This window comes from Brachybacterium horti (genome assembly GCF_054777615.1).
In genome coordinates this window covers 554646-669988 of record NZ_BAAHAM010000001.1, presented here as the reverse complement: position 1 = coordinate 669988, position 115343 = coordinate 554646, and the positions used below count along the sequence as shown (strand labels likewise).

General features: G+C 71.6%; 93 protein-coding genes and 1 riboswitch (2 of these 94 cut by a window edge). Of the genes, 60 read left to right on the top strand and 33 right to left on the bottom strand.

Annotation, left to right across the window (positions count from 1 at the left end):
- The 7 genes from ACYVAP_RS03155 to ACYVAP_RS03125 all read left to right on the top strand — a co-directional run.
- Window positions 1-70: the final stretch of an SLC5/6 family protein gene (locus ACYVAP_RS03155; RefSeq protein WP_498859489.1), read on the top strand. The gene continues 1199 nt to the left of window position 1, outside the view; 70 of the gene's 1269 nt are visible here — the last part of the coding sequence; its start codon lies beyond the left edge, outside the window; its stop codon occupies window positions 68-70.
- A gap of 45 nt (window positions 71-115) precedes the next feature.
- Window positions 116-802 (top strand): metal-dependent transcriptional regulator, encoded by a 687-nt coding sequence (locus ACYVAP_RS03150; protein WP_498859488.1) that lies wholly within the window; start codon window positions 116-118, stop codon window positions 800-802.
- 257 nt (window positions 803-1059) lie between these two features.
- Window positions 1060-2427, top strand: coding sequence for an aspartate kinase (locus ACYVAP_RS03145; protein WP_498859487.1), 1368 nt, complete (start codon window positions 1060-1062; stop codon window positions 2425-2427).
- Entirely contained in the window at window positions 2424-3536 is a 1113-nt protein-coding gene (locus ACYVAP_RS03140; protein ID WP_498859486.1) for an aspartate-semialdehyde dehydrogenase, read from the top strand. The genes ACYVAP_RS03145 and ACYVAP_RS03140 overlap by 4 nt, the downstream gene beginning before the upstream one ends.
- Window positions 3537-3538: 2 nt before the next feature.
- On the top strand, window positions 3539-4432 hold the full coding sequence (locus ACYVAP_RS03135; RefSeq protein ID WP_498859850.1) for a TetR/AcrR family transcriptional regulator: 894 nt from the start codon (window positions 3539-3541) through the stop codon (window positions 4430-4432).
- Window positions 4433-4515: 83 nt separating this feature from the next.
- Window positions 4516-4896, top strand: a complete 381-nt coding sequence (locus ACYVAP_RS03130) for a PRC-barrel domain-containing protein (protein WP_498859485.1) — start codon at window positions 4516-4518, stop codon at window positions 4894-4896.
- Window positions 4893-6188: a glycosyltransferase family 4 protein gene (locus tag ACYVAP_RS03125; RefSeq protein WP_498859484.1), complete on the top strand. Its 1296-nt coding sequence runs from the start codon at window positions 4893-4895 to the stop codon at window positions 6186-6188. The genes ACYVAP_RS03130 and ACYVAP_RS03125 overlap by 4 nt, the downstream gene beginning before the upstream one ends.
- Before the next feature lie 49 nt (window positions 6189-6237).
- On the opposite strand, the gene ACYVAP_RS03120 is transcribed toward ACYVAP_RS03125, so the two are convergent.
- From ACYVAP_RS03120 to ACYVAP_RS03110, 3 genes are all read right to left on the bottom strand, one after another.
- The gene (locus tag ACYVAP_RS03120; RefSeq protein ID WP_498859483.1) at window positions 6238-8415 is read right to left on the bottom strand and encodes a potassium transporter Kup; all 2178 of its coding nucleotides are present in this window, start codon (window positions 8413-8415) and stop codon (window positions 6238-6240) included.
- Window positions 8416-8531: 116 nt separating this feature from the next.
- Complete coding sequence (locus ACYVAP_RS03115) at window positions 8532-9602, bottom strand: adenosine deaminase family protein (protein ID WP_498859482.1); 1071 nt, start codon at window positions 9600-9602, stop codon at window positions 8532-8534.
- Window positions 9603-9682: 80 nt separating this feature from the next.
- A complete protein-coding gene (locus tag ACYVAP_RS03110) occupies window positions 9683-10402 on the bottom strand; it encodes a GAP family protein (RefSeq protein ID WP_498859481.1) in 720 nt (239 codons plus the stop codon).
- A 97-nt stretch (window positions 10403-10499) separates the two neighbouring features.
- Between ACYVAP_RS03110 and rfbA the strand changes: the two genes are divergently transcribed.
- From rfbA to ACYVAP_RS03095, 3 genes are read left to right on the top strand one after another with little or no spacing between them, the layout of a single operon-like run.
- Window positions 10500-11387: a glucose-1-phosphate thymidylyltransferase RfbA gene (gene rfbA / locus ACYVAP_RS03105; RefSeq protein ID WP_343904142.1), complete on the top strand. Its 888-nt coding sequence runs from the start codon at window positions 10500-10502 to the stop codon at window positions 11385-11387.
- A complete protein-coding gene (rfbB, locus tag ACYVAP_RS03100) occupies window positions 11387-12388 on the top strand; it encodes a dTDP-glucose 4,6-dehydratase (protein ID WP_498859480.1) in 1002 nt (333 codons plus the stop codon). The genes rfbA and rfbB overlap by 1 nt, the downstream gene beginning before the upstream one ends.
- Entirely contained in the window at window positions 12385-13818 is a 1434-nt protein-coding gene (locus tag ACYVAP_RS03095) for a sugar nucleotide-binding protein (RefSeq protein WP_498859479.1), read from the top strand. The genes rfbB and ACYVAP_RS03095 overlap by 4 nt, the downstream gene beginning before the upstream one ends.
- Window positions 13819-13884: 66 nt before the next feature.
- Here ACYVAP_RS03095 and ACYVAP_RS03090 read toward each other — a convergent pair whose 3' ends face one another.
- Window positions 13885-15234, bottom strand: a complete 1350-nt coding sequence (locus ACYVAP_RS03090; RefSeq protein ID WP_498859478.1) for a UDP-glucose dehydrogenase family protein — start codon at window positions 15232-15234, stop codon at window positions 13885-13887.
- Between the two features lie 249 nt (window positions 15235-15483).
- Here ACYVAP_RS03090 and ACYVAP_RS03085 point away from each other — a divergent pair, with 249 nt between their 5' ends.
- From ACYVAP_RS03085 to wecB, 4 genes are read left to right on the top strand one after another with little or no spacing between them, the layout of a single operon-like run.
- The gene (locus ACYVAP_RS03085; RefSeq protein ID WP_498859477.1) at window positions 15484-17286 is read left to right on the top strand and encodes a glycosyltransferase family 4 protein; all 1803 of its coding nucleotides are present in this window, start codon (window positions 15484-15486) and stop codon (window positions 17284-17286) included.
- A 1-nt stretch (window position 17287) separates the two neighbouring features.
- A complete protein-coding gene (locus ACYVAP_RS03080) occupies window positions 17288-18172 on the top strand; it encodes an ABC transporter permease (protein ID WP_498859476.1) in 885 nt (294 codons plus the stop codon).
- Complete coding sequence (locus ACYVAP_RS03075) at window positions 18153-19184, top strand: ABC transporter ATP-binding protein (RefSeq protein ID WP_498859475.1); 1032 nt, start codon at window positions 18153-18155, stop codon at window positions 19182-19184. The genes ACYVAP_RS03080 and ACYVAP_RS03075 overlap by 20 nt, the downstream gene beginning before the upstream one ends.
- A 51-nt stretch (window positions 19185-19235) precedes the next feature.
- Complete coding sequence (gene wecB / locus ACYVAP_RS03070; protein ID WP_498859474.1) at window positions 19236-20399, top strand: UDP-N-acetyl glucosamine 2-epimerase; 1164 nt, start codon at window positions 19236-19238, stop codon at window positions 20397-20399.
- A gap of 1054 nt (window positions 20400-21453) precedes the next feature.
- Here the strand turns inward: wecB and ACYVAP_RS03065 are convergent.
- From ACYVAP_RS03065 to ACYVAP_RS03045, 5 genes are all read right to left on the bottom strand, one after another.
- The gene (locus ACYVAP_RS03065; protein WP_498859473.1) at window positions 21454-21693 is read right to left on the bottom strand and encodes a hypothetical protein; all 240 of its coding nucleotides are present in this window, start codon (window positions 21691-21693) and stop codon (window positions 21454-21456) included.
- Window positions 21694-22104: 411 nt separating this feature from the next.
- Window positions 22105-22881: a DUF6492 family protein gene (locus ACYVAP_RS03060; protein WP_498859472.1), complete on the bottom strand. Its 777-nt coding sequence runs from the start codon at window positions 22879-22881 to the stop codon at window positions 22105-22107.
- Window positions 22882-23085: 204 nt separating this feature from the next.
- Window positions 23086-23709: a hypothetical protein gene (locus ACYVAP_RS03055; RefSeq protein WP_498859471.1), complete on the bottom strand. Its 624-nt coding sequence runs from the start codon at window positions 23707-23709 to the stop codon at window positions 23086-23088.
- A complete protein-coding gene (locus ACYVAP_RS03050) occupies window positions 23706-25739 on the bottom strand; it encodes a glycosyltransferase (RefSeq protein WP_498859470.1) in 2034 nt (677 codons plus the stop codon). The genes ACYVAP_RS03055 and ACYVAP_RS03050 overlap by 4 nt, the downstream gene beginning before the upstream one ends.
- Window positions 25736-26050: a hypothetical protein gene (locus ACYVAP_RS03045; RefSeq protein ID WP_498859469.1), complete on the bottom strand. Its 315-nt coding sequence runs from the start codon at window positions 26048-26050 to the stop codon at window positions 25736-25738. The genes ACYVAP_RS03050 and ACYVAP_RS03045 overlap by 4 nt, the downstream gene beginning before the upstream one ends.
- A gap of 651 nt (window positions 26051-26701) precedes the next feature.
- Here ACYVAP_RS03045 and ACYVAP_RS03040 point away from each other — a divergent pair.
- On the top strand, window positions 26702-27190 hold the full coding sequence (locus ACYVAP_RS03040) for a DUF6270 domain-containing protein (protein ID WP_498859468.1): 489 nt from the start codon (window positions 26702-26704) through the stop codon (window positions 27188-27190).
- 157 nt (window positions 27191-27347) lie between these two features.
- Here the strand turns inward: ACYVAP_RS03040 and ACYVAP_RS03035 are convergent, their stop codons facing one another.
- From ACYVAP_RS03035 to ACYVAP_RS03000, 8 genes are all read right to left on the bottom strand, one after another.
- Window positions 27348-28598, bottom strand: coding sequence for a glycosyltransferase (locus ACYVAP_RS03035; protein ID WP_498859467.1), 1251 nt, complete (start codon window positions 28596-28598; stop codon window positions 27348-27350).
- A 49-nt stretch (window positions 28599-28647) separates the two neighbouring features.
- Window positions 28648-29376 carry a serine O-acetyltransferase gene (locus ACYVAP_RS03030; protein WP_498859466.1) on the bottom strand — a complete coding sequence of 243 codons (729 nt, stop codon included), beginning with the start codon at window positions 29374-29376 and terminating at the stop codon, window positions 28648-28650.
- Between the two features lie 2 nt (window positions 29377-29378).
- Window positions 29379-31031, bottom strand: a complete 1653-nt coding sequence (locus ACYVAP_RS03025; protein ID WP_498859465.1) for a heparinase II/III family protein — start codon at window positions 31029-31031, stop codon at window positions 29379-29381.
- The gene (locus tag ACYVAP_RS03020) at window positions 31031-35218 is read right to left on the bottom strand and encodes a glycosyltransferase family protein (RefSeq protein WP_498859464.1); all 4188 of its coding nucleotides are present in this window, start codon (window positions 35216-35218) and stop codon (window positions 31031-31033) included. Before ACYVAP_RS03020 ends, ACYVAP_RS03025 begins: the two co-directional genes overlap by 1 nt.
- Window positions 35215-36102 carry a hypothetical protein gene (locus tag ACYVAP_RS03015; protein WP_498859463.1) on the bottom strand — a complete coding sequence of 296 codons (888 nt, stop codon included), beginning with the start codon at window positions 36100-36102 and terminating at the stop codon, window positions 35215-35217. The genes ACYVAP_RS03020 and ACYVAP_RS03015 overlap by 4 nt, the downstream gene beginning before the upstream one ends.
- 87 nt (window positions 36103-36189) lie before the next feature.
- The gene (gene wecC, locus ACYVAP_RS03010) at window positions 36190-37443 is read right to left on the bottom strand and encodes a nucleotide sugar dehydrogenase (protein ID WP_498859462.1); all 1254 of its coding nucleotides are present in this window, start codon (window positions 37441-37443) and stop codon (window positions 36190-36192) included.
- Between the two features lie 269 nt (window positions 37444-37712).
- Window positions 37713-39422 carry a heparinase II/III domain-containing protein gene (locus tag ACYVAP_RS03005; protein WP_498859461.1) on the bottom strand — a complete coding sequence of 570 codons (1710 nt, stop codon included), beginning with the start codon at window positions 39420-39422 and terminating at the stop codon, window positions 37713-37715.
- Complete coding sequence (locus ACYVAP_RS03000; protein ID WP_498859460.1) at window positions 39419-40891, bottom strand: glycosyltransferase family 4 protein; 1473 nt, start codon at window positions 40889-40891, stop codon at window positions 39419-39421. Before ACYVAP_RS03000 ends, ACYVAP_RS03005 begins: the two co-directional genes overlap by 4 nt.
- Before the next feature lie 103 nt (window positions 40892-40994).
- Between ACYVAP_RS03000 and ACYVAP_RS02995 the strand changes: the two genes are divergently transcribed.
- On the top strand, window positions 40995-42041 hold the full coding sequence (locus tag ACYVAP_RS02995; protein WP_498859459.1) for a hypothetical protein: 1047 nt from the start codon (window positions 40995-40997) through the stop codon (window positions 42039-42041).
- 40 nt (window positions 42042-42081) lie between these two features.
- Window positions 42082-43950 carry a hypothetical protein gene (locus tag ACYVAP_RS02990; protein ID WP_498859458.1) on the top strand — a complete coding sequence of 623 codons (1869 nt, stop codon included), beginning with the start codon at window positions 42082-42084 and terminating at the stop codon, window positions 43948-43950.
- A 268-nt stretch (window positions 43951-44218) separates the two neighbouring features.
- On the opposite strand, the gene ACYVAP_RS02985 is transcribed toward ACYVAP_RS02990, so the two are convergent.
- The gene (locus ACYVAP_RS02985; RefSeq protein WP_498859457.1) at window positions 44219-45007 is read right to left on the bottom strand and encodes an SDR family NAD(P)-dependent oxidoreductase; all 789 of its coding nucleotides are present in this window, start codon (window positions 45005-45007) and stop codon (window positions 44219-44221) included.
- A gap of 74 nt (window positions 45008-45081) precedes the next feature.
- On the opposite strand from ACYVAP_RS02985, the gene ACYVAP_RS02980 reads away from it, so the two are divergent.
- Genes ACYVAP_RS02980 through ACYVAP_RS02970 form a run of 3 tightly spaced genes read left to right on the top strand, consistent with a single transcriptional unit; the run spans window position 45082 to window position 46984 of the window.
- Complete coding sequence (locus tag ACYVAP_RS02980; protein ID WP_498859456.1) at window positions 45082-45864, top strand: SDR family oxidoreductase; 783 nt, start codon at window positions 45082-45084, stop codon at window positions 45862-45864.
- A complete protein-coding gene (locus ACYVAP_RS02975; RefSeq protein ID WP_498859455.1) occupies window positions 45861-46568 on the top strand; it encodes a FadR/GntR family transcriptional regulator in 708 nt (235 codons plus the stop codon). Before ACYVAP_RS02980 ends, ACYVAP_RS02975 begins: the two co-directional genes overlap by 4 nt.
- Before the next feature lie 47 nt (window positions 46569-46615).
- Window positions 46616-46984: a response regulator transcription factor gene (locus tag ACYVAP_RS02970; protein WP_259361966.1), complete on the top strand. Its 369-nt coding sequence runs from the start codon at window positions 46616-46618 to the stop codon at window positions 46982-46984.
- A gap of 11 nt (window positions 46985-46995) precedes the next feature.
- On the opposite strand, the gene ACYVAP_RS02965 is transcribed toward ACYVAP_RS02970, so the two are convergent.
- The 4 genes from ACYVAP_RS02965 to ACYVAP_RS02950 form a co-directional block, all read right to left on the bottom strand.
- Window positions 46996-48888, bottom strand: a complete 1893-nt coding sequence (locus tag ACYVAP_RS02965) for an XrtP-associated glycosyltransferase (RefSeq protein WP_498859454.1) — start codon at window positions 48886-48888, stop codon at window positions 46996-46998.
- 245 nt (window positions 48889-49133) lie between these two features.
- The gene (locus ACYVAP_RS02960) at window positions 49134-50843 is read right to left on the bottom strand and encodes a sensor histidine kinase (protein WP_498859453.1); all 1710 of its coding nucleotides are present in this window, start codon (window positions 50841-50843) and stop codon (window positions 49134-49136) included.
- Between the two features lie 152 nt (window positions 50844-50995).
- Window positions 50996-52036, bottom strand: a complete 1041-nt coding sequence (locus ACYVAP_RS02955; protein WP_498859452.1) for a patatin-like phospholipase family protein — start codon at window positions 52034-52036, stop codon at window positions 50996-50998.
- A gap of 43 nt (window positions 52037-52079) precedes the next feature.
- A complete protein-coding gene (locus ACYVAP_RS02950; RefSeq protein ID WP_498859451.1) occupies window positions 52080-53762 on the bottom strand; it encodes a polysaccharide deacetylase family protein in 1683 nt (560 codons plus the stop codon).
- 287 nt (window positions 53763-54049) lie between these two features.
- Here ACYVAP_RS02950 and ACYVAP_RS02945 point away from each other — a divergent pair, with 287 nt between their 5' ends.
- On the top strand, window positions 54050-56212 hold the full coding sequence (locus tag ACYVAP_RS02945; protein ID WP_498859450.1) for an MMPL family transporter: 2163 nt from the start codon (window positions 54050-54052) through the stop codon (window positions 56210-56212).
- Here the strand turns inward: ACYVAP_RS02945 and ACYVAP_RS02940 are convergent.
- The 3 genes from ACYVAP_RS02940 to ACYVAP_RS02930 form a co-directional block, all read right to left on the bottom strand.
- Window positions 56195-57784 carry an SDR family oxidoreductase gene (locus tag ACYVAP_RS02940; RefSeq protein WP_498859449.1) on the bottom strand — a complete coding sequence of 530 codons (1590 nt, stop codon included), beginning with the start codon at window positions 57782-57784 and terminating at the stop codon, window positions 56195-56197. The genes ACYVAP_RS02945 and ACYVAP_RS02940 overlap by 18 nt on opposite strands.
- 85 nt (window positions 57785-57869) lie before the next feature.
- On the bottom strand, window positions 57870-58466 hold the full coding sequence (locus tag ACYVAP_RS02935; RefSeq protein ID WP_498859448.1) for a MarR family winged helix-turn-helix transcriptional regulator: 597 nt from the start codon (window positions 58464-58466) through the stop codon (window positions 57870-57872).
- A gap of 51 nt (window positions 58467-58517) precedes the next feature.
- On the bottom strand, window positions 58518-59636 hold the full coding sequence (locus ACYVAP_RS02930) for a hypothetical protein (protein WP_498859447.1): 1119 nt from the start codon (window positions 59634-59636) through the stop codon (window positions 58518-58520).
- A 130-nt stretch (window positions 59637-59766) separates the two neighbouring features.
- Here ACYVAP_RS02930 and ACYVAP_RS02925 point away from each other — a divergent pair, with 130 nt between their 5' ends.
- From ACYVAP_RS02925 to ACYVAP_RS02915, 3 genes are read left to right on the top strand one after another with little or no spacing between them, the layout of a single operon-like run.
- Window positions 59767-60834, top strand: coding sequence for an AAA family ATPase (locus ACYVAP_RS02925; protein WP_498859446.1), 1068 nt, complete (start codon window positions 59767-59769; stop codon window positions 60832-60834).
- Window positions 60831-62153: a DUF58 domain-containing protein gene (locus ACYVAP_RS02920; RefSeq protein WP_498859445.1), complete on the top strand. Its 1323-nt coding sequence runs from the start codon at window positions 60831-60833 to the stop codon at window positions 62151-62153. Before ACYVAP_RS02925 ends, ACYVAP_RS02920 begins: the two co-directional genes overlap by 4 nt.
- Window positions 62150-64714, top strand: coding sequence for a transglutaminaseTgpA domain-containing protein (locus tag ACYVAP_RS02915; RefSeq protein WP_498859444.1), 2565 nt, complete (start codon window positions 62150-62152; stop codon window positions 64712-64714). Before ACYVAP_RS02920 ends, ACYVAP_RS02915 begins: the two co-directional genes overlap by 4 nt.
- Before the next feature lie 122 nt (window positions 64715-64836).
- On the opposite strand, the gene ACYVAP_RS02910 is transcribed toward ACYVAP_RS02915, so the two are convergent.
- Window positions 64837-65670, bottom strand: coding sequence for an oxidoreductase (locus ACYVAP_RS02910; RefSeq protein WP_498859443.1), 834 nt, complete (start codon window positions 65668-65670; stop codon window positions 64837-64839).
- A gap of 139 nt (window positions 65671-65809) precedes the next feature.
- On the opposite strand from ACYVAP_RS02910, the gene ACYVAP_RS02905 reads away from it, so the two are divergent.
- From ACYVAP_RS02905 to ribH, 7 genes are all read left to right on the top strand, one after another.
- Window positions 65810-66385: a TetR/AcrR family transcriptional regulator gene (locus tag ACYVAP_RS02905; RefSeq protein ID WP_498859442.1), complete on the top strand. Its 576-nt coding sequence runs from the start codon at window positions 65810-65812 to the stop codon at window positions 66383-66385.
- 156 nt (window positions 66386-66541) lie between these two features.
- Window positions 66542-66907, top strand: coding sequence for a YidH family protein (locus tag ACYVAP_RS02900; protein ID WP_137769771.1), 366 nt, complete (start codon window positions 66542-66544; stop codon window positions 66905-66907).
- Window positions 66904-67287: a YidH family protein gene (locus ACYVAP_RS02895; protein WP_498859441.1), complete on the top strand. Its 384-nt coding sequence runs from the start codon at window positions 66904-66906 to the stop codon at window positions 67285-67287. Before ACYVAP_RS02900 ends, ACYVAP_RS02895 begins: the two co-directional genes overlap by 4 nt.
- A gap of 110 nt (window positions 67288-67397) precedes the next feature.
- Window positions 67398-67525: riboswitch (FMN riboswitch) on the top strand.
- 118 nt (window positions 67526-67643) lie between these two features.
- On the top strand, window positions 67644-68738 hold the full coding sequence (gene ribD / locus ACYVAP_RS02890) for a dihydrofolate reductase family protein (RefSeq protein WP_498859440.1): 1095 nt from the start codon (window positions 67644-67646) through the stop codon (window positions 68736-68738).
- A 20-nt stretch (window positions 68739-68758) separates the two neighbouring features.
- A complete protein-coding gene (locus ACYVAP_RS02885; RefSeq protein WP_498859439.1) occupies window positions 68759-69394 on the top strand; it encodes a riboflavin synthase in 636 nt (211 codons plus the stop codon).
- Window positions 69391-70782 (top strand): bifunctional 3,4-dihydroxy-2-butanone-4-phosphate synthase/GTP cyclohydrolase II, encoded by a 1392-nt coding sequence (gene ribA / locus ACYVAP_RS02880; RefSeq protein WP_498859438.1) that lies wholly within the window; start codon window positions 69391-69393, stop codon window positions 70780-70782. Before ACYVAP_RS02885 ends, ribA begins: the two co-directional genes overlap by 4 nt.
- A complete protein-coding gene (ribH, locus tag ACYVAP_RS02875) occupies window positions 70779-71246 on the top strand; it encodes a 6,7-dimethyl-8-ribityllumazine synthase (RefSeq protein ID WP_498859437.1) in 468 nt (155 codons plus the stop codon). Before ribA ends, ribH begins: the two co-directional genes overlap by 4 nt.
- Before the next feature lie 366 nt (window positions 71247-71612).
- Here the strand turns inward: ribH and ACYVAP_RS02870 are convergent, their stop codons facing one another.
- Window positions 71613-72995 carry an NAD(P)/FAD-dependent oxidoreductase gene (locus ACYVAP_RS02870; protein ID WP_498859436.1) on the bottom strand — a complete coding sequence of 461 codons (1383 nt, stop codon included), beginning with the start codon at window positions 72993-72995 and terminating at the stop codon, window positions 71613-71615.
- A 476-nt stretch (window positions 72996-73471) separates the two neighbouring features.
- On the opposite strand from ACYVAP_RS02870, the gene ACYVAP_RS02865 reads away from it, so the two are divergent.
- From ACYVAP_RS02865 to ACYVAP_RS02845, 5 genes are all read left to right on the top strand, one after another.
- Window positions 73472-75691, top strand: a complete 2220-nt coding sequence (locus tag ACYVAP_RS02865) for a bifunctional metallophosphatase/5'-nucleotidase (protein ID WP_498859435.1) — start codon at window positions 73472-73474, stop codon at window positions 75689-75691.
- 129 nt (window positions 75692-75820) lie between these two features.
- A complete protein-coding gene (locus ACYVAP_RS02860) occupies window positions 75821-78514 on the top strand; it encodes an ExeM/NucH family extracellular endonuclease (RefSeq protein WP_498859434.1) in 2694 nt (897 codons plus the stop codon).
- Window positions 78515-78577: 63 nt separating this feature from the next.
- The gene (locus ACYVAP_RS02855; RefSeq protein WP_498859433.1) at window positions 78578-79897 is read left to right on the top strand and encodes an APC family permease; all 1320 of its coding nucleotides are present in this window, start codon (window positions 78578-78580) and stop codon (window positions 79895-79897) included.
- A gap of 139 nt (window positions 79898-80036) precedes the next feature.
- Window positions 80037-80396, top strand: a complete 360-nt coding sequence (locus ACYVAP_RS02850) for an ArsR/SmtB family transcription factor (RefSeq protein WP_498859432.1) — start codon at window positions 80037-80039, stop codon at window positions 80394-80396.
- A 1-nt stretch (window position 80397) separates the two neighbouring features.
- On the top strand, window positions 80398-81063 hold the full coding sequence (locus ACYVAP_RS02845) for an SRPBCC family protein (protein ID WP_498859431.1): 666 nt from the start codon (window positions 80398-80400) through the stop codon (window positions 81061-81063).
- Between the two features lie 312 nt (window positions 81064-81375).
- Here the strand turns inward: ACYVAP_RS02845 and ACYVAP_RS02840 are convergent, their stop codons facing one another.
- Window positions 81376-82905: a dihydrolipoyl dehydrogenase family protein gene (locus ACYVAP_RS02840; protein ID WP_498859430.1), complete on the bottom strand. Its 1530-nt coding sequence runs from the start codon at window positions 82903-82905 to the stop codon at window positions 81376-81378.
- A 78-nt stretch (window positions 82906-82983) separates the two neighbouring features.
- On the opposite strand from ACYVAP_RS02840, the gene ACYVAP_RS02835 reads away from it, so the two are divergent.
- The 3 genes from ACYVAP_RS02835 to ACYVAP_RS02825 all read left to right on the top strand — a co-directional run bounded on the left by ACYVAP_RS02835 (window position 82984) and on the right by ACYVAP_RS02825 (window position 88141).
- The gene (locus tag ACYVAP_RS02835) at window positions 82984-83811 is read left to right on the top strand and encodes a Cof-type HAD-IIB family hydrolase (protein ID WP_498859429.1); all 828 of its coding nucleotides are present in this window, start codon (window positions 82984-82986) and stop codon (window positions 83809-83811) included.
- A 65-nt stretch (window positions 83812-83876) separates the two neighbouring features.
- Window positions 83877-85034, top strand: a complete 1158-nt coding sequence (locus tag ACYVAP_RS02830; RefSeq protein ID WP_264451697.1) for an exonuclease SbcCD subunit D — start codon at window positions 83877-83879, stop codon at window positions 85032-85034.
- Complete coding sequence (locus ACYVAP_RS02825; RefSeq protein WP_498859428.1) at window positions 85031-88141, top strand: sbcc family protein; 3111 nt, start codon at window positions 85031-85033, stop codon at window positions 88139-88141. Before ACYVAP_RS02830 ends, ACYVAP_RS02825 begins: the two co-directional genes overlap by 4 nt.
- Window positions 88142-88159: 18 nt before the next feature.
- Here the strand turns inward: ACYVAP_RS02825 and ACYVAP_RS02820 are convergent, their stop codons facing one another.
- Window positions 88160-88639: an Lrp/AsnC family transcriptional regulator gene (locus ACYVAP_RS02820; protein WP_498859427.1), complete on the bottom strand. Its 480-nt coding sequence runs from the start codon at window positions 88637-88639 to the stop codon at window positions 88160-88162.
- 74 nt (window positions 88640-88713) lie between these two features.
- On the opposite strand from ACYVAP_RS02820, the gene ACYVAP_RS02815 reads away from it, so the two are divergent.
- On the top strand, window positions 88714-89580 hold the full coding sequence (locus tag ACYVAP_RS02815; RefSeq protein ID WP_498859426.1) for an AzlC family ABC transporter permease: 867 nt from the start codon (window positions 88714-88716) through the stop codon (window positions 89578-89580).
- Entirely contained in the window at window positions 89573-89899 is a 327-nt protein-coding gene (locus tag ACYVAP_RS02810) for a branched-chain amino acid transporter permease (RefSeq protein WP_498859425.1), read from the top strand. Before ACYVAP_RS02815 ends, ACYVAP_RS02810 begins: the two co-directional genes overlap by 8 nt.
- A gap of 51 nt (window positions 89900-89950) precedes the next feature.
- Here the strand turns inward: ACYVAP_RS02810 and ACYVAP_RS02805 are convergent, their stop codons facing one another.
- A complete protein-coding gene (locus ACYVAP_RS02805; RefSeq protein WP_498859424.1) occupies window positions 89951-90628 on the bottom strand; it encodes a VanZ family protein in 678 nt (225 codons plus the stop codon).
- 133 nt (window positions 90629-90761) lie between these two features.
- On the opposite strand from ACYVAP_RS02805, the gene ACYVAP_RS02800 reads away from it, so the two are divergent.
- The gene (locus ACYVAP_RS02800) at window positions 90762-91754 is read left to right on the top strand and encodes a beta-ketoacyl-ACP synthase III (RefSeq protein ID WP_264451692.1); all 993 of its coding nucleotides are present in this window, start codon (window positions 90762-90764) and stop codon (window positions 91752-91754) included.
- Window positions 91755-91833: 79 nt separating this feature from the next.
- Window positions 91834-92346: a DUF456 domain-containing protein gene (locus ACYVAP_RS02795; RefSeq protein WP_498859423.1), complete on the top strand. Its 513-nt coding sequence runs from the start codon at window positions 91834-91836 to the stop codon at window positions 92344-92346.
- Here the strand turns inward: ACYVAP_RS02795 and ACYVAP_RS02790 are convergent, their stop codons facing one another.
- On the bottom strand, window positions 92347-93303 hold the full coding sequence (locus ACYVAP_RS02790) for a LysR family transcriptional regulator (RefSeq protein WP_498859422.1): 957 nt from the start codon (window positions 93301-93303) through the stop codon (window positions 92347-92349).
- A gap of 74 nt (window positions 93304-93377) precedes the next feature.
- Between ACYVAP_RS02790 and ACYVAP_RS02785 the strand changes: the two genes are divergently transcribed.
- Window positions 93378-94214, top strand: coding sequence for an aldo/keto reductase (locus ACYVAP_RS02785; RefSeq protein WP_498859421.1), 837 nt, complete (start codon window positions 93378-93380; stop codon window positions 94212-94214).
- Between the two features lie 145 nt (window positions 94215-94359).
- On the opposite strand, the gene ACYVAP_RS02780 is transcribed toward ACYVAP_RS02785, so the two are convergent.
- Window positions 94360-95265 (bottom strand): helix-turn-helix domain-containing protein, encoded by a 906-nt coding sequence (locus ACYVAP_RS02780; protein WP_498859420.1) that lies wholly within the window; start codon window positions 95263-95265, stop codon window positions 94360-94362.
- Window positions 95266-95459: 194 nt separating this feature from the next.
- Here ACYVAP_RS02780 and ACYVAP_RS02775 point away from each other — a divergent pair, with 194 nt between their 5' ends.
- The 9 genes from ACYVAP_RS02775 (at window position 95460) to ACYVAP_RS02735 (ending at window position 106041) form a co-directional block, all read left to right on the top strand.
- Window positions 95460-96515 carry an MDR/zinc-dependent alcohol dehydrogenase-like family protein gene (locus ACYVAP_RS02775; protein ID WP_498859419.1) on the top strand — a complete coding sequence of 352 codons (1056 nt, stop codon included), beginning with the start codon at window positions 95460-95462 and terminating at the stop codon, window positions 96513-96515.
- Window positions 96516-96746: 231 nt separating this feature from the next.
- Window positions 96747-97112: a hypothetical protein gene (locus ACYVAP_RS02770; RefSeq protein WP_498859418.1), complete on the top strand. Its 366-nt coding sequence runs from the start codon at window positions 96747-96749 to the stop codon at window positions 97110-97112.
- Between the two features lie 45 nt (window positions 97113-97157).
- Window positions 97158-98057 carry a class I SAM-dependent methyltransferase gene (locus ACYVAP_RS02765; RefSeq protein WP_498859417.1) on the top strand — a complete coding sequence of 300 codons (900 nt, stop codon included), beginning with the start codon at window positions 97158-97160 and terminating at the stop codon, window positions 98055-98057.
- Window positions 98058-98381: 324 nt separating this feature from the next.
- Complete coding sequence (locus ACYVAP_RS02760; protein ID WP_264451018.1) at window positions 98382-99053, top strand: DUF6318 family protein; 672 nt, start codon at window positions 98382-98384, stop codon at window positions 99051-99053.
- A gap of 172 nt (window positions 99054-99225) precedes the next feature.
- Window positions 99226-100962 carry an ABC transporter ATP-binding protein gene (locus ACYVAP_RS02755; protein WP_498859416.1) on the top strand — a complete coding sequence of 579 codons (1737 nt, stop codon included), beginning with the start codon at window positions 99226-99228 and terminating at the stop codon, window positions 100960-100962.
- Entirely contained in the window at window positions 100962-103064 is a 2103-nt protein-coding gene (locus ACYVAP_RS02750) for an ABC transporter ATP-binding protein (RefSeq protein ID WP_498859415.1), read from the top strand. Before ACYVAP_RS02755 ends, ACYVAP_RS02750 begins: the two co-directional genes overlap by 1 nt.
- Window positions 103065-103256: 192 nt before the next feature.
- The gene (locus ACYVAP_RS02745; RefSeq protein WP_498859414.1) at window positions 103257-104189 is read left to right on the top strand and encodes an ABC transporter substrate-binding protein; all 933 of its coding nucleotides are present in this window, start codon (window positions 103257-103259) and stop codon (window positions 104187-104189) included.
- On the top strand, window positions 104186-105163 hold the full coding sequence (locus ACYVAP_RS02740; RefSeq protein ID WP_137769798.1) for an amino acid ABC transporter permease: 978 nt from the start codon (window positions 104186-104188) through the stop codon (window positions 105161-105163). The genes ACYVAP_RS02745 and ACYVAP_RS02740 overlap by 4 nt, the downstream gene beginning before the upstream one ends.
- On the top strand, window positions 105163-106041 hold the full coding sequence (locus ACYVAP_RS02735; protein ID WP_498859413.1) for an amino acid ABC transporter ATP-binding protein: 879 nt from the start codon (window positions 105163-105165) through the stop codon (window positions 106039-106041). The genes ACYVAP_RS02740 and ACYVAP_RS02735 overlap by 1 nt, the downstream gene beginning before the upstream one ends.
- Window positions 106042-106825: 784 nt before the next feature.
- Here the strand turns inward: ACYVAP_RS02735 and ACYVAP_RS02730 are convergent.
- Window positions 106826-109099 (bottom strand): HAD-IB family hydrolase, encoded by a 2274-nt coding sequence (locus tag ACYVAP_RS02730; protein WP_498859412.1) that lies wholly within the window; start codon window positions 109097-109099, stop codon window positions 106826-106828.
- A gap of 152 nt (window positions 109100-109251) precedes the next feature.
- On the opposite strand from ACYVAP_RS02730, the gene ACYVAP_RS02725 reads away from it, so the two are divergent.
- The 7 genes from ACYVAP_RS02725 to ACYVAP_RS02695 all read left to right on the top strand — a co-directional run.
- Window positions 109252-110028 (top strand): SDR family NAD(P)-dependent oxidoreductase, encoded by a 777-nt coding sequence (locus ACYVAP_RS02725; protein WP_264451023.1) that lies wholly within the window; start codon window positions 109252-109254, stop codon window positions 110026-110028.
- Between the two features lie 2 nt (window positions 110029-110030).
- Window positions 110031-110837 (top strand): lysophospholipid acyltransferase family protein, encoded by an 807-nt coding sequence (locus ACYVAP_RS02720; RefSeq protein WP_498859411.1) that lies wholly within the window; start codon window positions 110031-110033, stop codon window positions 110835-110837.
- Window positions 110834-112546, top strand: coding sequence for an FAD-binding oxidoreductase (locus tag ACYVAP_RS02715; protein WP_498859410.1), 1713 nt, complete (start codon window positions 110834-110836; stop codon window positions 112544-112546). Before ACYVAP_RS02720 ends, ACYVAP_RS02715 begins: the two co-directional genes overlap by 4 nt.
- A 16-nt stretch (window positions 112547-112562) precedes the next feature.
- Window positions 112563-113168, top strand: coding sequence for a histidine phosphatase family protein (locus ACYVAP_RS02710; RefSeq protein WP_498859409.1), 606 nt, complete (start codon window positions 112563-112565; stop codon window positions 113166-113168).
- Window positions 113169-113178: 10 nt separating this feature from the next.
- A complete protein-coding gene (locus ACYVAP_RS02705) occupies window positions 113179-113607 on the top strand; it encodes a hypothetical protein (RefSeq protein WP_498859408.1) in 429 nt (142 codons plus the stop codon).
- A gap of 296 nt (window positions 113608-113903) precedes the next feature.
- Window positions 113904-114683, top strand: coding sequence for a ThuA domain-containing protein (locus tag ACYVAP_RS02700; RefSeq protein WP_498859407.1), 780 nt, complete (start codon window positions 113904-113906; stop codon window positions 114681-114683).
- A protein-coding gene (locus ACYVAP_RS02695) for a Gfo/Idh/MocA family protein (protein WP_498859406.1) crosses the window boundary here: on the top strand, window positions 114673-115343 show its 5' portion. Its footprint extends 574 nt past the window's final position; the window shows 671 of its 1245 coding nt (coding positions 1-671); it begins with the start codon at window positions 114673-114675; the stop codon falls past the right edge of the window. The genes ACYVAP_RS02700 and ACYVAP_RS02695 overlap by 11 nt, the downstream gene beginning before the upstream one ends.

The window sequence follows — 115343 nt, the reverse complement described above, 5'->3', positions numbered from 1 at the left end:
CTGGGTGGTCGTCGCGCTGATCGTCGCCCTGAACGTCGCGCTCGTGGTGCTCGGCGCAGGCGGGGCCTGAGCCCGTGCCGTCCCCGCTCGCCGGCGCCCCGGCTACGATGCCGGGGTGCATCCGGACCAGCTGAGCCCCGTGGCCCAGGACTACCTCAAGGTGATCTGGACGCGCACCGAGTGGGGCGCGGACCCGATGACCACCGGCGACCTCGCCGAGCACTTCGGCACGAGCGCCGCCAACGTCACCGAGACCCTCAAGCGCCTCGACGCGCAGGGCCTCGTCGAGCGCGTCCCCTACAAGCCCGTCGCCCTCACCGAGGTGGGGCTGCGCTGCGCGGTCGCGATGGTGCGCCGGCACCGTCTCCTGGAGACCTATCTCGTCGAGAAGCTCGGGTACGGCTGGCACGAGGTGCACGACGAGGCCGAGCGCCTCGAGCACGCCGTGAGCGACGACTTCGTGTCCCGGATCGACGAGGCGCTGGGCCATCCGACGGCGGATCCACACGGCGACCCGATCCCGGACGCCGGGCACCGCTCCTCCCATCCCGCGGACGCCCTGCCCCTCGCCGCCGTGCAGGCCGCGGGGGCGTACCGGGTGCTGCGGGTGAGCGACGCGGATCCGGCCGTGCTCCAGCGGGCACGGGAGCTGGGCGTCGTCCCCGGTGCCGAGCTCAAGATCGAGCCCGGCGGCGGCTCGGACGGCACGCGCGCGGTGCGGGCGCCGGGCGGCGCACCCCTCGTGGTGGGCGCCGAGCTCGCCGCCGCGACCCTCGTCGTCCCCTCCGGCCCGACCGACTAGACGGCCGCCACTCCTGTGATCTCGCGCCCTCGGGGGCCGGGAGCGCGCGACGGGCCCGCAGGCAGGCGCCGCCCGGATGCCCTGGCCGCGACGGACGTCACGGCGCGCAGGGTGCATCGTCCATACAATGTGGACCGGCCCCTGTCCAGTCCCGAACGGACGGTCGAGGGGGCGTCGCGCGCCGTGCGACGCTATCCGCCGCACCGACCGAGCGGCGCGCCCCGCGGGGCGCCGCCCGAACCCGAGGAGTCCGTCAGATGAGCCTGGTCGTCCAGAAGTACGGGGGATCGTCCGTGGCCGATGCCGCGTCGATCAAGCGCGTCGCCGAGCGCATCTCCCTGTACGCGAAGGCCGGGCACCAGGTGGTCGTCGTCGTCTCCGCGATGGGCGACACGACGGACGAGCTCATCGACCTCGCCGAGCAGATCACCGACGCCCCGCCGCCCCGCGAGCTCGACATGCTGCTCACCGCCGGCGAGCGGATCTCCATGGCCGTGCTGTCGATGGCGCTGAACGCCGTCGGCGTCGAGGCGCGCGCCTACACCGGCTCCCAGGCCGGCCTCATCACGGACGGCGAGCACGGCCGCGCCCACATCCTCAAGGTGACGCCGGGCCGCGTGCGCAGCGCGCTGGACGAGGGCGCCGTCGCGATCGTCGCCGGCTTCCAGGGCGTCTCCGCGAGCACCAAGGACATCACCACGCTGGGCCGCGGCGGTTCGGACACGACCGCCGTCGCCCTCGCCGCCGCCCTCGAGGCGGACGTCTGCGAGATCTACTCCGACGTGGACGGCGTGTTCACCGCGGATCCCCGGATCGTCCCCTCCGCCCGCCGCGTCCCGCTCATCACCTGCGAGGAGATGCTGGACATGGCCGCGAACGGCGCGAAGATCCTCATGGTGCGCAGCGTCGAGTACGCGCGCCGCTACGGGGTCCCGCTGCACGTGCGCAGCTCCTACTCGGGCCGCCTGGGCACGATCGTCACCGACGATCCCACCCGCGTGGTCCCCGTCGACCCGACCGTCACCATCCCCGCCGCCGACGTCGCCCGTCGCGACGCGGCCGATCCCACGAAGGAGCTCCCCGTGGACGAGCACGCTGACCCCGGCCTCGAGGCCCCGATCATCTCCGGCGTCGCCCATGACCGCAGCGAGGGCAAGATCACCGTCGTCGAGGTGCCGGACCTCCCCGGCCGCGCCGCGCTCCTGTTCGACGTGGTCGCCGACTCCGGCGCGAACATCGACATGATCGTGCAGAACACCTCCACAACGGACGACACGGTCGCGATCTCGCTGACCCTCCCGGAGTCCGACGCCCCCGCCGCCCTCGCCGCGATCGAGAAGGCGCACGAGGCGATCGGCTACAAGGAGGTGCGCTACAACGACCAGATCGGCAAGGTCTCGCTGATCGGCGCGGGCATGAAGTCCCACCCGGGCGTCTCCGCGCTGCTGTTCCGCTCGCTCGGCGAGGCGGGCATCAACATCGACATGATCTCGACCTCGGAGATCCGCATCTCCGTCGTCACCGCGCAGAGCGACCTCGAGGCCGCCGTCCGCGCGATCCACACGGCCTTCGGCCTGGACGCCGAGCAGACCGAGGCCGTCGTCTACGGAGGGACGGGCCGATGAGCACCAGCACCACCACCAGCACCGTCGACTTCAGCGGCACCCCCGGCTACGTCGAGGGCGGCCCCGTGATCGCCGTCGTCGGCGCGACCGGCCAGGTGGGCCGCGTGATGCTCGCGCTGCTCGCCGAGCGCGCCGTCGCCCACTCCGCGGTGCGCGCCTTCGCGAGCGCCCGCTCCGCCGGCAGCACCGTGCGCTACGCGGGCCTCGAGATCGTCGTCGAGGACGCGGAGACCGCGGACATCACCTCCGACGGACGCGGGATCGACGTCGCCGTGTTCTCCGCCGGCGGCTCCACCTCGACGGCCCTCGCCCCGCGCTTCGCGGCGGCCGGCGCCGTGGTCGTCGACAACTCCTCGGCCTGGCGCCGCGACCCGGAGGTGCCGCTCGTGGTCTCCGAGGTGAACCCGGAGGCCGCCGCCGAGCGTCCCAAGGGCATCATCGCGAACCCGAACTGCACCACGATGGCCGCGATGCCCACGTTGCGCGCGCTGCACGCCGAGGCGGGGCTGTCCCGCCTCAAGGTCGCCACCTACCAGGCGGTCTCCGGCTCCGGCGTCGCCGGCGTGAAGGAGCTCGCGGAGCAGGTGCGCGCGGGCGCCGGCTCGATGGAGGAGCTCGCCCTCGACGGCAGCGCCGTGGACCTCGGCGAGCCGGGCGTCTACGCCGCGCCGATCGCCTTCAACGTGCTCGCCCACGCGGGGAACTTCGTGGACGACGGCTCCGGCGAGACCGACGAGGAGCAGAAGCTGCGCCACGAGTCCCGCAAGATCCTGGGCCTGCCGGACCTCGCCGTGGCCGGCACCTGCGTGCGCGTGCCCGTGATGTCCGGGCACTCCCTCGCGATCCACGCCGAGTTCGATCGGCCGATCACGCCGGAGCGCGCCCGCGAGCTGCTCGAGCAGGCAGAGGGCGTGACCGTCGTGGACGTCCCCACCCCGCTCGACGCGGCCGGCAAGGACGGCACCTTCGTGGGCCGGATCCGCCAGGACCAGTCCGTGCCCGACGGCAAGGGCCTCGTGCTCTTCGCCGTCGCGGACAACCTGCGCAAGGGCGCGGCGCTGAACGCCGTGCAGATCGCCGAGCTGCTCGTGGCAGGCGCGGAGGCGTGAAGATGCTGAGCCCCGAGGGCGGCGTGTCCGGGCAGGGTCCGGCGCCGCTCGCGCTGAGCCTCTCCGACCGCGCCGGCGAGGAGTCCCCCGACGCCCGCTCGACCGCGGCCGCCGTGGCCCCGGGCCCCCTGTGGGACGCGGTCCGCTCGCTCGACTCGCTCGACGCCGCCGTGCAGGAGGCCCCGCGCACCGAGGCCGACGACGCCGCCGTCGACTCCGACGCCGCGGGTGACGAGCACGGCCCCGCCGTGAAGACCGTCGCGTCGCTCGATCCTGCGGCGGAGGAGCCCGAGACGAAGGGGAGGGCCGAGACCACCCTGGGCGCGGCCCGCCGCGAGCAGATCCTCGACGGCGCCGCGGCGCTCTTCGCGGAGCGCGGCTACCACGGCTCGAGCCTGCGGGAGATCTCCCGCAGCGTCGGCATCTCCCACCCGGGGATGCTGCACCACTTCTCCTCGAAGCCGGCCCTCCTGGACGCCGTGGTCGACCGGCTCGAGGCGCACGCCCAGGGCCTGCTCGACTCGGTGGAGGCGCTGTCGACCTCACCGGCCCAGCTGCTCGCCGCGCTCGCGGGACCGTGGCACCCGGGTCGCCCGCCGATCACGCTCATCGCGACGCTGAGCGCGGAGATCGTGGACCCGGAGCACCCCGGCCGCTACCGCATGTCGCGGCTGCGCCTCGTGCACGAGCACATCCTCAAGCAGGTCCTCGCCGCCTACGCGGAGCGCGGCCTGCTGACGCCCGGCACGGACCCGGTGTTCCTGTCCCGCGCCGTGTTCTCGCTGCTCCTGAGCCTCGCTGTGCGGGAGGGGTCCGTGCGGGCCCTGCAGACCAGCGGCGGCGGCGAACCGGTGGAGGATGTCCGCACCTTTGTGCAACACTTCCTGAACGGCTGACCATCAGTGGGGCCGCTGCGTCGTGTCGTGCCCGACCATCCGGTCCCCGGGCTCCTCGGCGCCCACCGGGAGGACAGGACACGATGGGCAGCGTGATGCTGACGGCCGCGGAGGCGGCCTCCCTCAGCGGGGTCGACGTCGTCGGCTCCGACGGCGCCGCCGTGGGCCGGGTGCGCGATGTGTACCTCATGGACCGCGACCGCTCGATCGCCGCGCTCGGCGTGACCCGCGGGCGCCTCTCCACGACCACCGTGCTCGTCCCCGCCGCCGTCGTCCTCGAGGAGACGCTGCGGCCGCACACCGGCGAGCACGAGCACACGGCGCCGATCCGCCTGAGCGTCCCCGCCCGCGCCGCGCGCGCCGCGGAGGAGCCGCCCGCCACGGGGCACCTCTTCCCGGAGGATCTGCGCCGCGCCGAGCTCGCCCTCCTGCCCGCCGGCTCCGAGGAGGCGCCGCAGGGATGAGGATCCTGCTGCTCAGCCACTACTACGGCCCGGAGTTCGGGGCCCCGCAGCGCCGATGGGGCGCGCTCGTGGAGCGGTTCCTCGCGGCCGGCCACGAGGTCACCGTGATGGCCCCCGTCCCGCACTACCCGGACGGCCGGCCCACGCCGGAGCAGCGCCGCGCCCACCGCGTGGGCGCCGTCGAGCGCGGCGTGCACGGCGAGACCGTGGTGCGCACCGCCTACCTGCTGCACGGCCCGGACATCGCCTCTCGCACCGCGGACCATCTCGTCACCGCGGGGGACACCCTGCGCCGGTCCCTGGACCGGTTCCGTCGCCCGGGGGACCGCCCCGACGTCGTCATCGCGACGGCGCCCGCGATCCCCACCCTCATGGTGGGCCGCATGCTCGCCGCGAAGTGGAAGGTCCCGCTCGTCGCCGAGATGCGCGACGCCTGGCCGGACCTCGTCACCCATGTGGGGCCCAAGGCGGCGCTGCCCGAGGACGTCGCCCACTCCCCGGACCCGGGCACGGCGCGGGAGATCGTCGGCTGGGGGATCGCGCGGGCCAAGGGGCGCGTGCACCGCGGGGTGACGCTGTGGCAGCGGCAGGCGGCCGTCGTCGTCACCACCACCGCCCGCTTCGCCGACGTGCTCCGCGAGCGGGGCGTGGGGGACAGCGAGGTGGTGCGCAACGGCACCGACCTCGCCCGCGTGCCCCGCATGACGGACCACCCCGAGGGCGACCATCCGGAGCTGCGGGTGCTGTACCTCGGCAACATGGGCCGCTCGCAGGGTCTCGAGACCCTCGTGCGCGCCGCGCTGGCGCTCCGCGAGGAGGGTGTGCCGCTGCGCGTGCGGATGATCGGCCACGGCGTCGAGGCACGGCGGCTGACCCTGCTCGCCGCGGAGCTCGGCGCCCCCGTCGAGGTGCTGCCGCGCATCGAGCACCACGAGGTGGGGGAGCAGTACCGCTGGGCGGACACGGTCGTCGTCTCCCTGCGGAACTGGGAGCCCTTCGCCTGGACGATCCCCTCGAAGCTCTACGAGCTGCTCGCCACCGGCCGCCACATCACGGCGCTCGTCGCGGGCGAGGCGGCGGACGTCGTGCGCGCCGCGGAGGCCGGCGACGTCCTCGCCCCGGAGGACACCGCCGCGCTGGTCGAGCTGTGGCGCCGCCTCGCCGCGGACCGCTCCCAGCTCGCCGTCCGCGACTCGGGCCGCGCCTGGGTCGCCGCCAACGCCGACGACGACCTCCTCGCGCGGCGCTACCTCCAGATCCTCGACCGCGTCACCGCCCGCCACCCCGCCTGACCCGCCCGGCCCCGCCCCGTCGGCTGGCCCGACTGGCCACCCCGGCCGGTCAGAGCTCGGTCTCGGCGCCCATCACGACGGTGCGGGAGGGCGGGAGGTGCAGCACCTGGGTGCGGTTCGCGGAGGCCCGCTCGAGCATGCGGAACAGCCACTTCTGCCAGCGGGGCAGGGAGTCGTCGGCCCCCGGTTCGATGCGGAACACGGAGAGGAAGTAGATCGCCTGCTCGGGGTCCACGGCGAGCTCCGGGGCGTGCGCGGTGCAGGCGGAGCGGTCGACCTCGTCGGGTGCGTGGGGTGCGCCGAGCTGCTCGACGGCGATGCGCAGGGCCTCGGGGACGTCCTGGCTGTCGTGGAATCCCACCTGGTAGGAGACGTGGACGATGCCGTCGGACTCGTCGCCGAGGGCGTCGACGAAGACGCGGTCGTCGCGGTGCACGTGGGGCACGCCGCGGTGCTTCATCGTCACGATGACGACGTGCTCGTGGATGACGTGGTTCATCGCGACGTTGGTGCGCAGGGCGAGGGGCACGGTGGTGGGGTCGCCGTGCGGGTAGACGGCCAGGCCCGGCACCCGACGGGCCTCGCGGGCGGGGCCGGTCACGAACTCGTCGATCGGGCCCTCCATCGCGCGACGGCGCCCGAAGAGCAGCTTCGAGCCCTTCTTCCAGGTGAGCATGATCGTCGTCAGCACGGCGGCGATGAGCAGCGGCAGCCAGCCGCCCGCGGGGATCTTCACGACGTTCGCGGCGAGCAGCACCAGCTCGAGGCCGCCCACGATGACGGCCATGAGCACCACGCGCCACAGCGGCCAGTGCCAGATGCGCAGGGCGAGCAGCAGGAACAGCGCGAGCACGAGGATGATCGTCGCGGTGACGGCGAGACCGTAGGCGGCGGCGAGGCGCGAGGAGTGCTGGAAGATCAGCACGAGCGCGAGGACGCCGAGGAACAGCAGGGTGTTGATCCGGCCGATGTAGATCTGGCCGCCGTGCTCCTTGTCGGTCTGCGTGACCTTCAGACGCGGCAGGAGGGACAGGCGCGTCGCCTGGCGGGAGACGGAGAAGGCGCCGGAGATCACGGCCTGGGAGGCGATGACGGTCGCGGCGGCGGCGAGCACCACGAGCGGGAGGCGCAGGGCGTCCGGCACGAGGGAGAAGAACGGGTTCACGATGGCGGTCGGGTCCGCGAGGATCAGCGCGCCCTGGCCGAAGTAGTTGATCGCGAGGGCGGGCAGCACGAGGCAGGTCCAGGCGAGGAAGATCGGGCGCCGGCCGAAGTGCCCCATGTCGGCGTAGAGCGCCTCCGCGCCGGTGATGGTGAGGACCACGGCGCCCATGGCGATGAACGCGACGAGCGGGCGGTCGATCATGAAGGCGAGCGCGTAGTGCGGGGAGACGGCGCGCAGGATCGAGGGGTTGCCGAGGATCTGCGGCAGGCCCATCGCGGCGAGGGTGAGGAACCAGAGCACCATGATCGGGCCGAACGCCCCGCCGATCCGTCCGGTGCCCCAGCGCTGCACGGCGAAGAGCGCGGTGAGGACGATGACGGCGCCGGGCAGGATCACCTCGTTGGGGACGCCGCCGGTGACCTCGATGCCCTCGAAGGCGGAGAGCACGGAGATCGCGGGGGTGATGACGGAGTCGCCGTAGAACAGGCTCGCGCCGATCACGCCGAGCGCGAGGGCGACGGCGATCTCGCGGCGGTGGCCGGAGTCGAGCTTGCGCAGGATCAGGGCGGTGAGGGAGAGGATGCCGCCCTCGCCCTGGTTGTCGGCGCGCATGATGAGGCCGATGTAGCTGACGGTGACGATGATGATGAGGCACCACAGCACCATGGAGATGACGCCGAGCACGTCCCCCTCGGTGGGGGCGACGGCGTTGTGGTGGGTGGAGAAGACCGTCTGCAGGGAGTACAGGGGGCTCGTGCCAATGTCCCCGAAGACGACGCCGAGCGCGCCGAGCATGAGCAGCGGCAGCGGCTTGTGGCCGCGCGGGGTGCCGCCGGGTCCGAGGCCGCGGTGGGTGTGCGCGTCGTGGTCGTGCCCGGGGGCGGAGCGCGGCTGGAGGTGGGAGAGCGTGGTGCCGGCCAGGGCGGCGCGGCCGCCGGCGGCGTGCTCGCCGTGGACGTGGTGCGCGGGGGAGGGGGCCGGGGTGGGCTGCTCCGAGGAGGGGTCCGACGGGGTCGGTGCGGGTTCTCCGACGGGGGAGGCGCCCTGGGCGTGCTTCGACACGAGCGGCAATCCTGCCACTGTTCGCTCCCGGCGCAAGCCCCCGGCGGCGCGGTGGACTGTCTGCTCCGTCACCGGACCCGGGCGGTGGCCGATGCGCGGGCGCGGCGTCGTCCCGCTCAGCCGGCGTCGCGCGCGGCGGCGTAGGCGGGCCGCACGATCTCCTCGAGGATCCGCTCGCGCTGCTCCGCGGGGGCGAAGCCGCTGCCGAGCGCGGTGTGGGTGATCCGCTCGAGCTCGGGGAGCTCCCAGCGGTGGGCGCCGGCGAGGAGCTCGAGCTCGCGGCTCGTGCAGGTGCGGGACATGAGGCGGTTGTCGCTGCTGATGGCGACGGCGAAGCCGCCGGCGAGGAGGCGCCCCGCGGGGTGCGCGGCGAGGGAGGCGGCGGCGCCCGTCTGCAGGTTGGAGCTGGGGCACACCTCGAGGCAGATCTGCCGGGCGTGGACCTCCTCGGCGACGGGGCCGCGGGCGCCGTCGGCCCCGAGGTCCTCGATGAGGCGCACGCCGTGGCCGATCCGCTCCGCGCCCTGCTCGAGGGCGCCGGCGATCGAGGCGGGGCCGTCGGCCTCCCCGGCGTGGATGGTGACGTGCACGCCGAGCTCGTGGGCGAGGGCGAAGGGGCCCGCGTAGCGGGAGGCGGGGAAGCCGGCCTCGGGGCCGGCGAGGTCCACGCCCCACACGCCGGCGTCGCGGCGGTCGGCGGCGAGGCGCACGAGCTCCTCGGTGGGCGGGAGGTGGCGCAGGTGGCACAGGAGCTGGCCGGCGAGGATCGGGCGGCCGGCCTCGGCGGCGATCGCCATGCCCTCCTCGAGTCCCGCCTGGACGGCGTCGACGGCCTGGGCGAGGCTGAGACCGCCCTCGAGGTGCTGGTGGGGCGCCCAGCGGGTCTCGGCGTAGCAGGCGCCGTCGGCCGCCATGTCCTCGACGAACTCGCGGGCCACGCGACGGAGGTCCTGGGGCCGCTGCATGAGCGCGATGGTGCGGTCGAAGGTCGCGAGGTAGCGGGGGAGGGAGCCGGAGTCCGCGGCGTCGAAGAACCAGTCGGCGACGGCGCCCGCGGTGGCGGCGGGCGGGTCGATGCCGAGCTCCGCGCACAGCTCGAGCACGGTCGAGGGGCGCAGGCCGCCGTCGAGGTGGTCGTGGAGGACCGCCGTGGGGAGCGAGCGGATCTGCGCGGGGGTGAGCGGCATGGTGACTCCGGAATCCTGGGGTGCGGGGCGAGCGACGGGGACGAGGACCATTGTGCGACGAGGCGGCGCCCTCCTCGCTCTCAGCGCAGCATGATCAGCTGCCGCAGCCACGGCACGTGACCGCTGATCAGCGCATAGATGCCGTCGCCGAGCACGGCGAGGCCGATGAGGGCGAGCAGGATCGCGAGGGCCGTCTGCAGGGCGCGGCGGCGCGGGCCGAACACCGCCATGACCCGCTCCACGAGCTGCTCGTGCCTGCCGAAGGCGGCGGCGATCGTCACGGCGACGAGCGGCAGCTGATAGAGCACGTTCCACAGCAGCAGCAGGGCGATGTGCGCCCACAGGTGCCGCTCCTGGGAGGCCATGCCCACGGCGATCGTGAACGAGGGATCGGCGAGGGCGGTGACGGAGAAGGCGACGCCGGCGAGGGCGAGCGGGGTCGCGGCGAGGCGCGTGGGGGTGGAGCGCTCCTCGATGCGGCCGTGCTTCTGCTGCGGCCGGGTCACGGCGCGGAACTGGTGGGCGCTGATGCCGGCGAGGGCGAGGCCCACGACGATCTCGACGGTGCCGATCGCGTTGTTCGAGTCGAGCACGGGCCGCAGCACGGAGCTCAGCCAGGCGAGGAGGGGGTGCAGCACGAGCGTCGCGGCGGTGACGACCACGGTGTACCCGCCGAGGAAGGCGAGGAGGTGGCGCACGGCGCCGCCGCGCAGCAGCACGCCGGTGGCGATGACGCCGCCGAGCACGTCCATCGTCACCACGGCGAGCCCGAGGAAGGCGAGGATCCCGGCGAAGGTCATGGGCTCGAGGGTACGAGGCCGGGGGAGGGGCGGGCGACGGGGCGCCCTGCAGAGTCCGGGCGGGGGTTCTCCCCCACGCACTGCCATAATGACCAGCATGCGCGGAATCATCCTGGCGGGCGGCACGGGCTCGCGACTGCATCCGTTGACCATCGGCGTCTCCAAGCAGCTGATGCCGGTCTACGACAAGCCGATGATCTACTACCCGCTGAGCACGCTGATGCTCGCGGGGATCAAGGACATCCTCGTCATCACGACCCCGGAGGACCAGTCCGCCTTCCAGCGCGTGCTGGGCGACGGGTCGCGGTTCGGGGTGAGCCTGCAGTACAAGGTCCAGCCCTCGCCGGACGGTCTCGCCCAGGCCTTCGTGCTGGGTGAGGAGTTCCTGGACGGCGAGAAGGCGGCGCTCGTGCTCGGCGACAACCTGTTCTACGGGCAGGGCATGGGCTCGCAGCTGCGGCGCTACACCGACGTCGAGGGCGCGGCCGTGTTCGGCTACTGGGTCAGCGACCCGCGCGCCTACGGCGTCGTCGAGATGGGGGAGGACGGTCGCGCCGTGTCCCTCGAGGAGAAGCCGGAGAAGCCGCGCTCGAACCTCGCGATCCCCGGCCTGTACTTCTACGACGAGACCGTCCCCGAGCGCGCGAAGGCCCTGACGCCCTCGCCCCGCGGCGAGCTCGAGATCACCGACCTGAACCGCACCTACCTCGAGGACGGCACGCTCCAGGTCGAGGTGCTCACCCGCGGCACCGCGTGGCTGGACACGGGCACCTTCGACGACCTCGCCGCGGCGAGCGAGTTCATCCGCACCGTCCAGAAGCGCCAGGGCCTGTCCGTGGGCGCGCCCGAGGAGATCGCCTGGCGCATGGGCTACCTCTCCGACGACGAGCTGCGCGAGCGCGCGGAGCCCCTCGTGAAGTCCGGCTACGGCCGCTACCTGCTCGACGTCCTCGACCGTGAGACCACCCCCGGAGGAACCCACTGATGTCCCGTCACCTTCTCGTCACCGGCGGCGCCGGCTTCATCGGCAGCAACTTCGTCCACCACGTCGTCGAGCACACGGATGACACCGTCACCGTGCTGGACAAGATGACCTACGCGGGCAACGAGGCGAGCCTCGCCGGCCTGCCCGAGGACCGCGTCAAGCTCGTCGTGGGCGACATCGCGGACGCCGCGACGGTGGATCCGCTCGTGGAGCAGGCGGACGCCGTCGTGCACTACGCCGCGGAGTCCCACAACGACAACTCCCTCGAGGACCCGAGCCCCTTCCTGCAGACCAACCTCTTCGGCACGTTCACCCTGCTCGAGGCGGTCCGCAAGCACGGGACCCGCTACCACCACATCTCGACCGACGAGGTGTACGGCGACCTCGAGCTGGACGACCCGGCGCGCTTCACCGAGCACACCCCGTACAACCCCTCCAGCCCCTACTCCTCCACCAAGGCGGGCTCGGACCTGCTGGTGCGGGCGTGGGCGCGGTCCTTCGGTGTGCAGGCGACGATCTCGAACTGCTCGAACAACTACGGGCCCCGCCAGCACGTGGAGAAGTTCATCCCGCGGCAGATCACGAACCTCATCGACGGGGTGCGGCCCCGGCTGTACGGCGCGGGCCTGAACGTGCGCGACTGGATCCACGCGGACGACCACTCCTCCGCCGTGCTCACGATCCTCGACTCCGGCCAGATCGGCGAGACCTACCTGATCGGCGCGGACGGCGAGGAGTCGAACAAGGACGTCGTCGAGACGATCCTGCGGCTCATGGGTCATGACGCGGGCGACTACGACCACGTCAACGACCGTCCCGGCCACGACATGCGCTACGCGATCGACTCGACGAAGCTGCGCGAGGAGCTGGGCTGGAAGCCCTCCTTCCAGGACTTCGAGGCGGGCCTCGCCGCGACCATCGACTGGTACCGCGAGAACGAGGCCTGGTGGCGCCCGCAGAAGGCCTCCACCGAGGCGAAGTACGCGAAGGTGGGTCAGTGAGCGCCGCGCCCGAGGCGAAGCAGCTCGCCGTCCACGAGACCCCGATCCCGGGGCTGCTCGTCATCGACCTGCCCGTGCACGGTGACAACCGCGGCTGGTTCAAGGAGAACTGGCAGCGCGAGAAGATGCTCGCCGCGGGGCTGCCGGACTTCGGGCCCGTGCAGAACAACATCTCCTTCAACCAGGCGGAGGGCGTCACCCGCGGCATCCACGCCGAGCCGTGGGACAAGTACATCTCCGTCGCGACCGGCGCCGTGTTCGGCGCCTGGGTGGACCTGCGCGAGGGCCCCAGCTTCGGCACCGCCTACTGGCACGAGATCACGCCGGACGTGGCGATCTTCGTGCCGCGCGGCGTGGGCAACGCCTTCCAGACGATCAGCGCGCCCGCCGCGTACACGTACCTCGTCAACGACCACTGGTCCGAGGGGGCGCAGGCGCAGTACACCTTCCTGAACCTGGCCGACGAGACCGTCGCGATCCCGTGGCCCATCCCGCTCGAGAAGGCGGAGCTCTCCGCGAAGGACCTGGCGCATCCGCGCGTCGCGGACGTCACCCCTGTGCCGCCGCGCCGCACCCTCGTGGTGGGCGCGAACGGCCAGCTGGGGCGTGCGCTCGGCGCCCGCTGGGCGGAGCGGGCCGACGTCGACCTCGTGGCCCGCGACCGGCTCGACCTCGCCGACGCCGCGAGCGTCGAGGCCTTCGACTTCACGCCCTACGGGACCATCGTCAACGCCGCCGCGTACACCGCCGTGGACACCGCGGAGACCCCCGAGGGGCGCGCGCAGGCGTGGGCCGTGAACGTCGACGGCGTGGCCCGCCTCGTCGAGGCCGCCCGCGCGCAGCGCGCGACCCTCGTGCACGTCTCGAGCGACTATGTGTACGACGGCGCGACCGCCGTGCACACCGAGGACGAGCAGCTCAGCCCGCTCGGCGTCTACGGGCAGACCAAGGCCGCCGGCGACCGCCTCGTCGCGACCCTGCCCGGCCACTACATCCTCCGCACCAGCTGGGTCGTGGGGGAGGGCGGCAACTTCGTGGCCACCATGGCGCGCCTCGCCGAGCGCGGGGTGGACCCCTCCGTGGTGGACGACCAGATCGGCCGCCTCACCTTCACGAGCGACCTCGCCGCCGCCATCGAGCACCTCATCGAGGTGCGGCCCGAGGCCGGCGTCTACCACCTCTCCTCGAGCGGTGAGCCGCTGAGCTGGGCGGGCGTCGCGAAGGCCGTGTTCGCGCTCACCGGCCACGACCCCGCCCGCGTCACCCCCGTCGCGACCGCGGACTACTACGCCGGCCAGGGGAAGGCCGAGGGCGACGGCACGATCGCGCCCCGCCCCCGCGGCTCCGTGCTCGACCTCGCGAAGATCGAGGCGACCGGGTTCGCGGTGCGCGACCAGCAGGCAGCGCTCGAGGAGCACCTGCGGGGCTGAGGGGCGCGGTCCATGAGGAGGGCCCGGCCGGATCTGTTCCGGCCGGGCCCTCCTCAGTGTCATCGGTCAGGGACGTCCGAGTGCCTCGACCTGCCATCCCGCTGCTCGCCACGCGGCGAGATCGAGGGCATTGCGCCCGTCGATGATCTGCGCCGTGGCCACGAGATCCAGTACCGATGCCGGATCCAGCTCTCGGTACTCCTTCCACTCCGTGAGCAGCAGCACCAGCTCTGCATCGCGCAGGGTGTCCTCGACCGAGTCCTCGACGTGGAACGACGGGTAGCGCCGGCGGACGTTCTCGTTGGCGGCGGGGTCGGTGATCGAGACCTTTGCACCTTCGGAGTAGAGCTTCAGCGCGATGTCGAGTGCGGGGGAATCGCGCACGTCGTCCGTGTCCGGCTTGAAGGCTGCGCCGAGGACGGCGACCCGCTTGCCGTCGAGCGTGCCGTCGAGGAGTCGCTTTGCGAGCCGCACCACGTACTCGCGCCGGCCGGTGTTGATCGCATCGATGTCCCGGAGGAACGCGAAGCTGTCCACGGAGCCGAGTTCGCCGGCCCGGGAGAGCAGACCACGGATGTCCTTGGGGAGGCAGCCACCACCGAAGCCGATGCCGGCGCGGAGGAACTTCGGTCCGATGCGGTCGTCCATGCCGATCGCCTCGGCGACGTCAGCGACGTCCGCCCCCGTGACGTCGCAGAGCTCGGAGATCGCATTGATGAAGGAGATCTTGGTGGCGAGGAAGGAGTTCGCGGAGACCTTCACGAGCTCCGCGGACTCGAGGTTGTAGACCATGCGAGGGATGTCGAGATCGAGCAGCTCGGCATAGACGGCGTCGAGGAGGTCGACCTCCTGCTGTGCGGAGTCCTGGTCGGCGACGCCGTAGACGAGGCGGTCCGGGCGGAGCGTGTCCTCCACGGCGAAGCCCTCCCTGAGGAACTCCGGGTTCCAGGCGAGGGAGATGCCGTCGATCGAGGAGACACGTGCATAGAGTTCGCGCGCGGTGCCGACGGGCACGGTGGATTTGCCGGCGATGAGAGTGGGCTTGCCGTTCCGGGCCGTGAGAAGGGGCGTCAGCGCGTCGAGAGCGGAGTGGATGTACGACAGATCCGCCCCCAGCCCGTCGGGGCGCTGTGGCGTGCCGAGCGCGAGGAAGTGGACGTCGACGTCGGCCAGCTCTGCGTAGTCCGTGGTGAAGGTCAGCCGCCCGCTCTGGACGTTGCGGAGCAGCAGCTCGTCGAACCCTGGCTCGTGGAACGGCGAGCGCCCCTCAGCGAGGGCGGCGACGCGATCCGCGTCCACGTCGAGCCCGATGACTCGATGCCCCAGCTCCGCCATCGCGGCGGCGTGCACGGCGCCGAGGTAGCCGACGCCGATGACCGACAAGGTGAGTGCAGGAGTTGGCTGGGCGACGGTCATGGCGTGGGTGGGCCTTTCTGGGGCGGCCGAGGGCTCGGCTCCGAGCTGAGTTCCGGACAGACGTCCTGATCGTAAGTGATCGGCGGCGGGGGAGATGTCGGGGCGGGAACGGGCTCATGAACCGCAGATGAGAGTCGTGGGTATACCCACAGCGCCTCCGCCCTGCGCACCGCGGCTATACGGAACTGGTGGGGTCGAAGCTAAGATCATTGACATCCAGAAATTCCCTCAGCGCATTCGAGGAGGACCGTGCCCACCGCATCCCGGATCGCGCGCAACACTCGCCTCCTTCTCGAATCGGCAGTGCAGCATCTGCTCGACGACCCCGCACTCCTCGCGATCCAGGTGAGCCGCCGGCTCCCGATGGGAGCACGGCGCCGGATCGGCCAGGGTCTCCGGAGCACCGCGGCTCGGGTGCCGCGCGGTGACGGCGTGGCCGCCCTCGGCGCCTTCATGGCCGGGGACGAGACCGCCGCCCTGCAGCACCTCACCGCCGCGCGCGCCGAGGGGTCCCGCACCGCCGGCGAGGTCGCCGTGCTCCTGGACCGCAGCGACCTGCTGCCCGCGAGCGCCCCCGCGAGCACCCGCGCCCGCGCGCTGTGGGCCGCGGGGGACCTCAGCGGAGCCGTGGAATCCCTCGATGCGGCCGGACGCGGCGGCACGCCCCAGGCGCGGCGCCTGCGCAGCGAGCTCGAGCTCCTCGAGGACGGCCACCGCCTCCACGCCCCCTGCCCGGGCGACCAGGACCTCACGCCGCAGGGCGAACCCATTCGGGTGCTGCACCTGATCACGAACTCCCTCCCGCACACGCAGTCCGGCTACGCGCTGCGCACCCACAACATCCTCACCGCCCTCGCCGCCCAAGGGATCGAGTCCCTTGCGCTGACCCGCACCGGCTACCCCGTGATGGTCGGCAGGCCGCTGTGCGAGGACGAGGACGTCATCGACGGCATCCGGTACCGCCGCACGCTGCCGGCGACGCTCGGCGCCACCCCGGAGGAACGGCTCGACCAGGAGGTCGCCGGGGCCCTTCGCCTCGTCGCCGAGTTCCGCCCCCACGTGCTCCACGCGACCACCGACTACCGCAATGCCCTGGTCGCCCAGGCCGTCAGCGCCGCCACCGGGATCCCCTGGATCTTCGAGGTGCGCGGCCTCATGGAGCAGACCTGGATCGCCTCCCACCGCAGCGAGGAGACCCGCGCCGTCGCCGCCCGCTCGGAGAAGGTGCGCCGCATCGCCGAGGCGGAGGCGTCGCTCGCCCGGGAGGCCGGCACCGTGGTGACCCTCAGCCGGACGATGGCGGACGTGCTCGTGGAACGGGGTGTTCCCGCGGGGAAGATCACGCTGGTCCCCAACGGGGGTGACGAGACCCTGCTCCAGGAGGACCTCACGCCGGCGATGGCCCGCGCGGAGCTCGGAGGAGCGATCCCCGACGATGCGCTCTGCGTCGGCGCGGTCAGCGCGCTCGTCGACTACGAGGGCTTCGACGTGCTGATCCGCTCCGTCGCCCTGATCCTCGAGGACGACACGGTGCCTGCTGCGGTGCGCGACCGGCTCCGGTTGGTGCTCGTGGGGGACGGGGTCTCCGCGCCCGGCCTGCGAGCGCTCGCGACGGAGCTGGGCATCGAGGGCAGGCTCCACATGCCGGGCCGGGTTCCCGCCGGCGAGGCCCGCACCTGGGTGCAGGCGCTCGACGTGGTGGTCGTGCCCCGCAAGGACCTCGAGGTCACGCGCACCGTCACCCCGCAGAAGCCGGCCGAGGCGCTCGCGCTCGGCCGCCCCGTCGTGGTGAGCGATCTGCCTGCATTGCGGGAGACCGTCCAGGATCAGCGGAGCGATCCGATCGGGGAGCTCGCGATGGCTGGCTCCCCAGCCTCGCTGGCGTCCTCGATCACGGCACTGATCACCGACGCGGATCGTCGGAAGGAGCTCTCGCGACGAGGCCGCGCAGAAGCGGCAGAACGGACATGGCCAGCGATGATGAGACGATACGACCGCGCGTACCGCTCGGTCGCGTTCAGGGATGCCGAGGAGACGATCAGTGGCGAGTGAGGTGAAGAGCACCTCCGACGTGAAGCGCGCGCTCGAGGCCAAGGGCCTCGATCCGAGTGGGCTCGCGCGGATCGGAGTGCGCCCCCCGCTCGGGGACTACATCCGGCAGCTGTGGCAGCGCCGTCACTTCATCTGGTATGACGCGCATCATCGTGCGTCGACGCAGAATTCGAGGATGCGTCTCGGGAATATCTGGCTGATCCTGCGCCCGCTCGTGGACGCCAGCTTCTACTTCATCATCTTTGGGCTGATCTTGAACGCGCGGCGAGGCGTCGAGAATTTCCCCGCCTTCCTACTCATCGGCGTCCTGATGTACCGGTCGACTGCCACTTCGATATCCTCCGGGGCAGGCGTCCTCAGGAATAACAAGTCGATGATCCGCGCCTTCACCTTCCCGCGTGCCTCGATCCCGATCGCTGCGGTGATCCAGGCGGCGATGACTGCTGTTTTCACCATGCTCGTGATGTGCTTTGCGATCATCGCGATTCCTCCGCACGCCGTCCCTCAGATCACCTGGTTGCTGCTGGTTCCAATTTTCGCCCTGCAGACCGTCCTGAATCTCGGGATCATGTTTTTCACAGCCAGGATCGGATTCCACGTCCCGGACATGGCGAATCTTTTGAGTGTCGTGAGTCGTTTTCTCATGTACGGCTCCGGCGTCATGTTCCCCATCGCGCAGTTCGTCAAGGACCCGACGGCGCAGTCCGTCATCACCCTGAATCCTCTGTACCGGATCATCGACATGACACGCACCGCCCTCATCGACGGGAAGGTGCCGGATGCGGAGTCGTGGGTGATCGTTCTCATCTGGACCGTCGCCCTTCTGCTCGGAGGGTTTGTCTTCTTCTGGCGAGCGGAGGAGAGCTATGGCCGTGAACTCGGCTGATGTGGCGTCCCCGAACGAGGAGGACGACCGCCAGGGCGACGCGCCATGGGTAGCTCCTGAGGAGTCTCCGCTCACCGTGGTCGCGCACCGGGTGCGGATGCGCTACAAGGCTCCGCGGACCGAGCGCGCCCCTCGCAATGGACTGCGCGGGCGGCTCGCCCCTCGTAAGTCGATGGTCTCGGTCTCGGCGGTTCGCGGAGTGGACCTCACTGTGCGCGAAGGGGAGTTCATCGGCATCATCGGAAGGAACGGCTCAGGGAAGTCGACCCTGCTCCGCATGCTCGCAGGCGTCGAACCGCCCACGTCGGGATCGATCTATACGAGCGCACGCCCTCAGCTGCTCGGCGTCAGCGCGGCGCTGATGAGCGACCTCACAGGTGCAGAGAACATCAAGCTCGGCTTCCTGGCCTTGGGCATGACGCCGGGGCAGGCCGATGAGCTTCTTCCCGCTGCTGCAGAACTCTCGGCACTGGGCGAAGCGGTGGACCTCCCCATGCGCACGTACTCCTCGGGGATGTCGGCGAGGCTGAAGTTCGCGATCTCGGTGATGGCGGAGCCGAAGATCCTCATGATCGACGAGGCGCTCGCCACGGGCGACGCGACCTTCTCGAAGCGGTCCAAGGCCAAGATGGACGACCTCCTCGAGAACGCCGGCACCGTCTTCATGGTCAACCACGCGCCGAGGACCATCGAGAACGTGTGTTCCCGCGTCATCTGGATGGAGAAGGGGCGCGTGGTGCTGGACGGGAGCACGAAGGAGGTGTCCGCGATGTATCGCTCTTTCACCTATCGGATGGCTCGCGATCGTGAAGCCGAGGCGATGGGCATACTGCGCGAGGCAGTTCTGGCCGGAGAGACGCAACGGGCCTCCGCAGTCCTCACCCTTCCGGAAGACGACGACCCTGTGCGTACCGACGGCACTCCGGAGCTCGAGCCGGACCCCTTCGGGTCGATCTTCGATCGCCGGATGACCCCTCAGCGATTTCCCGGCACCGTCCTACCCAAGGACTAGGTGCACGAGCAACCCCGAAACCCCGATCCCCGAACACTGACGAGGACCCCCATGGCACTGCGCATCATGACCATCTATGGCACGCGCCCTGAGGCGATCAAGGTCGCCCCGATCATCAAGGCCATTGAGGCTTCTAAAGATCTTGAGAACATCATCGTCGTGACCGGTCAGCATCGAGAGATGCTCGACCAGGTGAACACGATGTTCGAGATCGTCCCGGACCACGACCTGAACATTATGAGCGCAGGTCAGTCCCTGAACCAGATCGCCGCCAAGGTCATCACCGGCATCGACTCGATCCTGCAGATCGAGAAGCCCGATGCCGTCATCGTCCAGGGCGACACCTCCACGGTGATGGGCGCCGCCATAGCCGCCTTCAACAGTCAGATCCCGGTGATCCACCTCGAGGCTGGACTGCGCTCCGGCGACATCAACTCGCCGTTCCCGGAGGAGGCCAATCGGAAGCTCACCTCCCAGATCACCGGCCTGCACCTCGCGCCGACAGATACCAGCAAGGACAATCTGGTACGCGAGGCGATCTCAGAAAATGACATCGTCATCACTGGCAACAGCGTGATTGACACGCTGCTCTACGCCACCGAAAACCTCGATGTGACGTTCGACGACGAGCGTCTGCAGGCTCTCTACGAGGCGAAGATGGCTGGCACGGCCGGTCGTGTGCTGCTCGTGACGGCGCACCGCCGCGAGAACCTCGGCGACGCAATGGTGGAGATCGGGCAGGGTGTCGCGGACATCGCGAATAAGTACGCGGATCTCACCGTTGTGTTCCCGATCCACCGCAACCCGAAAGTGCGCGAGTCGATACTCCCGTCCATCGAGGGCCTGGAGAATGTGCTGCTCATCGAGCCCCTCGCCTATGCACAGTTCACCAAGGCGCTAAGCCTAACAGACGTGGTCCTCACCGACTCCGGCGGCGTCCAGGAAGAAGCGCCGTCCCTAGGTAAGCCGGTGCTCGTCATGAGAGAGAACACCGAGCGGCCCGAGGCAGTCGTCGCCGGCACCGTGAAACTCATCGGCACGCACCGCCAGCGCATTGTCGATGAGATCTCGTTGCTGCTCGACTCCGAAGAGGCGTACAGGGGCATGGCGAACGCTGTGAATCCTTACGGCGACGGAAAGGCGGCTGAGCGTACGGTTGCTGCGATTCAGTGGAAGTTCGGCGAAGGCGGCAGGCCATTGGACTTTGGAAACTGACTATCCATAAGCGTTGCCTCGAATAAACGACTCGTGGAGCGCGAGACTCCCTATGCCTCTTCGGGGGCGCATGCTGTGAAGAGAATATGACGGAGGCACCCCTACGGGCCCGGGTGCGGATGACATGCCTTCTGCGCCTTGCAGTAATGCCCGTTTTCTTTTCCTATTTCGACCCTTCCTGCGTCGGCGTGCTTTAACCGGGTTAGGCGGATATTCAGAGGTCAGCGTGGGCGCGACGGCGATGTGGGGCAGTTGAGTATAGACGTCGAGGTCATCGATGATGAGCGGAATTCTACCCCGCAGATCTCAACGAGCTCGACGACGGCCGGCTCTACGCGAGCCTGTTCTTATGTGCCGTATCGCTGTGACCGTTGCGATGTACTCCTGGATTCCCCTGGCCTTCATCTGGAGGCTGTCTTAAAGGCCCGGGCCGGGCTGCTGCTCGCGGCGGAGTCCACCGATCCAGTGGCCGGATACCACGGCTTCGGTGTCATCGCCAATGATCACGACAGTGTGGCGGACAAGTTGATCGGCGCTCCGTAAGCGGGCCGAACGGTGCGGACTACGTGCCGCAGGCGCCGCTGGATTTGCCTGGAGGGCGAATGCGCGGCGAGGACCTTCTTTGAGCAGAACCCGAAGGTCTGTACTCGGCGGGGTCTGCTGAGCAAGCGCGCGATCCGCTGGGTGATCGGCCAGCTCCGCTGCGAGGAATCGACGGTCCAGGGCGTGGCGCACCGGCTGAGCACGACCCAGACGAGGTACAGGTCCTAGGCGTAGGCGAACACGTCTGGCACCACCGTGCTTCGCGCCGGTGCGGATCGAAGTAGCTCACCGGGATGGTCGATCTGACCCGAGGAGACCATCCCACCGCCCGGCTGTTTGACCTCTTCCCCGGCCGAGCTGGCTAGGCATACCAAAAAAGGACTCGAGGAGTGCGGCGAGGAATTCCGCAAGCGAGTCGAGATCGCGACGGTGGACCCGTTCCAGGGATACGAGAGTGCAATTGACGACCATCTCGAGGACGCTGTCTGCGTGATGGGCGCAATCCTCATCGTCAAGCTCGCCGGCGGCGGCCGTCGATCACGACCGCCTCCGGATCCGACAGGTGACCGTCCGCGTTCGAGTGCGCTAGGAAAATCCCCTCTACGGCATGCGCCATGTTCTCCGTGCCGGGCGCAAACGCCTCACGTCTTGCCAGCAGGCTCGACAGAAGGCCGCGTTGGCAGCCAATCCCGACCATGTTGCGGTCGAAGTCGCCTATCGCTGTGCTCAGGACCTTCGGGACGTGTTCCACGAGCCCGCACCCTCACGAGGACGCCAGCCTGCCAACAAACTCATCGCCTTACTGTCGACCTGCCCGATCCCCAAGATCGCCCGCTCGGAAGACTCCGAGACGATGGAAGGCTGCGTTCCTGGCCTACTTCGACATCGACAGCGCGAGCAACATCGGCACCGAGGCCGTCAACGGGATCAACGAAATTCAGCCACTGGATCTGCCGCGGGCTCAGCAACCTCGAGCATTACCGCCTCCGAACGCGCCTCATCACGAAAGTCCGCGACGCCCTATACCACGCCCTACCCAGAAGAGTCGGAATGTCGCAGGATCTGGGAGTGCTTGTGGTTGCCGCGACCTTACTTTAGGTCGGCATGGGCTTCTTGACTGCGCAGAATTGCCAGACCAACCCGAGGCCTGCAAATGCACGAATTAAGCGTCTTGCCATAGAAACCAGGATGGGTCGTCGCCCTGAAGGAGGTCGCGTTCCCAGAGAGCTATGAGTCGAGCGCGGTCAGAGACCGAAAGCTGCGGGATCCTGTTCTTGTGGAGCCCCAAAAGCTTGAGCTCACCAGCTTCAAATCTGGAAAATAGTCGATCAATATCGCTCCCCGCACTGGGCCACGAAGTGAAGAATGTTCCCGCAGGACTCCGGGGCACGTGATATCTTTCGAGACAACCGGACTTCACAAGCTCTGCGAAATAGAGTAAAAACTCCGTACCACTGGACGAGATTAGCGACTTCAGAAGGGGCCGCTCGTACCTCTGCTCCAGATGCGAAATTACAGATCTCGAGATATCGGCGTACAGGATGTACGGCGTGATAGAGGGAATAATTTGATCGGGAATAAGGTCGGTTGCGTCCAATGCCTCAAAGGATGCATTGACGTACCTTCGCCAATAGTCCGAGATCCCCTGCAGGGGGGCGACCGGCTTTCCGTCGCAAAAAAAATCCATCAGAGAAGACGGTGAAACGAAATGGTTCTTTGCGTCAAGCATTAAGTGGAAATCAAAACCACAGTGTTCTTCTAAGTAGGGGCCGAGGGCGAGCTTGACGGCTTGCTGATCATAATATCCAACGCGATCTTGACCGGGAAAGAGGTCCGAAAAGTCAAGGATAGTGATCGCCTGTGCAAGTGGTGCAGATATCCGCGAGGAAATGAAGTCCTCTAATCCGCGACGGACGGCCTGGCCATCTGGGTCGTTCACAACTATGTTCAGCCATGCAATCTGACTAAGCGGAAAAAGGCGATCGAGTGAAAGAAGTTGTAGACACTGAAGTCTAAAATCCTTTTTGTAGCAGATGCTGGAGAACGGGATGCGTGATACCTCGTTCAGTGGGGCATCCGGGTTAAATTCATGCAAGGGATCACTTTCCCTTCCGAAAGCGTAGGACTGCTGGCTCTGTAGAAGTCAGCTGAACTGGATGCCTAGTCTAGCGGCAAGAAGAAGCGCCTCTAGACGATTGCGCTCCGCATCGGGGAGGTTCTGTGCGCCGACAACGTCAAGAACATCTGCTGACAGATCCCCGGCGAAGAGCACGGCTACTGCGAGTCGTCCGCGGATCTGCTCGAAGTCGGTGCTGGCAGCCCGGTCCAGCGCGACGGCGTTGGCGCCGACTGCGATAGACCTTAGTCCTCGGACGCTCCCGTTCCATTCTGAGGAGTCAAGTACCGTGATAGCGGGCCGTGAGGTGGTCAGTATTGCATCGGTGAAACTCACACGGACTGTGCGGATGCCGAGCTCGAGTGGCTTCGGATAGTACTCGATCGGATTCGGGCGGACCGCCACGTGCCTCATGTCCGACTCGATTGCGTGCGCGGTGTTGGGCCCGAGCTTGTGGGGGAGAGTCAGGTCGCCACTCGTCCATCGGCCGAAGGCGAGGTACGCCGCGATGGCTTCACGCTCTAGGTTTATCGACGTCGGTGCGTGATCCAGTAGGAGAGCACGAACTGGCGGCTCAGCATCATATTCACCGAGCTCGGCTACGTGGAAACCCACCTGGCCAGTGGTCGACGAATTCCAGGTCAGTTTCATGCCCAGTACTCCTTCGCCGTACAACCGACGACGAGCCACGGCGTCGTGATGGCGGCTGTCTCTCGATCGAAAGGCTTGACGTAAATAGAATGATGGTGGGAGGCGTCCTCGATGTCATACATGACTCCATCGACTCTTTCGAGGTCCCGGGAGTCACGGAACAGCGCGATGGCAGCCCCAGGCTCGGAATCTCGCATGTAGTCCTCGAGGATGAGCTCGAGCCAGTCCGGCCGCGACCTACCGAGCTCAGGAGCTTCGGTGTCAGGGCCGGACACGACGACCTCGAGGCCCTCTCCGATCTGCGCAAGAATTACTAGATCATTGAGCGAGGCGTGGCGGACATCGAGGTTAGCAACGATGGGGCTGCCGTCGCGCGTAATGAAATGGCGCGAGGCGACTCTGTCGAATTGCGGGATCTCGGCATCGACCGAGTCCAGCCGTACAGATGCGTCGCGCTGGACGAGGTGATCGGGCAGGAACGCGCGAACCATGTCGATCATCGCGCCCCGGTTCGGTGTCTTCGGATAGCCACTTGCCGTGGCTTCCTCGGCGAGCTTAGCCTTGTGCCAGTTCGCCAGGTTGTGCTGGAAATACTGAAGCGTCTGCTTGGCAGTGTCACCCTGGTTGCCGGAGTCTTTCACCGTGACCTGGGCGGAGTGGCGGCGGCGCATCAGCACCGGCTTTCCACAATGTGTGACCCGGTAACCGGAACGAAGTAGGCGAAGGAAGAAATTGTTGTCCACTCCGCTGGTAATATTCTCGTCGTAGCGCAGTGCCTTCATGACGTCGGTGCGGATCATCCAGGTGCCGTGTCCCGGAGCGCCACCCTTCTCGGCGGCCTGGGCGAAGGTTGGGATGCGGGAGACGATAAGCTCGAGGTCCCCGGACTCGTTGTCGAAGTTGACGAACGAGCCACTAGTTCCAACGTACTCTGCGGACAAGGATGCGATCTGCCACTCGAGACGCTGGGCGGGCATCAGATCATCGTCGTCCATGATCGCGGTGAACACTCCACGGCTCAAGTCGAGGGCGCAGTTACGTGCTGCAGAGATTCCAGCTTGCTTCTGCCACACATAGGTGATGCGCGGATCATTGATCTCCTCGACGACACGCTTTGTCGCGTCGTCTTCCGAGCCGTCGTCGACCACAATAATCTCGAAGTCCTGAACGGTCTGGAAGAGAGCCGAGATGATCGCTTCGCGAAGGAGTTCGGGGCGTCCGCGGGTGGCGAACTGCACTGTGACGAGGGGGGCTGCCCCATCAGGTTTGTGGGTCCATTTCGTGGGGTTCCGGGCGTAGGTCTTGTCGTTGTAGACGACATCCCGATTGAACGCGACAGCCGTACGACCGGCTTCTGACTGCTCGACCACTCGGCGTGTCGGAGGATGCCACATGTGGTACATCCTGACTTCCGGGTGGTCGACCCAGACGGTGCGATAGCCGGCACGACGAGCTCGCTGTGCGAAATCGAGGTCCTCACCGCCGTAGGTATGAAGACGTTCGTCGAACCCGCGCAGAATCTCAAAGCCGCGCCGTGAGATTGCCATCATGCCACCCATACCCCAACGCGGGCGGAGGCGTCCCTTCTCCTCAAGGAAGGTCCAGTCGATCTTCTGCTGATCGGCGAAATACTCGTCACCCATGTCCTCGGGCAAATCTCGACACTGAAGGAAGAGGGCGCACTGATCAGCCTCCCGAGCTGTCTCTACGATCCGTTGCATCGATCGCAATGAGAAGAGCATGTCGGCATCGGTAGACACGAGGATGTCGCCCTCGGCGATCGCGAAGCCCGCATTTAGTGCGCGGGACCGCGACCAATCGGGATCGCCAGGGGTATAGACATACTTGCATCCAAGTTCTTCCGCGACGCGCTTCGCTGAGCTTGCGTCCACACTGCCGTAGTCCGAGATGATCAGCTCGCCACGGATGTTACCGAATGAATCGATAATGCTCTGTGCAGATCGATTTATCCGTTCGGCGCCCCAGTCGCGGAAGCCGATCACTACGGAGATGTCGATGGTGCTGCTCATCGGGAAGTGGCCTCCAGGCTCGGGATGATGGTTGTGCGGCCGCCCAGATTGGTTTCCAGGACGAGATCTGTAAAGATGGACAGGTCGTTGTCGGCGCCTCGGGGATACGGCGCGATAGCGATCGACAGAGACCTGACCTCTGATGGAGCGTCGAAAGCGACAACTTCAAGGGGTTCGCCGGAGACGATGGTCGGTGACGAGATGGAGGGCACATAGCGAAACGCCGCATTCATCGAGTCTGACCATGAGAGTTCCTCTGGAAGGCGATCGATTTCAAGCGTTCCGCTCTCGGCGTCGAGGACGAAGGTCACGACAAACTTACGGCGTTCCACGGGCCGGGAGGCCGATGCCAGCACTTTGAGGTGAAGCCCTCGACGGGGAAGTTCGAACCTGAACGTACGGGGCATTTCTAGCCTGTCTCTCGGGGACTCGAGGGAGTCGCGGGGCGAGCCGAAGCGTCGCTGATCGGGGCGGGGGGGCATACGGCGGCGGGGGTAGGCGTAGATATTTTCGCACATGTTTGGGGGTTCGCAACATCTGTCTACGTCGCGTGGGTGCCTCTCCATACGGTCCTTGGCTCAAGTCTGGCCGAGGCTCGCGAGGCCCCGCAGGAGTAGCGCGCAGCGGGGTGGGAAAGGCTGTTGTCATAGACTCCCGCAACGCCCAGCGAGCGGAGCTTGATGGGGCACCCGCGGTCGAGAACCGTCGGGATCGTCGGAGTTGTCATGTCCGACCAGCGCCTTCGATTCCTCAGGTGAACCCGTGGACACCATTACACCCGGAGTGCGCCCGCGAACCGCCACCTCCGGGCGGCGTGTGATGCGTACCCCCTTCGAGTATCCGGAGGCCGGGAGGCTGGATCGCGTTCTGTACATGGCGCGAAGCGTCCTGGGGAGCTTCATGAGGCGGTGCGCACCTCATCGAGCCAAACTACTCGCGTACCGGTTCAGGGTTCCAGCGGCGTGCGGTGGGACAACATCGCCAAACTAGGACGGCAGCGGCCGGGGCGGCGTTATTTCGACCTCGTCGTTGTCGATCTCATCGATGAGTTCTTCCCGCTCGCCGGCTTCTGCGAGGGTGCCATCTGCACGATCTCCAATGAATTTGTGATACGGGATGCCGGGCGCAGCGCATACCTTAACCCGCAGCCCATGACCGGCACGGCTCTTGGCCTATGGCGAGCTGGACGGGGCACGCTACTGAACCTCATGGAGAAAGCCGAGCTCACCGATCGGATTGTCGTTCACCAGGCGAACCCGCTCGAACGAACCGCATCGGGCGTATTGGTGATGGGGTTGAGGCCGGATGGGATCACGAAGGCGAATGCTTGGCTTGGTCAGACATGCACTCACGTTGAGACCACACCGAGTGAGACGTGTCTGCTCCGTGTCACTAACAAGAGCCGGGTCTCATTCGCGGATTATCGCTGGGGGATGGCTCCGTTTCACTAGATATCGAACTGCATTCGGGGGCTGCTGGCTGAGTTCAAAGTGAGCGTCGTGGCCGAGTTCCGGCTGAGAGGAATCTCTGAGTAAAGCAAAAGAATCGTGGAGTCGCAGATCCGCTAGGGTTTAAGGCGGGCCCCGAGGTCGGGCCAACCGCGCCCGTTTAGCTGTCGGCCGGGGAGGGTGTCCAGACGCTGAGCTCCAGAACAGTAATCCTGCAGGCATCGTGAGCGGAGATTTGTTGAAGTCGGAGGCCCGTGCACGTGAGCCCCATCGGGAGAGTGAATTGGAGCTCGTCGGAGTTCACTCCCTCGCGCGAAGACAGGTACTTGTAGAAGCCGATGTCACTGCGTGCGGAAAGGTATATTCCTTGGGTCGACAGTGCGGCAATGGTGTCGTCTCGTGCGTCATCTAGTCCGCGCAGGTCGAACCCGAGAGCTAACGGTTTGGCTCGGGGACTTTCAAGCTTTGAGATCGCCGTGACCGCGAAGCGCCTCTGCGGAGATTCTAACGATATTCTTAGGGGCGTGCGCCCAACGAGCAGATGTGGGACGTTGTGCAGAGAGGTTGCGTGCGCGGGGGCCGATTGGGCGTGGATTCGTCCGGCTAGTACAGGGAACGCCTTCTCGACTGCTGAGATATCTGCTGCTGGCCACTCGGACAATTGAGCCCGAAGACGCCGAATCGCAAGTTCGGGGGTGGGGACGGCTCCTCGAAGGATTGAGTCCTGATGGATGTGGCGGGTCCACACCCACCCGAGGCCTGACGAGTCGGAGATCACCGGACTCGTTCGATCGGCCACGATATGGCCCTCATAGCGGGCGGGGCGACGAATTTCGCCGTCCTCCCGTAGCTCGCAAATGTCGGCGAATCCAATGGCGATCTTCGGCCACTCGACTTCGCGCGCGTAGAAGAGCTCGCTGCCGCGTTTGATGGCAGAGATACCGCGCCCCAGTGTCGCATGGAATCCGACATTATTAGGGTGAGCGAAACGTGCGATGCGATCGAAGTAGTCCTTTGGTAGGAGATCGTCGTCGTCGAGGCGGTACTGGACGAAGATGCCGGGGGTGATGGTGATTGCCAGGCGCTCGATCGGCGTGGGTGTGTGCCCGTCATCGACTTCGTCAAGGTGAAGGAAGTTATACTTGGCGGCCGCAGCGTAAATTTCTTCCTTGAATTCATCGGGCAGTGATCGCGAAAAGGAGATCACGTGTGTAACATCATGACCCTTTCGGGCGAACTCGATCTGTGGCAACGAGAGCTCTGTCAGAACCTGCATCCTTGAGTGGAGGCGGTCTGGATCGTAGAGGTACTTCAGATACTCGTCCTCCGAAACGAACTCTTCGCCGCTGGCGCGGAGCGCGGGATTTTGCGGCAGGTAGAGGCTGAAGTTGGTTCGGCCTACGAATTGCATTTACTAACCCTCTCTTCCGATGCGTAAGCTACTCGTGAGAAGATTCTTCTCATCGGGCATGCCGGAAATATCCAGCATATCCGCTCATATCTGTGCTGATCACTTTGGCAGGCACGCCGGCGACGACGTTGCTGCCGATCCTGCCGCCCACGCACCGTGCGCCGGCAGCGATGTGCACGTTGTCGCCGATGGTGGGCGGGGCGACACGGACGCGTCCGCCGATGGTGACGTTCTGCCCGATCTTCACATCACGGCCGATCTTCGCCTTCGCGTGGATGACGCAGCCGACACCCCCGTAGGCGAAGGTCGTGCCCTCGCCCAGCTCCGCGGTGGGCGGGAGGTAGCAGTTGAAGCGCTGGTGGATCCACTGCGTGAAAAACGCCGCGACCTCTCCGCTGCCCGCGAGGTGGTTCTGGCGGGCCAGACGGTAGACCGTGACGATGTCGAGCTCAGCGAGCCGGGCGCGGATGCGCTCGTTGCCGCCGTTCGTCAGGGTGTAGTCCTCGATCGTCAGCTCGCGGGGCGCGGCGTGCTCTCGATGGCACAACCAGGTCATCGCCCGGGACTCCAGTTCAGTGAGTGCACGCTGCGCGGAGACGATCGGGGCATTGAACATCGTGCCACCGACGTGCTCACCGCTCATGTCGAGCACGGAAGCGAGCCGATAGGATTTCGACAAGAGGCGAGCGAGCACGTCCGTGCCGTCCCAGACCCCGATGAAACCGATCGACGCGGGGTCGCGTCGAGGTACCGCAGAAAAATGGGGGGCGTCCGCCATGGTCAGGACTCCTGGACGAAACGGGGAACAGGGATCCGGAGGCCGCCCACCAGCAGGTCGTCGCCCTCCCGAGAGACAAGGACGGACGGGTCGGCGCAGATCGCGGTGGCGAACCGGCATCGACCACCACTGATCAGTCCACGGCTGGTCAGCACGGTGCCGGGGCGATAGCGCTTCAGGCCGATGCCCACCCAGCCGACCGTCGTCGATCCGGGCGTGCCGCACGCGACGTCGACATTGCTCACTGGCAACAGATGGCGGACCGTCACGGTCCCGTGCTCATCCCTGAGATCGAGGCTGACGTTCTCGTCGCGGCCCGCCGGCGTCAGCGTGGCGCCCAGGTGCAGCAGCTGGCGAGCGATCACCGCATCGCCCGGGACCTTCACGTCATCCAGCACGACCACGCAGCGGGCCTCGTCAACCATCGTCAGGACCCGCCTCCGGGCGACGCCACGATACGGGTTGTCCAGCAGGACGAACTGGGTCCACTGCGGAGTCTGCGTGTGCTGTACCAGCGTGCTCGGCGCCGTCGCGCGGTAGGCACCGGCACCGGCCACCACCACCTGGCTGTGGCCGAACTCGTTGAGCTCATAGGCGCGACGCTCCGGATTCGCGTACCCGGAGAACCCGGCATCCCCCACGACCTCCCGACCCCCGGTGAAGAAATGGAAACCGGTGTGATCGCTGTGGCCGTGGACCGCGCGACCCGGACCGAAGCGCAGGGTGAGCATCGACTCCTCGGCGAACGGCCGGTCGGTGCCCCAGCCGGTGCGGGCGAAAGCCCAGCCTCGGTCGAAGACCTGCACGCGACGGGACGGCACATCACCCTGCTCTCCCTGCGAGGCGGCGTACTCCAGGGGGGTGCCGGGGATCGAGGGGACGCGTGTCTCGAGGGCGTCGCCCACCGCGACCAGGCGACCGTTCGGCTGGCTCGCGTGCACCAGGAAGTCGAGGATCGCCGGGCGGCGTCGCAGAGCCACCGGATGCTCGATGCCGCAGCGGTCGAGCTCCTCCTCGAACTGGCCGAATTGCTTCCACACGTAGAAGTGGTAGACCGAGGCCTGCTCGTTGGTCGCACCCTGCAGATCGCACATCGTCTCGATCGCCTCGGAAGCGCGCCGCACCGCCAGATCGATCCACGGCTGTTCGCCGACTGTCGCGCCCACGGCCAGCAGGGCCAGGGACTCGTCGAACCCGTGGTTCCACGCCCCCGAGTAGTTCGCCGGATCCGCGAAGAAGGCGCCGTGCTGGCGCAGAGCGGCGACGTACTCGTCCGAGGCGGGAATCGTGCCGGAGCAGAAGGCCAGCGCCTGCGCACGCATCGCAGCGGTGTGCTTCATCCACGGTGCCGTGGAGGAGTCCGCCTGCCGATGCGCGGCGATCCAGCTCATCACGATCCGTGTCACGAGGTCGCGGTACGACTCTCGTCCGGTCTCCTCGAGCGCCCGGAGGATGCAGTACAGGTACTCCATGTTGTGGAAGCGGAACAGCCAGGAGCCGTCATGCGCGTCGAGGGTCCATTCCACCGGGTCGCCGACAGCCGTGTCCGGGTAGCGGGAGGTGTGCATGACCCCCCGCGCCCAGGAGTCCGCGACGCGCATGTAATCGGCCGGCAGTTCCGTGCGCTCGCCGTGCCCGGTGGAGAGGATCGTCATCAGTCGCCCTCCGGTATGCGCCAGGTGAACGGATTCCGTCCATTCTCCGGTGCATCGAGGTCCGCGCGCCACATGGTCAGCGCGGACTCCCCGCGTCCCCGTGCGATGAGCGGATCCGCCTGATCGCCGCCGCGGCGCGCCGAGATGACATCGGCGTCCGTGAACAGCGTGGCCAGGAGTAGGTCCTCGACGAGGGTCTGCGGCAGATCCGGCGCCGGGTGCATGAGCCAGTCGCCGGCCGCGGGCGCGGCCGCTGCGTGCACACCGAGCTCCTGGGCCAGCTCCATCAGCCTCTGATCGGCGGTGAGCACCACCGGGGACAGGGACTGTCGGGCGGCGGCCTCCACGTCCCCGGGGGAGCGGACGGGCCAGGCGCAGCGCGGCATCGGACGCGGGTCCACGGCGATCCCCGCGGTGCGCAGCATGAGGGTCAGCGCCTGATCGGCGCGGTGGGTGCGCAGCACCGTGCGCATCTGAGCCCAGAGGGTGCGCAGTCGAGCGTCCTCGTCCTCGAACCACGTACGCAGGGCCTTTTGCCACTGCTCGCTCGTGGTCATCACCGGGAACGCTTCACCGAGCGCCTCACGGACACCGCGGCCTGCGCCGGAGGCGACGACCGAACCGCTCGCGGCGATCTCCACGACACGCCGGGAGAACATCGACGGAGAGTCGTTCACCGAGTTCACGTTGATGTTCACCGGATGTGCCTTGTACACCTGGAGCACCTGGTCGTAGGGCACGGAGCCGACGGAGAAGGGCTGCAGGCGCGCCGGGAACTGGTACGGCGACTCGGGGCGGTCCTTCTGCCGGTCGTAGATCGTCAGGCCAACCTCGGCGGCGGCGTCCAGGATCATCTCCAGTTCGGCCGAGCGTGCCCTGTACCGCTTCCCGTAGAAGGTGCCCGCGAAGGACACCGTCGGGGAGTGCTCGCGCGTAGTCGGCAGCGGATTGTGCATCCGCGGCTCGGCGTAGAACGGCATCGAGGTCGCCGTCAGGTTCAGGTTCGGCTGCGCGAGATAGGCGGGCAGCCGATCGGCATCCGTGGTGAAGACGTGGTCGCAGCGGCCGGCGGTCAAGGCGAAGGACCGGAAGTGGACCGGATCCTCCTTGTTCCAGAACAAGACCGGAATCCGGCGCTCGCGGCACGCTGCAATCAGCCCCCAGAGGTCCGCGGCCTCGTCCTCGCCGTGGTAGGCGATACCGTGGAACCACTCGTGATCGCGGCCCTCCCAGGCCGACTCCACGATCACCGCGTTCAGGTCATCGAGCTGGTCGGCCCAGCCGGAGCGAGAGAGCTCCACCGTGGGCATGGCGGTGCTGATCGTACGAGCCGTGAACTCATCCGCGATCAGACCGACGCGCAGATCGTCCAGGCACGGCACCGGCCTCGCGGCCGGAGGGATCGGGGCGACGCCGTCGAGCAGCGCCTCGGTGCTTGTGGCCTGATCGAGCAGACGGGTGCGGAGGGCGTCGAGAAGCTTGCGCTCGTTCCCGCCCGCAATGGGCGCCGCCAACTCGCCGCAGTACAGCGGGAGGCCCAGGCGGCGCGCCGTCAGCTCCGCGGCGACGGCGGCCACCAGGGAACCGGTGACGGACACGGCGGCGGCGCGCTCGCGCAGGGCCGTGCGGGTCAGGGCGTCGGCGAGCAGCAGCGCATCCTGGTCGAAGACGCCCGGCATCTCGGGCATGACCGCCTTCACGGTGGCGATCGGAGCGCCCTTCGGAACGCGTCCGGAGCCCGCCACGAGCACGACGTCGGGACGCGGCGCGTACAGGGGGGCGACGTCGCGCGGCGGCATACCGGAGCCGTCGGCCCACCCCTCCAGGCGGCGCCAGCTGGTCACCAGGGCGGCCTCCGGCTCGAGCAGGTCAGCATGCTCGCGCTGAATCTCAGCGGCACCGGCGAAACCCCTCGTCTGGAAAGCGCGGTCGAGGGCGACCAGCGCCTCGGCGCGGTCCTGCGGCACCGCCCGCACGTCGAGCAGGCTCGTGCCGTGCAGCGTCGGCCGCTCAGCGCGGTCGAGCTGCAGGATGTCGAGCCAGCGTGCCCGGGCGAGCATGAGGTCGTACTGGCCGACCCGCTGCTTCGAGGCGGTGCCCAGCGCGAGCCAGGACTCCTCGTCGCGGTGGGCGAGGACGATCTCGGCGAGTTCCTCGGTGCTCGAGCGCACGAACGCCTCGCCGAAGATCTCGGTGGCTCCGTCGCGATCCCACACCAGAGCCGGCGCGCCGGAGGCCATGCCCTCGATCGGAGCCAGATGGAAGGTCTCGCGGCTGGAGGGGCTGACCATCCACCCGATCCGACGGAACCAGTTGCCCATGTCTGGGGAGAACGGCTCGAAGACCACGTGCGAGCGCAGCTGCGGATCGTCGGCCACTCTGCGGAAGAACTCGCGGTAGGCATCCTGTCCGGCGGGCTTGCGCCACTCCCACTGGTATTGCCACGGGAGACGTCCACGCAGATGGAGGTGATAGCGGTCGTCCTCGCGCAGGAGCAGTCGCAGAAGGTCCACGGCACGGTCGGGACGCTTCAGGAACGGCACGTACCCGGCCAGGCCGATGTGGAAGCGCGATCCGGGCAGTTTCGGGCGGTCCAGGTCGGCGACGTCGATGGTGTTCGGGATGACGGTCGTGTTGTGCTCCGGCCAGCCCAGTGTGTGAAGCACCTGCTTGCGGTAGAAGTTCGAGACGAACACGAAGGCGTCCACCCGGCGCGGATCGAGGTCCTTGATCCAGTTGCCGCGGATCTCGAAGCCGTGGAATCGGACGATCAGGCGGGCGTGCGCCGGAAGGTGCTTCGCGTAGAAGACGGCGTTCGGCCCGGCCCACTCGCAGATCACGGTGTCCGCCCACTCGGCGGCCGCGCGGCTCTGCTTCTCGTCGTGCACCGCGAGGCGCTGCCACTTGTCGATGCGCAGCTCGATGTCATCGCGCTGCCGCAGGGTCTCGAGGAGATCCGCGGCGAACTTGAAGTCATGGCCGGCCACGACCACCCGACGTCGACGCTCACCGTTCAGCAGTGCGCCGATGCTCGCCGGATCCGCCTCCGCCCGGGCGAAGTACCCCTTGAACCGTCCCGCGGTGGCGGCCATCGAGTACGGGCCGACGGCTCGGCGCGCCACCTCGCGAGCACGCTCCACCAGGGACGGCTCGGTGATAGCGCGGCGCAGGGTCGCCATCACGTCCCCGCGGTCGATGAACAGCGGATAGTCGGCGCCGAACAGATTCTCGTGCATGGTGGTGCGGTTCAGCACCGGCGGGGTGCCCAGCGCCGAGCACTCCAGCATCTTGGTGGAGATCTCCGGGCTCTGATCGAGCTCGGCATCGCGCCAGCACAGGCCGACGTCCGCACGGTGCACGACGTCAAGCACCTCGGTGCGGGGCAGGCCGCCGGTCCAGTCCACCCGAGGGTCCTCGGCCTGGGCAGAGGCCTTCATGGCGGCGAGCCACTCGTCGTCGTTCCCGGTCTTCTGGAACTTGTCGCCGACCATCGTCAGCGTCGCCTCAAGGCCCTCCGCGGACAGTCGCTGCGGCAACGACGTCATCTCCAGGGTGTTCCACAGTCGCGCGAACTTCCCGGCGTAGACCATGTCCAGCGGACCGCTCGCGGCCCATCCCTCGGGCTTCTGCGCGCGGAACGCCGCATCCGGCACGATCGGGTTCATCACCAGCGTCTTGCCGGTGAAGGCCCCGTTCAGCCCTTCGACGACCGAACGGGCCTCCTCGGTCTGCAGGAAGATCCGGCGGGACTGCTCGCCGATGGCGTCCAGCAGACGGCGCTGGTGATCGGTGACCGCGAACTGGAAGGCGGCGCCCTCGGTGAGGTACGGCCACATGCGGTTCGTGAATCGCTCCGAGATGGCCAGGTGCGAGGCGATGTCGAAGCCTCGGGAGATCACGACGTCGAAGTGGTGGCGACGGTCGAGCACGGCGATGCGGCTCGCCGCAAGTCGCGGCTGCATACCGGCCAGGCCGGAGATCCGGTCGTCGAAGGGCGTGTGGACGGTCAGTCCCTCGAGGGTGTCCAGAACGGCTCGACGCTGCGGATCCTGGACGTCGGCCTTGAGCAGCACGTGGACCTCGGAGCCGGTGCGGTGCAGGCACTGGGCCAGTGCCGCCAGCCAGACGCCTGAGCCGTCGAGGTAATTGAGGTTTACGTCGCCGTAGAGCAGGATGCGCCGGGTCATGCCTGGGCCTCCTCACGGGTGCGTGCGATCTCCTCGAGACGGGAGAGCACCGGGGTCTGCGGGGCGCCGGCAGCGGCATCGCGGTCGGCCTCAGGCAGCGGCAGTGACACGGCGGCGGTGGAGCGCAAGGCGTCGGTGTGGACATCCGGGGCCAGCCGGGCCTTCAGCAGGTAGACGGGGATGTGCCGACCCGCCGCCCAGGTCACGCCGCGCACCAGCTCCTGCATGAGGGAGGTGCCGACGGCGGAGGTCGCGCTGGACCAGATCGGGGAGGTGGCCAGGGCGGCCTCGTCGACCAAGATCAGGTCGGGACGCTTCTCCTCCAGGGACCGCAGCACGTCACCGGGCATCCAGGGGGCGGCGCTGTGCTCCGGGAGCTCCGCGCCCCGGAACACGCCGCCGATGATCAGGCGACGGCTCGGGGAGAGCATCGAGGCGAGCGTCTCGTCCGTAGAAGGGTTGGTGACCTCGGGCGTCCCCGCGCGGCCCACACCGCCTGGGGAGGGCTTCGCCGCGGCCGGGCCCGTGGGGGTCGCCGCGGCCGGGCCCGTGGGGGTCGCGGCGGTGCTCGCGGGAGCGACGACGGGCGCCTTCCGTGAGCTCTCCACCCCGGCCTTCAGGTGCTTGAACTCCTGGAGCAGCTGCCCGTGGCGCCTCGTCGCGGCGTCCGAGGACTGCTTCGCCGACTTCTGCAGCCCGGTGATGAAGCGCTCGTGCTTGATGAGGCGCAGCTGGAGCTGCTGCAGCATGAACATCAGCGCGGCCAGCGCGGCGAGCACCGCGAAGAGCATCAGCGCCAGGCCGAGGCGGGAGGCCCAGATCTGGGCCAGGGCGCCGACGACGAACAGGACCACCGCAGCGGCGGCGGCGAGACGGGTTTTCATGAGGGACTCCTGGAGCCGGTCACAGCGGCGGAACGGACGAACAGACGGGACCCGCCCCCGTGAGGAGGATCCCGTCTGCGGGGCGACTCAGCGCCACAGCCCCTTGGTGTCGATGACGACCTTCTCCTGCAGCTTCTCGCGGTCGAAGGTCTTGAACGGGTCGTGGTCCACCATGAGCAGCACGATGTCCGCGCGCTCCACGGCGTCCTCGAGCTCGGCGAGCTCGACGTTGGACTTGCCGGCGAACTCCTTGGGGAGCTCCTCGATGTTCGGCTCGACGACCAGCACGGTGCCGTGGTCCAGGCGGTCCGTGAGCGCCACGGCGATGTCCTTGGAAGGCGACTCGCGCAGGTCGTCGATGTTCGCCTTGAAGGCGATGCCGAGCGCGGCGACGACGGGGCTCTTGAGCTTGTCCGCCTTCTCGAGGACCTTCGCAAGGACGATCTCCGGCTTGGAGTCGTTGACCTCGCGGGCGGTCCGGATGAGATTCGAGTACTCGCGGTCCGCGGAGACGATGAACCACGGGTCCACCGCGATGCAGTGGCCGCCCACGCCCGGGCCGGGCTGGAGGATGTTCACGCGGGGGTGGTGGTTGGCGAGCTCGATGAGCTCCCACACGTCGATGCCCTGGCGCTCGGAGATGATGGAGAGCTCGTTGGCGAAGGCGATGTTCACGTCGCGGAAGGCGTTCTCGGTGAGCTTGGCCATCTCGGCGGTGCGGGCGTCGGTGATGAGCAGCTCGCCGTGGCAGAAGCTCGCGTAGAGGTCGCGGTTCAGCTCACCGGCCTCCTTCGAGAGACCGCCGATGATGCGGTCGTTCTCGACCATCTCGATCATGATGCGGCCCGGCAGCACGCGCTCGGGGGCGTGGGAGAAGTACAGGGAGTTCGGGAGGTTCGGCTCCTTGGTGAACTCCGGGCGGATCCCGAGGATCACGTCGGCCATGAACTCGGTGGCCCCGGGGGGAGAGGTGGACTCGAGCACCACGAGCTCACCGCCGGAGAGCTTCGGGGCGATGCCCTTCGCGGCCGCCTCGATGTAGGAGAGGTCCGCGTCGTGATCCCCCTTGAAGGGGGTGGGGACGGAGACGATGTACGCATCCGCCTCCGGGGTTTCGATCTGCGCGGAGAGCTTGCCCTGGGCCACGGTGCCCGCGACGACGGTCTCCAGGCCCTCCTCGACGAAGGGGACCTGGCCGGCGTTGATCGCGTCGACGTTGGCCTGCTTCACGTCCACACCGATCACGGTCTTTCCCGCTTGGGCGAGCACAGCGGCCGTCGGCAGGCCGATGTAGCCGAGGCCGATGACGGCGACGGTGTCGAGAGGGGCGTTCGGACTCATCGAGGACTCCTGAGGGGGAGGGGGCGTGGGGCGAGCGCGCGGGCGCACCTTGCATACCGTAGCGGCTGAGAAGAACCTGAGACTCCTCCACGGACCTCCGTGGACACAAGCGAAACTCGTTTCTGGTCACATGCGAAAGGCGTGAACTCGGACGCCTCGTGCTGTTGGTACGCCCGACATCGGGTGTCCACCTGCAGTCGGTTGACATGGCGGCGTCCAGGTGACCTGCTCGCCAGGACCGGGCCGATAGTGACCGGCTGCAAACGGGGTCAGGGCGGGTCCGGTGCATCGACCCGTGAGAGGCGGACGCCCTCGGGGGAGAACGTCATCCGCTCGGTCAGGCCGCGCGTCGAGACGTCGACCTCGAGGCGGCCGTCCGCCGTGGACGACCCTCTGAGCGAGGGCTCTCGTCCGGTGTCGGTCGCCAGGACGGTGGCGAGGACGATCGACGTCCCGGAGCGGCGGAAGGTCACCGCGGCGGCAGGCGCTTTGGTCTTCCACGCGGTGGAGACCCAGCCGTCGAACGGCTCTTCCTGGGCGCGCACCACCGTGGTTGCGGCGTCCGCTCCGATGGTCGCGAGCATGCCGTGAGCGGACGCGGTGTGCAGCCGGGCAGTCGTTCCTGCGAGGTCGACCGACACCGCGGGGTCCAGCTGCCAGCGCTGCAGCGCGGTGACCTTCCGCGGGGAGTCGATCGTGTCGAGCACGCAGAGGTACTCGCCCGCGACCGAGTAGACCAGGCGCCGTGTCAGGCGAATGCCGCGGAAGCTGTCGTCGGTCAGGACGTACTCATGGAACTCGGGGGTGAGGTGTTGGCCGGTGAGCTCGACGGTCGCTTCCTTGCGGGGCTTCTTCCCCTCGATGCTCACCAGGGAATGGGCTGCCCGGGAGACGACGTGGTCTCGGACGACTCCCGAGCCGTACTGGAACTTGCCCAGATCGACGACCCAGTTCACGCCGAGGGAGGAGTACGTGATCGACCCTCCGTCCGGGTGCCCGTGGACTCGACGGGACGTCCCGAACCGTGCTGAGTAGAAGGTCTGCTGGGAGAAGGGTCGGTCCTCGTCGCCCCACCCGCTCCGAGCGAGGATCAGACCGGCGTCGTAGATCTTGACGGTGTCCGAGGGTGCCTCACCCTCGTGTCCGTCGGTGGTCACGTAGGCGATGGCGGGATGCTCGATCGCCCGCGGGTCCACCGTGTCCGTGTCGCCGATCGGGACGAGGGTTCCGTCGGGTCGCGTCGCGTGCGCGATCTCCTCGGGTGCGTGGAGATGCCGGTCGGCCCCCTCCGGACGTGCAAGGCCCTCGATGTCGAACCGTTCGAGAGCACGTTCCCACCAGAGGAAGTTGTTGTAGTGGTAGGCCGTCGCCCCCTCGGCATTGACTCCCTGCTCGTCGTACTGCTCCGTCAGGAGCCCCGCCATCCTCTCCGAGGCGAGGCGCCAGTACTGCTCTTCGGCCAGCACCCTCCCGCACACGAACAGCGATTCCTGCTGGTGGAGCGCGTGGTTCGCGTTGCCCATCTTGCGAGGATCCGCGAGGTGCTCCGCGTGAGCACGGATCGTCTCCTCGAGCCAGGGGAGCAGGTCGGGGCGGCGCTCGGCGATCATCGGCGCGGCCTGGCAGAGCTGCTGTGCACGGATCCCGTCGGACATGTCCGTCCATGCCCAGGGCGTCCTGGGCGATCGCGGCGGGTTCTTCTTGACCCAGTCCTGGACCCACCGCAGCCACATCCCGAACGCCTCGTCGTCGCCCTTGGCGGCTGCCCGGCGCAGCGGCTCCAGCCAGCGGAGCATGTGGAACTGGAACGTCCAGTTGCGATCCTCGAAGGGGTCCTCCTGCCAGGTGGGCTCCGCGGGAAGGGCCCACTCGGGATGGGGAGGCATGAGGAGACGACCGGCGAGAAGCCGATCGACCTCCTCCTGGCGGAAGGACGTCGCGAGGGTCTGCCGTCCCGCGGCCTCCAGATCGAGGCTCACGCCGCGATCTCCGTGTACACGCCGGCCACGACCGCGGCGAGCTGCTTCCAGTCGCGCTCGGCGACCACCCAGTCGCGGGCCTGGGCGCCCAGGCGGGCGGCGAGCTCGGGGTCGTCCAGGAGCGTGGTGATCTGCTCGGTCAGCGAGTCGGCGCTGCCCTTGGCGTGGAGCAGCCCGTTCGTGCCGGGGGTGACGATCTCCGCGAGTGCGGCGACGTCGGAGGCGATGACGGCCTTGCCCATGGCCATCGCCTCGAAGGGCTTGAGCGGGGAGACCATCTCGCACACGGGCAGCGGGAGCCGCGGGAACGGGGTCACGTCGATGATCGAGTAGTACCGCTCCACCTCCTCGTGCGGGATACGTCCGGTGAAGGTGACGACATCGCCCAGCTGCTGCTCCGCGGCGAGGGCCTGCAGCTCCTCGAGCTTGGCGCCGTCGCCGATGATCAGCACGTGGAAGTCCTCGCGCGTCGCGCGCAGGGTGCGCGCGGCCTCGAGGAGCAGGTCCAGACCCTCGTAGTCCACGACGGTCCCCACGTAGCCGATCACGGTCTTACCCGTGACGCCGAGGCGTGCGGCGAGCTCCTCGTCGCGGGGGAGCGGGGTGAAGCGCTCGGAGTCCACGCCGTTGGGGACGAGGACGATCTTCTCCTCGTCCACGCCGCGCGTGACGAGCTCGTCCTTGAGCGCCTGGGTGATCGCGAGGACCCGCGTCGCGCCGCGGGCGGCGTCCGCCTCCATCCGGGCGATGTACCGGTACTGGTCGCTGCGGGCCCACTCGGGGTCGCGGGAGCCGCGGGTGACCTCCCACAGACCGCGCACCTCGTACACGGAGGGGATGCCGAGCAGGCGGCCGGTCTGCACGGCTGCGAGGCCGTTCCAGTGGTTCGAGGCGCCGTGCAGGATCGCCGGGCGCTCAGCGCGTGCGAGCGGCAGCAGCGCGTCCGTGTAGCGCGCGACGTAGTCGTGCATCGGGTTCTTCTTCTCGATCTGCCGGCCCGTGAGCAGGTGGTGGTAGTCCACCTCGCCCACCGGCTCCTGCTCGGGCAGGTCCGGGACGTCCGCCATCTTCGGCATGTCGTAGGGGTAGCCCAGGCGGGTCACGCCGTCGACGTCCCAGCCGTTGCGGTTCAGCTCGGTGAGCAGGCCGTGCGTGCGCGTCGCGTAGCCGCCGGAGTGGTGTGGGAGCGCGTTGTGCAGGAGGTAGAGCACGTGGTCACGGCGCGGCTCGTACTCGGGCTGCTCGCGCATCGGCGGGAGCGGGAAGCCGTCGCGGGCGAGGTCCGAGTTGCGGACCGCAACCGGCTTGGAACCGCCCGGCCCCTTAGGGGTGTTGGCGAGCGTGGAGGGCTTCGCGCGCTTGGTGTCCTGCCGGCTCCACCAGAGCCGCAGCTCGCCGATGCCGCCGTGGCGGAGGTGCCACAGCGCCTGCCGAATGGTCGTCACGCTCTTGGACAGCGGATCGGGCACGGGGAGACCTCCAGGCAGGCGGCGGGGATGGGGTCATCCTAGAGTCTGCGAAGCCCCGCTACTGTGGCGGTGGCCAGGACCACGTGCGCAGTAGAGGACAGCGATGCCCGAGGAGACCTCCCCGCGATCGTCGTCCCGGCGACCCCTCCTGCTGGCGGGGCTGGGCCTGCTGCTCGTGCTCGCCGTGGTCGTGGCGACCGTGATGATCCGAGGTGCCGGGGATGACGCCCCGACGGATCCTGCGTCGACAACCGCGGCCCCCACCCCGCCACCGTTCCCCGAGGCACCAGTGTCCACCACGGACCGTGTCACCCTCACGGTGCCGCAGGAGGTGCGCTTCGCGGAGAACACCTTCTGGGCCCGAGCTGGCACCACCTATCTGGTGACCATGGATCTCACGAGCACCAAGCCGGACGGCAGCGGCGGGCGCTCGATGTACATGGGTGTGACCCTCAGCTGCAGCCCGAGCGCCGGCGGCCCCGGCATCTCCGAGGGCGGCACGCAGAACATGCTCACCGGTGAGGAGACGACCTACCGGAACCAGGGACTCGTCACCGTGGCGGAGGACGGCCCCGTCGAGTGCAGCGTCAAGGCGAACGCCCCCTACGACGACGTCGCTTCGAAGGACACGACGTTCACCGTGGCTGGTACGTGGCGTGCCGAGGCCGTGGGGGAGCACTCCGCCCAGGCGCCCACGGCAGATCTTCCGCGCACCGTCGCCGCCGGCGACGACCCGGTGGTGCTCACCGAGGATCTGCTGCTCGAGGACGCGGCGGGCGCGGACCTGAGCGCCTTCACCTCCCTGCACCTCACCACCTGCACCGGGGTCAACGGCTCCCGTGAGAACGGCCGAGCCTGGTGCTCAGAGGATCAGATCGACGAGGCCGGGAGCACTGCGACGGTCACCGTCCGCGCGGATCTCCTCGACGCGGACGGGAAGGTCTGCGCAGAGCTGGGCAGCACCTCCACGCAGCCGGACCGGATCGACCGCTACCGCCACCACCGACTGCTGTCCCTCGAGCTGGAGCCGACCCTTCCGTCCGATCCCTGCGGGGACACCGTGAGAGTCAGCACGAGCGTCGCGAACAAGGGCCCGGCGCCGCTCGTGGTGCATCAGTTGAATTCCACGCTCGTAGTGGCCGAGGTGTAGTGAGTGCCCTCGAGTGATTGAACGGCCTTCAAGCGACACCGTGCCGGCCGATGCCGATTCGGCGCAGGCAACGCTATCCTCGGTGTTCATGCGCCTTTCAGTCGATCCAGATACGCCGGCTTGGATGTTGCGGCTCGCCGAGCAGCTCACCTCTCATCCGAATCGACAGCCCGGGTTAACCCTGCTTGACGTAGCCTCAGAGCTTGTGGAATGGACAAATAATGCTAAATCTGGTGGACCGATTACTAGGCGCGGCAATATTCGATCACTTTCGCTGGATTTAAGCCATGCCTCAATGTGCCTTGGGAAGAACTTGGCGAGCTTGATCGAAGGCGATCTTCGCTCGTGCGTAGAGAGTGTCGAGATCTTGTGTCGATCGGCGGCTCTGAATAAAAGAGGCTACGACTATTCGCCGGACATCAGGGGTGTTGCAAATGGTGCGGTTGGATTGAAGCTGGCACTTATTGAAAAAGATGCGATCCGCCGTGCCTGGGAGGACATTGTAGACATCGCCGCGGCGGACGCGCCTGCGTTTAATATAATCCAGGAGCGAACCGCTCTGCTTGTGAGTCAACTCGACTGCACTGAACGCGGGGGTGAATCGCTCGTCAAAGAGGCCTCCGGCACTCTGGTAGGTGCGGACACTCCGCTCTGTTCACGGCTGCCCGTTGATGAGAGGATTGGCTACATAACTCAGTCATTTGAGGCGGACCCCAAGGTAATGCCAATCGTCGTGTGGATTGGATACTCGGGAGCGGTATTCAGTGAGCCGAGTATCGACGCGGGTGATATCTTCTTTATGTCGGGTCAGATTCTCGGCGACGAGCTCGCGAGAATTAATGTGCCATTTAAGGATGAGCTTCACCTTTTGCGCGGGAGTGTTTTGTCGCCAGGGGGCGACGGAGCCTGCAGAGAGGTCGACTTTTTGGCCCGTGTGAATCTCGGGGTTCGGTCATTGTTCGGTGCTAAAGATGCGGCTATTGGTGCGGTGGAGGCAATCCTTGAAGTTTCCTCTCTGTGGGGGAGTGGGTGGGAGCCGAGGAGGCGGGAAGTCCATGTTCTAGCCGAGGGCAGGCTGCGATCCTGGACTGGTGGGCTGAGTGCCAATCGTTCACCAAGTGCCTTCGAGTTGAGGCAAGATTTTCAGGGGATCGCGCAAAACGGAAAGACCCTCTCTCGAATATTTACCCGCACCAACCTCCCCGTGCCTATTTCGAGTGCGCGAGAGGCGCTAGTGGCTGCGGGACGTGTGCGGGCGCAGCGTCGAGACCCTAGAGCTTTAGATGCGGTCGAAGCAAGACTGCTTGTCGCCTATGATGATCGCGCACTACAGCAAATTGCTGCGCTCAATGGAATGGAGATTCAAGACTATGCTGAACCGCTAAAGAAGGGGTGGGCTGTCTATAGCTGGATTAGTCAGATCGACTCGGCGGTCAGGATGGCGGTAGCGGGTGCGAGTTTTACTGACGAAAGAGCTCGGCTTCGCGGCGAGTATCTCTCCGAAGGCGGATGGAATCACGTAATTGACTTCAGTCTCGATAACAGAGTGCGCCTCGGTTGCCTCGCGGACGAAGCTCTGGTCGACTCCAAGTGGGTAGCGGACGTGCTTGGTTCGCTTGTCGACTTGGTTGCACGCCGCCAGATGTTGTCCAGTGCCGCCAAAGAGGGCGAGATGCTTGAATCCAGGCGACGGAGAGTTCGCAATGCGGTCGCACATGGAAATCCATTGAGTGACGAATCGGTGAAATCTGTTGTGTCGTACTCTGATTGGGCTGCTCGCGGGATGTTCTCCTCCGCGATCACAAGTCTTGACGAGGGGAGGGAAATGATGGAAGTGGTGTACGGAAATGTTGGGTATTGGTCGCGCCTTTTAGAGGATGTCGCAATCGGTGCCCTATTTAATGAATAGGCCAAGTGTTTCGGTGTGGGCCAAAGCGGCACTCCGGCGGGCATGGCGGAGTTTGTCCCTGGGGAGTGTTAACCTTGTTGGCGCTTTGGGGTTGCCGAAGTTAGTGGCCTAACGCGCTTCGGTGCTCTTTTTTGGGGGACGAGAGTCTATTATGGGATAACCTGAGTGCTGCTAGTTGGCGCGGTTGATCCGAAAGTCATATTTGTGACCTCAGGGGTTGGCCCGATGAGTCAGAAAGTCCGGCTTAGGTAACTCGCCGGACGATTGTTCAGCGCCCGTACGCCCGCGCGGGGATCTGGGTGGCGAGCTTGCCGCCGGAGACGTCCACGAGGGTGCCGGTGATGTAGCCCGACTGGTCGCTCGCGAGGAAGATGAGCAGGTCGGCGACGTCGTCGGCCGATTCCCAGCGTCGCAGGGACAGGGTGTCCAGGAGGCGGTCCTGCGCCTCGGGCGGCATCTCGGCGAAGCCGTTCATGGCGGTGGGGACCATGCCGGGGGCGTAGGCGTTGACGGTGACCTCGTACGGGCCGAGCTCCGAGGCGAGCACGCGGGTCAGCTGCACGACGGCGGCCTTGGACGCCGCGTAGGCGGCGCTGCCCACGCTCGGCACGATCGCGGCGAACGATGCGGCGTTGATGATGCGGCCGCGGCGGGCGGTCTTCATGACCTCCGCGACGGCCTGGCTCATGAGGAAAACGCCGCCCACGTTGACGTCGAAGCAGGCGCGCCAGCGGTCCCAGTCGAGCTCGGCGACGGGGCCGTCGACGTTGATGCCGGCGTTGTTGACCAGCACGTCGATGGTGCCGTGGCGCTCGACGATCGTGCCGACGGCGGCCTGCACCGACTCCGGCGACGTGACATCCACGGTGAGGTTCTCGATGCGCGCGGCCTCCGCGCCCGCCTCGGTGAGCTCCGCGCCGGCGGCGGGCTCGGGGAAGGCGAGGTCGAGGGCCACGACCCGTGCGCCCTCGGCGGCGAACCGCCCGGCGATCACGGCGCCGATCCCGCGGGCCGCGCCCGTCACCACCACGACCCGGTCCCGCAGATCCAGCTCCATCGCTCCACCCTCCGTCGAATGAGTCGGAGCGCCCTGGTGACCGCCCCGTGAAAAAGCATACTATTGGCCGCGTGATGACGACCAGTCCCGCCCCCGAGCCCACCGTCGTGCCCGACGCAGCCTCCATCGGCGACAGCCCCGCCCGCGTGCTCTGGGTGACCGGCGGCGGCAGCGGCATGGGTGCCGCCGCCGCGATCGCCGCCGCCCGCAGCGGCTGGACCGTCGCCGTCTCCGGCCGCCGCGAGGAGAAGCTCGCCGAGGTCGTCTCCACGATCCAGGCGGCCGGCGGCACCGCGATCGCCCTCCCGCTCGACGTCACCGACGCCGCCGCCGTGTCCCGCGTCGCCGCGGAGGTCGTGGAGCGCTGCGGCCGCCTCGACGGCGTGGTGCTCGCCGCCGGGCTCAACACGCCCCGCCGCCGCTGGGAGGACCAGGACCTCCGTGAGGTCGAGGCCGTGCTCGCCACGAACCTCGGTGCCGTCACGAGCGCCCTCCACGCGGCGCTGCCGCACCTGCGCGCCGCGGGCGCCGGGATCGCCGTGGTCATCTCCTCCTACGCCGGCTGGTCCTTCCAGCCCGGCGCGGGCGTCGCCTACTCCGCGAGCAAGACGGCGCTCGGCTCCCTCGTGCGCACCCTGAACCAGCAGGAGGCCCGCCACGGCGTGCGCGCCTGCCACCTGTGCCCGGGCGACGTCGCCACCGACTTCCTCGAGCAGCGCCCCGAGGTGCCCGGCGCCGAGGCCCGCGCCGTCATGCTCACCCCGGAGGACGTGGCCGCCTCCGTGCTCCACGTGCTCGACGCCCCCGCCCACGTGCGCGTGGACGAGCTCGTGATCTCACCCGTCTCCCAGGCATGAGCACCGCCTTCGCCCGCGCCCTCGACCAGCTGGGCGGAGCGATCGCGCGCGGCGACCTGCCCGCCGGCCACGCGGACACGGTGGACGGCTTCGTCACCCGCACCGGCGCCTCCCGCAGCGTGGTGCGCGAGGTGACCCGCGTGCTCACCGCGCTCGGCATGCTCAGCGCCGGCCGGCGCGTGGGCCTGCGCGTGCTCGGCCAGGAGCACTGGGGGCTGCTGGACCCGCACGTCATCCGCTGGCGGCTCGACGGGCCGGACCGCGCCGTCCAGGTGGAGGAGCTGCGGGCCCTGCGCCGCGCGGTGGAGCCGGCGGCCGCGGCCGCCGCCGCACGCGCCGTCGGCCGCCGTGACGAGGAGGAGGTCGCGGCGCTCGCCGCCGCCGCGCAGGCGATGACGGCGGCGGCCGGGGCCGACGACCCCGGCGGCTTCCTCGCCGCGGACCGCGCCCTCCACGCCGCCGTGCTCGCCCTCTCCGGCAACGGCATGTTCGTGCGCCTGGGCGGCGTGATCGAGGAGGCCCTGCGCAGCCGCGCCCTCCATGAGCGGGCGGACCTCCCACCCGATCCCCACGACCTCGCCCTGCACCGCGAGGTCGCCCGCGCGATCATCGCGGGGGAGGAGACGGCGGCTCGCGTCGCGATGGCGGAGATCGTGGATCGCACGGAGCCGCCCGCGGGGACAGACCAGGCAACTAGGGTGTGAGCAGACGGTCGATCCCGACCGATGTCGACTTCCGGGGGAGGACAACCATGCCCGCTGCGCTCGTGATCGAGGACGATGACGACATCCGTCGCCTCCTGGAGGTGGTGCTGCAGCAGGAGGGCTTCACCGTCACCACCGCCGCGAACGGCACCGACGGGATCGCCGCCCTCACGACCGCCCTGCCCGATCTCGCGCTGGTCGACGTCGGCCTGCCGGACATGGAGGGCTACGAGGTGGTGCGCCGCGCACGTGCGGAGATCTCCGGTCGCATCGTCATGCTGAGCGCCCGCACCCAGGATGCCGACATCCAGGCAGGCCTGGATGTCGGGGCGGATGCCTACCTCACCAAGCCGTTCCGACCCCTGCAGCTGCGCAAGGACCTCCGCCGGATCCTCGGCGGCGGAGACCCTGCCTAGCCCGCGGCCGATCACCGGCGCCGCACGGGCACCATCTGCGTCTCGGTGACGGTCTCCGGTTCCACCGTGTGCGCCGTGCTCTGCAGCGCACGGCGCACCGAGATCTCCTGGCGGAACACGTCCACGCTGTCCCGGCCGATCGCCGTGACCACGGGCACGAGCGCGCGCGCCGCCTCCATGTCGCGGTCGACGAGGGCCGCCTCCAGCTGCGCGGCGGCGCGCTCCAGACGCTCGGCGCCCACCATCGAGGAGGACACCTTGATCGAGCCGATCGCGTCCCGCGCGGGAGCCAGGACCTCCGCCGCCACGGCGCGCTCGAGACGCGACTGCCGGGTCGGCCACATGATCGCCCAGCCCGAGACGAAGTCCATGCCCAGGTCCGAGCGGCCCTCGAGCTCCTCGACGAGATCCTCGATCCGGGAGGGGAGGATCAGCGCGAGCGCCTGCAGCTCCGGGCTCAGCTCGACCGGTGCGAGCACCCGACCATCGGCGTTGCGCTGCGTCTTCGCCCACCCCGTCCGCCCGGTCACGGCCCGCCACGCCGCCTGTGCGTAATAGACGTAGGTGAGGTAGACGTACACGAGGTTCAGCAGGCCCAGGCCCAGCGCCCCCGCCACGGAGACCTCGCCACCGCTCACCCGCCGGTACACGAGCCCCCAGACGGCATAGGGCAGGATCAGGAAGAACACCGCGGCGCACAGCAACAGCACGAGATCCGTGCTCCGCCAGAACCCCGCACCCCCCTGGGCGACCCCCACGGCCAGCAGCAGCGGCACCAGCACCAGGTTCAGCATCATCACCAGCGGCTGCAGCATGAAGTAGTGGATCTCCAGCAGCCCGGCGGCGCTCAGCTTCCGGCTCCTCCGCAGCGCGGGCAGCGCCGAGGCGCATTCCATGTTGCCCTGCGCCCAGCGGGTGCGCTGCCGGATGAGCCGGCGCGTGTACGGGAGCGCCTCCTGGGAGACGTGCGCATCCCGCACATAGTGGTTCCTCATCCCCATCGCGAGGATGTTCAGGCCCAGCTCGTAGTCCTCGCAGAGCTTCTTGCCCCACGGCCGCCCCTGCTCCTCGGCGATGGTGTCCAGGACCGTGAGCCGGGTGAACTGGCCGTTGCCGCCCATGCCGACGGTCCCGGTGCGCACCCGCAGCACCTGCATCGCCGAGTTGGTGGTGCGGAACTCGAGATCCTGCATGCGCACCAGCACCCTGCCCACGAGGTTCGCCAGCCGCCCGTCCTCGGGGCGCGGGCGGCGGTCGCCGCGGTTCTTCATCCACACCTCGAGCTGGACCGCGCCGATCTCGTCATCGCCGAAGGACTCCGGTCCGGCCAGGAGCGTCAGCGTGTTGTCGGAGAGGAAGCCGTCGGCGTCCAGCACGCCCACGATCGTCCGGTGACGGTCCGCGGGGGACTCGCCGACGTGCTCGGAGACGATCCGGTAGGCGGCGTTCAGGGCGTCGCCCTTGCCCGTGCGCGCCTCGGGCGCGACCCGGGAGACGAGATGGACTTTCTGGTCGAACACCATGAGGTCTCGGACCACCGCCGCCGTTCTGTCCTCGCTCGCGTCGTCGATCACCCAGACGTGGGCGCCCGGGAAGGAGGTCCGCGCGGCGGAGACGGTCTCCGCGATGACGTTCTCCTCGTCGCGGCATGGCACCAGCAGGTGCCAGGAGAGCGCATCCGGATCGCCGGCCGTGCTGCGGGGTGCGCGGATCTCGCGCAGGAAGGTCATGAGCAGCAAGGACACGTAGGTGAGAGCGCAGGCGGCGACGACCGTCAGCAGCAGGACGGCGACGTCCTTCCACAGCATCGTGCCGAACTGCGTGAACGTCCCGGACATGCCGAACACGAGCACGGCGAGAAGGCCGTACGCCAGCGCCAACACGAGTATCAGAGCAGACCTCACGGGGGTTCCTTTCGACGAGAGGGCCTGGCGCCCTCGCACGTTGCCGGCCCGGAGCGCTCCGCCGCGCGGTCGGCGCAGGCCGGGGCTGCGTGATCGGGGCGCCCTCCTGGGGCCGACGGGCACCGAACCGGGAGGAGGGCTCTGCCCTGGAGGAGCTCCTCGCCCCACGGTACCGGGAGCAGGCCGGGGACGCCGTCACGGTCGCCACCCCGACGGGGGCATCCGGACCCACGGGGCGGGCGGATTCAGGCCGGGGCGCCCTCGCCGGACGTGGAGGGAGCGGATGCGCGAGGAGCGTCGAGGTCCTCGCCGATCGGAAGCCTGATCGTGAAGGTGGACCCCGATCCCGGGCTCGACACCACGCTGATCTGGCCGCCGTGGGCCCGGACGATGCGGAGCGTGAGGGCCAGGCCGATCCCGTGGCCCGGGATGTCGCTCTCGAGCGCGGTCCGGGTGCGGTAGTAGTCGGTGAACAGATCCGTCTGCTCCTGGTCCGACATGCCGATCCCCGTGTCCGTCACGGCCAGCTCGACGCTGCTCTCGGCGAAGCACGTGTGCACGCGCACGGTCCCGCCGCGCGGGGTGTACTTCAGTGCGTTCGACATCAGGTTCCCGATGGCCTGCCTCATCCGGGAGGCATCGATCGGCTGCAGCGGCGTCTCCACGAGGTCTTGCTCGATGGTCAGCCCGAGCTCGCCGGCGCGGAGGGCGACGGACTCGACGGACTCGCGCAGGAGATCCGAGATGCGGGTCGGTCGCAGGGTGAGGGCGTCGGTGCCGGATCTCGAGGCCTGGTCCCGCAGCAGCTCCTCGACGATCGTGAGCAGCTGATCGGCGTTGCGATTCGCGACGTCGAGGAAGGAGGCGGTCTCGCGGGACAGGTCGAGGTCGTCACGGGCGAGTTCCAGGTAGCCGATCACTGACGTGAGCGGCGTGCGCAGCTCGTGGGAGACGGTGGCGACGAACTGCTCCTGCTTCCGTGCGGACTCGATGTACTGCGTGACATCGGTGAACACCACCACGGCGCCGTCCCGCTCCCCGTGGACGTCGATGATCTGCCGCGCGGAGGTCGAGTAGGCGGCGCTCCCGGGCCCCGCCGGCCCCACGGAGATCACGTAGTTGCTGAAGGACTCCTGCTGCACCGCGCGACGCACCGGCCTGCGGTCAGGGGGGATGGGTCGGGTCGTCCCCGGGTAGTGCAGCAGCAGCTGCGACTCGTCCGGGTCACCGGGACCGGGCGGTGAGGCGCTCCTGTGGATGCTCCGCTGCGTGCGGTTCATCAGAAGATCGTGCCCGTCCCGATCGACCACCACGATGCCCGTGTCGACGCTGTCGATGATGTTCTCGAGACGCCGCTTCCACATGTCGGCCGTGTCGAGCAGAGCCTCCTTCTCCGCGAGAGCGGTGGTGACCCGCTCGGTCTGTCGATCGTGCACCGCCAGCCCACCGGTGACCAGGAGCCCCACCTGCAGCACCGTGAACGGGAGCAGCGCCGCCTGGGCGAGGGTGACGGAATCGATGGGGTGCGCGCGGAGAAGCGTCGGCACCGTGAACGCCGCCGCCACGCTCACGGTCGCGAGGACGGCGCCGCGGGTCCTCAGGCGAGCGGCGAGCCAGAGCGCCGGGATGAGCGCGAGGAGCGAGGTGGCCGTCGCGATCTCCCGCATCAGGTCGCGCACCAGACCGATCGCCGCGATGTCGAGCAGCGGGACGATCGCGAGGCCGAGGGGAGAGACCCGGTCCCACGGCACGACGTAGGCGAGGAGGGTCGCGACCAGCAGCAGCCCGAGCGCTGCGAGATAGGCCGGCGCCAGGACCAGCGACACCCCGGAGATCGCCACGACGACGGTGAACGTCAGGAAGAAGGCGAGGAAGAAGATCTGCTTCTCCGCAGTGCCGGAGGCTGGGGACACCACCTTCGCGAGCCGACGGGACAGCGAAGCGGCGACGTCCACGGCCACATCCTTCTCCGGGGCCTCCGACGACTGGGGCAGAGGAGCAAGGCCCCCGCTGTGCTCCACCGACTGCAGTCTGGTGCCGTCAGACGGGTCTGGCAAACCCGGCTCCGCCGCCACGCTCCCGCTCCGCCGGCCGCCGTCTCCCCGGCTCAGGAGCGGAAGCGCTCCACGTACCGCGCGAAGTCCCAGGCCTCGTGGGTCTCGTCCCCGTCCAGGAACTGGATCGCCGCCTCCCGCCCCTCCGCGTACAGCGCCTCCCGCTGCTCGTCGGAGAGGTCGAACTCGGTGGGCTTCACGGCGGAGGTGTCGATGAAGATCGTGCGCGCCACCGCGTGCGAGGACTCGATGTGCATCCGGTCGTAGAAGCCCGTGACGGTGCCCGCCACGGCCTTCGCGAAGCTCAGCGGCCCGCGGATCCGGTGCACGGGCCCCGCCGCCTCGGTGGGCCGCTCGGAGAGCTTCACGGCGAAGGTGGGCCAGCGCGGCGCGCGGCCTCCGGGACGGTCGAACACCTCGACGGGGAAGTTCGAGAGCAGCCCGCCGTCCACGAGCCACGCCGCCTGGCCGAGCGCATCGGTGAAGCGGGCGGGGCGGAACACGAAGGGGATCGAGGCCGACGCCCGCACCGCCTGCGCCACGTCCATCGCCCCGGGCTCCTGGCCGTAGGCGGCGGCGTCCTCCGGCAGGAAGCGCAGGCGTCCCGCGGAGAGGTCCGAGGCGGTCACCGTGAGCCGCGTGGCCGGGCCGGCGATCTCCTCACCGTCGGGATCGGCGTAGGCGAGATCCGCGAACGTGCGCACCGGTGACGGGGCGTGCGCCTCGAGCTGCTCCCGCGTCCAGGACTCGAGCCGCTTCCCGGGGTGCACGCCGTTGCGCAGCGCGATCGCGAGCGCCATCCCCGGCAGGGTCCGGGTCCACCACCCGCCGTCCTGGAAGGCGCGGTAGTCGGTGCCGCGCAGGATCTCCACGAGCGTCCTCGCCGGCACCCCGGCCGCCGCGAGCGCCCCGGCCATCGCCCCGGCGGAGGATCCCGCCACCCGGTTCACGGTGTAGCCGCGTTCGGCGAGCACCTCGAGGGCACCCGCGATCGCGATGCCCTTCACCCCGCCGCCCTCGAGCACGAGGTCCACGCGGCGCGACGGATCGGCGGGCGGGGGATCAGCGGGGAGCATCGGCGGGGGAGGGGTCATCGCCCCACCGTAGGGGCGGGCGCCCACGCCCCGACGGGCCGTGTCAGCGACCGACCCCCTCCAGCTGCGTCGCCGCGCCCGAGGTCGCCGTCGGCGTCCCCGCGTCCTTCCGGGGCGCGGCGCCGTCCCGCTCCGCCCCGTGCGAGATCCGCTGCCCGGGATGCAGCCTGTTCTGCGCGATCTCCTGGCAGGTGAGCGTCGTCAGCCCCGACTCGCGGATCCACGCGAGCACGCTCGGCACCGCCGCGACGGACTGCTCGTGGATCTCGTGCATGAGGATGATCGAGCCGCGGCCCGCGTTCTCCTGCACGGCGGCGAGGGTCTTCGCGGCGTCACGGGTCTTCCAGTCCAGCGTGTCCACGTCCCAGAGCACCACACCCTCGCCGAGGGCCCCGGCGGCGCGGTCCGTGCCCCGGTTCCGGGCGCCGAAGGGCGGCCGCAAGATCGACGGCGCCCTCCCGATCGCCCGCTCGAGCGCCGCCGCCGGCTTGTCCACCTCGTCGCCCAGGGCGGAGCCGTCCAGCTTCGAGAGCTCACGGTGGGACCAGGAGTGGCTGCCGATCTCGTGGCCCGCCGCCGCGGTCGCCGCGACGAGCGCGGGGGAGCCCTGCGCGCTGCGGCCGATCATGAAGAAGGTCGCCGCCGCGCGCTCCGCGAGCAGGTGCTCGCGCAGGGTCGCGTTGAGCTTCGGGCTGGGGCCGTCGTCGAAGGTCAGCGCGATCGAGCGCAGCAGCCGCGCGTCCGGGGCGGTCACGGGGGAGGGGCGCTCGCCCTCCGGTGCGAGCGGGGCGAGCTGGGTGCGCGGCCCGCGGGCGGCCGCCTCCCGGGCCGCGCCGCCCGTGCCCGGATGCTCGGTCGTCGTCACGGAGCGGCCGGGGTCGGGGATCGTGACGGCATCGGGATCGTGATCGGCGGGCTCCGCGATCGCCGCGCGCACGGCCTGGCCGTCCTCGCCCAGCAGCGGGCCCGCCTGTTCCTCGGGCACGGTGAGCATCAGCTCGCGGGCGTCGTCCCCGCGGCCCACCGTCGGCAGGAGCACGTCGAGGGTGCCGTCGGCCCGCGGCAGCAGCGCGGGACCGTTGCCCCACGGCCGCGGCTGCTCCTGCAGCAGCGCCGTCACCTCCTCCACGTCCACGCCGTGCTCCTGCCCCGCGAGGTCGCGGACGGCGCTCACGAACGCCGGCCACTGCTCGGCATCCACGAGGCCGGGGGAGGTGAAGGCGCGGTCGCCCTCGGCCCGGTACCAGAGCAGTGCCGTGGAGACGCCCTCCTCCTCGCGCACATCGAGCAGCACCCCGAGCGCCTGCGGGGAGGCCGCGATGATCCGCCCGGTGACCTGCAGCGTCGCCTCCTCCCCGCGCACGGCGCGCTCGCGCAGCAGCTTCGCGAGGCTCATGCCGATCGCCGCGTCGAGGCCGGGCGCGGTGGGCAGGTGCGGGATCTCCACGGCGGCCGGCGCGAGCGCCGTGAGCTTCTGCATCGCCGCCTGGGGGACGTGCGCGGCGAGGTCCGGGAGGTCGGTGAGCGGGGCGTGCGCGCGGTGCCCGCGATCCCGCCCGTGACCCGCGGGCCCCTGCGGGGCGCTCGGATGCAGGAGGGCGGCGCCGCCCACGCCCAGGCCCCCCAGCCCGAGCGCCGCGATCCCCCCGGCGAGGAATCGGCGGCGCCGCAGCTCCGCCCTGCTGAGGTGACGGTGTCGGGTGCGCCCCTCGTGGTCCTGCCGCATCAGTCGATCTGCCCTCTCCGCCCGGATCGGCGGGCTCGTGCCGCGCCTGGGTCAGCATACGACCAATGCCAGGTCAAGGGCGCACCAAGAGGGCTGGTCGTCGACGACCGGCCGATGTGGGATCCGACTTTCGGAGGAGGGTGACGGCCGACGGGTCCCCCGGCAGGTGGACGGCCGCTCCGCCGCCCCCTCCGGCGTCGCCGGATCGGGCGTTCGCCGATGCCCCGCGCCGGGCGTGCGGGAATCTCTCGCTTGATTTTCTTCTTTCCTGACGAGAGAGTTGGCTCGTGGCCACTCGAGAACCCGTCCTCCGCCCTCCGCTCCTGCTGCGAACCCTGCTGCCCGCCCTGCTCGTCGTGCTCTGGATCGCGGTGTTCGGCGCGGGAGGCGCCAGCTTCGGCCGGATCGGCGACGTCGCCACCGAGGACCGGGCCACGTTCCTCCCCGCGAGCGCCGAGTCCACCGCGGTCCAGAACCGCATCGCGGAGTTCACCGGCTCGGACGCGGTCCCCGCGATCCTCGTGATCGAGCGGGACGGCGGTCTCGAGGACGCTGATCTCACCGCGCTCGAGGATCTCGCCGGGGACGCCGGCGACGTCGTGCCCGGCGCGACCGCCTCCCCGGTCATCCCCGCCGAGGACGGTGAGGCCGCCCAGGTCGTGGTGTCCATCCCGTCCGGCGAGGACGCCGGCGGCGCCGTCGAGGCCCTCGAGGCAGGACTCGAGGACCTCCCGCCGGGCCTCGGCGCCTGGGTGAGCGGCCCCGCCGGCTTCACCGCGGACCTCCAGGCGGCCTTCGCCGGGATCGACGGGATCCTGCTGGTCGTCGCGCTCGCCGTGGTGCTGCTGATCCTCGTGATCGTCTACCGCTCGCCGCTGCTGCCGCTGCTCGTGCTCCTCAGCTCGATGACCGCGCTGTGCGCAGCGATCCTCCTCAACGTGAGCCTCGCGGAGGCCGGCCTGGTGACCATCAACGGCCAGGTGCAGGGCATCCTGTTCATCCTCGTGATCGGCGCGGCCACCGACTACTCGCTGCTGTTCGTCACCCGATTCCGTGAAGAGCTGCGCGACCACGCCTCTGCTGCCCGCGCCTCCTGGCGCGCACTGCGCGGAGTGCTCGAACCGATCCTCGCCTCGGGCGGCACGGTCATCGTCGGCCTGCTCTGCCTGCTGCTCTCCGACCTCGGCTCGAACGCCGCCCTCGGGCCGGTGGCCGCGATCGGCATCCTGTGCGCGATGCTCACCTCGCTCACCTTCCTCCCGGCGCTGCTCGCGCTCGTCGGGCGGGCCGCCTTCTGGCCCCGCGCTCCCCGCCATGGGAGCCCCCACCCCCAGCTCATCGGAGCCGACGCCCGCGGACCCTTCGCCCGCGCCGGCCGCCTCGTCGCCGCCGCCCCGCGCCGGGTCGCCGGCACGGTCGTCGCGCTGCTCGTGATCGGCTGCGGCGGGCTCACGCTCCTCCAGGCCGACGGTGTGCCCCAGAGCGAGTTCGTGCTCGGCGCGAGCCAGGCCCGCGACGGTCAGCAGGCCCTCGACCGCCACTTCGCGGGAGGCTCCGGCTCGCCCACCTACGTCCTCGCCCCGGCGGAGAGCCGCGCCGAGGTCGCCCAGGGGATCGCGGCGACCGACGGCGTCGACGCGCTCGCCCTCGTCTCCCAGGACTCGCCGTCGGGGAGCATCCCCGTCGGCGCCGACGGGGAGACCACCCCCGAGGCGACCGCCGGACCCTTCGCCGGAGTCGAACCCACCGAGATCGGCGGGGAGCTGCTCTTCTCCGTCACCCTCGACGCGCCCTCGGACTCCCTCGCGGCCGAGCAGGTGGTCACCGTCCTGCGCGACGCCGTCGGCCCCGACGGCGCCCAGGTGGGCGGCTCCACCGCGGTGGACCTCGACACGAACGCGACCTCCGCCCACGACCGCGCCCTCATCATCCCGATCGTCCTCGTCGCGATCACCCTCATGCTCGCCCTGCTGCTGCGGTCCCTGATCGCGCCCGTGGTGCTGCTGCTGACCACCGTGCTCAGCTTCGGCACGGCGCTCGGCGTCAGCGCGGTCGTCTTCCACCTCATCGGCCAGGAGCGCTCCGACCCGTCGGTGCCGCTCTACGCCTTCGTGTTCCTCGTCGCTCTGGGGATCGACTACAACATCTTCCTCATGACCCGGGTGCGGGAGGAGTCGCTCGTCCATGGCACCCGGGAGGGCACGCTGCGCGGCCTGTCGCTCACCGGCGGCATCATCACGAGCGCGGGCGTGGTGCTCGCCGCGACCTTCGCCGCGCTGCTCGTGATCCCGATCCAGTTCCTCCTGCAGCTGGCGATCATCGTCGCGCTCGGGGTGCTCATGGACGCGCTCGTGGTGCGCACTTTCCTGGTGCCCGCCCTCACGATCCTGATCGGTGACCGCATCTGGTGGCCCTCGAGGGTGCCCCGCGGATCACGCCCCTCGGCCTGACCTGCGCCCCCGTGCCGCGGAGCCGCCTGCGGCACGGGACGCCGGGGCATTCTCGCCCCGCCGGGCGGCGGCGAGGATGTTCCGGGCCATCGCCGGGAAGACGAGGGCGTGGAAGGGGGAGATCGCCCACCAGTAGAGCCGTCCCGGCAAGCCGTCCGGGAAGTACACGGCCCGCTGGCGATAGCGGGAACCGCCCTCCTCGGCCGGGTCCACGCGCAGCTGCAGCCAGGCGCGCCCGCTCATGCGCATCTCCGCCCGGAGCGTGAGGACCCGTCCCTCCTCGATGTTCTCCACACGCCACCAGTCGACCGCGTCGCCCACCCGCAGCCGGTGAGGGTCACGGCGTCCTCGGCTCAGGCCGGGACCGCCCACCGCCCGGTCCGCCAGGCCGCGCAGCGTCCAGAGCAGCGGGGTGGAGTACCACCCCGACGCCCCGCCGATCCCTTCGATCACGCGCCACACCTCCGACGGGTCGACATCCGTCGCCACGAGCTCCCGCTCGTCCGTGTACACCGTCTGCCCCGCCCAGTCGGGGTCCTCCGGCAGAGGCGCCTCCGGGGCGCGGTCCCGGCGCACATCCGCCTCCCAGCTCGTGGCGATCTCCCCCTCGCGCTGGTGGTCCAGGGCGGTCCGCACGGCCGCGCGATAGGACGTGGGGCCGGAGGGAGGCGGGGGGAGGACCTCCGCGGCGAGCGGGGGCCGTGCCACGGCGTCATGCTGCATCGAGTGGGCCAGGGGTGCGGCGATCGCCCGGGGGACGGGGGTGATCAGGCCGATCCACAGGCCGGAGAGCCCGGGCGCGGGAAAGGGCAGGGCGAGCACACGGCGCCGGGACAGTCCCGCCACCTCCGCGTAGATCGTCAGCAGATCGGCGAAGCGCAGCTCGGACTCGCCGCTGCCCACGGCGAGGGTGCCCGATACCTCGCCGGGGGCGGTGGCCGCCGCGACGAGGTAGTGGAGGACGTCGCTCACGGCGACGGGCTCGATGCGGTTCCGCACCCACCGCGGCGCCGGCATGATCGGCAGCCGCTCGGAGAGATGGCGGATGATCTCGAAGCTCGCCGAGCCGGCGCCGATGACCGTCGCCGCCTCGAGGACGACGACCGGCACCTCGCCCTCCCGCAGGATCTGCGCCACCCGCTCGCGCGAGCGCATGTGGGTGCTCAGGGGCTCGTCATCGGGGTGCAGGCCCGAGAGGTACACGATGCGCCGCACGCCGGCGCGTGCGGCCTCCTCCGCCATGATGCGCGCCATGCGCGCCTCCCGCTCCTCGAAGCCGGAGCCGCCGCCCATCGCATGGACGAGGAAGACGACCACCTGCACCTCCGCCAGGGCGCGGCGCACCGCCGAGCGGTCGGAGAGGTCCGCCGTGACGGCCTCGACCTCCTCCGCCCAGGGCTGCGCCGCGAGCCGCCGGGGGTCCCGCCCGCACACCCGCACCCGTGCACCCGCGGCCCGCAGCTCGGGGACGAGCCGGCCGCCGACATAGCCGGTCGCCCCCGTCACGAGCACGCGCCCGGCATCATTCCGCTCGGCGGAGGTCAGTGCTTCCCCATCCTGGTTCGAGATCACCCCGACATCGTCGCCCATGACCCGGGCGGGCGCCACCGGCCCCCTGCCGCCGGACCGAGCGGTCCACGGGCTCCCACCGCGGCGCTCATGCCCGGTCGGCGTCGCCCCCGTCACGCCGATCGGCCCACTCCTGGGACGCGGGTGAGATCTCCTGGGCCATGTCGAGCAGGAAGCGGGTGACGGTCGAGCGCTCCTCGCCGGACAGCGCGGCGGCCGCCCGGAAGCGACCGGCCTGCTGCCGTCCCATGGTGGACATCGCGGCCTCCCTCGTCGCAGGCTCGACCGTCAGGGCCAGGCTCCTCCGGTCGTGGGGATGGGGAGTGCGGCGCACGTGGCCCGAGGCCTCCAGCCGATCGAGGAGCTTGGTCGTCGCGCCCGAGGACAGGCCGAGGTGGGCGCCGAGCACGCCAGGGGTCGTGACCTCGCCCCGGTTCTCGCTGATCATGAGGAAATGGACGGCTCGCATGTCCGTGGAGTTCAGGTCCATGTACTCCTGGGACGCGCGGGAGAGCTGCTCCTCCACCTGCCGCAGCTCCACCAGGGCGGCCATCAGGGCGTCGATCTCGGCGATCTGCTCGGGGTCGAGCGACGAGCGGTCCACGAGCTCCCCGTGCGGGTCGTTCGCGTCGATGTCGAACGGCCTCCAGGCCGCGCGGGGCGAGCTGTCGGAGGGACGCGTCATGGCGTCACTCTACCGAGGGCGCCGGTGCACCCGGCCGAGCGCGGCGGGCGATCAGCCGTCGCCGCGGCGACGCAGGAGGACCACACCCGCGGTGCCCAGCAGCGCCACCCCGGCCACGGAGCCCACGGCCGTGACCATCGCGCCGCCGGCCGCCGGGCGGGAGGTGGCCTGCTGCGCGCCCTCGCCGCCGTCGGAGGCGGCCCCGGACGTCGGGGTGCCGCTCGGCGTGACCTCCGCCGGGGTGCTCTCCTCGGCCCGGTCCGTGACGGAGGCGGAGGCGGAGGCGCTGGGAGTGCTGATCTCCGCCGTCGGGCCGTCCGTCGTGGGCGACTGCGCGGCAGGGGCGGTCGGCGTGGCGCTCGCGGTGGCCTCCTCACCCGCGCGGCTCGGCGTCGTCGAGGCGCCGGCCCCCGGCGCCTCGGCCTGACCGGTGCGGCCGGAGCCGCCCGTGCCGCGCGAGCTGCCGCCGCCGGCGGAGCGCGTCGGCTCCTCGGGGGCGGTCGTGGTGCGGGTCGAACCGCCGCCGGTGGTGCCGGAGGCCGAGGTCGATCCGCCGGTCGTCGGCTCCTCGCTCGGCGTCGCGGAGCCGGTGGGCTCCTGCGAGCGGCTCGGGGACCGATCCGCGCTGCGGCTCGTCGTGGGCGCGGTCGTGGTCTCGGTGGAGGGGGAGGTCGACGGGGCCGACGTCGCATCGCTCGTCCGGTCCGTCGACGGTTCCCCGGCGGGCGAGGACGGGGCCTCCGTCGGCGCCGTCGTCGTCGGGTCCTCCGTCGGGGAGTCCTTCACGACCGTGATCGTCGTCGAGGCGACGGTGCGGCCGTCGTCGATCACCGCGATGACCGCGCTGCCCGTCGCCTTCGGCGCCTCGAGGCTCGTGCTGAACTCGCCGTCCGCCCCGGTCGTCACGGAGCCGCGGTTATCGCTGTCCACCTGCAGCGTCACGCTCCCACGGGTCGTGGGGAGGCAGGAGCCGGTCACCCTGACCTGCGCCTGCGGTGCGACCTCGGAGGGGCTCGCGCTCACCTTCGGCGAGCGGCACACGTCCCCCTGGGTCACCGCGGGGTCGGGGGAGGGGTCCGCCATCACGGCCGCCGGCGCGAGATTCGCCGTCACCACGAGCATCGCCGCGGCCAGCAGGCGCACGGAGATCGTCGGGAGGCGGATCGGCACAGAGGCTCCTCAGGGACGGGGGTACCCGCCATACTCTAGGGAACGACCGCGCGGAGCGACGTCGCCCATGTCATCTTCCGGGGCGGGCAGTCGGTGAGAGCGGTCACCGGCCCACGGCGAGGAGCATCCGATGTCAGAGCACGAGACGCCCCTCGCGGCGCCGGAGTTCCCCGGCGGGACCGCCCCCGACGTGTCCGCACCTCGCGACATCGCCCCGGAAGGAACCAGACCGCTCACCGAGGCCCAGGCGATCGAGATCGCCGAGGAGGCCCGCGCCGTCACCGCGGAGATCGCGACCGTCGTCGAGGGCAAGCCCGAGGTCGCGGACCTCGCCCTGCTCGTCCTCCTCGCCGGAGGCCACCTCCTCGTCGAGGACATCCCGGGCGTCGGCAAGACGATGCTCGCGAAGTCCCTCGCCGCCGCGCTCGGCGCGACCCGCCACCGCATCCAGTTCACCCCGGACCTCCTGCCCGGCGACGTCACCGGCGCGAGCGTGTTCAACCAGGCCACCTCCCAGTTCGAGTTCCGACCCGGGGCCGTGTTCACCCAGGTCCTCCTCGCCGACGAGATCAACCGCGCCTCCCCGAAGACCCAGTCCGCCCTGCTCGAGGCGATGGAGGAGCGGCAGGTGAGCGTCGACGGCGTCACCTACCCGCTCGAGGAGCCGTTCATGGTCGTCGCGACCGCGAACCCCGTCGAGATGGAGGGCACCTACCGCCTCCCCGAGGCGCAGCGGGACCGCTTCCTCGCGCAGACCTCCATGGGCTACCCCGTCGCCGGCGCGGAGGCCCGCATGCTCGCCGCCCAGACCGGCCCCGTCCAGGGCGGCGCCCGCGAGGTCATCGACGCCGTGCGGGCCCGCACCACCCCGCAGCGGATCGCCGCGCACGTGCGCGCCACCCGCCGCGTGCACATCGCCCCCGGCCTCCTCGAGTACGTGGTGCGCCTCGCGACCGCGACCCGCTCCCACCAGCAGGTCGCCCTCGGCGCCTCGCCCCGCGCCGCCGTGCACCTCGTGCGCGCCGCGAAGGCCCGCGCCGCGCTCGACGGCCGCCCCCACACCCATCCGGAGGACATCCGCTCCGTGATCGGCCCCGTCTGGCGCCACCGCCTGCACCTCACCCCGCAGGCCCTCTCCCGCGGCGCGAGCACCGGGGAGGTCCTCGACCAGGTGCTCGCGGCGACCCCGCTGTCGTGACCACGCCCTCCCCGCCCGCCGGGCGGCGCCGAGGCCCCGAGCGGACCCCCGCCCCGGGCCGGCGGCTGCGCCCCACCGCCCGCGGCATCGTCCTCGCCCTCGCCGCCGTGCTCCTGTGGGTGATCGGCGACCTCACCGAGCTCACCCCCGCCCGCTCCCTCGCCGCGGGCCTGCTGCTGTGCCTCGCCGCGGGGATCGTGTGCATCCTCCTGTGCGGGATCGGCCTGCGGGCCCGGCGCAGCCTGATCGACGACGCCGTGCCGCTGGGCAGCTCCGCCCGCGTGCAGGTGCGCCTCGCCGACGGCGCCCTGTTCCCCGCCCTGCCGCTGGGCCGGGGCGTGCTGCGCGAGCACCTGCCCGACGCCCTCGGCGGCCGCGGAGACCTCCCGCTCGCCCGCCGCATGCCCCACACCCTCGCCGTCCCCCGCCGCGGCGCCCACGCGCTGGGCCCCTTCTCGATCGTCGTCGAGGACGTGCTGGGCATGTTCCGCCTCACCGTCACCGCGGAGGACGGCGCCCGCATCGCCGGGCTGCCCCGCGTGGAGACCGTGGAGCCGCTCGCGCTCGCCGCGGCCGGCATCAGCCGCGACGGCGCCGGGCAGGCCGTCACCGGCGGCATCGGCGAGATCGGCGCCATGGCGCGGGTCTACGAGCCCGGCGACGACATCCGCCGCGTGCACTGGCGCGCCTCCGCCCGCACCGGCCGCCTCATGACCCGTGAGGAGGAGCCCGCCGGCGGGCACAGCGCCGTGATCGTGCTCGACACGAGCCGCCGCGAGGGCATCGCCGAGCCGCAGCGCACCGCCCTCGAGGACCGCCTCGTCTCCCACGCCGCCTCCGTGCTCGAGGCGCTCGGCGCGCACGGCTGGGAGGTGCGCGTGCTCGACGCGAGCGGCGACGAGATCACCCGCACCGAACGTCGCATGGCCACGCGCGGCGCCTCCCCGCTGGGCCTCGAGGCGGATGCCGGCGCCCGCCGCGCCGCCCTGCTCGCCCTCGCCGACGTCGGCTTCGACGACGACCCCGCCTCCTTCGCCGCGGGCCGCGACCACGCCGCCGGCCACACGGCCCTCGCGATCGCCCTCGGCGCCGACGACGGCGACCCCTTCTCGGGCCTCGACCTGGACCGCTTCGCCGGCCGTGCCGCGCACCGCACCGCCCTCGCCCTCCGCTGCGCCGGCGACGGCGCGAGTGAGGGCGGGGGAGAGGCGGCCCCGGCCGTCTCCCGCCTCGGTGCCTGGACCCTCGTGCGGGGCACGAGCACGGAGCCCGTGGGCGAGCTGCTCGCCGCCGCCGCGGACGACGGAGGCCGGCGATGAGCCCGCTGCTGGGACGTCCCTCCCTCCCCGCCGGCCATGCGGCCGTGCGCGGCGTGCTGCTGCTCGTCGCGCTCATGCTCGCCGTCACGCCGCTGTCGATCCTCATCACCGGCACGGACTGGTTCACCCTCACCCTGATCGGCGCCGCGCCCGTGATCCTCTCCGGGATCGTGCTGCGCAAGCTGCTGCCGCTGCCCGCGCTGGTCCCCACCGTGCAGGTGCTCGTCGTCATCGCGACCGTGATCGTCGTCGAGCTGCGTCAGGGCGTCGTGGACCTCTCCGGCGGCCCCGCCTCCCTGGTCACCGAGCAGATGCGGCTGTTCCCGACCGCCGTCGCGGATCTGACCGCCTCGCTCGCGCCCGTCACCGTGGGCGCCCGCGGCACCGTGCTCGTGGTGCTGCTCATGGCGCTCGTCGCCCTGCTGCTGGACATCCTGTACCTCGACCTCGGCTGGCACACGCCCACCGCGCTCGTGCTCATGGGCCTCATCGTGGTGCCCGCGCTGCAGCAGCCCTCCGGCGGCGCCTGGTGGACCGTCGCCCTGCCGGTCCTCGCCGGGACGATCGTGCTCGCCTCCCGCACCCTCCACGCCGATCCCGTGCTCGCGCAGCGGGACCCGCGGCCCCAGGCCGGGCCGCTCGCGGGCGCCGGCCGCACCGCTCTCGCCGCGAGCCTCGTGGTGCTGCTCGTCGCCGTGCTCACCGTGCCCACCTCGCTGCTGCTGCCGCAGATCGCGCCCAGCAAGGTCGCGCTCGACATGGACGTCGTCAACGCCTGGAGGAACAAGGACCAGGCGAACCTCGGCTCCGTCATGGTCGACGACTCCGTCTCCGTGCGCCGCGCCCTCCTGCAGCAGGACCCCACCGAGGTGCTCCGCTACACGACCGACGCCGAGGACCCCTCCTACCTGCGCCTGCGCACCCTCACCCGCTTCGACGGCGAGACCTTCACGGAGGGCGACCCGGACACCGCCGCCTCCGGCTCCGAGGCGTTCTCCGACGGCCGCGACGACGGGAACGCCGTGAGCGGGGACGACTCCCTGCTCTCCGAGTACTCCGTGACCGTCACCGACCTCGCGGGCGACCGCCTCCCCGCCCCGGCGGACATCCGCGAGGTCAGCAGCACCGACGCCTCCCTCGATTCCCGGATCACGGTGGACGCGACGAGCGGGGAGATCAGCGCCGGGGAGGGCTCGGGCCTGCTCACCGGCATGGACTACCAGGTCGTCGCCGAGGAGAACCCCGCGACCGCGCAGCAGCTGCGCGACGTCGACCCCTCCGTGCTCTCCGAGCCGCTGGACTCCGGCTACCTCCGCACGAGCGACGTGCCCGCCGCCGCGACGGACCTCGCCGACTCCCTCGTGGAGAGCTCCGGGGCGAGCAACGCCTTCGACACCGCCGTCGCCTTCCAGGACTACTTCCACAACTCCTTCGACTACTCGCTCACCGTCTCCACCCCTCCCGGGGAGGACCCGCTCGAGTCCTTCCTCGCGGACCGCGTGGGCTACTGCGAGCAGTTCGCCTCCGTGTTCGCGCTGATGATGACCTCGCAGGGCTATCCCACGCGCGTCGTCATCGGCTTCACGGCCGGGGACGTGGACGGCGACCAGCGCGTCGTCTCCTCGACGAACGCGCACGCCTGGCCCGAGGTGTGGTTCGGCCCCGAGCACGGCTGGGTGCGCTTCGAGCCCACGCCGTCAGCCGCGAACAACGGCATCGACGTGCCCTCCGTGACCGACGAGTCCCAGGAGACCGCGCCGAGCTCCGAGCCGAGCGCCGCGCAGACGAACACCGAGGAGCCCACCACCGAGGAGACCACCACGGAGGAGGAGACGACCACGCCGGAGGAGTCGCAGACGGCCTCCGACGCCGGCACCGGCGGCGTCTCCCGCACCGGCGCCGAGGTGGCCGGTGACCTCCTGCGCACCGTCGCCGTGCTCGTGGGGGCGGCGCTCGTCGCGGGCCTGCTCGCCGCGGCCGCCGTGGTGCTGCTGCGCCGCCGCCGGGACGCGCGCCGCCGGGCCCGCTGGGAGCGCATGCTCGAGCTGGCCCGCGCGGACGGCGTCTCCTCCGGGGACATGGTGCGCGGCGGGCCCGCCGAGAGCGAGCTGTGGCGCCGCGCCTCCGGGCTCGTGGCCTGGGAGGACCTCGAGGCGGAGCTGCGCGGCCGGGCCGCCGCGGTGCGCTGGCTGGGCTGGACCGGGCTCTGGGGCCGGCCGCCGCTGCACCTGCGCCTGGACCCGGCCCGCCCGCCCGCCGCCGCCCTGGACGCACTCCTCGACGACATCGAGACCGGCTCCGGGGCCCAGGTCACGGACGATCACCGCGAGGCGGCCGCGCGGATCGGCGACGCCGTCGCCGACGCCCGCTACGCCGTGCCCGTGGACCCTGCGCTGTGGGAGGAGTCCCCGGGAAGCGGGGGCGGGGCCCACGGCGGAGGGGACGACGGCGGTGCGGCCGACGGCGTCCCCGATGAGGCGACGGCTCCCGGCGAGGTCGAGCGGCGTGCGCTGCGGCCGGACCGCGACCTCCTCGTCGCGCTCGTGCGACGGGCGCGGTAGCGCTCCCTGGAGCTCCGGCCAGGCCTCGGTCGCCCAGGGCGTGAGCGGCGTCGAGCCGCCGACCGACGAGGTCTTCGGCCGCACCGTCGTCGTCGCGCACCCCGACGGCAACTTCATCCGCGTCAGCGGCGCGGCATCCCCGTCGCGCGGGAGATGAGCGCGTCGAAATGGCGGTCGCTCAGCATGCGGCGGGCGGCGATCAGCGGCTTCGCGCCGAAGCCGACCGCGTAGCGGGTCCTCGGGCGGCGGGCCGTGACGGCGGTGCCGATGGCGTCGGCGATGACCGACGGCGGTGAGTTGCGGTTCGCGTTCGCCTCCGAACGCAGGGACGTCGCGACGGCGGCGGCCTGGTCCGCGTAGGCGCCGGTGCCGGCGGACTTCTCGAGGTGCTCCGCGGCGATGCCGCCCCACTCGGTGGCGATGCCGCCGGGCTCGATGACCACCACGTCGATGCCGAAGGGGGCGACCTCGAGCCGCAGGCAGTCGCTGAGTGCCTCGAGTGCGAACTTCGTGCCGTGGTACCAGCCGCCGAGCGGCGTGTGCAGCTTGCCGCCCATCGAGGTGATGTTGACGATTGTGCCCGAGCGCCGGCTGCGCATGTGGGGGAGGGCGAGCTGGGCGAGGCGGATCGCGCCGAACACGTTCACCTCGAACTGGCGACGACCCTCGTCGATGTCGACGTCCTCGAGGGCGCCGTAGGAGCCGTAGCCGGCGTTGTTGACGAGCACGTCGATGCGGCCGGTCTCCTCGATGATCCGGTCGATGCCGGCCTGCATCGAGGCGTCGTCGGTGACGTCCATGGCGAGCGGGCGGACGCCGTCGGCCCCGAGCTCCTCGAGGCGGTCGACACGGCGGGCCGCGCCGTAGACGGTGAACCCGAGGCTCTGCAGCCGGCGTGCGGTGGCCCCGCCGATGCCGGAGGAGGCTCCGGTGACGAGTGCGGTCCTGGTGGTCATCTCGATCTCCCGATGTAAGGTGAATCAGTGTTCAGGTTCATCATGAACCGGGATTCATGTTGGCGCAAGGGTGATCCGCATCCCCTTGTGCCGTCGGCCCGTCGCCGACACCGCCCGTCGTCCACCCCGAGGAGCACCCGTGACCACCCCGCGAGCCCCGCGCGCCGACGCGGTGCGCAACCGCCGCCGCATCCTCGACGCCGCCCGCGCCGAGGTCGACGCCCACGGCGCCGACGCCGCCATGGAGGACATCGCCCGCACCGCCGGCGTCGCCGTCGGCACCCTCTACCGGCACTTCCCGTCCAAGACCGACCTCGTCGCCGCTGTCATCGACGAGTTCGTGGGCACCGTCGCCGAGGACGCCGAGGCCAGCCTCGCGCGGGCCCGCGCAGGATCCCGTGCCGCGACCGAGGTCGCCGGCTTCCTCTCCCGGGTGACTGACTCCGCCGCCGCGCAGCACCACGTCAAGGCCGCCGCCCGTGCGCTCGGACTCGAGGTGCTGCGCAAGGAGCCCGACGAGCTCGCCGCCGTCGCGGCGCTCTCCGAGCTCCTGGTCATGGCGCAGGAGGCCGGGGACATCCGTGCGGGCATCACCCTGGAGGACATGTACCTGCTCATGGCCACCGTGCCGAGCGACCAGCCGCCCGCCGTGCGCGAGCGCTGGCTGCAGCTCCTGCACGCCGGGATCGACAGCGCGGGCTCCCTCGAAGGCTGAGGCCCCCGGGGGCACGCGATCTCCGCCCGCGTCTCCGCTTACCCTTCTGGGGGAGCACGCCGCCCGCTCCCGGAGCACCCCGAACTCCTCGATGGGCGCCGCCTGGTTCCGCACCGTCGCGCTCCGCATCCCCGACGCCCGCCGCACGGAGGACTCATGACCGAACAGCAGCGACGCTTCCCCGCCTCCGTGTACCGAGAGGGGGAGGAGCCCGATCCCCGCTTCAGCCTCGCCAACGAGCGCACCTTCCTCGCCTGGGTGCGCACGGCGCTCGCGCTCTACGCCGGGGCCTTCGCCCTCGAGGCGCTCGCGATCCCCGAGCCGCTCGTCTGGCGCGCCTCCGCCGCCGCGGTGTTCCTCGTGCTCGGCACGCTCGCCGCGCTGCAGGCCTGGTGGGGCTGGCGGCAGACCGAGCGCGCCCTGCGCCGCGGCCTGCCGCTGCCGGGGCTCGGCGTGGGCGGCGTGATCGTGATCGGCGTGGTGATCGCCGCCGCGCTCGTCGCCCTCGGGATGTGGGTGTGACCGGCGCCGGCAGCGGTCGTGGGGCCGACGGCGGCGCCGGTGTCCGCGGCGCCGTGTTCGACCCGGGCCTGCAGCCCGAGCGCACCCTCCTCGCCTGGCGCCGCACCTGCCTCTCCTTCGCCGTGGGCAGCCTCGTCGCCATGCGCTTCGCGCTCGATGCGCTGGGCACGCTCGCCGTGGTGGGCGGTGTGCTCGGCGCCGCCCTCTCCGTGCTCGCCTACCTGCTCGCCGCGACCGGGTACCGCCGCGCGCACCGCTCGCTCACCGCGCAGGGGGCGCTGACCCGCAGCGGCCTGCCGATGCTGTTCGCGACCCTGGCGGTGCTCGCGATCGGCGCGATGGGCGCCGCCTTCCTGCTGCGCAGCACCCTCGGCGGCTGATCCGCGCCTGATCCGCGCCGGATCCGCGCGGCTGTGCCCCGCGATTGTTCATCGGCCGACGCCGCCGCCGCTCCCGCTCGGGGCCGGTGCTACGGTGGTCCGCGAATGAACCACATTCTCCGGGGTCAGTGAAACTCTGAGCCGGCGGTGACAGTCCGCGACCCAGCTCCTTCGGGAGCTGGTTGACCTGGTGGAACTCCAGGACCGACGGTGAAAGTCCGGATGGGAGGAGATGTGGCGTCGCCCAGGCGACGCCTGGTGCGCCCTGCGTGCACCCTGCGTCGACCCCCGGCGTCGTCCATGGCCCTGTGCACGCTCCAGGCCATCTCCCCGGACCGCACTCCGGGAGGACGACCGTGCACGACCCGCACCCTCCGCAGCCCGCCGCCGCAGGCACCGCGCCGCTGCCCGCCATCGTGCTGCCCGCCGCCGAGCACGCCGCGCTGCGGCGCGCCCTCGAGCTCGCCGCCCGCGGCCCCGCCGACACCCCGAACCCGCAGGTCGGCTGTGTGCTCCTCGCCCCCGACGGGACGACCCTCGGCGAGGGCCATCACCGCGGCGCGGGCACCCCGCACGCCGAGGCCGACGCCCTCGCGGACGCCGCCGCCCGCGGCCACGACCCCCGCGGCGGCACCGCCGTCGTCACCCTCGAGCCCTGCCGCCACACCGGCCGCACCGGCCCCTGCGCCCGCGCCCTCCGCGAGGCGGGCGTGGCCCGCGTCGTCTTCGCCCTGCCCGATCCGGGCGCGGCCGAGGGCGGCGGCGGGGCCGAGCTCGCCGCCGCCGGCATCGACGTCGCCGGCGGCCCCGCGGCCGTGGGGGAGGAGCTCGCAGAATCGGCCCTCGACCTCATCGGCCCCTGGTATGCGCGCGCCGCCCGGCCTGCCGTGCGCGTGATCCTCAAGACCGCGACCACGCTCGACGGCCGCGTCGCCGCCGCGGACGGCACGAGCCGCTGGATCACCGGCCCCGCCGCCCGCGAGCACGCGCACCGGGTGCGCGCGGGCGTCGACGCGATCGTCGTGGGCACCGGGACCGTCCGCGCCGACGACCCCGCCCTCACCGCCCGCCCCGCCGGGGCAGCAGCAGGACCTCAGCCGCTGCGGGTCGCCGTCGGCCGCCGTCCCGTGCCCGCGACGGCGCGGATCCGCGGATCCGACGGCCGCTTCCTGCAGGTGACCACGCACGACCCGGCGCTCGTCATCGCCCACCTCGCCGCCCGCGGCGTGCGTCGCGTCGTCGTCGAGGGCGGCCCGCACCTCGCGACGGCCTTCCTCCGCGCGGGCGCCGTCGACGAGCTCCACGCCTACCTCGCCCCCGTGCACCTGGGCGCGGGCACGGCCGCCGTCGGCGACCTCGGCATCACCACCATCGACCGCGCCCTGCGCTGGCGCACCGTCCACGTCGATCAGCTCGGCGAGGACGTGCTCCTCGTCGCCCGCCCCGCCTGACCCCCACCGAAGGAGACCCCATGTTCACCGGCATCGTCGAGGAGATCGGCACCCTCACCTCCCTCACCCCGCAGCCCGACGGCTCCGCCCGCCTGCTCCTGACCGGCCCGCTCGCCGCCTCCGATGCGGGCCTCGGCGACTCGATCGCCGTGGACGGCGTGTGCCTCACCGTCGTCGAGCTGCCCGGCGACGGCAGCTTCGCCGTGGACGCCGTCCCGGAGACCCTGCGCCGCACCGCGCTCGGCGAGAAGGCCGCCGGCGCCCCCGTTAACCTCGAGCGCTCCCTGCGCGCCGACTCCCGCCTGGGCGGCCACATCGTTCAGGGGCACGTCGACGGCGTGGGCCGCCTCCTCTCCCGCCGCGGCGAGGGGCGCTGGGAGGACCTCCTGCTCACCCTGCCCGCGGAGATCGCGCCGCTCGTCGCGGAGAAGGGCGCCGTGACCGTCTCCGGCGTCTCCCTCACCGTGACCTCCGCCGGGGCGGACTCCTTCGGCGTCTCCCTCATCCCCGCGACGCTCGAGGCGACGACCCTCGGCACGCTCCGCGAGGGCGACGCCGTGAACCTCGAGGTCGACGTCATCGCCCGCTACGTCGCCCGCCTCACCGGCTTCACCAGCAGCACCGCCGACGGCGCCGCGGAGGGGGAGGGACGATGACCGAGCACGGCACGAACCGCCCCGCAGACGGCGCCCCCGCCGGAGGCCCCGCCCCCGGGCCCGTGGACGACGAGCGCTCGGCCCGCGTCGCCCGCGCCCTCGCCGAGCTGCGCGAGGGCCGCCCCGTGCTCGTCGCCGACTCCGCGGACCGCGAGAACGAGGTCGACGTCATCCTCTCCGCCGCCCTCGCCACCCCCGACTGGGTCGCCTGGACGGTCCGGCACTCCTCCGGCTACCTGTGCGCGCCGCTGCCCGCGGAGCTCGCCGACCGCCTCGAGCTGCCGCTCATGGTCCCGCGCACCCGCGACCCGCTGCGCACCGCCTACACGGTGAGCGTCGACGCCGCCCAGGGCGTCACGACCGGGATCTCCGCCGCGGACCGCACCCGCACCCTGCGCGCCCTCGCCGCGGCCGACGCCGGACCCGAGGACCTCATCCGACCCGGTCACGTGCTGCCGCTGCGCGCGGTCGCCGGCGGCGTGCGCGAGCGGCCCGGCCACACCGAGGCCGCCGTGGACCTGTGCCGCCTCGCGGGCCTGCCGCCCGTCGGCATGATCTGCGAGCTCGTGCGGGACGACGGCGACGTCATGCGCCTGCCCGAGGCGGAGCGCCTCGCCGAGCAGCACGGACTCGCCCTCCTCACGATCGCGGACCTCGCCGCGGACCTCGACGCCCGGGCGACCGCCGCGACCCGCGCCGCCGTGCCCGTGCCCGGCGCCGCGGGGCCCGCCCCGCGCGTGCACCGCGTCGCCACCGCCCAGCTGCCCACCCGGCACGGCGCGCTCACCGTGCACGCCTACCGCGACCGCCGCACCGGCGCCGAGCACCTCGCCCTCGTGGCCGGGGAGATCGGGCCCGACGCCGTCACGACCGTGCGCGTGCACTCCGAGTGCCTGACGGGGGAGGCGCTGGGCTCGCTGCGCTGCGACTGCGGCCCCCAGCTCGACGCCGCCCTCGCCGCGATCGACCGCGACGGCGGCGCGGTCGTCTACCTGCGCGGCCACGAGGGTCGCGGGATCGGCCTCGCCGAGAAGATCGCCGCCTACGCCCTCCAGGACCAGGGGCGGGACACGGTCAGCGCGAACCTCGAGCTGGGCTGGCCCGCGGAGGCCCGCGAGTACGGCGCCGCCGCCGCGATCCTCCAGGACCTCGGCGCGACCCGCGTGGACCTGCTGACCAACAACCCGGACAAGGCCGCGCAGCTCACCGAGCACGGCGTGGGCGTCGAGCAGGTCTCGCCGCTCGTGGTGGGCGTGGTCCCCGAGAACACCGCCTACCTGCGCACCAAGGCCGAGGAGATGGGCCACCACCTCCCGCCCGAGCTGCTCGACATCACCGACCCCACCTGCCCCGACACCACCACCCCCACGGAAGGACCCCTCTCATGAGCAAGGCCGGAGCCCCCGCCCTCACCCCCGACGGCCACGGCCGTCACGTCGTCATCGTCGCCGCGAGCTGGCACGACACGATCATGGACGCCCTCGTCGCCGGTGCGCAGCGCGCCCTCGACGCCGCCGGCGCCACCCACGAGCTGCTGCGCGTGCCCGGCTCCTTCGAGCTGCCGCTCGGCTCCCTCCGCGCCGCCGAGGGGGCGGACGGCGTCGTCGCCCTCGGCACCGTGATCCGCGGCGGCACCCCGCACTTCGAGTACGTCTGCCAGGCCGCGACCCAGGGGCTCATGGAGGTCTCGCTGCGCACGGGCAAGCCCGTCGGCTTCGGGCTGCTGACCTGCGACGACGAGCAGCAGGCGCTCGACCGCTCGGGCCTGCCCGGGTCGAGCGAGGACAAGGGCGCGGAGGCCGCGGAGGCCGTCATCGCCCTGCTCGCCGCGCTCCCGGCCCCCACCGCCTGAGCTGCCGGGCCCGCCACCTGGCCCCGGCCCCACCGCTCGGGTCCCTGCCCCCGTCACCTGGACCCGGCTACTCCGCTCGGGTCCCCGCCCGTTCTTCCCTGTCCGATTGCGCACCTGAGTTCCGATTTCGGAAGCCAGGTGCGCAAACGGACATGGTCCGGGAGGAGGCCGGTGTCCGTTTGCGCGTCTGAGTTCCACTTTCGGAAGCCAGGTGCGCAAACGGGCATGGCTGAGGGGCGGGCGGGCCGAGCGTGGGCCGGGCGGGCCGGGCTCGTCGGGCTCGCCGCGCATGGACCGGACCCCGGGCATGCGAACGGGGGCGGGGCCAGGGCATCTGCCCCGGCTCCCGCCCCCGTCGTGGGGCGCTCAGGCCTGGTGGTTGGCGCCGAACTTGCGGTGCCGGGCCTGCTCCTCGAACTCGCGGGCCGCGCGCAGCGAGTCGACCTCGCCCACCACCGGGTTCGGCTGGTGGGTGGCGCGCGTGCCGCCGTACAGGGACAGCAGGTTCATGGCGACGGCGCGCTGGTTGCGGTGGCCCAGCAGCTTCGTGACGTGCACGCCGAGCCACGCGAACCAGCCGACGGTGCCGTTGAGGCCGATCGAGCCGACGCCCGGGAGCTCCGGCATCTCGGTGATCGCGGCATGGCGGCCGATGGTCGCCATCGTGCCGAGGTCGACGTAGTGGAAGGGCTTCTTGGCCTTGCCGGCGACGTCGGCCGCGATCGCGCGGGCCACCGCGCGGCCGGCCTGGATGGCGGGCTGGGCGAGCTGGGGGAGGGAGCCGTCGCCACCGGCCACGTCACCCGCGGCGAACACGCCCGGGAAGCCCTTGACCTCGAGGTTCTCGTCGACGTCGAGGCGGCCGCGCTTGTCCTGGGGCAGGCCCCAGGTCTTCACGACGTCCGCGACGGCGACGCCCGCGGCCCAGATGGTGATGTCGGACTCGAGGACGGTGTCGTCGTCGAGGGTCACGTAGTCGTAGCCCACGGACTTCACGCCGTGACCCAGGCACAGATGCACGCCGCGGTCCTCGAGCTCGTGCGCCGCGTACTCGCGGAACTCCTCGCGGAACTCCTTGATGAGCTCGCCGCCGCGCTGCACGAGGCGGATGTTCAGGGTGCCCGGGTCGAGCTCCGGGTAGAGGATGTCCAGCTCCTGCTTGCGGAAGTCGGCGAGCGCACCGGCGATCTCGACGCCGGTGGGGCCGCCGCCCACGATCGAGACGTGCAGCAGGTCCCCGTCGCGGGCGCGGCTCGCGCGCTCGAGCTCGGAGAACACACGGTCGCGGATCGCGATGGCCTGCGAGCGCGAGTACATCGGCATCGCGTGCTCCTCGGCGCCCGGCGTGCCGAAGTAGGTGGTCGTGGCGCCGTTGGCGAGCACGAGGTAGTCGTAGCGCAGGCGCTTCTCGCCGCGCTGGCCCTCGTCGACGGTGACGACCTTCTGCTCGGGGTCTACGCCGATGACCTCGCCCTGGCGGTAGCGCATGTTGGGGACCTTGAGCGAGAGGCCGCGCAGGAACATCGTGACGTCGCCCGGGTTCAGGCCCGCGGTCGCCACCTGGTAGAGCAGCGGCTGGAAGGTCTTGTAGACGTTGCGGTCGATGAGGGTGACGCGCACGCGGGAATCCGCCAGGCCCAGCACCGCGTTGGCCCCCGCGAAGCCGCCTCCGATGATCACCACGTGGGGCCAGCTCCCGCCGTCCTTCGCGGGGACGGTGGGACGACGTGCCAGGAACGGCAACACCATGGGGGAGCTCCTTCGGGGTGTCGGCGGGAGCCGGTCCGAGCGTGCCGCGTCGGGCGGGCCCTTCGTCGGGAGGATGACGGTCTGTAGGGCGGGACGGCAGTCTGGTGCCTGCACGGTCGAGGCGCCGGACGCCCTTCCGCGGGGAGGTCGGCTCGATGCTACCCAATCCGGGACGGAGGTCCCATGCCCGCTCCCCCCGGATGTGGTTGACGAGACGCGCGACGACGCCCGCCCCGGAGACGCACCCGACGCGGCCGACGCGGCCGACGACTCCCCGGCGACGGTCAGGAGTACGCCCGGCGAATGTTCGATAACGCTCCGATCACCGTCGGTGCGAACACCGAACGGAGCGCTGGGGTGGGCGCTTGAATGGGCGACGGCCCTGCCGGCGGCGGACCCGCACCCCGCGCCCGGCCCCGGTCACCTCCCGCTGATCCCCCTCGGTTACCCACCCCTCTGCGTCAGGAGCTCCTCAGATGTCCTCATCGGTCCCGCGCCGCGCCGCCCGCCGCGCCGCCGCCGGACTCGGCATCGCCGCCGTGTCCCTGTCCACCGCCGTGCTCGCCGCCGCCCCCGCCTCCGCGCTCGCCGCGGGCGACCAGGTGACGCTGCTGGGCATCAACGACTTCCACGGCGCGCTGAGCGCTGGTGACAAGCTCGCCTGCACCGTCGTCACCGCCGAGGGGACGAACCCCAACACCGTGCTGCTCTCCTCCGGCGACAACGTGGGCGGCTCCGCCTTCGAGTCCGCCGTCGCGCACGACGAGCCGACCATCGACTACCTCAACGCCCTCGGCGTCGACGCCACCGCGATCGGCAACCACGAGTACGACCAGGGCCAGGACGACCTCACCGGCCGCATCGAGCCGCGCACCGACTTCCCGGACCTCGCCGCGAACGTGTACGTCTCCGCGACGGGCGAGCGTCTCCACGAGCCGTACACGATCGTGCAGGCCGGGGACGTGAAGGTCGCCGTCGTCGGCGCCGTCACCACCAAGACCCTCGCCAAGGTCAGCCCCGCCGCGATCGAGGGCCTCGAGTTCCGCGACCCGGTCACCTCCGTCAACGAGGCGATCACCGAGCTCGACGCCTCCGGCGCGGAATACGACGTGCTCGTCGCCTCGTACCATGAGGGTGCGAGCGGCAGCGGCGCCGTCGGCTCCGCCCCCGCCAACAGCGACCCGATCTTCGAGGAGATCGTCACGGACACGTCCCCCGAGGTCGACGCGATCTTCAACGGCGACTCCCACCAGACCTATGCCTTCGATGCGCCGGTCCCCGGCCAGTCCGGCGAGGTCCGCCCCGTGGTCCAGACCGGCGCGAGCGGGGCGAACCTCGGCTCGATCACGCTGAACCTGGGCGCGGACGGCGACTGGGACGCGGCCACCGGTGGCACCACCCTCCTCCCCACGGCCGACGCCGACCTCGCATCCTGCGCCGGGAACGCCACCTACGAGGCCGCCTCCACGGTCGCCGCGGACGCGATCGCCGACGCCGCCGTGCAGGGCGCCGTGCCCGTCGGCTCCATCACGGGCGACGTGACCACCTCCTGGAACGATACGAAGGCCACGTACGACGCCGACGGCGTGCGCGTGCCGCTGACCGAGCCGGCGCCCGACAAGCAGGGCAGCACCAAGGGCGACGACCGCACCCGCCACTCCGCCGCCGGGAACATGCTCGCGGACTCCATGAAGTGGTACCTCGAGGAGCGCGGCGCCGCCCAGGAGCACGAGGTCATCGGCCTCATGAACCCCGGCGGGATCCGCGCCGAACTGTGGGACGCGGCCGCCGGCGACGAGGGCGACGGCGTGGTCACCTACGCCGAGGCGAACTCGATGGTGCCCTTCGGCAACACCCTGAACTCGGGCGACATCACCGGCGCCCAGCTCAAGGAGGTCCTCGAGCAGCAGTGGCAGCGCGGTGAGGACGGCGCGGACACCGGTCGCTTCCTGGCCTTCAGCGTCTCGAACAACGTCGAGTACGTCACCGACTCCTCCCGCCCCTTCGACGACCGCGTCGTCGAGATCCGCGTGAACGGCGAGCCGATCACCGACGACGCCGTGTACACGATCGTCGCGGCGAGCTTCCTCTTCGAGGGCGGCGACAACATGTGGGCCCTCACGGGCGCCACGAACGTGCGCGACTCCGGTGTGCTGGACCGCGACGCCTTCGTCGAGTACCTCGGCGCGAACCCCGACCTCGCCCCCGACCACTCCCAGCGCCAGCTCGACGTGCAGCAGAGCGGGGACACCGTCCCCAGCCTGACCATCACCGGCCTGGACTCCCTGTCCCTCGGAGCCCCGCAGATCACCGAGGCCACGGTCGACGCCGGTGACCTCGGCGTGTTCACCGCCCCCGTCACGGTCGACGAGGCCACCGGCCGCGCCACCACCCAGGTCACCATCGACCCCGAGACCTGCCTCGCGGACGGCGACAGCTTCGACGTGACGATCTCCGGCGAGCCCGAGACCGGCACCTCCGTGACCCGCACCGTCACCGTCACCGGCGGCGAGGACTGCACCGGCACCGACGACGGCAGCGGCCACGGGAAGGACAACCCGAACCGCGGCCCCGGCAACAACAGCGGCACGGGCAAGGCCAAGGGCCACGACAAGGGCAACGGCCCCGCCGACAACCCGAACCGCGGCCCCGGCAACAACAGCGGCAAGGGCAACGGCTCCTCGAAGAAGAGCTGACCCACGAAGCGGTGCGGGCCGGGGAGTCCACCTCCCCGGCCCGCACCGCGCCCACGCCCGTCGGCCCCTGTCCTGCTCGTCCCGCGCTCGTCCCCTCCCTCTCCCCACCCTGACCACGAGGAGTCCCGTATGACCCCCCGCCTGCTCCCGCTGCGCCGCCTGACCTGCGGCGCCGCCGCCCTCGCCCTCGGCGCGGCCCTGACGCCAGCCCTCACCGCCCCCGCGCTCGCCGCCCCGCTGCTGCCCCCGGGCGACCTCCAGATCAGCGAGGTCTACGGTGGCGGCGGCAACTCCGGCGCCACCTACACCCACGACTTCGTCGAGCTGCGCAACACCTCCGACGCCGCGATCAGCCTCGACGGCTGGTCCCTGCAGTACGCCTCCAAGACCGGCGCGTTCTCCGCCGGCAACACCCTGAAGCTCTCCGGCTCCGTCCCCGCCGGCGGCACCTTCCTCGTCCAGCTCGCCCAGGGCAACGGCGGCACCGAGGCGCTGCCCACGCCGGACCTCACCGGCAGCCTCGCCCTGGCCGGCACCGGCGGCGTCGTCGCCCTCTCGAACGCGAGCGGCGCCCTCACCTGCCAGTTCGAGACCTGCGCGGGCGAGAAGGCCGTGGTCGACCTGCTCGGCTGGGGCGGCGCGGCGACCTACGCGGGCACCGCCCCCGCCGCGGCGACCACGAACGCCACCTCCGCCTCCCGCACCGCGGAGACCGGGGACAACGCCGCGGACTTCACCGCCGGCGCCCCCACCCCGCAGCCCTCCGGCTCCGAGACCGACCCGACGGACCCCACGGATCCCACCGAGCCGACGGACCCCGTCGAGCCGGGCGCCGTCGTCCCGATCGCGGAGATCCAGGGCACCGGCGCGGCCTCCCCGCTCGCCGGGACCACCGTCACCACCGAGGGCGTCGTCACCGCCGTCTACGCGACCGGCGGCCTGAACGGCTTCGTCATCCAGACCGGCGGCACCGGCGGCGACATCGACCCGGCGACCGCGGAGGCCTCGCAGGGCCTGTTCGTGCACTCGCCCGCCACCGTCGGCGACGTCGAGATCGGGCAGGGCGTGAAGGTCACCGGTCAGGTCTCCGAGTACTACGACGCGACCCAGATCTCCGTCGCCGCGGGCGGCCTCACCACCCCGGACGCCGAGCTCGCGCCCGTCGAGCCGGCCGTCCTCACCGGCGGGTTCCCCACCGACCCCGAGCAGCGCGAGCGACTCGAGAGCATGCTGATCCTGCCCGCGGAGGGCGACCTCACCGTCACCGACGTGTACGAGACGAACAAGTACGGCGAGGTGGGCCTCGCGATCGGCGACCAGGCGTACCGCCAGCCCGCGGAGACCCTGCGCCCCGGCGCCGAGGCGACTGCCCTCTACCAGCAGCAGCTCGAGGACATGATCCTGCTCGACGACGGGAAGACCACGAACTTCTCCACCGCCACGGACGTGCCGATGTCCTACCTCTCCACCGAGGAGCCCGTGCGCGTGGGCGCCGGCGTCGGCTTCGAGGAGCCCGTCGTGCTCTCCTACTCCTTCGACGCCTGGCGCCTCCAGCCCACGACCCCGTGGGAGTCCTCCGCGACCGACGGCATCAGCTTCGAGGACACCCGTCAGGCGACGCCCGATGAGGTGGGCGGCGACCTCCAGGTGGGCACCTTCAACGTGCTCAACTACTTCACGACCCTCGGCGAGGACACCCCCGGCTGCGAGCCGTACACCGACCGCGCCGGCGAGGGCACCTCCGTGCGCGGCGGCTGCGACCCGCGCGGCGCCTGGGGCCAGGACGACCTCGACCGCCAGCAGTCCAAGATCGTCGACGCGATCTCCACCTCCGGCCTCGACGTCGTGGGCCTCATGGAGATCGAGAACTCCGCACGGCTCGGGGAGGAGGCCGACGAGGCCACCGCGACCCTCGTCGCCGCCCTGAACGAGGAGGACGGCGCCGGCACCTGGGCGTACGTGCCCACCGCCGCGGCCTACGAGGCCGCCGGATCCGACGCCGGCCAGGACGTCATCGCGAGCGCCCTCATCTACAAGCCCGCCGCGGCCGCCCCGCAGGGCGACGCCGTGGTGCTCGCCGGCGACCCGGCGTTCTCCAACGCCCGCGAGCCGCTGGGCCAGGTGTTCGCGCCCGTCGGCCAGGACAGCAAGGGCCGCGCCGTGCAGGGCGAGCCGTTCTTCTTCGCCGTGAACCACTTCAAGTCCAAGGGCTCGAAGGACGCCGCGGACGCCTCCCTCCCCGCGGATCCGGTGCAGGGCAACTCCCGCACCTCCCGCCTCGCGCAGGCGAACGCCCTGAACGCATGGGTGCAGGAGCAGCAGGAGGCGCTCGGCGTCGAGGACGTGCTGCTGGGCGGCGACTTCAACGCCTACACTCAGGAGGACCCGCTGCAGGTGTTCTACGAGGCCGGCTACACGGACCTCGGCTCCACCTTCGACGAGGACGGCTGGTCCTACAGCTTCGACGGCATGACCGGCTCCCTGGACCACGTGCTCGCCAACGACTCCGCTCGCGAGCGGATCACCGGCGCCACGGACTGGTCCATCAACGGCGCCGAGTCCCCGCTCGCGCTGTACAGCCGCGCGAACACCAACGTCACCGAGCTGTACCAGGAGGGCCCCTTCGCCTCCTCGGACCACAACCCGATGATCACCGGCCTGGACGCCGAGTTCGCCCCGGCCTCCGGCGGCGGGAACGGGAACGGCAACGGCAACGGCCACGGCAAGGGCCGGGACAACGACAACAAGGGCCCCGGGAAGAACAACGGCACCCCCGGTGGCAGCAACAGCGGCATCGGGAAGGGCAAGGGCCGGCAGGGCTGAGCCCTGACCTCGACCGGTGCTGAGGCCGGGGCGCTCTCGCGGCGCCTCGGCCTGACCGATGCCGTGGCGGTGGGCCTCGCCGCGATGATCGGCGCGGGCGTGTTCGTCTCGCTCGGTGCCGCGGCGGATCTCGCCGGTCCCGCCGTGCTCGCGGCGCTGCTGCTCGCGGCCGTCGTCGCGCTCGCCAACGCCACCTCGACCGCCCAGCTCGCCGCTCGCTACCCGACCTCCGGCGGCAGCTACGTCTACGGGCGTGAGCTCCTGGGGCACGGGTGGGGCTTCCTCGCCGGCTGGTGCTTCGTCATCGGCAAGACGGCCTCCTGCGCGGCGATGGCGCTCGTGGTCGCGGCGTACCTGGTGCCGGAGGAGGCCTGGCGGCGGCCCGTCGCCGCGGGGGTGGTCCTGCTCCTCACGGCGGTGAACCTCGTGGGCGTCACCCGCACGGCGGCGCTCGCCCGGGTGCTCGTCGCCGTCGCGCTCGGTGCCCTGCTGCTCACCGCGGGCCGCCTCGCCGCGGGCGTCGTCACCGGGCCCGCCATCGGGGCCGACGGCGCGGGGGAGGCCGGGGGAGCGGCCGAGGGGGACGCCGTGGCCACCGGTGGGACCACGGCCACGGGCCTCGCGGCGGCGGTCCCGGGACCGCTCGCGGACGTGCCGGACGGCACCCTCGGCGTGGTCCTCGCGGTGCTGCAGGCCGCGGCGATCCTGTTCTTCGCCTTCGCGGGCTACGCCCGGGTCGCGACGCTGGGGGAGGAGGTCACCGCCCCGCGCCGCACCATCCCGCGGGCGATCCTGCTGGCCCTCGGCATCGTGCTCGCGCTGTACGTGCTGCTCGCGGTGCTGCTCGTGCTCGTCGGCCCCGCTCCGGACGCCGCCGGTTGGGGCCCGGCACCCTTCGTCTCCGCGCTCGCGGCCGTCGGGGCGGGCGGTGGGTGGACCCTCGTCGTGACGATCGGGGCGACGGCCGCCGCAGCGGGCTCCCTGCTCGCGCTCGTCGCCGGGGTCTCCCGCACGATGCTCTCGATGGCGCGCGAGGGAGATCTCCCGCGCCCGCTCGCGGCGGTCTCGGCGCGCTTCGAGGTGCCGTGGCGGGCGGAGGTGACGGTCGGGGCGCTCGTCGTGGCGCTCGTGCTGCTCGTGCCGAGCGCGCTCACGGCCGTCGCGGCCTCGTCCTTCGGTGTGCTGCTGTACTACGCGGTCGCGAACGCGGCGGCGCTCACCCAGAGGGGTGACGACCGGCTGTTCCCGCGGGCGCTCCAGGTCGTGGGGCTCGCGGGCTGCGTGCTGCTCGTCGCCGCGCTCCCGTGGCCGACGCTCCTCGCGGGTCTCGGCGTGGTGGCCACCGGGATCCTGGTGCGGCTGCTGGTCCGCTCCCGGCGCTGAGCGCCGCTCGTCCCGCGCCCCACCCACTCTGTCTGCCACACCCACTCTGTCTGCCCCGAGCACTCTGCCCGCCCCGTCCGCTCTCCCTTCCCCGCACTTAAGCGTTGACTTATATGACGCGAATGGGCAGGATGGCCGCGTGCACGCGCTCGACGTCCTCGGCGACCCCGTGCGGCGACGGATCCTCGAGCTCCTCGTCGCGGGCGGGGAGCGCAGCGCGGGCGAGATCGGCGAGGTGGTCCAGGCGGAGTTCGCCATCAGCCAGCCCGCCGTCTCCCAGCACCTGAAGGTCCTGCGCGAGCACGGCTTCGCGAGCGTCCGCCCCGAGGGCAGGCGCCGCCTCTACGCGGTGGACCCGCGCGGGCCCGCCGAGGCCCGGCAGTGGCTCACCCCCTTCGAACGCTTCTGGCTCCCGAAGCTCGACGCGCTCGGCACCGAGATCGCCCGCGGGAAGCGGCAGCGCCGCCTCGCGACCCCACCCCACGAGAAGGAGACCTGACATGGTCGACGTCCCCACCCAGCTCGCCTCCGTCAGCCGTGCCTACCGCGTCGAGGAGCGCGACGGCGAGCCCCAGCACGTCCAGACCCTCGAGCAGGACTACCCCGCCGCCCTCGCGGACGTCTGGGAGGCCGTCACCACCGCGGAGCGCATCGCCCGCTGGTTCCTCCCGATCTCCGGCGAGCTGCGCGAGGGCGGCCGCTACCAGTTCGAGGGGCAGGCCGGCGGTGAGGTGACCAGCTGCGAGCCCCCGGCCGACGGCGCCGCCGCCTACTCCGTGACCTGGGAGGCCATGGGCAGCGTCTCCTGGGTGACCGTGCGCCTCGAGGCGGTCTCCGAGGAGTCCACCCGCTTCGAGCTCGAGCACAGCAGCACGGTCGCCGACGTCCCCGCGGAGATGTGGGAGACCTTCGGACCCGGCGCGACCGGCGTGGGCTGGGACGGCGGCCTGCTGGGCCTCTCCCTGCACCTCGGCGGCGTCGAGGGCTCGCTCGGCCCCGCGGAGGCGGAGGCCTGGGCCGGGACCGAGGTGGGACGCGCCTTCTACCGCGGCGCGGCCGACGGCTGGGCCGTCGCCCACACCGCCTCCGGCGAGGACCCCGAGGTCGCCCAGCGCAACGCGGACGCGACCTACGGCTTCTACACGGGCACCGGCCAGGAGGGCTGATCCCACGGCCGCCGGGGCCACGTCCCGGCGGCCGTGCCCGCCCAGTGCGGCCGCGCCCGCCCCGCACGGCTCACACGGCGCGGGCGATCACCACGAACTCGCGGCCCGGCCGGTCCGGCGCCTCCCGGATCTCCCGGACATCGGGACCGGCCTCCGCGAGGGACGCGCGCAGCTCGGCCTCGGTCCGGAAGCGGAGGGTCGAGGTCGTCGCGCTCGCCGTCGAAGGCGTCGTAGCAGGCGGCGAGTCGGGGACCGGTGACCAGCGGTTTCCTGGCCCTTGCTGCGGCGGTCGCCGCCGACCCCGGTCGCCCCTCAGCGCACCCGGAACTCGCGGGGCAGCTCCTCGAGCAGCCGCAGCCAGATCTCCGAGGCCGCCGGGTAGCTGGCGACCGCGTGCCGCAGCACGCTGACCGGCACCCGGCCCACGATCGCGACGGTCGCGGCGTGGATCAGCTCCCCGGCCTCGGGGCCCACGAGCGTCGCCCCGAGCAGGGTCCGCGAGGCGGCGTCGACGACGATCTGCGCGGTCCCGGCGGCGTCGTCCCGCAGCAGCGCCGTGCCGGCGGCGCCGGTGAAGGGCACCTGCGCCGTGACCACCTCATGACCCGCCTCCCGCGCGGTCCGCTCGGTGAGCCCCACGCGGGCCACCTGCGGGCCGGTGAAGATCACCTGCGGGACGGGGACCTCCTCGGGGACCGGCTCCGTCTCGTCGGCCTGCCCGCTTCCGCGCAGCGCCTCCGCGCGGATCGCGGCGCCGAGCACGCGGGCGCGGTACTTGCCCCAGTGCGTCAGCGGCGCCTCCCCGCTCGCATCGCCCACCGCCGCCAGCCACGACGGCAGGCCGCCGGAGGTCACGTCCTGCGGCGTGAGGCCGAGGGCGTCCAGGCCCAGGTCGTCCAGCCGCGGGCGGCGCCCCGTCGCCACGAGCACCTCGGCGGCGGTGAGCGTGCCCGCCTCGCCTGCCGCGTCTCCGCCGCTCAGCTCGAGCGTCACCTCGCCGCCGTGCACGCGGCCCAGGCCCGTCGCCTCCGCCCGCTCGCGCCGTGCCGACGCGACGGTGGTCCCGGTGAGGACGGTGACGCCCGCGGCCTCGAGCGCCTCACGCACGTGGACGCCCGCGAAGGGCTCCTCCGCGCCGAGCAGGCCCTCGCCCCGCACGATCACGGTCACCTCGCTGCCGAGCGCCGCCATCCAGGTCGCCGCCTCGACCGCGACCACGCCGCCGCCCACGATCGCGAGGGAGGCCGGCACCTCGACCACGCCCGTCGCATCCCGCGAGGTCCACGGCTCGATGCCGGTGACGGCCTCCGGGATCGCGGGGACGGAGCCGGTCGCGATGACCACCCGGCGCCGGGCGCGCACGGTGACCGCATCGGCGCCCGCCGCCGGTCCCTCGCCGGGGCCGACCCGCAGCTCCCGCTCTCCCGTGAGCACGGCGTGCCCGCGCACCACGCGGATCCCCGCGCCCTCGGCCCAGGAGACCTGGCCGGCGTCGTCGTAGCCGGAGACCCAGGCGTCACGGCGGGCGAGCAGCGCCGCCGGCTCGATCCGCGGGGTGGTGAGCCCGTCCAGGTGGGCGGCCGTGTGCGCGACGTCGATCGGGCGCAGCAGGGCCTTGGAGGGCATGCACGCGAAGTAGGAGCATTCCCCGCCCATGAGCTCGCGCTCGACGATCACCGCGGTGAGGTCCGTGCCCTCGATCGCGTACTGGGCGAGGTTCTCGCCCACCGGGCCGCCGCCGATCACGACGACGTCCGCGGTGACGGTCTGCGGGTCGGGGCGATCCTCGGGGGTGGTGCTCTCGGTGGTGGTGGTGGACGGGCCCTGCGCGGCGGTGCTCATGGCGTCACGCTACGCGCGTCGGCGGGCCCGTGGTGGGGTGCGGCGGAGGGGGACAGAGCGCGCCGGTACTCTCCGAGGGTGACCTTCCGACTCGTCGCCTCCGACCTCGACGGCACCCTGCTCCGGGACGACGGGTCCGTGGCGCCCCGCACCCGGGCCGCCCTCGACGCGGTGCGCGCCGCCGGCGCGGCGGTGATCCCCGTGACGGCCCGGCAGCCGATCGGCGTGCGGGCGATCGCGGCAGCGGCGGGGTTCGAGGGCCGCGTGCTGTGCAGCAACGGGGCACTGTGCGTGGACATGGGCACGGGGGAGACGCTCTGGGAGGAGACGGTCGCCGTGGCCGCGCAGCGGGAGCTCGCCCACGCCCTCCGGCGGGCGGTCCCCGGCGTGCTGTTCGCGAGCGTCCGGGACAGGGGCGAGGTGTTCGTCGCCGAGGAGGACTACATCGCCGGAGTGCGCTACGCCGACCACAAGCGCGACCCGGCGACGATGATCCCGGCCGGGTGGGACCTCGTCACCGGCACGGCGAGCCTGAAGTTCCTCGCCCGCCACCCCGCGCTGCCGGCCGACGCCCTGCTCGAGGCGGCGCGGTCGCTGGGCGTCGAGGGCGTGGAGCTCACCCATTCGGGCGCGCCGTTCCTCGAGGTGCAGCCCGCCGGGATCACGAAGGGCGCCGCGCTCGCCCGGCTGTGCGACGCGCTGGGCGTGGCGCGGGAGGAGGTTCTGGCATTCGGCGATGCCCCGAACGACCGCGACATGGTCGCGTGGGCGGGGTACGGCGTGGCCGTCGGCAACGCCGCGGGCGAGGTGCGGGAGGTCGCGGCGGAGGTCACCGCGAGCAACGAGGACGACGGCGTCGCGCAGGTCCTCGAGCGCCTGCTGGCCGGCGGCGCGTTCGGGCGCTGAGACGCGCCTTCCACAGCGGCGGCGGTGGTCCTCGCTCGTCGGCCCCCGCTCGTAGGCTCGGGGGCATGAGGATCCTGCACACCTCGGACTGGCACCTGGGCCGCACCCTGCACAAGGTCGACCTGCACGAGCACCAGGCCGCGTTCCTGGACTGGCTCGTGGGGACCGTGGTCGAGCGCGCCGTGGACGTGGTCGTCGTCCCCGGCGACGTCTACGACCGCGCCGTCCCCGCCGTCTCGAGCGTGCGGCTCCTGGACCGGGCGCTCGCCCGCCTGGCCGAGCACACCACCGTCATCATCACGCCCGGCAACCACGATTCCGCGGACCGTCTCGGGTTCGGCCGTGAGCTGATGCGCGCCGGGATCCACCTGCTCACCGACCTCCCCGGCATCGAGCACCCCGTGAGCGTCGAGGACGAGCACGGCGAGGTGCTCTTCTTCGGCCTGCCCTACCTCGAGCCGGACGTCGCCCGCACCGCGCTCGTCGGCCGGGAGGAGGCGCCGCTCGCCCGCAGCCACGAGGCCGTCACGCGCACGGCCCTGGACCGGGTGCGGGAGCGGGCGGCCGCGCACCCCGGGGCGCGCACCGTGGTCCTCGCCCACACCTTCGTCACCGGCGGCGAGGGCAGCGACTCCGAGCGGGACCTCTCCGTGGGCGGCGTGGACTCCGTGCCCGCCGGGGTGCTGAGCGGCATCGACTACCTCGCGCTCGGCCACCTCCACGGCTGCCAGGACCTCACGGCGAGAGTCGGCGCCCCCGCCTGGTACTCCGGGTCGCCGCTCGCCTTCTCCTTCTCCGAGCGCCGCCACCGCAAGGCCGTGCTGCTCGTGGAGCTGGGGGAGCGGGGGCAGGTCGAGGTCGAGCGCCTCGCGACGCCCGTGCCGCGGCGCCTCACCGAGCTGCGCGGCACGCTCGAGGAGATCCTCGCCGAGGGCGAGGAGCACGGCCGGGACTGGGTCAAGGCCGTCGTCACGGACCCCGCTCGCCCCGCCCACCTGCAGGAGCGGCTGCGGGAGGCGTTCCCCGAGCTGCTGCTCACCGAGTACGCGCCGGAGGGCCGCGAGCAGGGCGCCGCCGCCCCCGTGGTGCGCCGCGAGGCGGATCCGCTCGAGGTCATGGACCAGTTCCTCACCGACGCGACGGGCGGCGCCCCGAGCCCCGCCGAGCACGACGTGCTCGAGCAGGCCTATGCGCACGTGCGCCGGGAGCAGGCCGCCTCGTGAAGCTCCACCACCTGCGCCTCACCGCGATCGGTCCCTTCGCCGGCACCGTCGACGTCGACTTCGCCGCCCTCGGCGCGAGCGGCATGTTCCTGCTCGAGGGGCCCACCGGATCCGGCAAGTCCACGATCCTCGACGCGATCGTCTACGCCCTCTACGGCCAGGTCGCCGGCAGCGCCACGAGCACCGATCGCATCCGCTCCCAGTTCGCCGGCCCCACCGAGCCGAGCGTCGTGGACCTCGTGTTCGAGACCGGCGCCGGGATCTTCCGGGTGCGCCGCAGCCCCGAGTTCCAGCGCCCCAAGCAGCGCGGCACGGGCACCACCAAGGAGCAGGCCAAGGCCGTGCTCTGGCGGATCGGCTCGCCCGAGCTCATCCCCGCCGTGGTCGCGGACTCCGCCGGCGGCGGTGCGGGCCTCGAGGTCGTCGCGACCCGCATGGACGAGGTGGGCCGCGAGATCCAGCGCGCCGTGGGCCTCAGCCGCGAGCAGTTCACGCAGACGGTCCTGCTGCCCCAGAACGAGTTCGCCCGCTTCCTGCGCGCGGGCACGGCCGAGCGCCAGCAGGTGCTCCAGCGGGTCTTCGGCACCGAGCTGTACGAGCTGGTCGAGAAGCGCCTCGCCGAGATGCGTGTCGATGCGAACAAGCAGGTCACTGCCGCGAAGGAGACGCTCGGCCGAGCGCTCGCGCGCTTCGTCGAGGCGACCGGCGTCGAGGGGGAGCAGGAGGCGGCCCTCACCGGGCAGGCGCAGGCCCTGCGCCCGGAGGCGCTCGCCGAGGGGGCCGACGCCGCCCTCGCCGGCGTCACGACGCGCGCGCAGGAGGCCACGGCCCGCGCGGCCGCGACGCAGCAGGCGGAGCAGGCGGCGCGCACCGCCGCCGAGGCCGCCGCCCTCGCCGCCCGCCGCATCGACCGCCGCCGCGAGCTGAAGTCCCTCGCGGCGCGGCTCGAGGAGCAGAAACCCGCCGTCGACGGGGCACGCACCGCCCTGTCCCGCGACGAGGCGGCCCGGCCGGTCGTCTCCGCGCTCGGGCGCCGCGACGAGGCCCGCGCCCGCGCCGCCGCCGCGATCGAGGCGCTCGCCGACCTCGCCTCCCGCACCGGCGAGGAGCGCCCCGACCTGCTCGCGCTGCTGCCCGACGGCGCCGCCGGGACCGACGGGACGGCCGACGGCTCCCGGGCCGCGGAGGCGGACGCCGCCCTCGCCGCCGCCGTCCAGGAGTCGACCACCGCGGCCGGCGCCCTCGCCGATCTCGTCGCCCTCGAGACGGGGCTCTCCGCCCGGGAGAAGGCCCTCGACGAGGAGCGCGAGCGGATCGCCGCCTCCCGCACCGCCCTGGCCTCGGCCACCGCCCTGCTCGAGGCGCGGCCCGCCGCCCGGGAGGAGCTCGTCACCGCGCGGGACGAGGCCCGCACCCGTGCCGCCGGCCTCGCCGACGCGCGGCTCGCGCAGGCCACCGCGACGGAGCAGGCGACCGCCGCCCGCGCCGCGCAGCAGCAGACCGCCGCCGTCCGGGCCGCCCTCGAGACCCGGACGTCGGCGCTGGCCACCGCCTCGGCCGCCGCCGAGGCGGAGGCCGAGCTGCGTCGCCGTCGCTACGCCGGGATCGCCGCCGAGCTCGCCGTCGCCCTCGAGGACGGCGACCCGTGCCCCGTGTGCGGCGCCCTCGAGCACCCCCACCGCGCGGACCCGGCGGAGGACGCCGTGAGCCCCGAGCAGGTCGAGGCCGCGGAGGCCGCCCGGGTCGAGGCAGAGGCCGCACGGTCCCGCGCCGAGCAGGCCCACGCCCTCGCCGAGGAGAAGCTCGCGCGCCTGCGCGAGGCCGCCGGTGAGCTCGAGCCCGATGCCGCCCGCGCCGCCCTCGAGGCCGCGACCACCCGGGTGAAGGCCGCGCAGGAGGCGCAGGAGACGGCCTCCCGGCTCGAGCAGCGGATCACCGCCCACGACGCCGAGACCGAGCAGCTCACCCGGCGAGGCCAGGCGGACGACCTCGCCCTCTCCCGCGCGGAGACGGCCCTCGAGGCCGCCGCGACCGCGATCGGGAAGGACCGGGAGCGGATCGTCGAGGCCCGCGGGGAGGACGGCAGCGTCGGCCACCGGCGCCGCGCGCACCTCGCCCGCGCCGCCGCCGCGACCACGCTGCGCGACGCCCTGCGCGCCCGCACCGAGGCCGAGGAGCGGGCCCGCGAGGCGGAGGAGGAATCCACCAGCGCCCTCGCCGCCGCCGCGATCGCCACGGACGAGCAGGCCCGCGCCGCCGTGCTCGAGACCGCCGAGCGCAGGCGCCTCGCGACGCTCCTCGAGGCCCGCGCCGTGGACGAGGCCCGCCTCGCCGACGGCCTCGCCGAGGAGGGCGTCGCGGGCGCCCCGACGACCGACGCCGCCCTCGAGGAGGCACTGGCCGCGGTCACCGCGACCGCGCAGGCCCTCGCCGCCGCCCAGGCGGCCGCCCGGGAGGACGGCGCAGCCGCGGCGCGCCTCGAGGCGGTCGCCGAGCGCGGCCGCACCGCCCGTGCCGCCCTCGACCGGGCGATCGACGAGGTGCGCAGCGTGAGCGAGCGCGCCGGCGTGATCGTGCGCGTCGCCGATCTCGCGACGGGTCGCTCGGCCGACGGGGAGCGCGTGCAGCTGTCCACCTACGTGCTCAAGTGGCGGCTCGACGCCGTGGTCGAGGCGGCCAACGCGCGCCTGGCCCTGTTCTCCGGGTCGGAGCTCGAGCTGCTGCGCGACACCGGCGCCCGCGGCGCCCGGAAGACGGGACTGGACCTGCTGGTCATGGACCGCCGCACCGATCAGGTGCGCGTGCCCGAGACCCTCTCCGGCGGCGAGACCTTCTTCGTCTCCCTCGCGCTCGCCCTCGGTCTCGCGGACATCGTCATGGGGGAGGCCGGCGGCGTGCAGATGGAGACCCTCTTCATCGACGAGGGCTTCGGCTCCCTGGACCCCGAGACGCTCGAGACCGTGGTCCGCGAGATCGGGCGCCTCGCCGAGGGCGGCCGCACCATCGGGATCGTCAGCCACGTCGGCGACATGAAGGCGCAGATCGCCGAGCAGATCCACGTGCGCCGCGGCGAGGGCAGCCGCTCCACGCTCACCATCACCGCCTGAGCGGCCGGTCCCTGCCGCTCAGCGCTTCGCGGCGGCAGGAGCGGCCGCCGTGGGCCGCCAGCTCTTCAGCACCTTCATCGCGAAGCGGGAGGAGATCTTCGAGACGCCCGGGATCGTGATGACCTCCTCGGTGAGGAAGTGCTCGTACGCCTCGAGGCCCGCGACGGCGACGCGCACGTAGTAGTCGGGCGAGCCGAACAGCCGGTACAGCTCGACCACCTCGTCGAACCCCTGCATCGTCGTCTCGAAGCGCTCGACGGTGCCGCGGTCGTACGCGGTGAGCTCCACGTCGAGGATCACCTCGAAGCCCTGGCCCAGCGCCCCCGGATCCACCTGGGCGGTGTAGCCCTGGATGACGCCCTCCGCCTCGAGCCGCTGCACACGGCGCAGGCACGGGCCCGGCGTCAGGTGCACGGCGTCGGCGAGGGCGACGTTCGAGAGCCGCCCGTCCCGGCGCAGGTAATCGATGATTGCGCGATCCGTCTCGTCCAGCTGCATACATTGCACTGTAGTGCTCCGAGGTAGGGAACTACGCAATCGCGGCGCGGGCCTGCGCTGGAATGATTGCTGGTATGACAGAGATGCTGAACTCGGTGGGCCGACGGTCGGCCCCTGATGACGCCCCGGAAGCCGCCCTCGACCCCGCCGTCGTCCCCGAGGCCGCCGCCGTCGCCGTGCCCGAGGCCGCCCCGCCGGCAACGAGCCCGCGCGGCGAGTTCGTGACCGGCATGCGGCTCTCCTTCGCCGCGGGCCTCGGCATGATCCCGATCGGCGTCGCCTTCGGCATGCTCGTCATCCAGGCCGGGCTGCCCTGGTGGGTCGCCCCGGGCCTGTCGACCCTGCTCTTCGCCGGCTCCGTCGAGCTGCTGCTCGTGGGGCTCATGGCGGCCGCGACCCCGCTCGCGACGATCGCGGTGACCGTGCTGCTGGTGAACCTGCGCCACGTGTTCTACGCCTTCTCCTTCCCGCTGCACGTGGTGCGCCACCCGCTCGCCCGCTTCTACGCGGTGCACGCCCTCATCGACGAGGCCTACGCCGTCACCGCCTCGAGCCCGGGCACCTGGACGGCGAAGCGGCTGCTGGGCCTGCAGGTCTCCTTCCACGCCTACTGGGTGGGCGGCGGCCTGATCGGCGTGCTGCTCGCCTCCGTGCTCCCCGGCCCGGTCGAGGGGCTCGAGTTCGCGCTCTGCGCCCTGTTCCTCACGCTCACGCTCGACGCCTGCCGCTCCCGCGCGCAGGTGCCCTCCCTGCTGCTCGCCGGGCTCTCCCTCGCGCTCGCACTCGTGCTGGTCCCCGGCGCCGCCCTCTTCGCCGCGCTCACCGGCTTCGTGGTGCTGCTCCTGCTGCGGTCCCTGCTCGCCCGGCGCCGCGGGGACCCGGCCCCGTCGGCCCCGCCGGCCCCGCACACCCCGTCGGACCCGGAGGCCGGGCATGTCTGAGACCACCTACCTCCTGGCCGTGATGGTGATCGGCTTCGGCATCACCTTCGCCCTGCGGGCCGTGCCCTTCGTGGTCCTGCAGCCGCTGCGCGACTCGCCGCTGGTCGCGCAGATGTCCCGCTGGATGCCGGTGGGGATCCTCGCGATCCTCGCCGTGTCGACCCTGCGCAGCTCGATCGGCGCGGACCTCGCGCACGTGCTCCCGGCCGCTGTCGCGACGGCCGTGACGGTCCTCGTGCACCTGATCGGCGGGCGCCGCACGCTGCTGAGCGTCGGCGCCGGGACGGCGACCTTCGTGCTGCTCGTGAACCTGACCTGAGCGGCGGCGGGCACGCGACCGGGCAGTCCGTCGGCTCCGACGGTCAGCAGCTCAGCGCCGGCGCCCGGAGTCGTCCCGCCCGGCGATGTCCTCGAGGACGTCGATCTCGCCGGTGCGCGACCAGTGCCGCTCCTCACGGCCGAACAGCGGCACCCCGAGCCGCGTGAGCAGCGGGGCGAGCATCGCGCCGATCCATGCGCCGAGCGAGTTCGAGAAGACGTCGTCGATGTCCGCGATCCGCACCCCGCAGGGGTAGAGGCCCCAGGCGCCCGTGTACTGGGTCGCCTCGATGAGCACCGAGAGCATGACGCCCATCGCGAGCGCCGTCGTCACGTCGAGGCGGAACACTCCGCGCAGGATCGCGCCGAGCGGCACGAACAGCACGATGTTGGCGATCAGCTGCAGCGTGGGCCAGGCGATGAGCAGGCCGATGCCGGTCGTCCCCGCGCTGTACGTGTCGATGATCTGCGTGATCGCGTGGAAGGGGACCGCGCGCAGCTCCCCGCCCACGCGCCGGCTGCAGGTGACCGCGACCTCGTAGGCGGGGGCGACGGTGAGCCCCGCGAGCGCCATCGTGTACACGCAGATCGCGGCGACGCCGATCAGGCGCAGGGGGCGCCAGCGGCCGAACCGACGGCGCTGCAGCAGCACGGCCACGGGGCTGATCAGCACGAACACCCCGAGGCCGCCCACCACGCCCACCAGGGCCAGTCGCGCCAGCTCGTTCACGCCGGGCACGCTACGGCCGCCCGCTGGGAACTGTCCCGCAGGCCCGAGGTAGCTCACACCGGGTGGGCGTCCCCGCCCGCCCGGGCGCGCAGGGTTCTACGATCTCCTCGTCCCCCCGACGGCAGGAGCCACCATGACGACCACGCCCGGCGCCGCCCCGCGCGCCTTCGCCCACCCCGCCCCCGCGGCGGGCTCCCGGATCGTCGGGACCGGCCACTACCGGCCCGAGCGCGTCATGACGAACACGGACCTCGAGAAGCTCGTCGAGACGAGCGACGAGTGGATCGTCCAGCGCACCGGCATCGAGGAGCGCCGCATCGCCGCGGAGGACCAGGACGTCGCGGACCTCGCCGCGGAGGCCGGCCGGATGGCTCTCGCCGACGCGGGCGTGGACCCCTCCGAGGTCACCCAGGTCATCGTCGCCACCTGCTCGAACCTCGAGCGCTCCCCGAGCGCCGCAGGCCGCGTCGCCCAGCTGCTGGGCCTCACGGACCCCGCCTCCTTCGACGTGGGCGCCGCCTGCTCCGGCTTCGAGCACGCGCTCGCCGTGGCGGACATGTCGATCCGCTCCGGCACCTCGACCACCACGCTCGTCATCGGTGCGGAGAAGCTCTCCCAGGTCACCGACTACACCGATCGCACCACGTGCATCCTCACGGCCGACGGCGCCGGCGCGATGGTCCTGCGCCCCAGCGACGAGCCGACCATCTCGCCCGTCGTCTGGGGCAGCGTCCCCGATCTCGCGGACGCCGTCACCATCAACGGCGAGGGCCCTTACTTCGCGCAGGAGGGCCGCAAGGTGCTCGGCTGGGCGCTGCGCGAGGCGCCGAAGATCTCCCGCCGCATCGTCGAGGCCGCGGGCCTGACGATGTCCGACATCGACGTGTTCGTGCCCCACCAGGCGAACCTGCGGATGATCGAGCCGCTCGCCGCCGCGCTGGACCTGCGGGAGGACGCGATCGTCGCGGACGACATCGTCACCTCCGGCAACACCTCCGCCGCGACGATCCCCCTCGCGATCTCCCGCCTCCGCGAGGCCGGCCGGATCCCCTCCGGGGCGACCGCGCTGCTCGTCGGCTTCGGCGGCGGGTTCTCCTGGGCCGGTCAGGTCGTGCGCCTGCCCTGAGCCGGGCCCGTCCGGGGCGGCCGCATAGGATGGCGCCCGCCCGCCGCTCGCCCGTCCGTCCCCGCCCCCGGAGGTCCCCGTGGTCGATTCGCTGACCGTCCAGGTCGTGGTGACCGTGCTCGTCGCCCTCGCCTACGCGGTGGGGCTCATGGGGATCATCGTGCCGGTGCTGCCGGGCACGATCCTCATCGTCATCTCGACTCTCGTCTGGGCGATCGTCATCGGCGGCTGGCCGGCCTGGGTCGCCTTCGCGATCGTGCTGGTGCTCGGCGCGATCGGGATGACCTGCAGCTACGTGCTCACGGGGCGCCGTCTGAAGGCGCACGAGGTGCCCACCTGGCCGCTGCTCGTCGGCATCGCGGCGGGCATCGTCGGCATCTTCGTGATCCCGTTCCTGGGCCTGCCGATCGGCTTCATCGCGGGCCTGTACGTCTCCGAGGCGCTGCGCCTCAAGGACGCGCGCCGCGGCCTGACCAGCGCCTGGGTCGCCGTGAAGGCGCTGGGCACGGGGATCCTCGTCGAGTTCTCGCTCGCGATGCTCTCCACGATCACCTTCGCGATCGCGGTGACGGTCCACGTCGTGACCCGCTGATCACCCCAGCGGGACGAGCGGCCGCGCCCCCGGCGGCGGGGTCGCCGGGGTCACGGCCTCCGCCTCGGCCGTGCCGGGAGAGGGGGTCCCCAGCAGCTCGAGCAGCAGCACGGCGGGGACGTCGGCGTGCGGGCTGATCGGGCTCACCGCGCCCACCGTCCACTCCGGGGACTCCGCTCCGGGCAGCGGGATCGTGCGCAGCGTCGCCGCCTGCGGCTTGGCCGCCACGTGCCGGGGGACGATCGCCACGCCCAGGCCGCGGGAGACGAGGTCGAGGAGGGTGTGCACGTCGTTCACGCTGCAGCGCACCCGGCGCGTCACCGCATGCGCGGCGAGCAGCTCGTCGTTGAGGGTGCGCACTCCCCACGAGGGGCTGAAGTCCACGAAGTCACGGCCCGCGAGGTCGTGCCAGCGCAGGGGCGTGCGCGAGGCGAGGTCGCTGTCCGTGGGGACGACGAGCACGAGCGGCTCGCCGCCCAGCGGCTGGTGGCGCAGGGAGGTCGGCGGGCGCGTGGTCGCGACGAAGGCGACGTCGAGGGTCCCGCCGCGCACCGCGTCGACGAGCTCGTGGGAGCCGGACTGCGCGAACTCCGTGGCGACGCCCGGGTAGCGGCGGTGGAAGCGCTCGAGCAGCGAGGAGACGTCCACGAGCCCCAGGCACTGCTCCGCGCCCACGCGCAGGGAGCCGCTCACCGTCCGGGTCGAGCGCACCACGGCGTCGCGCGCCCGCACGGCCTCGTCGACCATCGCCCGGGCGTGCGGCAGCAGCGCCTCCCCGGCGGCGGTGAGCTCCACCCGGCGTGTGGTCCGGTCGAACAGCGGCGTGCCGAGCTCCGACTCGAGGCTGCGGATGGCGCTGCTCAGCCCCGACTGCGACACCCCGGTGAGGGCCGCGGCCCGCGTGAAGTGGCGCTCCTCGGAGAGGGCCAGCACGTACTCCATCTGCCGTAGATCCATTGATCGGTCCTCCTCATGGCGAACATCGGTCCAAGCTGTTGGAATTCTGAAACGGCGCGCCCTATCGTCGCACCATGACCGTTCCCACCTTGACCCTGAACTCCGGCCACGCCATCCCGCAGCTCGGCTTCGGCGTGTTCCTCGTCCCGGCCCCCGAGGCCGAGGCCGCCGTCTCGAGCGCGCTCGAGATCGGCTACCGCCACATCGACACCGCCGCCATCTACGGCAACGAGGAGGGCGTCGGCGCCGCGATCGCCTCGAGCGGCATCCCGCGCGAGGAGCTCTTCGTCACTACCAAGCTGTGGAACGACCGCCAGAGCGGCGAGCAGCCGCACGCGGCCATCCGGGAGAGCCTGGACAAGCTGGGCCTGGACTACGTGGACCTCTACCTCACCCACTGGCCCACCCCGGAGAAGGACACCTACGTCAACGCGTGGGAGAAGCTCGTCGAGATCCGCGACCAGGGCCTCACCCGCTCGATCGGCGTCTCCAACCACCTGCCCGAGCACCTGGACCGCATCGTCGAGGCCACGGGCGTGGTCCCCGCCGTCGACCAGATCGAGCTCCACCCCGCCCTCCAGCAGCGGGACGTGCTCGAGTGGGCCGCCGCCCACGGCACCCTCATCGAGTCCTGGGGGCCGCTCGGCCAGGGCAAGTACCCGCTGTTCGAGAACCCTGCCGTGGCCGATGCCGCGGCGGCGCATCAGGTCACGCCCGCCCAGGTCGTCATCCGCTGGCACCTCCAGCGGGGCTTCATCGTGTTCCCGAAGTCCTCGAGCCCCGAGCGCCAGGCCCAGAACTTCGACGTCCTCGGCTTCGAGCTCACCGACGCCGAGGTCGCGGCGATCGACGCCCTCGACCCGGGCGACGGCTCGGGCCGCGTGGGCGCCCACCCGCTCGAGTTCAACTGACCCCACCCCCACGGCCGGAGGGCCGGCGACGTCATCCGTCGGCCCTCCGCCCCTCACCCCGGGACGGGATCCGACCTGCCACTCACCCGCGCCGAGCGGTGCGGGACCCTCCGCGCGGCGGGCTCCACCGTCCCCGGATCCCGCATCACGCCTCCCTCGCCCCGGGCAGCACGCTCCCCGGGGCGGGGGAGGCGTCGTCGTCCGCACGCTCGGAGGCCCACCAGCTCGCGAGCAGCCGCAGCTTCTCCTCGCTCTCGGAGCCCGGGGCGGCGGTGTAGACGGTGAGATCGGCGCCCTCGTCGGCCCGCAGGTCCAGCACGTTGTACTCGAGCTCGACACGTCCCACGACGGGATGGTCCAGCCGCTTCAGGCCCTCGACGTGCAGCCGCACGTCGTGCCGCGCCCAGCGCCGGCGGAACTCCTCGGAGCGGGTGGACAGCTCGCCCACGAGCTCCGTGATGGAGGGGTCGAAGGGGTGCCGCCCGGCGACCGTGCGCAGGGACGCCACGTTGACGTCGGCGATCATCTCCCAGTCGGGGTAGAACTGCCGCGCCGCGGGGTCCAGGAAGATGAATCGCCCGTAGCCGGGCCGCTCGCCCTGGGAGCGGAACAGCGGATCGTACAGCGCGCGGGCCAGCGGGTTCGTCGCCAGGATCTCGCTGCGCGGGTTCGCGAGCACCGCCGCACCCTCGGAGATCGAGGCCACGAGGTGCAGCATGCTGGGCCGGATCCCCTGCTCCTGGCGGCGCGGGGCCCGGGCGCGGTGGCCGACGTTCGCGGCCCGCGCGAGGTTCATGAGGTACGTCTGCTCCGCCTCGTCCAGGCGCAGCGCCGTGGCGATCGCGCCGAGCACCTCGTCGGAGACGCCTCGCAGGTCTCCGCGCTCGACCTTCGTGTAGTACTCGACGCTCACGCCGGCGAGCACCGCGACCTCGCCGCGGCGCAGCCCGGGCACGCGGCGCGGGCCGCCCGGGGGCAGGCCCACCATCGCGGGGGTCACCTTCGCGCGGCGGCTGATGAGGAACTCGCGCACCTCGTCCTTCTGGCTCATGCCCCCGAGCGTAGGGGCGCCCGCGACCGCGAGGGAGGTCTCGTGAGTACCCCGCACCGGGTCCTCGGCCCTGGGGGGCTCTCGCAGTACACCTCTCGCCCTGGACTCCCGGGCGTCGGCCGGTCCCCGCACGCTGGAGGGGTCCCCGCCGGCAGATTCCCGCCGACGGGCCCCGACCTCCCAGGAGACCCGCCATGAAGGCCACCCTCATGTTCGGCGCGGGCGACGTCCGAGTCCAGGACGTCCCCGAGCCCACGATCCTCCACCCCACCGACGCGATCGTGCGCACCGTCCGCACCTGTGTGTGCGGCTCGGACCTGCACCCCTACCACTCGATGGAGGCGCAGGAGCACGGCCAGTCCATGGGCCACGAGTCCCTCGCCGTCGTCGAGGAGATCGGCGCCGAGGTCACCTCGCTGCGCCGCGGCCAGCTCGTCGTCGCGCCCTTCTCCTTCGCGGACAACACCTGCCCGATCTGCCGCGACGGCTTCCAGACCGCCTGCCCCCACGGCGGCTTCTACGCGACGCCGGAGACGAACGGACTGCAGGCGGAGTTCGCGCGCATCCCGCTCGCCGACGGCTCCCTCGTGCCCGTCCCCGAGGTGGATGCCGACACGGCCGACGAGTCCCTGCTCGCGTCCCTGCTGACCCTCTCCGACGTCTACCTCACCGGCTACCACGCCGCGTACATGGCGCAGGTGCGCCCCGGTCAGACGGTCACCGTCGTGGGCGACGGCGCCGTGGGCCTCTCCGCGGTGCTCGCCGCGAAGCAGCTCGGCGCGGAGCGGATCATCCTCATGGGTCGCCACACCGCTCGCACCGACCTGGGCCGCGAGTTCGGCGCGACCGACGTCGTCTCCTCGCGCGGCGAGGAGGGCGTCGCGGAGGTCCTCGATCTCACCGGCGGCCTCGGCAGCGAGGTGGTCCTCGAGGCCGTGGGCCACATGCCCGCCTACGAGCAGTCCTACGGCGTGGTGCGCCCGGGAGGCGTCATCTCCCGCGTGGGCGTGCCGCAGTACGAGGAGGCGCCGGTGGGCTTCGGCTCCCTGTTCGGGAAGAACGCGCGCCTCGCCGGCGGCCCCGCTCCCGTGCGCGCCTACCAGGAGGAGGCGATCGGCCAGGTGCTGCGCGGCGAGATCGAGCCCGGCAAGGTGTTCGACCGCACCGTGGGCCTGGACGGCGTGCCCGCGGGCTACGCGGCGATGGACGCCCGTGAGGTGCTCAAGGTGATGGTGAACCCGAGCCTCTGAGCCGAGGGACGGGCCGGGGACATCGCCCCGGTCCGCACCGTCGCGTCGTCCTCCCGCCGTCGTCCGTCCCCCGCGCGGGGGAGGATCGATGGCGGGAGGGCGGATGTCCGGCGCGGCCCGGGCGAGGAGGCTCGGGGCCATGAGCACCTCGTCTCCCGTCCCCGCCTCGCCCGCCGCCACCGCCGCGCCCGCCGCGCCCTCCAGCACCTGCCGGGGGAGGGGACCGGCTACGTGCTCGGCCTCTCCGCGGTGCAGCTCGCGGCCGCCGCCTGCTGCCTGCTGCTCGCCGTGGACGTGCGGCGCGTGACGCCGCGCCTGCTGGGTGCCGGGTTCGGGCGGGCGCTGCCGCGGCTGATCGGCGGAGCGGGCCGGCTGGGCGCCCTCCTGCTCGCGGCGATCGTCGTCTTCTCCGTGCTCGCCTGGGACCGCGTGGACCCGTTCGCGGGGCAGGGGACGGATGCCTGGTCCCTGCTGTGCCTGGCCTGCTATCTCGCCGCGGGCGCCTGGCCCGTGGTGCTCGCGCCCGTCGCGATCGGCTACCTCGCCCGCGGCGGCCGGGCCGACGGAGGCCGCGGCGACCACGACGCCGAGCGGTGAGCGAGCGGTGGGCGCGCGCCGGGCAGGTCACCTACGCTTCCGGGCGTGACCTCCTCCGATCCGCTGCACCCGCCGGTCCCGCCCGTGTCCCGCCGCTCCCAGCCGCGGTTCCGCTCCCGGGAGCGGCGGGCGGAGCTCGCGGAGGCCTTCACGCAGGCGGGCGCCGACTACGACCGGCTGCGCCCGGGCTATCCCGACGAGGCCCTCGCCGCGATCCTCGCGGCCCTGCCCGACGAGGCCCCGACGGTGCTCGGGTCCCCCGCGGAGAGCGCCCGGCCCGCCGCGGAGGATCGCTCGGCCGTAGCCTCCGTAGCCTCCGCAGCCGCCGGGCGCCGGACCGCGGTGGACCTCGGGGCGGGGACCGGCAAGCTCTCCGCCGCCCTCGCCGCCCGCGGCCTCGCCGTCACCGCGGTGGACCCCGCCGCCTCGATGCTCGACGCGCTCCGCGCCCCCGGCGTCGAGCGCGTGGTGGGGACCGCGGAGGCGACGGGCCTGCCGGATGCCTGCGCCGATCTCGTGACGGCCGCCCAGGCCTGGCACTGGTTCGAGGCGGACGCCGCGAGCGCGGAGGTGCTCCGCCTGCTGCGCCCCGGCGGGGTGCTCGCGCTGCTGTGGAACACCCTGGACGTGCAGATCCCCTGGGTGCACCGATACTCGCGGATCATGCACGCGGGGGACGTGCAGCGCGACGACTTCGCCCCGCCCGTGGCCGGCGGGCTCGCCCTCGCCGAGCGGGTCGTCGTGCGGTGGGAGGACCCGATGGCGACGCCGGACCTCGTGGACCTCGCCCGCACCCGCAGCTACGTCATCACCGCGCAGGAGGAGCGGCGGGAGAAGGTGCTCGCGAACCTCGACTGGTACGTGCACGAGCACCTGGGCCATGAGCGGGGGAGCACCGTCGGCCTGCCCTATCGCACCGACCTCTTCCTCTACCGCGCGGCCTGAGCCCCGGCCCGCGCCGTCCCCCTGCGCACCGGCATCCGCCGACCAGGGCACGGGACGTCCTCGCGCAGAAGTCCTCGATACGGGAGGGACGTGCGCGAAGAGGTCCCGTGACCGGCTCCACCGCGGACCCGACTGTCCGATTGCGCGCCCCAGTTCCGTTCGTGGAACTCCGGCGCGCAATCGGACAGGGAGGGGGCGGGGCCGGGGGCTCGGGCCGGGGCCGGGGCGCGGCCGCGGGGCGGGGGCCGGGTCGTGGCGCATCGGGAGCCGGCCCGGCCGGGGCCGTGGAGGGCGCGCACGGCTCGGCCCGCTACCCTGGCCCGCGTGAACCGTCCCTTCCAGCGCATCGTCATCGTCGTCCTCGCCCTGCTGCTCGTGATCCCCGCCGGGATCCTCGGCATCGGGCAGCTGACGGGCGGCAGCGGCGATCCCACGGCCGGGACCGCGACGGAGTCCACCGAGGACCCGCGCCCCACCATGGACCCGGCGGATCAGACCCCGCGGCCCGAGGTCGCGAAGCCCGAGGCGCCCGCGGTGATGAAGGAGCAGACCGCCGAGGGCGCGCAGGCCACGCTCACGTACCTCCTGGACTCGTACACGTACATGATGACCACGGGGGACACGTCCCTCTGGGAGGCGTCGATCGACCAGGACTGCTCCGTGTGCACGTCGTTCCTCGACAACGCGACGACCCTCCACGAGCAGGACGGCTATCTCGTGGGCGGTGAGTTCACCGTGCACGGCACGACCTTCGAGGGCTCGGGGGAGCCGCCCGCGAGCGGCACCGTCGTCGCGGACTTCGAGGAGGCGGAGAGCACTCTCGTGGACGACCCCTCTCGCGTGCCCTACTCGCTCGAGTCGGTCTCCGGGCAGCTGAGCGCGAAGCTCATCTGGGACGGTGACCGCTGGCGCGTCGCGGACATGTCCCTCACCCCGGACGAGGACTCCGCCGCCTCCGACGCGGGCGGCGCGTCGGACGCGGGCTCCGCCGGCTGACCCCACCCGTCGGCCCCGACCGCCTCACCGTCGATCCCGACCGGCGGCCCCGGAACGCCACCCGCCGGACACCTGTCTCGAATCCCCAGCGCCCCCTCAGCGAGCGCACGCGGATGTCAGTAGGCTCAGCGGGGTCGTGCGTGCGCACGCGCGACGCGTGAGAGGAACCCCTGTGCCGCTGCTCCGTCTCGTCCTGCGCTCGCTGCGCCCCTACTGGCTCTGGATCGCGCTGGTCGTCGTCTTCCAGATCATCGGCGTGCTCGCCTCGCTCTACCTGCCCACCCTCAACGCCGACATCATCGACGACGGCGTCGCGAAGGCCGACGTCGACCGGATCTGGGAGCTCGGGCGGATCATGCTCGTGATCTCGCTGGGCTACATCGTCGCGCTCGTCGCCGCGAACTTCTTCAGCGCCCGCTCCGCGATGCGCGTCGGCCAGGACCTCCGCAGGAAGGTCTTCGGCCGGGTCGCGACGTTCTCCCCGCGCGAGATGGACCGCTTCGGCACTCCCTCGCTCATCACCCGCTCCACGAACGACGTGCAGCAGGTGCAGATGCTTGTCTTCTTCTCCCTGAACTTCCTGGTGCAGGCGCCGGTGACGGGGATCGGCGGCGTGGTGCTCGCGCTGCGCGTCGAGCCCGGCATGGCGTGGCTGATCGCGGTGATGGTGCCGGTCATGCTGCTCGCCGTCGGGTTCATCATCGCGCGCGCCGCCCCGCTGTTCCGCCGTATGCAGGGCGTGATCGACCAGATCAACGGGGTGCTGCGCGAGCAGATCACCGGCATCCGCGTGCTGCGCGCCTTCGTGCGCGAGGACCGCGAGCGGGAGCGCTACGGGGTCGTCAACGACGAGGTCACGGACCTGAACCGGCGGATCGGCCTGCTCATGATCACGATGCAGCCGATCATCATGCTGATCCTCAACATGTCCACGGTGCTCGTGCTGCTCGTCGCGGCGCCGCGCATCGACTCGGGGGAGATGGAGGTCGGCTCGATCACCGCCTTCATCGCCTACCTCATCCAGATCCTCATCGCGGTCATGATGGCGACCTTCATGACGATGATGGTGCCGCGCGCGATGGTCTCTGCGGAGCGCATCGGCGAGGTCCTCGAGACCTCCACGACCGTCGTGCAGCGGGAGGACGGCGTGCGCGAGCTGAGCGGCCCCCTCGAGCTGACCTTCGAGGACGTCTCCTTCACCTACCCGGGGGCCGAGCGCCCGGTGCTCGAGAACATCTCCTTCAGCGCCCGCGCCGGGCAGACCGTCGCGATCATCGGCGGCACCGGCGCCGGCAAGACGACGCTCGTGAACCTCGTCCCGCGGCTGTCCGACGTCACCTCCGGGCGGGTCCTGCTGGGCGGCGTGGACATCCGCGAGCTCGACGCGCAGGTGCTCTGGGACCGGATCGGCCTCGTCCCGCAGCGCCCCTACCTGTTCTCCGGCACCGTCGGCTCGAACCTCCGCTTCGGCAATCCGGAGGCGAGCGACGAGGAGCTCTGGCACGCGCTCACCGTCGCCCAGGGCCGTGACTTCGTCGCCGCGATGCCGCAGGAGCTGGACTCGCCGATCGCGCAGGGCGGCACGAACGTCTCCGGCGGTCAGCGGCAGCGGCTGTGCATCGCCCGCGCGCTCGCCGCGAAGCCGTCGATCTACCTCTTCGACGACTCCTTCAGCGCGCTCGACCTCACGACCGACGCCCGCCTGCGCACCGCGCTCGCCCCCGAGACCCGGGACGCGCTCGTGCTGATCGTCGCCCAGCGCGTCACCACGATCACCGGCGCCGACCTCATCCTCGTGCTCGAGCACGGCAGGGTGGTCGCGCAGGGCACCCACGCCGAGCTGCTCGAGGGCTCGGAGACCTATCGCGAGATCGTGCGCTCCCAGGGCGTCGAGGAGGAGGTGGCGTGATGAGCGAGCAGAGGAGCACCAAGGCCCCCGCCGCGGCATCCACCCCTGCGGCCGGGGACGAGGCCGAGGTCGCCGCGGAGATCGCGAGCGAGAAGGACGCCTCCCGCGGGCTGCGACCCGGGCAGAGCGCGAAGAGCTTCTGGCCCTCCGCGAAGCGCCTGGTCCGCGAGATCGGGCCGGAGCGGAAGTACCTCGTCCTCGCGATCGCCATCGGCGTGGTCTCCGTGGCGCTGAACGTCGTGGGACCGAAGATCCTGGGCCGCGCGACGGACCTCATCTTCTCCGGGCTGATCTCGAAGGAGCTCCCCGCGGGCGCCGACCCGGCGCAGGTCATCGCCCAGATGCGTGCCTCGGGCGAGGAGAAGATGGCGGACATGCTCTCCGGCATGACGCTCACGCCGGGGCAGGGCATCGACTTCACCGCCCTCTACCAGGTGCTCGCCCTCGCGACCGGCCTGTACGTCGCCGCCTCGCTGCTCATGTGGCTGCAGGGCGTCGCGCTGAACCGGCTGCTCGTGCGGATGGTCTCCCGCCTGCGCCGCCAGGTCGAGGAGAAGCTGCACTGGCTGCCGCTCGCGTACTTCGACCGGATGAAGCGCGGCGAGATCCTCTCCCGCGTCACCAACGACATCGACAACATCCAGAACACCCTCATGAACACCGTGACGGGGCTCGTGAACTCGATCCTCACGGTGATCGGCGTGCTCGTCATGATGCTGACGATCTCGGGGCGGCTCACCCTCATCGCGCTCGCCGTGATCCCGGTGGCGTTCCTCATCACGGCCGTCGTCGGCAAGCGTGCGCAGAAGCTCTTCGCCCAGCAGTGGGACGCGACGGGCGCGCTCAACGGCGAGGTCGAGGAGGCCTTCACGGGCCATGAGCTGATCACCGTGTTCGGCCGGCGCCGCGAGGTCGCCGAGCAGTTCGAGCGGTCCAACGGCCGCCTGTTCACGGCCACCTTCGGCGCGCAGTTCGTCTCCTCGCTGATCATGCCGTTCATGCTGTTCGTGGGGAACCTGTCCTACGTCGCGATCGCGATCGTGGGCGGCCTGCGCATCATCTCGGGGCAGATGACCCTCGGCGACGTGCAGGCGTTCATCCAGTACTCGCGCCAGTTCACGCAGCCGCTCAGCCAGGTCGCCTCGATGGCGACGATGCTGCAGTCCGGCGTCGCGAGCGCGGAGCGTGTCTTCGAGCTGCTCGATGCGGAGGAGCAGGAGCCGGAGACCGCGGATCCCCGCGCCGTCGCCGGCATCCGCGAGGGCCGCGTCGAGTTCGAGCACGTGCGCTTCTCCTACACGCCGGAGCGCGAGCTGATCCGGGACCTGTCCCTCGTCGCGGATCCGGGGCACACGGTCGCGATCGTGGGGCCGACGGGCGCGGGGAAGACCACACTCGTGAACCTCGTGATGCGCTTCTACGAGATCGACGGCGGCCGGATCACGATCGACGGCGTCGACATCCGCGACCTCACGCGCGCCCAGCTGCGCTCCCGCACCGGCATGGTCCTCCAGGACACGTGGCTGTTCGAGGGCACGATCCGGGAGAACATCCGCTACGGCCGGCTCGACGCGACCGACGACGAGGTGCTCGAGGCGGCTCGCGCGACCCACGTCGACGACTTCGTGCGGCAGCTGCCGGAGGGCTACGACACGGTCGTGGACGACGACGGCACGTCGCTCTCCGCGGGCGAGAAGCAGCTGCTGACGATCGCCCGCGCGTTCCTCGCCCGGCCGAGCCTGCTGATCCTCGACGAGGCGACCTCGAGCGTGGACACGCGCACCGAGGTGCTCGTGCAGAACGCGATGAACCGCCTGCGCGAGGGCCGCACCTCCTTCGTCATCGCCCACCGCCTCTCGACGATCCGCGACGCGGAGCTGATCCTCGTCATGGAGAGCGGGGACATCGTCGAGCAGGGCTCCCACGAGGAGCTGCTCGCGGCGGGCGGCGCGTACGCCCGTCTGTACCGGTCGCAGTTCGAGGGCGCGACGTCGGATCCGGACGCGGAGGTCCCGGTCACGGGGGAGCCGGGCGCGACGGAGCCGGCCCCGGTCACGGGCGAGGTGCCGACGACGACCGGCGGGATCGCGCCCGCGCTCTGAGCCCGCGCGAGGTCTGGCCGCACGGGAGGGCGCTGCGCCCGGACGCGGATCACGGTGCGGTCTCGGCGCGGGGGAGCGACGGACAGCGGGGGCGGCCGACGGTAGCGTCGGCCGTCCCCGCGCGACGTCCGGCCGTGAGGCACAGACCTCACGGATTTGTCGTCATGCACTCTTATGCATAAGGTTCCACTCGTGATCCCCACCCGACCCCGGCGGCGCAGCCTCCTCCGCGCGCTGCCCCTCGCCCTCGGCGGTGCGGCCCTCGCGCCTGCGCTCGCCGCCTGCACCGACGCCTCCGTGCGCCTGGACGCCGAGTCGAACGCGATCCCCACGATCGATCTCTCCGGCATCGAGGAGCGGCAGGACCTCGCCGAGCTCGTCCCCGCCGCCATCCGCGAGCGCGGCGAGCTCGTCAACGGCGCCGCCCTGAACTACGCCCCCGGCGAGTTCGTCGGCTCCGACGGGCAGGCCCTCGGCTACGACATGGACGTCCTCGCGGCGATCGGCAAGGTGCTGGGCCTGACGACCCGCACCGAGTCCGCGGTGTTCGCGCAGATCATCCCCTCGATCGGCTCGAAGTACGACGTCGGCATCTCGAGCTTCACCATCAACCCCGAGCGCCTCGAGCAGGTCTCGATGGTGTCCTACTTCGCCGCCGGCATGAGCTATGCCGTGAAGTCGGGGAACCCGTACGGGATCACCCCGCCGGACCTGTGCGGTGCGCGCGTCGCCCACCAGGTCGGCACCTACATGGACGACGTCGTCGTCGAGCGGGACGCCGAGTGCCGCGACGGCGGCGGCAAGGGCATCGTGGACCAGCCCTACGTCGGCAACGCGGACGCCGCGACCGCCGTCGCCGGCGGCAAGGCCGACGTCCTCATCGGCGACTCGCCCGTCGTCGCCTACGCCGTGGACCGCTCGCGCGGCACCCTCGAGCAGGTGGGCGATATCGAGGACGCCGCCCTCAACGGCATCGTCGTCGCCAAGGACCAGCCCGAGCTGGCCGAGGCGATCCGCGGCGCCGTCCAGCACCTCATCGACTCGGGCGCCCTCCGCGAGATCCTCGCGGCCTGGGGCAACGAGACCGGCATGATCGAGACCTCGGAAGTGGACCCGCAGCAGTGAGCACACAGACCCCCGCCGCCCCCGCCGCCCGGCGCCCCGCCGATCCGATCCCGGGCCGGATCCGCGCCAAGCGGCCGCCGCGTCCCGGCACCTGGATCAGCGCCGTGATCGTCGCGCTGCTCGTGCTGGGCCTCGCGAACTTCCTCGTGACGAACCCCGTCTTCGACTGGGGGACCGTCGCGACCTTCATCCTCGACGTCAAGGTCGTCCAGGGCGTCGGCTGGACGCTGCTGATCACCGTGCTGTCGATGATCCTCGGCACCGCGATCGCGCTCACCGCGGCGATCATGCGCCGCAGCGAGAACCCCGTGCTGCGGGGCGTGAGCTGGGCGTACATCTTCGTCTTCCGCGGCACCCCGGTGTACACGCAGCTCGTGTTCTGGGGCCTGTTCACGGTGATCGTCCCCAAGATCGCGCTCGGTGTGCCCTTCGGCCCGGAGCTGTTCTCGTTCTCGACCCGCGACTACTTCCCGGCCTTCTGGGCGGCGGTCGTGGGCCTCGCGCTCAACGAGGGCGCCTACCTCGCGGAGATCATCCGCTCGGGCCTGAACTCGGTGGACAAGGGGCAGACGGAGGCGTCGAAGGCGCTCGGCATGAGCAACGGGAAGATCCTGCGGCGCATCATCATCCCGCAGGCCATGCGCGTGATCGTGCCGCCGCTGGGCAACGAGACCATCGGCATGCTGAAGACGACCTCGCTCGTCCTCGCCGTGCCCTTCACGCTCGACCTGACCTTCGCCTCCAACGCGATCGCGAACAAGCTCTACGCGCCGATCCCGCTGCTCATCGTCGCGGCCCTGTGGTACCTCGCCATCACGAGCGTGCTCATGGTGGGCCAGCACTTCCTCGAGCGGTACTTCGGGCGTGGGTTCGACGACCGCACCGGCGGGCCCGCCGCGAAGCGCTCCCGCCAGGCCGCGGTGAACCGCGCCGGCACGACCCCCAAGGACTCGCTCCCGGAGGTGGAGCTCTGATGACGACCGCGCCCCAGAACACCCCGAACCCGAGCACCCAGTCCTCGTCGGCCGACGGGGCGGCGACCGCTCCCGCCGCCGGTCCCGCCTCCGCGGCGGGCGCCGCCCCGACCCCGCTCATCAGCCTCGAGGGCATCCACAAGGCCTTCGGCGACCTGCACGTGCTCAAGGGCTGCGACCTCGAGGTCGCGGCCGGTGAGGTCGCGGTGCTGATCGGTCCCTCGGGCTCCGGCAAGTCCACGCTGCTGCGCTGCATCAACCAGCTCGAGGAGCCCACCGCGGGCCGCGTCCGCATCGCCGGCGTCACCCAGGGCTACGCCGAGGAGCCGCTCGCGGACGGCCGTTGGCAGAAGCTGCCCTCCGCGCAGATCGCCCGCCAGCGCTCGCGGATCGGCATGGTCTTCCAACGCTTCCACCTCTTCCCGCACATGACGGCGCTCGAGAACGTCGTGGAGGCGCCGATCCAGGTGCTCGGCCGGGGGAGGGCGGAGGCGAAGGAGGCGGCGATCGCGCTCCTGGACCGCGTGGGCCTCGGGGATCGCGCGGACCACTACCCCTCGGAGCTCTCCGGCGGTCAGCAGCAGCGTGTCGCGATCGCCCGCGCGCTGGCGATGGAGCCCGAGCTGATGCTCTTCGACGAGCCCACCTCGGCCCTGGACCCCGAGCTCGTGGCGGAGGTGCTCTCCGTCCTCAAGGAGCTCGCGGAGGGCGGCATGACCATGATCGTCGTGACCCACGAGATGGGCTTCGCCCGCGAGGTCGCCGACCAGGTGGTGTTCATGGACGACGGCCTGATCGTCGAGCAGGGCACCCCGGAGCAGGTCATCGACCACCCCGGGTCCGAGCGCCTCAAGGGCTTCCTCGCCTCGGTCCTCTGACCTACTCCTCCGACGGAGCCACGACCCCCGCGCCGCGCGTCGGCCGAGGTCCCACCTGAACCGGACCTCGTCCCGACAAGGGTCAGATCCCGACCTGGGCCGCCCGTCTGCCGGGGTCCGACCTGAGCCCGGCCGCATCAGGGCCCGCGTCGCCCGTCTGCCGGGGTCCGACCTGAGCCCGGCCGCATCAGGGCCCGCGTCGCCCGTCGACCAGGGGTCGACCTGAGCCCGGCTGTGTCCCGACCCCGCCCGAGGTCGGTCCGTCTTTCTGAAAGGCGGGTCATCATGTACATGATGACCAGTCTTTTCGCGGGAGGCCCCGTCCGGTCGGCGGGGTAGCGCTCGATCCTGGCTCCCTGGCTCCCTGGCTCCCTGGCTCCCTGGCTCCCTGGCTCCCTGGCTCGCTGGCTCGCTGGCTCGCTGGCTCGCTGGCTCGCTGGCTCGCTGGCTCGCTGGCTCGCTGGCTCGCTGGCTCGCTGGCTCGCTGGCTCGCTGGCTCGCTGGCTCGCTGGCTCGCTGGCCTGCTCGCATCGCCGGTGCCGCCTCGCCTCGACCGGCCTGGTTCGACTCCGCTCGGGCCCAGGTGCCGCCCCTTCCGCGTCGTCCTGACCCGTCACGCCCGACCTGCGGCGGAGGGGGCCGACGCACGACGCCCGCCACGGGCCTGGCCGCTGCGAGGCGGAGGGCCGACGGCGGGCGTCGGGGCGGGGCATCGGGGCCGGGGTGATCGGGGCCGGAGGCCGGGAGACGAGGCTCGGCCCGTCGGCCGCTCTGGCCCCGATGGTCACCACTCGAGGATCTGCCAGCGCTTCTTCTTCGCGAGCGAGAACAGGCCCAGGTCCGGGTTGATGGCGGTGGGGGTGCCCACGAGCTCGAGCCAGGCGGCGTCCGCGAGGGAATCGCCGTAGCCGGCGGAGACCGAGAGATCCGCGCCCTGGCCGTCGGCGTACTTCAGCAGCCAGTTCCCGCGGGCCTCGTCGACCAGCGGGGGAGTGGCGAGGTAACCGGTGAGCACGCCGTCGGCGTCGGCGTCCATCGGGGTGGCGATGACGTCGTCGAAGAGGTCGCGCAGCGGCTCGACGAGCAGGTCGAGCGCGCCGGAGACGAGCACGGTGCGGTGACCCGCGGCGCGGTGGCGCTCGATGAGCTCGAGGGCCTCGGGCCGGATCGAGGCCCGGATGCGGGTGCCCAGCTCGCCCTGCATGAGCGCACGCAGCTCCTCGGCGCGGTAACCCTTGTACCGGCGGTTGACCATGCGGATCAGCTCGGAGCGGTCACGCTGGTCCGCCCGCAGGTACCCCGGCACCGAGGCGAGCACGGCCGCGATCTCCCCGGGCCACTCGCGGCGCGGGCGGGTCGCCCGGACCACGTCGACGTACTGGCGCACCACGTTGGACGCGATGACCGTGCCGTCGAGGTCGAAGACGGCGAGGGCGCCCGGCTTCTCCGTGATCTCGACCGGGCGACCCGCACGGCTGCGCAGGGCGGCCTTGCGGCGCGAGTACGCCTTGGTGAGCTCGGTGATGGCGGGGAGGTGGTGGTTGCGGAAGAAGTCCGACCAGTCGATGTCGTGTACGTCGAAGTCGTGCTCCGCGAGGAAGGAGGCCGGCAGCTCCTCGCGCAGGGCACGGGTGTTCGCGTCGTCGAAGACCATCTCGGTCTTCGTGTACAGCCGGTACAGCTCGATGTACTTGCGCAGCGTGGTCAGGCCCGAGGTGGCCTTGTGCAGCTGGGTCGTCCAGGCGCGCGTCCGCGTCGTGGCGGGAAGCTGGGCGACGACCGCCGCTCCCGCCTTGGCGCTGAGCTCCTTGATGCGGAAGCGCTGCTCGATCATCTCCACCGCGGGGAAGCTCCACTCGGGGACGGCGATCTTCTCGCCCTTCTCGTCCTCGAGGGGGTGCTCCAGGAAGTAGCTCCGCACGGCCGAGAACATCACGTGCAGCGGGAGCGGGTTCGAGGCGCCGGAGACCACCTGGTAGTAGGCGTCGTCGCCGCGGCGGGAGACGTCCTGCGTGGCGAGGGCGACGATCACGTTGACGACGAAGTCCACCGGGATGACGTCGAGGATCGAGTCGGCCAGGCCCGGGAACTCGGGCAGCATGCCGCGGCCGTAGGCCATGATCAGCGGGTCGGCGACCTTGTAGCCGTCGATCCAGCCCGGGTAGGGGCTGCGCAGCGCCGACTCGATGATCGAGGGGCGCACCACGGAGAGGCGATGGCCGTTCCCGGCCCAGAGCTCCTCGGCCACGCGCTCGGCCATGGCCTTCGTGAAGGTGTAGATGTCGGTCCAGCCCACGGACTGGGCGCGGGTGCGGCCGAAGTCCACGAGCCGCTCGTCCACCCAGGCGCTGCGGGCGTCCTCCGCGGCGGAGGCGACGGCCTTGGGGCCCATGCGGCCGTCGCGCAGGCGGGCGCTGCGCATCTGGCCGCGCAGCGTCTCGGGCCGGCGGCTCTCCGCCTCGACGCGCTCGCGGGCCGCGAGGGCGGCGTCGAACTCGGTGCGCCAGTCGACGGTGTGGTCGAGGCTTCCCTCCTGGCGCAGGCCCTTGGCCGCGCCGCCCACGTAGGCGGTCGAGACGTGAATGACGTGCGGGTCCTGGCCGGAGGCGAGGAGCGCCTCGTAGAGGTTGCGCGCGCCGCCCACGTTCGTGCGGAACGCCTCGTCGATCGGCGGGTCGAAGGAGACCGAGGACGCGGAATGGATCACGACGTCGAGCGGTCGGTCGATCGCGGGCATGTCGGTGAGGTCGCCCTCGAGCACGTCCACGCGCGAGCGGAAGACCTCGGCGGCCTTCTCGCGGTCGCCGCCGCCGACCTTCTCCACCCACGTCGCGAAGACGGGCTTGCGCAGCAGGCCCTCGAGGCGCTTCGCGCCGGGGACCGAGCCCTTGGGGCGGATCACGGCGGTGACGTGCGTGTCCTCGGTGGTCTCGAGGAGGCTGCGCAGCACGGCCTGGCCCAGGAACCCGGTGACACCCGTGAGCAGGATCCTCCGCCTCCCGGTGGTCGGATCGCCGGCCGTGGCGGTCGCGGCGGGGGCGGGGGTGGTGTTCGACATGGGATCCCTCGGTGGACGGTGGGGCGTGTGCGGCGCGGCGGCCGCCCGGGGTTCCCGGGGGCGGCGTTCCTGCGCCCTCACACGCCCGCCGGAAGCGTTGGTGCAGGTCATCCCTGCGCAGGTCAGGGCGGGTCTAGTGTATCGTAGCCGCCATGCACAGGGCCCTGATCACCGGCGGCACCGCAGGCATCGGGGCCGCGTTCGCACGAGCATTCGCGGCGCGCGGGACGGACCTCGTCCTCGTCGCCCGGCACCCCGATCGGCTCGCGGAGGCCGCCGCCTCTCTCACCGAGACCTACGGCGTGCACGTCGAGACCATCGCCGCGGACCTCTCCGACCGCGACGCGCAGCAGCGCGTCGCCGACCGCCTCGAGGCCGCGGCCGATCCGGTCGACGTCTTCGTCAACAACGCCGGCTTCTCCGTGCGCTCCTCCCTGCTCGACGAGGACCTCTCGCAGCACGACCTCGGCTTCGAGGTCATGATCCGGGCGGTCCTCAAGCTGGGCGGCGCCGCGGGCCGCGGCATGAGCGCGCGGGGCGGCGGCTGGATCGTCAACGTCGGCTCGGTGAGCTCGCTCGTCACGCAGAACAACTACTCCGCCATCAAGGCCTGGGTGGGCAACTACTCCGAGTCCCTCGGCGTGCAGCTCTCCGGAACCGGTGTGAGGGTCACGTGCCTCATGCCCGGCTGGGTGCGCACGGAGTTCCACTCGCGCGCGGGGATCAAGGGGTCCTCGATCCCGGGGCCGCTGTGGCTGGACGCGGACTTCCTCGTCGAGCAGTGCCTGCGCGACGTGGCGCGGGGGCGCCCCGTCTCGATCCCGAGCCGCCGCTGGAAGGCGATCGTCGCCGTGCTGCGCACCACGCCGCGCGGCCTCGTGGCGAACCTCAGCTCGCTGCTCACCCACCGCCGCGACAAGGAGCGCTGAGCATGGCGGAGCAGGGCCCGCGCCAGGACCCCCGCGGCGAGCGGAAGCCGGGCCTGCTGGCCTCGCTCTCCGCCCGCTCCCGCGGGGAGGGCTGGGAGGCCCCGGAGGGGGACCTCGCCAAGTACCGCTCGCGCTCGCGCTCCGCCCTGCGCTTCGTGCTGCAGCGCGGCGTGTTCCGTCTCGTGGTGCGCGCCGCGATCACCCCGCGCGCGATCGTCCACCGCCGCGTGCGCACCGTGCGCGGACCGTTCGTGCTGGTCGCGAACCATTCGAGCCACACCGACGCGCCGATGCTCGCCCAGGGGCTGCCGTGGGCGCAGGCGCGCTACCTCTCCACCGGCGTCGCCGCGGACTACTTCTTCCGGGTCTGGTACCGGCGGATCTTCGTGCGCGCGCTGTTCAACGCGTTCCCGATCGACCGTGACGGCTCGCGCAAGAACTCCGGCTTCTCCCGGCGCCTGCTGCGCTCGGGGGTGCCGATCCTGGTGTTCCCCGAGGGGACGCGCCAGCAGACCGGCCGCATCGGCTCCTTCAAGCCGGGCGGCGCCGCGCTCGCGATCGGTGTGGGGGTCCCCGTGATCCCCGCCGCGATGGTGGGCGCCTACGAGGCCATGCCCAAGGGGCGCAGCTGGCCCGTCCCCGGCCGCCCGCCCGTCGGCGTGGTCTACGGGGAGCCGATGCTCGCCGAGGAGGGCGAATCGGCCGTCGCGTTCACCGCACGCATCCGGGACCGGGTGCAGTCGCTGTACGACGACCACTACGAGGAGATCCTGGGGCATCCGCACCCGGGGACAGAGGAGTCCGCATGACCGCACCGATCGCCGCCGCCGACGTCACCCGACACAAGTGGTGGGGATGGGGGCAGGACGACGTCGCCTTCTCCGTGACGAACCGCCCGGCCTTCATCGACCTCGCGCGCAACGAGATCGGGATCGATCTCGCGAACGCGCCGGCCCCGGTGGCGCCGGTGCTCACGGACCACGAGGTGCCCGCGACGCGGCTCCCCGGTGCGGTGCGCGAGCAGCTCGCCCGGGCCCTCGGCGAGGACGCGATCCGGGACGACGACGAGCACCGGGTGCTGCACTCCTTCGGCCGTTCGCTGCCGGACCTCTTCCGCGTGCGCACGGGCGCCTTCGAGCGCCTCGTCGACGCCGTGGTCTACCCGGGCGGCGAGGAGGACGTCGCCGCGGTGCTGCGGATCGTCCTCGAGCACGACCTCGTCCTGATCCCCTACGGCGGCGGCACCTGCATCTCCGGCTCGGTCACCCCCGACGCCGAGGAGCAGCGCCCGATCCTCACGATGAACCTGGGCCGGCTCTCCCGGATCCTCGAGATCGACGACACCTCGGGCCTCGCCCGCGTGCAGGCCGGCATGTACGGGCCGGACATGGAGGCGGAGCTCAACGCGAAGGGCTGGACCGTCGGCCACTTCCCCGACTCCTTCACCTTCTCCACCGTGGGCGGCTGGGCGGCGACCCGCTCCTCCGGCATGCAGTCGGACAAGTACGGCGACATCGAGGACATCGCGCGCGGGCTGCGGCTCGTGCACCCGGACGGCGTCGCCGTCACGAAGGCGATCCCGGGCCGCGACTCGGGCCCCAGCGTCCACGAGATGATCCTCGGCTCGGAGGGCCGCCTCGGCGTGATCACCGAGGTCACCGTGCAGGTGCACCGCTCCGCGCCGGTGCGCCAGGTGATCGGCTACATGTACCCGGACTGGGAGCACGGGATCCGCGGCATGCACGCGATCGCCCGCTCCACGGACGTCACCCCGACCTTCACCCGGCTCTCCGACGGGCCCGAGACGAAGTTCTCCCTCGCGCTCTCCTCGAAGACGCCGACGACGACGAAGGCGAAGGTCTCCGCGAAGGTGCAGGACGGGCTGTTCGCCTACCTGCGCTCGCAGGGCTGGGACACGTCCGAGGAGATGTGCCTGAGCTACGTCTGCTTCGAGGGGTCGAAGGCCTCCGTCGAGCAGCAGAAGTCGATCGTCAAGAGGATCGTCAAGGCGAACGGTGGCGTGACCCTCGGCGCGAGCGTCGGCAAGGTCTATGACCAGAAGAAGTTCGACACCCCCTACCTGCGCGACTTCCTGCTGGGCCACCAGGTCTTCGGCGACGTGTGCGACACCGGGGCGACCTGGTCGAGCATCAACGAGGTCCACTCGAAGGTCTACGAGGCCTTCGAGGAGGTGCAGCGCGCCCAGGACCTGCCGGGCTTCATGTTCTGCCACATGTCCCACAGCTACCACGCCGGTGCGTGCCTCTACTTCACCTTCGCGTTCCCCTACTCGAGCGAGGAGCAGGCGCTCGAGCAGTACTACCGCGCGAAGGAGGCCGTGCAGCAGACCTTCGTGGACCTCGGCTCGACGGTCTCCCACCACCACGCGGTGGGTGTCGAGCACCGGCCCTGGATCACCGAGGACATCGGCGAGGTGGGCGTGCGGATGGTCGAGGGCCTGTTCGCGGACAACGACCCGGGGCGGAACCTCAACCCCGGCAAGATCGTCGCGTCCTGAGCGCGGGGGCCCGGCGATGAGCGTGCTCGTGCTGCGGCACGGCGAGTCCACGGCGAACGTGGAGGGCGTCATCGTCTCCTCCCCGGGGGTCCGCGCGCTGACCGAGGTGGGGCTCTCCCGCCGCGGCAGGGAGCAGGCCGCGGAGGCCGGCCGACGTGCCCGCGACACGGGTCTCGACGCGGGTACCATCGTGCTGAGCAGCGACTTCGCCCGTGCGTCAGAGACCGCCGCGGTGTTCGCGGCGGAGCTCGGCGCCCGCGGGGCGCGGATCGATGCGCGGCTGCGGGAGCGGGACTTCGGGCGCTTCGACGAGGGGCCCGCCTCGGCCTACGACGGCATCTGGGCGGCGGACGCCGCCGGCCGCAGCGGCGAGCACGGGGTCGAGCCCGTGGCGTCGGTGGCCCGCCGGGTGGGCGCGGTGCTAGCGGAGGCCGATGCGCTCGCCGCCGACGGCCGCTCCGTGGTGCTCGTGGCCCACGGGGACGTGCTCCAGATCGCCCTCGCGATCGGGGAGGGGCGGGACCCGCACGAGCATCGCGAGGTGCCGCACCTGGGCAATGCCGAGCTGCGGGAGCTGGGCCCGGCGCGGCCGGTCCCGGGCGACGCGTCGGCGCGACCGTGAGCCCGCGGTGATGAGCGTGCCGACGCCGGCCGGTCGAGCGGCGAGCGGCGGCGGGGCAGGTGCGGGTCGGGCCCTGCTGGTGGTGCGCGGGGACGTGGACGAGGTGCGTGCTCGCATCGCCGCCCTCGTCGCGGAGCGCGGTTGGCGGGTCACGGACGCGACGGGGGAGGAGCTGCTGCTCGAGCGCGGCAGCCGCGGCCGGACGATCGTCCTGGGATCCCTCGCGGGCCGTGCCTTCTACCTGAGCGCCCGGATGGGCACCCGGGCGGGGGAGGGCGGCACGCTCGTGGAGCACCGCTGGGGCGCCGGAGCCGGTCTCGTGCTGGGCGGCACCCTGGGCCGGGCCCGTGCGGCGCGCGCCCACGCGGAGCTCTCGCAGGAGCTGGAGGCCGCGCTCCGCGAGCAGGGGCTGCTGGTGCGGGTGCGCCGCGAGGGCTGAACTCCTGGGGAAGAGGAAGAGGTTCCCTCGCCATTGAGGGAACCTCCGGACGACCATAGTCCAGGATCCGTGCGAACCAGGTCACACCACGGTCACGTTTTCCGTTACTACCTGGTCATTTACTGTCGGGCGGCCCATGCTCCCCGGTCGTCGCGCGCCCCGGGCCTTGACTCCTGGGCACGTGGGAATCCGTCCCGGCGTGTCGCACCCTGCGGCGCCGCCCGCCCCTACGATGGATCGGACCGCATCGGCGCGGGCACGCCGCGCCCCGGACCCCACCACGAAGGGCATCCCCCATGACTCAGGGCAGCACCACCCTGCGCGTCGCCGTCTTCGGCGAGAACCGGCACGAGAAGGTCGACCCGCGCGTCCAGGAGCTCTATCCCGACGGCATGCACACGACGATCGCCGAGGCGCTGCGCAGCACCCTCGCGGCCGACGGCGTCGACGCCGAGGTGCGCGTGGCCCTGCTCGACGACATCGAGGAGTCCCTCTCCGAGGAGGCCCTCGCCCGGACCGACGTCCTCACCTGGTGGGGCCACATGGCCCACGACGACGTGCCCGACGAGATCGCCGAGCGCGTCGCCCGCCGCGTGCGCGAGGGCATGGGCCTGGTCCCGCTGCACTCCGCCCACTACTCCAAGGTGTTCCGCCTCCTCATGGGCACCTCGTGCAACCTGCTGTGGCGCAACGACGGCGACGAGGAGCGGGTCTGGACCGTGAACGGCTCCCATCCGATCACCCGCGGCGTGCCGCATCCGATCGTCATCCCCGAGCAGGAGATGTACGGCGAGATGTTCGACATCCCCGCCCCGGACGAGCTCGTCTTCGTCTCCTCCTTCAGCGGCGGCGAGGTGTTCCGCTCCGGCTGCTGCTTCCGTCGCGGCAAGGGCAAGGTCTTCTACTTCAGCCCCGGCGACCAGGAGTACCCCATCTACCACCAGGCGGAGATCCAGCGCGTGCTCGCCAACGCCGTGCAGTGGGCCCGCCCCGAGCCCCGCGAGATCGCCCCCGTGAAGATCGCCAATGCGCCCCGCGACTGGTACCGCGACGAGGAGACCACCCGTGTCATCTGAGAGCACCGCGCACGCGGCCCGCGTCGGGGCGGCCGTCCCCACGTCGACCCGCTCCGCCGAGGCGGATCCGAACGCCGCGCTCGCCGCCGCCGCGGGGCAGGAGCCGCTGCGCGCGGTCGTCGTGGGCGCCGGCGGCATGGGCCGCTGGTGGGCGCGCGTCATCCACGACAGCCCCATGACCGAGCTCGTGGGCGTCGCGGACCTCGTCCCCGGCATGCCCGAGGAGTCGATCGCGCAGTCCGGCGTCCCGGACCCCTCCGCGGTCGCCGTCGGCACCGACGGCGTGGACCTCGCGCTCGAGGTCGGGGCGGACGTCCTCATCAACCCCACGGTCCCCGTCGCCCACCACCCGGTCACCGTGAAGGCGCTCCACGCGGGCATCCCGGTGCTGGGGGAGAAGCCCGTCACCGAGACGCTCCCGGAGGCGCTGAGCCTCATGGCGCACAGCGAGCTCACGGGCGTGCCGTTCATGGTCTCCCAGTCCCGGCGCTTCTTCCCGCAGGTGCGCGAGCTGCGCCGCTTCGTCGCCGCCCACGGGCCGACGGTCCTCACGAGCGCGTTCTTCTCCCTGTTCACCGAGCACGAGGGCTTCCGCGCGCAGCAGCAGCACCCGCTGCTGCGGGACATGGGCATCCACGCCTTCGACACCGCGCGCTACAT

What these genes read in the sequence shown, in the direction of transcription:
- ACYVAP_RS02815 (WP_498859426.1), top strand. Translation starts at nt 88,714, where the DNA reads ATGACAGAGATGCTGAACTCGGTGGGCCGACGGTCGGCCCCTGATGAC.
- ACYVAP_RS02935 (WP_498859448.1), bottom strand. Translation starts at nt 58,466, where the DNA reads ATGACGCGTCCCTCCGACAGCTCGCCCCGCGCGGCCTGGAGGCCGTTC.
- ACYVAP_RS02950 (WP_498859451.1), bottom strand. Translation starts at nt 53,762, where the DNA reads ATGCGGCAGGACCACGAGGGGCGCACCCGACACCGTCACCTCAGCAGG.
- ACYVAP_RS02900 (WP_137769771.1), top strand. Translation starts at nt 66,542, where the DNA reads ATGACCGAACAGCAGCGACGCTTCCCCGCCTCCGTGTACCGAGAGGGG.
- ACYVAP_RS03055 (WP_498859471.1), bottom strand. Translation starts at nt 23,709, where the DNA reads ATGAAACTGACCTGGAATTCGTCGACCACTGGCCAGGTGGGTTTCCAC.
- ACYVAP_RS02720 (WP_498859411.1), top strand. Translation starts at nt 110,031, where the DNA reads ATGGCGGAGCAGGGCCCGCGCCAGGACCCCCGCGGCGAGCGGAAGCCG.
- rfbB (WP_498859480.1), top strand. Translation starts at nt 11,387, where the DNA reads ATGTCCCGTCACCTTCTCGTCACCGGCGGCGCCGGCTTCATCGGCAGC.
- ACYVAP_RS02845 (WP_498859431.1), top strand. Translation starts at nt 80,398, where the DNA reads ATGGTCGACGTCCCCACCCAGCTCGCCTCCGTCAGCCGTGCCTACCGC.
- ACYVAP_RS02980 (WP_498859456.1), top strand. Translation starts at nt 45,082, where the DNA reads ATGACGACCAGTCCCGCCCCCGAGCCCACCGTCGTGCCCGACGCAGCC.
- ACYVAP_RS02775 (WP_498859419.1), top strand. Translation starts at nt 95,460, where the DNA reads ATGAAGGCCACCCTCATGTTCGGCGCGGGCGACGTCCGAGTCCAGGAC.
- ACYVAP_RS02750 (WP_498859415.1), top strand. Translation starts at nt 100,962, where the DNA reads ATGAGCGAGCAGAGGAGCACCAAGGCCCCCGCCGCGGCATCCACCCCT.
- ACYVAP_RS03030 (WP_498859466.1), bottom strand. Translation starts at nt 29,376, where the DNA reads ATGGCGGACGCCCCCCATTTTTCTGCGGTACCTCGACGCGACCCCGCG.
- ACYVAP_RS03025 (WP_498859465.1), bottom strand. Translation starts at nt 31,031, where the DNA reads ATGACGATCCTCTCCACCGGGCACGGCGAGCGCACGGAACTGCCGGCC.
- ACYVAP_RS03130 (WP_498859485.1), top strand. Translation starts at nt 4,516, where the DNA reads ATGGGCAGCGTGATGCTGACGGCCGCGGAGGCGGCCTCCCTCAGCGGG.
- wecB (WP_498859474.1), top strand. Translation starts at nt 19,236, where the DNA reads ATGGCACTGCGCATCATGACCATCTATGGCACGCGCCCTGAGGCGATC.
- ACYVAP_RS03110 (WP_498859481.1), bottom strand. Translation starts at nt 10,402, where the DNA reads ATGACCTTCGCCGGGATCCTCGCCTTCCTCGGGCTCGCCGTGGTGACG.
- ACYVAP_RS02785 (WP_498859421.1), top strand. Translation starts at nt 93,378, where the DNA reads ATGACCGTTCCCACCTTGACCCTGAACTCCGGCCACGCCATCCCGCAG.
- ACYVAP_RS03135 (WP_498859850.1), top strand. Translation starts at nt 3,539, where the DNA reads ATGCTGAGCCCCGAGGGCGGCGTGTCCGGGCAGGGTCCGGCGCCGCTC.
- ACYVAP_RS02725 (WP_264451023.1), top strand. Translation starts at nt 109,252, where the DNA reads ATGCACAGGGCCCTGATCACCGGCGGCACCGCAGGCATCGGGGCCGCG.
- ACYVAP_RS02865 (WP_498859435.1), top strand. Translation starts at nt 73,472, where the DNA reads ATGTCCTCATCGGTCCCGCGCCGCGCCGCCCGCCGCGCCGCCGCCGGA.
- ACYVAP_RS03075 (WP_498859475.1), top strand. Translation starts at nt 18,153, where the DNA reads ATGGCCGTGAACTCGGCTGATGTGGCGTCCCCGAACGAGGAGGACGAC.
- ACYVAP_RS02925 (WP_498859446.1), top strand. Translation starts at nt 59,767, where the DNA reads ATGTCAGAGCACGAGACGCCCCTCGCGGCGCCGGAGTTCCCCGGCGGG.
- ACYVAP_RS02910 (WP_498859443.1), bottom strand. Translation starts at nt 65,670, where the DNA reads ATGACCACCAGGACCGCACTCGTCACCGGAGCCTCCTCCGGCATCGGC.
- ACYVAP_RS02870 (WP_498859436.1), bottom strand. Translation starts at nt 72,995, where the DNA reads ATGGTGTTGCCGTTCCTGGCACGTCGTCCCACCGTCCCCGCGAAGGAC.
- ACYVAP_RS03090 (WP_498859478.1), bottom strand. Translation starts at nt 15,234, where the DNA reads ATGACCGTCGCCCAGCCAACTCCTGCACTCACCTTGTCGGTCATCGGC.
- ACYVAP_RS02730 (WP_498859412.1), bottom strand. Translation starts at nt 109,099, where the DNA reads ATGTCGAACACCACCCCCGCCCCCGCCGCGACCGCCACGGCCGGCGAT.
- ACYVAP_RS03125 (WP_498859484.1), top strand. Translation starts at nt 4,893, where the DNA reads ATGAGGATCCTGCTGCTCAGCCACTACTACGGCCCGGAGTTCGGGGCC.
- ACYVAP_RS02995 (WP_498859459.1), top strand. Translation starts at nt 40,995, where the DNA reads ATGCCCGAGGAGACCTCCCCGCGATCGTCGTCCCGGCGACCCCTCCTG.
- ACYVAP_RS03015 (WP_498859463.1), bottom strand. Translation starts at nt 36,102, where the DNA reads ATGAAAACCCGTCTCGCCGCCGCCGCTGCGGTGGTCCTGTTCGTCGTC.
- ribA (WP_498859438.1), top strand. Translation starts at nt 69,391, where the DNA reads ATGACCGAGCACGGCACGAACCGCCCCGCAGACGGCGCCCCCGCCGGA.
- ACYVAP_RS02820 (WP_498859427.1), bottom strand. Translation starts at nt 88,639, where the DNA reads ATGCAGCTGGACGAGACGGATCGCGCAATCATCGATTACCTGCGCCGG.
- ACYVAP_RS02810 (WP_498859425.1), top strand. Translation starts at nt 89,573, where the DNA reads ATGTCTGAGACCACCTACCTCCTGGCCGTGATGGTGATCGGCTTCGGC.
- ACYVAP_RS03050 (WP_498859470.1), bottom strand. Translation starts at nt 25,739, where the DNA reads ATGAGCAGCACCATCGACATCTCCGTAGTGATCGGCTTCCGCGACTGG.
- ACYVAP_RS03115 (WP_498859482.1), bottom strand. Translation starts at nt 9,602, where the DNA reads ATGCCGCTCACCCCCGCGCAGATCCGCTCGCTCCCCACGGCGGTCCTC.
- ACYVAP_RS02780 (WP_498859420.1), bottom strand. Translation starts at nt 95,265, where the DNA reads ATGAGCCAGAAGGACGAGGTGCGCGAGTTCCTCATCAGCCGCCGCGCG.
- wecC (WP_498859462.1), bottom strand. Translation starts at nt 37,443, where the DNA reads ATGAGTCCGAACGCCCCTCTCGACACCGTCGCCGTCATCGGCCTCGGC.
- ACYVAP_RS02710 (WP_498859409.1), top strand. Translation starts at nt 112,563, where the DNA reads ATGAGCGTGCTCGTGCTGCGGCACGGCGAGTCCACGGCGAACGTGGAG.
- ribH (WP_498859437.1), top strand. Translation starts at nt 70,779, where the DNA reads ATGAGCAAGGCCGGAGCCCCCGCCCTCACCCCCGACGGCCACGGCCGT.
- ACYVAP_RS02715 (WP_498859410.1), top strand. Translation starts at nt 110,834, where the DNA reads ATGACCGCACCGATCGCCGCCGCCGACGTCACCCGACACAAGTGGTGG.
- ACYVAP_RS02975 (WP_498859455.1), top strand. Translation starts at nt 45,861, where the DNA reads ATGAGCACCGCCTTCGCCCGCGCCCTCGACCAGCTGGGCGGAGCGATC.
- rfbA (WP_343904142.1), top strand. Translation starts at nt 10,500, where the DNA reads ATGCGCGGAATCATCCTGGCGGGCGGCACGGGCTCGCGACTGCATCCG.
- ACYVAP_RS03020 (WP_498859464.1), bottom strand. Translation starts at nt 35,218, where the DNA reads ATGACCCGGCGCATCCTGCTCTACGGCGACGTAAACCTCAATTACCTC.
- ACYVAP_RS02800 (WP_264451692.1), top strand. Translation starts at nt 90,762, where the DNA reads ATGACGACCACGCCCGGCGCCGCCCCGCGCGCCTTCGCCCACCCCGCC.
- ACYVAP_RS02985 (WP_498859457.1), bottom strand. Translation starts at nt 45,007, where the DNA reads ATGGAGCTGGATCTGCGGGACCGGGTCGTGGTGGTGACGGGCGCGGCC.
- ACYVAP_RS02860 (WP_498859434.1), top strand. Translation starts at nt 75,821, where the DNA reads ATGACCCCCCGCCTGCTCCCGCTGCGCCGCCTGACCTGCGGCGCCGCC.
- ACYVAP_RS02735 (WP_498859413.1), top strand. Translation starts at nt 105,163, where the DNA reads ATGACGACCGCGCCCCAGAACACCCCGAACCCGAGCACCCAGTCCTCG.
- ACYVAP_RS02705 (WP_498859408.1), top strand. Translation starts at nt 113,179, where the DNA reads ATGAGCGTGCCGACGCCGGCCGGTCGAGCGGCGAGCGGCGGCGGGGCA.
- ACYVAP_RS02955 (WP_498859452.1), bottom strand. Translation starts at nt 52,036, where the DNA reads ATGACCCCTCCCCCGCCGATGCTCCCCGCTGATCCCCCGCCCGCCGAT.
- ACYVAP_RS02885 (WP_498859439.1), top strand. Translation starts at nt 68,759, where the DNA reads ATGTTCACCGGCATCGTCGAGGAGATCGGCACCCTCACCTCCCTCACC.
- ACYVAP_RS02790 (WP_498859422.1), bottom strand. Translation starts at nt 93,303, where the DNA reads ATGGATCTACGGCAGATGGAGTACGTGCTGGCCCTCTCCGAGGAGCGC.
- ACYVAP_RS03035 (WP_498859467.1), bottom strand. Translation starts at nt 28,598, where the DNA reads ATGCAATTCGTAGGCCGAACCAACTTCAGCCTCTACCTGCCGCAAAAT.
- ACYVAP_RS02840 (WP_498859430.1), bottom strand. Translation starts at nt 82,905, where the DNA reads ATGAGCACCGCCGCGCAGGGCCCGTCCACCACCACCACCGAGAGCACC.
- ACYVAP_RS02915 (WP_498859444.1), top strand. Translation starts at nt 62,150, where the DNA reads ATGAGCCCGCTGCTGGGACGTCCCTCCCTCCCCGCCGGCCATGCGGCC.
- ACYVAP_RS02830 (WP_264451697.1), top strand. Translation starts at nt 83,877, where the DNA reads ATGAGGATCCTGCACACCTCGGACTGGCACCTGGGCCGCACCCTGCAC.
- ACYVAP_RS03140 (WP_498859486.1), top strand. Translation starts at nt 2,424, where the DNA reads ATGAGCACCAGCACCACCACCAGCACCGTCGACTTCAGCGGCACCCCC.
- ACYVAP_RS02700 (WP_498859407.1), top strand. Translation starts at nt 113,904, where the DNA reads ATGACTCAGGGCAGCACCACCCTGCGCGTCGCCGTCTTCGGCGAGAAC.
- ACYVAP_RS03145 (WP_498859487.1), top strand. Translation starts at nt 1,060, where the DNA reads ATGAGCCTGGTCGTCCAGAAGTACGGGGGATCGTCCGTGGCCGATGCC.
- ACYVAP_RS02970 (WP_259361966.1), top strand. Translation starts at nt 46,616, where the DNA reads ATGCCCGCTGCGCTCGTGATCGAGGACGATGACGACATCCGTCGCCTC.